The organism is Azospirillum lipoferum (assembly GCF_024170005.1).
Lineage (GTDB): Bacteria > Pseudomonadota > Alphaproteobacteria > Azospirillales > Azospirillaceae > Azospirillum > Azospirillum lipoferum.
The window spans coordinates 222,038-334,367 of sequence record NZ_JALJXJ010000004.1 but is presented as its reverse complement, the minus strand read 5'-3'; the positions used below and the strand labels follow the sequence as shown (position 1 = coordinate 334,367).

Annotated in this window: 104 protein-coding genes (2 of these 104 cut by a window edge); 46 read left to right on the top strand and 58 right to left on the bottom strand. The window is 67.6% G+C overall.

Annotated features, from left to right (window positions below):
* Positions 1–2, bottom strand: a 2-nt sliver of a protein-coding gene (locus J2848_RS11665; protein ID WP_149231163.1) for a CoA-transferase subunit beta. Its footprint begins 796 nt before the window's first position; just 2 of its 798 coding nucleotides fall inside the window; only part of the start codon is in view: it crosses the left edge, with 2 bases visible at positions 1–2; the stop codon falls past the left edge of the window.
* Positions 2–862, bottom strand: coding sequence for a CoA transferase subunit A (locus J2848_RS11660; protein ID WP_149231162.1), 861 nt, complete (start codon positions 860–862; stop codon positions 2–4). The genes J2848_RS11665 and J2848_RS11660 overlap by 1 nt, the downstream gene beginning before the upstream one ends.
* A gap of 340 nt (positions 863–1,202) precedes the next feature.
* Between J2848_RS11660 and J2848_RS11655 the strand changes: the two genes are divergently transcribed.
* The 5 genes from J2848_RS11655 to J2848_RS11635 all read left to right on the top strand — a co-directional run bounded on the left by J2848_RS11655 (position 1,203) and on the right by J2848_RS11635 (position 6,007).
* Positions 1,203–2,387: an ABC transporter substrate-binding protein gene (locus J2848_RS11655; RefSeq protein WP_149231161.1), complete on the top strand. Its 1,185-nt coding sequence runs from the start codon at positions 1,203–1,205 to the stop codon at positions 2,385–2,387.
* A gap of 276 nt (positions 2,388–2,663) precedes the next feature.
* A complete protein-coding gene (locus J2848_RS11650; protein WP_149231160.1) occupies positions 2,664–3,533 on the top strand; it encodes a branched-chain amino acid ABC transporter permease in 870 nt (289 codons plus the stop codon).
* Entirely contained in the window at positions 3,530–4,552 is a 1,023-nt protein-coding gene (locus J2848_RS11645; protein WP_149231159.1) for a branched-chain amino acid ABC transporter permease, read from the top strand. The genes J2848_RS11650 and J2848_RS11645 overlap by 4 nt, the downstream gene beginning before the upstream one ends.
* A complete protein-coding gene (locus tag J2848_RS11640) occupies positions 4,549–5,304 on the top strand; it encodes an ABC transporter ATP-binding protein (RefSeq protein WP_149231158.1) in 756 nt (251 codons plus the stop codon). The genes J2848_RS11645 and J2848_RS11640 overlap by 4 nt, the downstream gene beginning before the upstream one ends.
* A complete protein-coding gene (locus tag J2848_RS11635; RefSeq protein WP_149231157.1) occupies positions 5,294–6,007 on the top strand; it encodes an ABC transporter ATP-binding protein in 714 nt (237 codons plus the stop codon). The genes J2848_RS11640 and J2848_RS11635 overlap by 11 nt, the downstream gene beginning before the upstream one ends.
* Positions 6,008–6,025: 18 nt before the next feature.
* Here J2848_RS11635 and J2848_RS11630 read toward each other — a convergent pair whose 3' ends face one another.
* The 7 genes from J2848_RS11630 to J2848_RS11600 form a co-directional block, all read right to left on the bottom strand.
* Positions 6,026–7,066, bottom strand: coding sequence for an amino acid ABC transporter substrate-binding protein (locus J2848_RS11630; protein WP_149231156.1), 1,041 nt, complete (start codon positions 7,064–7,066; stop codon positions 6,026–6,028).
* Positions 7,067–7,113: 47 nt separating this feature from the next.
* Positions 7,114–9,342, bottom strand: a complete 2,229-nt coding sequence (locus J2848_RS11625) for a methyl-accepting chemotaxis protein (RefSeq protein ID WP_149231155.1) — start codon at positions 9,340–9,342, stop codon at positions 7,114–7,116.
* 567 nt (positions 9,343–9,909) lie between these two features.
* Positions 9,910–10,617 (bottom strand): response regulator, encoded by a 708-nt coding sequence (locus J2848_RS11620; RefSeq protein WP_149231154.1) that lies wholly within the window; start codon positions 10,615–10,617, stop codon positions 9,910–9,912.
* Positions 10,618–10,666: 49 nt separating this feature from the next.
* Positions 10,667–11,410, bottom strand: a complete 744-nt coding sequence (locus J2848_RS11615) for an amino acid ABC transporter ATP-binding protein (protein ID WP_042694164.1) — start codon at positions 11,408–11,410, stop codon at positions 10,667–10,669.
* A 20-nt stretch (positions 11,411–11,430) separates the two neighbouring features.
* Entirely contained in the window at positions 11,431–12,606 is a 1,176-nt protein-coding gene (locus J2848_RS11610; protein ID WP_149231153.1) for an amino acid ABC transporter permease, read from the bottom strand.
* Entirely contained in the window at positions 12,603–13,760 is a 1,158-nt protein-coding gene (locus J2848_RS11605) for an amino acid ABC transporter permease (protein ID WP_149231152.1), read from the bottom strand. The genes J2848_RS11610 and J2848_RS11605 overlap by 4 nt, the downstream gene beginning before the upstream one ends.
* Positions 13,761–13,879: 119 nt before the next feature.
* Positions 13,880–14,914 carry an amino acid ABC transporter substrate-binding protein gene (locus J2848_RS11600; RefSeq protein ID WP_149231151.1) on the bottom strand — a complete coding sequence of 345 codons (1,035 nt, stop codon included), beginning with the start codon at positions 14,912–14,914 and terminating at the stop codon, positions 13,880–13,882.
* Positions 14,915–15,220: 306 nt separating this feature from the next.
* Between J2848_RS11600 and J2848_RS11595 the strand changes: the two genes are divergently transcribed.
* The 3 genes from J2848_RS11595 to J2848_RS11585 all read left to right on the top strand — a co-directional run bounded on the left by J2848_RS11595 (position 15,221) and on the right by J2848_RS11585 (position 18,530).
* The gene (locus tag J2848_RS11595; RefSeq protein WP_149231150.1) at positions 15,221–16,270 is read left to right on the top strand and encodes a sensor histidine kinase; all 1,050 of its coding nucleotides are present in this window, start codon (positions 15,221–15,223) and stop codon (positions 16,268–16,270) included.
* 100 nt (positions 16,271–16,370) lie between these two features.
* Positions 16,371–17,000 (top strand): hypothetical protein, encoded by a 630-nt coding sequence (locus tag J2848_RS11590; RefSeq protein WP_149231149.1) that lies wholly within the window; start codon positions 16,371–16,373, stop codon positions 16,998–17,000.
* Positions 17,001–17,273: 273 nt separating this feature from the next.
* Entirely contained in the window at positions 17,274–18,530 is a 1,257-nt protein-coding gene (locus J2848_RS11585) for an MFS transporter (protein ID WP_149231148.1), read from the top strand.
* Between the two features lie 21 nt (positions 18,531–18,551).
* Here J2848_RS11585 and J2848_RS11580 read toward each other — a convergent pair whose 3' ends face one another.
* Positions 18,552–20,435, bottom strand: a complete 1,884-nt coding sequence (locus J2848_RS11580) for an FHA domain-containing protein (RefSeq protein ID WP_149231147.1) — start codon at positions 20,433–20,435, stop codon at positions 18,552–18,554.
* 152 nt (positions 20,436–20,587) lie between these two features.
* Here J2848_RS11580 and J2848_RS11575 point away from each other — a divergent pair, with 152 nt between their 5' ends.
* From J2848_RS11575 to J2848_RS11560, 4 genes are all read left to right on the top strand, one after another.
* The gene (locus J2848_RS11575) at positions 20,588–22,057 is read left to right on the top strand and encodes a D-alanyl-D-alanine carboxypeptidase/D-alanyl-D-alanine-endopeptidase (RefSeq protein ID WP_246193816.1); all 1,470 of its coding nucleotides are present in this window, start codon (positions 20,588–20,590) and stop codon (positions 22,055–22,057) included.
* Between the two features lie 157 nt (positions 22,058–22,214).
* On the top strand, positions 22,215–22,865 hold the full coding sequence (locus J2848_RS11570) for a chemotaxis protein (protein ID WP_149231145.1): 651 nt from the start codon (positions 22,215–22,217) through the stop codon (positions 22,863–22,865).
* A gap of 67 nt (positions 22,866–22,932) precedes the next feature.
* On the top strand, positions 22,933–23,904 hold the full coding sequence (locus J2848_RS11565) for an endonuclease/exonuclease/phosphatase family protein (protein WP_149231144.1): 972 nt from the start codon (positions 22,933–22,935) through the stop codon (positions 23,902–23,904).
* A 125-nt stretch (positions 23,905–24,029) separates the two neighbouring features.
* A complete protein-coding gene (locus J2848_RS11560) occupies positions 24,030–24,392 on the top strand; it encodes a hypothetical protein (RefSeq protein ID WP_149231143.1) in 363 nt (120 codons plus the stop codon).
* Positions 24,393–24,466: 74 nt separating this feature from the next.
* Here the strand turns inward: J2848_RS11560 and ahpF are convergent, their stop codons facing one another.
* Both ahpF and ahpC read right to left on the bottom strand, forming a co-directional pair.
* Positions 24,467–26,062, bottom strand: coding sequence for an alkyl hydroperoxide reductase subunit F (ahpF, locus tag J2848_RS11555; RefSeq protein WP_149231142.1), 1,596 nt, complete (start codon positions 26,060–26,062; stop codon positions 24,467–24,469).
* 411 nt (positions 26,063–26,473) lie between these two features.
* The gene (ahpC, locus tag J2848_RS11550; RefSeq protein ID WP_149231141.1) at positions 26,474–27,037 is read right to left on the bottom strand and encodes an alkyl hydroperoxide reductase subunit C; all 564 of its coding nucleotides are present in this window, start codon (positions 27,035–27,037) and stop codon (positions 26,474–26,476) included.
* Between the two features lie 249 nt (positions 27,038–27,286).
* Between ahpC and J2848_RS11545 the strand changes: the two genes are divergently transcribed.
* Together J2848_RS11545 and J2848_RS11540 are read left to right on the top strand one after the other, a co-directional pair.
* The gene (locus J2848_RS11545; RefSeq protein WP_149231140.1) at positions 27,287–28,198 is read left to right on the top strand and encodes a hydrogen peroxide-inducible genes activator; all 912 of its coding nucleotides are present in this window, start codon (positions 27,287–27,289) and stop codon (positions 28,196–28,198) included.
* Between the two features lie 101 nt (positions 28,199–28,299).
* The gene (locus J2848_RS11540; protein WP_149231139.1) at positions 28,300–29,214 is read left to right on the top strand and encodes a prephenate/arogenate dehydrogenase family protein; all 915 of its coding nucleotides are present in this window, start codon (positions 28,300–28,302) and stop codon (positions 29,212–29,214) included.
* Positions 29,215–29,290: 76 nt separating this feature from the next.
* Here J2848_RS11540 and J2848_RS11535 read toward each other — a convergent pair whose 3' ends face one another.
* From J2848_RS11535 to aceA, 3 genes are all read right to left on the bottom strand, one after another.
* Positions 29,291–30,988 carry a methyl-accepting chemotaxis protein gene (locus tag J2848_RS11535; RefSeq protein ID WP_149231138.1) on the bottom strand — a complete coding sequence of 566 codons (1,698 nt, stop codon included), beginning with the start codon at positions 30,986–30,988 and terminating at the stop codon, positions 29,291–29,293.
* A 252-nt stretch (positions 30,989–31,240) separates the two neighbouring features.
* The gene (locus tag J2848_RS11530) at positions 31,241–31,804 is read right to left on the bottom strand and encodes a DJ-1/PfpI family protein (protein ID WP_085092123.1); all 564 of its coding nucleotides are present in this window, start codon (positions 31,802–31,804) and stop codon (positions 31,241–31,243) included.
* A 584-nt stretch (positions 31,805–32,388) separates the two neighbouring features.
* The gene (gene aceA / locus J2848_RS11525; RefSeq protein WP_042697577.1) at positions 32,389–33,666 is read right to left on the bottom strand and encodes an isocitrate lyase; all 1,278 of its coding nucleotides are present in this window, start codon (positions 33,664–33,666) and stop codon (positions 32,389–32,391) included.
* 301 nt (positions 33,667–33,967) lie between these two features.
* Between aceA and J2848_RS11520 the strand changes: the two genes are divergently transcribed.
* From J2848_RS11520 to J2848_RS11510, 3 genes are all read left to right on the top strand, one after another.
* The gene (locus tag J2848_RS11520) at positions 33,968–35,410 is read left to right on the top strand and encodes a helix-turn-helix domain-containing protein (protein WP_149231324.1); all 1,443 of its coding nucleotides are present in this window, start codon (positions 33,968–33,970) and stop codon (positions 35,408–35,410) included.
* A 239-nt stretch (positions 35,411–35,649) separates the two neighbouring features.
* Entirely contained in the window at positions 35,650–36,423 is a 774-nt protein-coding gene (locus tag J2848_RS11515; protein ID WP_149231137.1) for a ferredoxin--NADP reductase, read from the top strand.
* Positions 36,424–36,655: 232 nt separating this feature from the next.
* Positions 36,656–38,437 (top strand): glycoside hydrolase family 17 protein, encoded by a 1,782-nt coding sequence (locus J2848_RS11510; RefSeq protein ID WP_149231136.1) that lies wholly within the window; start codon positions 36,656–36,658, stop codon positions 38,435–38,437.
* Positions 38,438–38,462: 25 nt separating this feature from the next.
* On the opposite strand, the gene J2848_RS11505 is transcribed toward J2848_RS11510, so the two are convergent.
* Positions 38,463–38,996, bottom strand: coding sequence for a hypothetical protein (locus tag J2848_RS11505; protein ID WP_246193815.1), 534 nt, complete (start codon positions 38,994–38,996; stop codon positions 38,463–38,465).
* 253 nt (positions 38,997–39,249) lie between these two features.
* On the opposite strand from J2848_RS11505, the gene J2848_RS11500 reads away from it, so the two are divergent.
* Positions 39,250–39,894, top strand: a complete 645-nt coding sequence (locus J2848_RS11500; protein ID WP_149231134.1) for a DUF47 domain-containing protein — start codon at positions 39,250–39,252, stop codon at positions 39,892–39,894.
* 233 nt (positions 39,895–40,127) lie between these two features.
* Here J2848_RS11500 and J2848_RS11495 read toward each other — a convergent pair whose 3' ends face one another.
* Complete coding sequence (locus J2848_RS11495) at positions 40,128–40,388, bottom strand: hypothetical protein (RefSeq protein WP_149231133.1); 261 nt, start codon at positions 40,386–40,388, stop codon at positions 40,128–40,130.
* Between the two features lie 221 nt (positions 40,389–40,609).
* Here J2848_RS11495 and J2848_RS11490 point away from each other — a divergent pair, with 221 nt between their 5' ends.
* Positions 40,610–41,623 (top strand): inorganic phosphate transporter, encoded by a 1,014-nt coding sequence (locus J2848_RS11490; RefSeq protein ID WP_149231132.1) that lies wholly within the window; start codon positions 40,610–40,612, stop codon positions 41,621–41,623.
* Positions 41,624–41,985: 362 nt separating this feature from the next.
* On the opposite strand, the gene J2848_RS11485 is transcribed toward J2848_RS11490, so the two are convergent.
* Together J2848_RS11485 and J2848_RS11480 are read right to left on the bottom strand one after the other, a co-directional pair.
* Entirely contained in the window at positions 41,986–42,678 is a 693-nt protein-coding gene (locus tag J2848_RS11485) for a metallophosphoesterase family protein (RefSeq protein WP_149231131.1), read from the bottom strand.
* Positions 42,679–42,690: 12 nt separating this feature from the next.
* Complete coding sequence (locus J2848_RS11480; protein WP_149231130.1) at positions 42,691–43,143, bottom strand: DMT family transporter; 453 nt, start codon at positions 43,141–43,143, stop codon at positions 42,691–42,693.
* Between the two features lie 688 nt (positions 43,144–43,831).
* On the opposite strand from J2848_RS11480, the gene J2848_RS11475 reads away from it, so the two are divergent.
* The 9 genes from J2848_RS11475 (at position 43,832) to J2848_RS11435 (ending at position 52,555) form a co-directional block, all read left to right on the top strand.
* The gene (locus tag J2848_RS11475) at positions 43,832–44,764 is read left to right on the top strand and encodes a YqcI/YcgG family protein (protein ID WP_211103091.1); all 933 of its coding nucleotides are present in this window, start codon (positions 43,832–43,834) and stop codon (positions 44,762–44,764) included.
* Positions 44,765–44,815: 51 nt separating this feature from the next.
* Positions 44,816–45,778, top strand: coding sequence for a cysteine synthase A (cysK, locus tag J2848_RS11470; protein ID WP_149231129.1), 963 nt, complete (start codon positions 44,816–44,818; stop codon positions 45,776–45,778).
* A gap of 80 nt (positions 45,779–45,858) precedes the next feature.
* The gene (gene metX, locus J2848_RS11465; protein WP_149231128.1) at positions 45,859–47,064 is read left to right on the top strand and encodes a homoserine O-acetyltransferase MetX; all 1,206 of its coding nucleotides are present in this window, start codon (positions 45,859–45,861) and stop codon (positions 47,062–47,064) included.
* Positions 47,065–47,187: 123 nt separating this feature from the next.
* On the top strand, positions 47,188–47,934 hold the full coding sequence (locus J2848_RS11460; protein WP_149231127.1) for an SDR family oxidoreductase: 747 nt from the start codon (positions 47,188–47,190) through the stop codon (positions 47,932–47,934).
* Between the two features lie 84 nt (positions 47,935–48,018).
* On the top strand, positions 48,019–48,888 hold the full coding sequence (gene dapF, locus J2848_RS11455) for a diaminopimelate epimerase (protein WP_211103090.1): 870 nt from the start codon (positions 48,019–48,021) through the stop codon (positions 48,886–48,888).
* An 86-nt stretch (positions 48,889–48,974) separates the two neighbouring features.
* A complete protein-coding gene (gene dcsG / locus J2848_RS11450; protein ID WP_149231126.1) occupies positions 48,975–49,889 on the top strand; it encodes a D-cycloserine synthetase in 915 nt (304 codons plus the stop codon).
* A 6-nt stretch (positions 49,890–49,895) separates the two neighbouring features.
* Positions 49,896–50,729: an arginase family protein gene (locus J2848_RS11445; protein WP_149231125.1), complete on the top strand. Its 834-nt coding sequence runs from the start codon at positions 49,896–49,898 to the stop codon at positions 50,727–50,729.
* Positions 50,730–50,794: 65 nt separating this feature from the next.
* A complete protein-coding gene (locus J2848_RS11440) occupies positions 50,795–51,649 on the top strand; it encodes a D-amino-acid transaminase (RefSeq protein WP_149231124.1) in 855 nt (284 codons plus the stop codon).
* Positions 51,650–51,811: 162 nt separating this feature from the next.
* A complete protein-coding gene (locus J2848_RS11435) occupies positions 51,812–52,555 on the top strand; it encodes a helix-turn-helix domain-containing protein (RefSeq protein WP_246193814.1) in 744 nt (247 codons plus the stop codon).
* A gap of 82 nt (positions 52,556–52,637) precedes the next feature.
* Here J2848_RS11435 and J2848_RS11430 read toward each other — a convergent pair whose 3' ends face one another.
* Entirely contained in the window at positions 52,638–53,090 is a 453-nt protein-coding gene (locus J2848_RS11430; RefSeq protein ID WP_149231122.1) for a PIN domain-containing protein, read from the bottom strand.
* Between the two features lie 5 nt (positions 53,091–53,095).
* Positions 53,096–53,341 (bottom strand): type II toxin-antitoxin system Phd/YefM family antitoxin, encoded by a 246-nt coding sequence (locus J2848_RS11425; protein ID WP_149231121.1) that lies wholly within the window; start codon positions 53,339–53,341, stop codon positions 53,096–53,098.
* Between the two features lie 280 nt (positions 53,342–53,621).
* On the opposite strand from J2848_RS11425, the gene J2848_RS11420 reads away from it, so the two are divergent.
* A complete protein-coding gene (locus tag J2848_RS11420) occupies positions 53,622–53,939 on the top strand; it encodes a hypothetical protein (RefSeq protein ID WP_149231120.1) in 318 nt (105 codons plus the stop codon).
* An 18-nt stretch (positions 53,940–53,957) separates the two neighbouring features.
* Here J2848_RS11420 and J2848_RS11415 read toward each other — a convergent pair whose 3' ends face one another.
* Positions 53,958–56,675 carry a response regulator gene (locus J2848_RS11415; protein ID WP_149231119.1) on the bottom strand — a complete coding sequence of 906 codons (2,718 nt, stop codon included), beginning with the start codon at positions 56,673–56,675 and terminating at the stop codon, positions 53,958–53,960.
* 271 nt (positions 56,676–56,946) lie between these two features.
* Here J2848_RS11415 and J2848_RS11410 point away from each other — a divergent pair, with 271 nt between their 5' ends.
* Positions 56,947–57,372: a tellurite resistance TerB family protein gene (locus tag J2848_RS11410; RefSeq protein ID WP_211103089.1), complete on the top strand. Its 426-nt coding sequence runs from the start codon at positions 56,947–56,949 to the stop codon at positions 57,370–57,372.
* Positions 57,373–57,435: 63 nt separating this feature from the next.
* Here J2848_RS11410 and lysA read toward each other — a convergent pair whose 3' ends face one another.
* From lysA to argH, 3 genes are read right to left on the bottom strand one after another with little or no spacing between them, the layout of a single operon-like run.
* Positions 57,436–58,695 carry a diaminopimelate decarboxylase gene (gene lysA, locus J2848_RS11405; RefSeq protein WP_149231320.1) on the bottom strand — a complete coding sequence of 420 codons (1,260 nt, stop codon included), beginning with the start codon at positions 58,693–58,695 and terminating at the stop codon, positions 57,436–57,438.
* Positions 58,696–58,730: 35 nt separating this feature from the next.
* Positions 58,731–58,925: a hypothetical protein gene (locus tag J2848_RS11400; RefSeq protein ID WP_149231118.1), complete on the bottom strand. Its 195-nt coding sequence runs from the start codon at positions 58,923–58,925 to the stop codon at positions 58,731–58,733.
* Positions 58,922–60,370, bottom strand: a complete 1,449-nt coding sequence (gene argH / locus J2848_RS11395) for an argininosuccinate lyase (protein WP_149231117.1) — start codon at positions 60,368–60,370, stop codon at positions 58,922–58,924. Before argH ends, J2848_RS11400 begins: the two co-directional genes overlap by 4 nt.
* A gap of 89 nt (positions 60,371–60,459) precedes the next feature.
* Between argH and J2848_RS11390 the strand changes: the two genes are divergently transcribed.
* Both J2848_RS11390 and J2848_RS11385 read left to right on the top strand, forming a co-directional pair.
* Positions 60,460–61,104 (top strand): TlpA family protein disulfide reductase, encoded by a 645-nt coding sequence (locus J2848_RS11390; RefSeq protein ID WP_246193813.1) that lies wholly within the window; start codon positions 60,460–60,462, stop codon positions 61,102–61,104.
* A gap of 74 nt (positions 61,105–61,178) precedes the next feature.
* Entirely contained in the window at positions 61,179–61,937 is a 759-nt protein-coding gene (locus J2848_RS11385) for a cyclic nucleotide-binding domain-containing protein (protein ID WP_149231116.1), read from the top strand.
* A 12-nt stretch (positions 61,938–61,949) separates the two neighbouring features.
* Here J2848_RS11385 and J2848_RS11380 read toward each other — a convergent pair whose 3' ends face one another.
* The 3 genes from J2848_RS11380 to hyi all read right to left on the bottom strand — a co-directional run bounded on the left by J2848_RS11380 (position 61,950) and on the right by hyi (position 65,060).
* On the bottom strand, positions 61,950–63,227 hold the full coding sequence (locus J2848_RS11380) for a glycerate kinase type-2 family protein (protein ID WP_149231115.1): 1,278 nt from the start codon (positions 63,225–63,227) through the stop codon (positions 61,950–61,952).
* Positions 63,228–63,344: 117 nt separating this feature from the next.
* Positions 63,345–64,229 carry a 2-hydroxy-3-oxopropionate reductase gene (gene glxR / locus J2848_RS11375; protein WP_149231114.1) on the bottom strand — a complete coding sequence of 295 codons (885 nt, stop codon included), beginning with the start codon at positions 64,227–64,229 and terminating at the stop codon, positions 63,345–63,347.
* A gap of 36 nt (positions 64,230–64,265) precedes the next feature.
* The gene (hyi, locus tag J2848_RS11370; RefSeq protein ID WP_149231113.1) at positions 64,266–65,060 is read right to left on the bottom strand and encodes a hydroxypyruvate isomerase; all 795 of its coding nucleotides are present in this window, start codon (positions 65,058–65,060) and stop codon (positions 64,266–64,268) included.
* A 272-nt stretch (positions 65,061–65,332) separates the two neighbouring features.
* Between hyi and J2848_RS11365 the strand changes: the two genes are divergently transcribed.
* From J2848_RS11365 to J2848_RS11330, 8 genes are all read left to right on the top strand, one after another.
* Positions 65,333–67,378, top strand: coding sequence for an NADPH-dependent 2,4-dienoyl-CoA reductase (locus tag J2848_RS11365; RefSeq protein ID WP_149231318.1), 2,046 nt, complete (start codon positions 65,333–65,335; stop codon positions 67,376–67,378).
* Between the two features lie 151 nt (positions 67,379–67,529).
* The gene (locus J2848_RS11360; protein ID WP_149231112.1) at positions 67,530–68,354 is read left to right on the top strand and encodes a GntR family transcriptional regulator; all 825 of its coding nucleotides are present in this window, start codon (positions 67,530–67,532) and stop codon (positions 68,352–68,354) included.
* On the top strand, positions 68,354–69,403 hold the full coding sequence (locus tag J2848_RS11355) for a Gfo/Idh/MocA family protein (RefSeq protein ID WP_149231111.1): 1,050 nt from the start codon (positions 68,354–68,356) through the stop codon (positions 69,401–69,403). The genes J2848_RS11360 and J2848_RS11355 overlap by 1 nt, the downstream gene beginning before the upstream one ends.
* A gap of 280 nt (positions 69,404–69,683) precedes the next feature.
* Positions 69,684–70,322 (top strand): TerC family protein, encoded by a 639-nt coding sequence (locus J2848_RS11350; RefSeq protein ID WP_149231110.1) that lies wholly within the window; start codon positions 69,684–69,686, stop codon positions 70,320–70,322.
* Between the two features lie 519 nt (positions 70,323–70,841).
* Positions 70,842–71,846 carry a TRAP transporter substrate-binding protein gene (locus tag J2848_RS11345; protein ID WP_149231109.1) on the top strand — a complete coding sequence of 335 codons (1,005 nt, stop codon included), beginning with the start codon at positions 70,842–70,844 and terminating at the stop codon, positions 71,844–71,846.
* Between the two features lie 98 nt (positions 71,847–71,944).
* Entirely contained in the window at positions 71,945–72,484 is a 540-nt protein-coding gene (locus J2848_RS11340; RefSeq protein WP_149231108.1) for a TRAP transporter small permease, read from the top strand.
* Complete coding sequence (locus J2848_RS11335) at positions 72,475–73,758, top strand: TRAP transporter large permease (RefSeq protein WP_109076174.1); 1,284 nt, start codon at positions 72,475–72,477, stop codon at positions 73,756–73,758. The genes J2848_RS11340 and J2848_RS11335 overlap by 10 nt, the downstream gene beginning before the upstream one ends.
* A gap of 386 nt (positions 73,759–74,144) precedes the next feature.
* Positions 74,145–76,718 (top strand): DUF4347 domain-containing protein, encoded by a 2,574-nt coding sequence (locus tag J2848_RS11330; RefSeq protein ID WP_149231107.1) that lies wholly within the window; start codon positions 74,145–74,147, stop codon positions 76,716–76,718.
* A gap of 150 nt (positions 76,719–76,868) precedes the next feature.
* On the opposite strand, the gene hydA is transcribed toward J2848_RS11330, so the two are convergent.
* From hydA to J2848_RS11305, 5 genes are all read right to left on the bottom strand, one after another.
* Positions 76,869–78,311, bottom strand: a complete 1,443-nt coding sequence (gene hydA / locus J2848_RS11325; protein ID WP_149231106.1) for a dihydropyrimidinase — start codon at positions 78,309–78,311, stop codon at positions 76,869–76,871.
* A 14-nt stretch (positions 78,312–78,325) separates the two neighbouring features.
* On the bottom strand, positions 78,326–79,051 hold the full coding sequence (locus J2848_RS11320; RefSeq protein ID WP_246193812.1) for a TetR/AcrR family transcriptional regulator: 726 nt from the start codon (positions 79,049–79,051) through the stop codon (positions 78,326–78,328).
* Positions 79,052–79,167: 116 nt separating this feature from the next.
* Positions 79,168–80,451 carry a Zn-dependent hydrolase gene (locus J2848_RS11315; RefSeq protein WP_149231104.1) on the bottom strand — a complete coding sequence of 428 codons (1,284 nt, stop codon included), beginning with the start codon at positions 80,449–80,451 and terminating at the stop codon, positions 79,168–79,170.
* A 37-nt stretch (positions 80,452–80,488) separates the two neighbouring features.
* A complete protein-coding gene (preA, locus tag J2848_RS11310) occupies positions 80,489–81,775 on the bottom strand; it encodes an NAD-dependent dihydropyrimidine dehydrogenase subunit PreA (RefSeq protein ID WP_149231103.1) in 1,287 nt (428 codons plus the stop codon).
* A 17-nt stretch (positions 81,776–81,792) separates the two neighbouring features.
* Positions 81,793–83,115 carry an NAD(P)-dependent oxidoreductase gene (locus J2848_RS11305; protein ID WP_149231102.1) on the bottom strand — a complete coding sequence of 441 codons (1,323 nt, stop codon included), beginning with the start codon at positions 83,113–83,115 and terminating at the stop codon, positions 81,793–81,795.
* Positions 83,116–83,459: 344 nt separating this feature from the next.
* Between J2848_RS11305 and ogt the strand changes: the two genes are divergently transcribed.
* A complete protein-coding gene (gene ogt, locus J2848_RS11300; protein ID WP_149231101.1) occupies positions 83,460–83,981 on the top strand; it encodes a methylated-DNA--[protein]-cysteine S-methyltransferase in 522 nt (173 codons plus the stop codon).
* A gap of 87 nt (positions 83,982–84,068) precedes the next feature.
* Positions 84,069–84,380, top strand: a complete 312-nt coding sequence (locus J2848_RS11295) for a hypothetical protein (RefSeq protein WP_149231100.1) — start codon at positions 84,069–84,071, stop codon at positions 84,378–84,380.
* A 61-nt stretch (positions 84,381–84,441) separates the two neighbouring features.
* On the opposite strand, the gene bdcA is transcribed toward J2848_RS11295, so the two are convergent.
* Positions 84,442–85,155 (bottom strand): SDR family oxidoreductase, encoded by a 714-nt coding sequence (gene bdcA, locus J2848_RS11290; RefSeq protein ID WP_149231099.1) that lies wholly within the window; start codon positions 85,153–85,155, stop codon positions 84,442–84,444.
* Between the two features lie 73 nt (positions 85,156–85,228).
* Between bdcA and J2848_RS11285 the strand changes: the two genes are divergently transcribed.
* On the top strand, positions 85,229–85,840 hold the full coding sequence (locus J2848_RS11285) for a TetR/AcrR family transcriptional regulator (protein ID WP_211103088.1): 612 nt from the start codon (positions 85,229–85,231) through the stop codon (positions 85,838–85,840).
* A 22-nt stretch (positions 85,841–85,862) separates the two neighbouring features.
* Here the strand turns inward: J2848_RS11285 and J2848_RS11280 are convergent, their stop codons facing one another.
* The 4 genes from J2848_RS11280 to uxaC form a co-directional block, all read right to left on the bottom strand.
* Positions 85,863–86,783 (bottom strand): sugar kinase, encoded by a 921-nt coding sequence (locus J2848_RS11280; protein WP_149231098.1) that lies wholly within the window; start codon positions 86,781–86,783, stop codon positions 85,863–85,865.
* 43 nt (positions 86,784–86,826) lie between these two features.
* Positions 86,827–87,813, bottom strand: coding sequence for a DMT family transporter (locus J2848_RS11275; protein WP_149231097.1), 987 nt, complete (start codon positions 87,811–87,813; stop codon positions 86,827–86,829).
* 42 nt (positions 87,814–87,855) lie between these two features.
* Positions 87,856–89,391, bottom strand: a complete 1,536-nt coding sequence (locus tag J2848_RS11270; RefSeq protein ID WP_149231096.1) for a UxaA family hydrolase — start codon at positions 89,389–89,391, stop codon at positions 87,856–87,858.
* 178 nt (positions 89,392–89,569) lie between these two features.
* Entirely contained in the window at positions 89,570–90,970 is a 1,401-nt protein-coding gene (uxaC, locus tag J2848_RS11265) for a glucuronate isomerase (protein ID WP_149231095.1), read from the bottom strand.
* A gap of 304 nt (positions 90,971–91,274) precedes the next feature.
* On the opposite strand from uxaC, the gene J2848_RS11260 reads away from it, so the two are divergent.
* On the top strand, positions 91,275–92,057 hold the full coding sequence (locus J2848_RS11260) for a GntR family transcriptional regulator (protein ID WP_149231316.1): 783 nt from the start codon (positions 91,275–91,277) through the stop codon (positions 92,055–92,057).
* A 28-nt stretch (positions 92,058–92,085) separates the two neighbouring features.
* On the opposite strand, the gene J2848_RS11255 is transcribed toward J2848_RS11260, so the two are convergent.
* The 3 genes from J2848_RS11255 to kduI all read right to left on the bottom strand — a co-directional run bounded on the left by J2848_RS11255 (position 92,086) and on the right by kduI (position 94,177).
* Positions 92,086–92,469, bottom strand: coding sequence for a cupin domain-containing protein (locus tag J2848_RS11255; RefSeq protein ID WP_149231094.1), 384 nt, complete (start codon positions 92,467–92,469; stop codon positions 92,086–92,088).
* 69 nt (positions 92,470–92,538) lie between these two features.
* On the bottom strand, positions 92,539–93,297 hold the full coding sequence (kduD, locus tag J2848_RS11250; protein ID WP_149231093.1) for a 2-dehydro-3-deoxy-D-gluconate 5-dehydrogenase KduD: 759 nt from the start codon (positions 93,295–93,297) through the stop codon (positions 92,539–92,541).
* A 43-nt stretch (positions 93,298–93,340) separates the two neighbouring features.
* A complete protein-coding gene (gene kduI / locus J2848_RS11245; RefSeq protein WP_109085882.1) occupies positions 93,341–94,177 on the bottom strand; it encodes a 5-dehydro-4-deoxy-D-glucuronate isomerase in 837 nt (278 codons plus the stop codon).
* A gap of 234 nt (positions 94,178–94,411) precedes the next feature.
* Here kduI and J2848_RS11240 point away from each other — a divergent pair, with 234 nt between their 5' ends.
* The gene (locus tag J2848_RS11240; RefSeq protein WP_149231092.1) at positions 94,412–94,882 is read left to right on the top strand and encodes a methylglyoxal synthase; all 471 of its coding nucleotides are present in this window, start codon (positions 94,412–94,414) and stop codon (positions 94,880–94,882) included.
* A 16-nt stretch (positions 94,883–94,898) separates the two neighbouring features.
* On the opposite strand, the gene J2848_RS11235 is transcribed toward J2848_RS11240, so the two are convergent.
* The 5 genes from J2848_RS11235 to J2848_RS11215 all read right to left on the bottom strand — a co-directional run bounded on the left by J2848_RS11235 (position 94,899) and on the right by J2848_RS11215 (position 99,684).
* Positions 94,899–95,657, bottom strand: a complete 759-nt coding sequence (locus J2848_RS11235) for a GntR family transcriptional regulator (protein ID WP_149231091.1) — start codon at positions 95,655–95,657, stop codon at positions 94,899–94,901.
* 156 nt (positions 95,658–95,813) lie between these two features.
* Positions 95,814–96,830, bottom strand: coding sequence for an ABC transporter substrate-binding protein (locus J2848_RS11230; protein WP_109085885.1), 1,017 nt, complete (start codon positions 96,828–96,830; stop codon positions 95,814–95,816).
* 55 nt (positions 96,831–96,885) lie between these two features.
* Entirely contained in the window at positions 96,886–97,986 is a 1,101-nt protein-coding gene (locus J2848_RS11225; RefSeq protein ID WP_246193811.1) for an ABC transporter permease, read from the bottom strand.
* Between the two features lie 11 nt (positions 97,987–97,997).
* A complete protein-coding gene (locus J2848_RS11220) occupies positions 97,998–98,882 on the bottom strand; it encodes an ABC transporter permease (RefSeq protein WP_170307022.1) in 885 nt (294 codons plus the stop codon).
* Complete coding sequence (locus J2848_RS11215; RefSeq protein WP_170307025.1) at positions 98,872–99,684, bottom strand: ABC transporter ATP-binding protein; 813 nt, start codon at positions 99,682–99,684, stop codon at positions 98,872–98,874. Before J2848_RS11215 ends, J2848_RS11220 begins: the two co-directional genes overlap by 11 nt.
* Before the next feature lie 341 nt (positions 99,685–100,025).
* On the opposite strand from J2848_RS11215, the gene J2848_RS11210 reads away from it, so the two are divergent.
* On the top strand, positions 100,026–100,691 hold the full coding sequence (locus tag J2848_RS11210; RefSeq protein ID WP_412506881.1) for a MarC family protein: 666 nt from the start codon (positions 100,026–100,028) through the stop codon (positions 100,689–100,691).
* 11 nt (positions 100,692–100,702) lie between these two features.
* Here the strand turns inward: J2848_RS11210 and paaK are convergent, their stop codons facing one another.
* From paaK to J2848_RS11150, 12 genes are all read right to left on the bottom strand, one after another.
* Positions 100,703–102,025, bottom strand: a complete 1,323-nt coding sequence (paaK, locus tag J2848_RS11205; protein ID WP_149231087.1) for a phenylacetate--CoA ligase PaaK — start codon at positions 102,023–102,025, stop codon at positions 100,703–100,705.
* A gap of 62 nt (positions 102,026–102,087) precedes the next feature.
* On the bottom strand, positions 102,088–103,296 hold the full coding sequence (gene pcaF / locus J2848_RS11200; RefSeq protein ID WP_149231086.1) for a 3-oxoadipyl-CoA thiolase: 1,209 nt from the start codon (positions 103,294–103,296) through the stop codon (positions 102,088–102,090).
* The gene (paaI, locus tag J2848_RS11195; RefSeq protein ID WP_149231085.1) at positions 103,289–103,738 is read right to left on the bottom strand and encodes a hydroxyphenylacetyl-CoA thioesterase PaaI; all 450 of its coding nucleotides are present in this window, start codon (positions 103,736–103,738) and stop codon (positions 103,289–103,291) included. The genes pcaF and paaI overlap by 8 nt, the downstream gene beginning before the upstream one ends.
* Entirely contained in the window at positions 103,735–105,399 is a 1,665-nt protein-coding gene (paaH, locus tag J2848_RS11190) for a 3-hydroxyacyl-CoA dehydrogenase PaaH (protein ID WP_149231084.1), read from the bottom strand. Before paaH ends, paaI begins: the two co-directional genes overlap by 4 nt.
* Positions 105,399–106,208, bottom strand: a complete 810-nt coding sequence (gene paaG / locus J2848_RS11185; RefSeq protein ID WP_246193810.1) for a 2-(1,2-epoxy-1,2-dihydrophenyl)acetyl-CoA isomerase PaaG — start codon at positions 106,206–106,208, stop codon at positions 105,399–105,401. The genes paaH and paaG overlap by 1 nt, the downstream gene beginning before the upstream one ends.
* Positions 106,205–107,884 carry a phenylacetic acid degradation protein PaaN gene (gene paaN, locus J2848_RS11180; protein ID WP_149231083.1) on the bottom strand — a complete coding sequence of 560 codons (1,680 nt, stop codon included), beginning with the start codon at positions 107,882–107,884 and terminating at the stop codon, positions 106,205–106,207. The genes paaG and paaN overlap by 4 nt, the downstream gene beginning before the upstream one ends.
* Before the next feature lie 40 nt (positions 107,885–107,924).
* Positions 107,925–109,004, bottom strand: a complete 1,080-nt coding sequence (gene paaE / locus J2848_RS11175; RefSeq protein ID WP_149231082.1) for a 1,2-phenylacetyl-CoA epoxidase subunit PaaE — start codon at positions 109,002–109,004, stop codon at positions 107,925–107,927.
* Between the two features lie 46 nt (positions 109,005–109,050).
* Entirely contained in the window at positions 109,051–109,572 is a 522-nt protein-coding gene (gene paaD / locus J2848_RS11170) for a 1,2-phenylacetyl-CoA epoxidase subunit PaaD (protein WP_149231081.1), read from the bottom strand.
* Positions 109,573–109,579: 7 nt separating this feature from the next.
* A complete protein-coding gene (paaC, locus tag J2848_RS11165) occupies positions 109,580–110,344 on the bottom strand; it encodes a 1,2-phenylacetyl-CoA epoxidase subunit PaaC (protein ID WP_149231080.1) in 765 nt (254 codons plus the stop codon).
* Between the two features lie 15 nt (positions 110,345–110,359).
* A complete protein-coding gene (gene paaB, locus J2848_RS11160) occupies positions 110,360–110,647 on the bottom strand; it encodes a 1,2-phenylacetyl-CoA epoxidase subunit PaaB (RefSeq protein WP_149231079.1) in 288 nt (95 codons plus the stop codon).
* Positions 110,648–110,685: 38 nt separating this feature from the next.
* A complete protein-coding gene (paaA, locus tag J2848_RS11155; RefSeq protein ID WP_149231078.1) occupies positions 110,686–111,699 on the bottom strand; it encodes a 1,2-phenylacetyl-CoA epoxidase subunit PaaA in 1,014 nt (337 codons plus the stop codon).
* Positions 111,700–112,062: 363 nt separating this feature from the next.
* Positions 112,063–112,330, bottom strand: the end of a protein-coding gene (locus J2848_RS11150) for a Crp/Fnr family transcriptional regulator (protein ID WP_149231077.1). It continues 569 nt past the right edge of the window; only the last 268 of its 837 coding nucleotides appear in the window; its start codon lies off the right edge, out of view; the stop codon is at positions 112,063–112,065.

Here is a 112,330-nt window from a genome sequence, read left to right as displayed (position 1 = left end):
ATCACACGGCCTCCTTCATGCTTTCGGCCAGCACGCGGCGGAAGCCGGCGAAATCGTCGGTGTCCAGCACATGGCGCTGCATCCAGGCCCGGAAGTCGTCGCGCGAGCGGGCGATGGGGTCCCAGGCCTTGTAGAAGCGGTTGTCGCGCTCCGAATAGCCCTGGGCGTAGGACGGATAGGCGCCGCCGGGGACAGGACAGACGGCGGAGAGCGCCCAGCTCGGCAGCACGCAGGCGTTCGGCGGCGCCTCCAGGTCGTCGACGATCTCCTCGACCGTGACGATGGAACGCTTGGCGGCCAGCACCGCCTCCTTCTGGACGCCGAGGATGCCCCAGAGCAGGACATTGCCGCGGCGGTCGGCCTTCTGGGCATGGATCACCGTCACGTCCGGGCGGACGGAGGGGATGGCGGCCAGCTTCTCAGCCGTAAAGGGGCACTCGACGAAGCGGATGTTCGGATTGACCTTCGGCAGGTCGGAGCCGGTGTAGCCGCGCAGCAGGGCGAAGGGCAGGTTGGAGGCGCCGGCGACATAGGCGTTCGCCATGCCGGCGTGGCTGTGCTCCTCGGTCTCCAGCCGGTGCGGCCAGCCCTGTTCGACGGCGTCGCGGAAGCGGTGGAGGGAGCCGACGCCGGGATTGCCGCCCCAGGAGAAGATCAGCTTCGTGGCACAGCCCATGCCGATCATCTGGTCGTAGATCAGGTCCGGCGTCATGCGCACCAGGGTCAGGCCGCGCCGGCCCTGCCGGATGATCTCATGCCCGGCGGCATGGGGAATCAGGTGGGTGAACCCTTCCAGGGCGACCGTGTCGCCGTCGTGCACGAGGCTCGCCACCGCCTCGCGCAGGGGCGTGATCTTCGCCATATGACCTCCCGAATGTGCGAAAACCGCACGTTGATCTGCCTTTTGACACAGATTGGCGACGAGGCTCGGCAACTGTCAAGGGCGAAAAATGCACATAGCGTACGATAATCGCCCATATTGCACCGCAACATTCGGAAGTGAGTGTAAATTTGACGGTCATATCCAAGAAATCCATGCGAATACAGTCACATAAGTGATCGGGAAAATTTGTGCGATTATAGAACTTAAACTCATATATCGAACTTGACGGTTATGGCATCCCTCAGTACGGTTGTCTAAACAGTCAATGACCGGGACAATGAGTTCCGGCGCCGGCAAGCGGTCACATATGGGAGGGACAATGACGAGGACTCTGCGCAACGCGCTGCTCGGTGCGGCGTTCGGTCTGGCGCTGGCGGCCGGTCCGGCCGGGGCCGCCACCATCAAGGTCGGCGTCGTGGCGCCCTTCTCCGGGCCGTTCGGGGTCGTGGGCAAGAGCTTCAAGGAGGCCATCGAGCTCTATCAGGCCGAACATGGCAAGACCGTCGGCAACGACACGGTGGAGTTCGTCTACAAGGATCTCGATCAGGCCAACCCGGCCCAAAGCAAGGCGCTGTCGCAGGAGCTGATCGTCAAGGAGAGGGTGTCCGTCCTCGCCGGCTATTTCTTCACGCCGGACGCGCTGGCCGTCGCCCCGCTGATCGACGAGGCGAACATTCCCTGCGTGATCTTCAACGCCGCGACCTCCGCCATTACGGAAAAGTCGCCGCGCTATGTCCGCACCTCCTTCACCTTGTGGCAGAACACGGTGCCGCTGGCCGAATACATGGCCAAGCAGGGGATCAAGAAGGCGATTTCGGCGGTCAGCGACTATGGCCCCGGCATCGACGGCGAGGCCGCCTTCAAGGCCACCTTCGAGAAGCATGGCGGCACGGTGGTCGACACCATCCGCATGCCGCTGAAGTCCGCCGACTTCGCCCCCTTCATGCAGCGCATCAAGGATTCGGGCGCCGAGGCCGTCTATGCCTTCCTGCCGGCCGGTCCGGCGACGCTGGCCTTCGCCAAGGCCTTCAACGACACCGGGCTGCGCGCCGCCGGCATCAAGTTCTTCGGTCCCGGCGACCTGACCCAGGAACCGGACCTGCCGGCGCTGGGCGACGCGGCGCTGGGCATCACCACCACCTTCAACTACAGCCGCGCGCATGATTCGGCGATGAACAAGGCCTTCGTCGCCAAGCACAAGGAGATGTTCGGGTCCTACGACACCGTCACCTTCACCTCGGTCGGCGCCTATGACGGCACGCATGTCATCTATCAGATGATCAAGAATGCCGGCGGCAGGATCGACGGTGCCAAGGCCGTGGAGTCGGTGAAGGGCATGAGCTGGGAAAGTCCGCGCGGGCCCCTGACCATCGACCCCGACAGCCGCCACGTCACCCAGACGATCTATCTGCGCACGGTCGAGAAGGTCGACGGCAAATTGGAGAATGTCGAGAAGGAGGCGTTCCCGAAGCAGCCGGACTATGGGTACAAGCTGGCGAAGTGAGGGGGTGTCCCTCTCCCAACCAAGATGAAATCCCCTCTCCCCCCTGCTCTCGCGCAAACTTCGTTTGCGCTGACGCGACAGGCGGACCAAAGGTCCGCCGAAAGCGGGGAGAGGGTTAGGGTGAGGGGGACGCACATGCTGGATTTTTGTCGAAGACCTGCCACGCATCCCCCTCACCCCGACCCTCTCCCCGGGGGGGAGAGGGAGATCTTCCCAAGTTGGGAGGTTCGCGCATGACGTAGCCCCGGGGCGGGAGAGGGCAGACGGAGAGACATCATGGAAACCATGTTCGGGATCGCCGTCGACGGGGTCGCCTACGGCATGATCCTCTTCATCATCTCCGTCGGGCTGTCGGTGACGCTGGGGCTGATGCGGGTGGTCAATCTGGCGCACGGCGCCTTCGCCATGGTCGGCGGCTATGTCGCCTCCTATGCCGCGCAGAGCGCCGGGCTGCCCTATGCGGCGGCGCTGGTGGCGGCGGTGGCGTTGACGGTTCTGGCGACGCTGCCGCTGGAGCGGCTGCTGTACCGGCGCATCTACGGCTCGGCCAACGAGCTGGCGCAGGTGCTGCTGACCATCGGCCTGACCTTCGTCATCGTCGCCGGCATCAACTACCTGTTCGGCCCGACGCTGAAGCGCATCCCGCTGCCGGACCTGCTGACCGGCACGGTGGCGCTGGGGCCGAAGGCCATCCCCACCCACCGTGCCTTCGTCATCGGCGCCGGGGCGGCGACCCTGCTGGGGCTGTGGTGGCTGCTGGAGCGCACCGATTTCGGCATCCGGCTGCGCGCGGCGGTCGATGACCCCGCCATGGCGGCGGCGCTGGGCATCCGGACCGAGCGGCTCTATCTGGCGACCTTCGCGCTCGGCACCGGGCTGGCGGCGCTGGGCGGCGTGCTGGGGGCGGAGCTGCTGCCCTTGGAGCCCTATTACGCCATCCGCTACATCGTGCTGTTCCTGGCGGTGGTGGCGGTCGGCGGGGCCGGCAGCATCTTCGGATCGGCGGCGGCGGCGCTGGCGCTGGGCATCATCGACACCGCCGGCAAATACCTGATCCCGAATTTCGGCGAGTTCTTCTTCTACGCCGCGCTGATCCTGATCCTGTTCCGCTGGCCCCACGGCTTCTTCAAAGGGAGGACGGCATGACGAGCGTCGCCGCGCGTGACGGAAAGGCCGGCCAGATGACCAGACCCGCTCCGCTCGGCCGGCGCCGCGATCTCGGCTGGATCGGCATTCCGCTGGTCGCGGTGGCCGGGCTGGCCGCCTATTGGCTGCTGCCGGACGATCTGGCGCTGCTGACCCGCATCGCCGCCTCGGCGCTGTTCGTGCTGTCGCTCGACCTCGTGCTCGGCTATGGCGGGATCGCCACGCTGGGGCAGGCGGCGATGTTCGGCACCGGCGCCTATGCCGCCGGCATCGTCGCGGTCAACTGGAACAGCGACCCCTTCGTCATGCTGGCGGCGGGCGGGCTGGCCGGCGGGCTGATCGCGCTGGTCACCGGTGCCCTGATCCTGCATGCGCGCGGGCTGACCCTGCTGATGCTGACCATCGCGGTCGGGCAGATCGTGCAGGAGGTCGCCAACAAGGCGCGCGACTGGACCGGCGGCAGCGACGGGCTGTCGGGCATCGACCCGGCGCCGGTGCTGGGGCTGTTCCGCTTCGACATGTTCGGCCGCACCTCCTACCTGTTCGCGCTGGCGGTGCTGGTGGTTGGGCTGGTGGTGGCGCGGCGGATCGTGCGCTCGCCCTTCGGGCTGGCCTGCCGCGGGGTGAAGGAGGATCCCTTGCGGATCTCCGCCATCGGTGGGTCGCCGAAATCCTATCTGGTGGCGCTCTATGGCGTGGCCGGGGTGTTCGCCGGGGTGGCGGGGGCGCTGACCGCGGTGACCAGCGGCATCGTCGGGCTGGACAGCGCCGGCTTCCCCTGGTCGGCGGAGGCGCTGGTGATGCTGGTGCTGGGCGGCACCGGGCGGCTCTATGGCGCGGTGATCGGCACGGCGGCCTTCATGGGCATCCACCATGTCCTGGCCGCCAGCGATCCCTTCCACTGGATGGGCTTCATCGGCCTGTTCCTGATCGGCATCGTCCTGTTCCTGCCCGGCGGCATCGCGTCCGGTTTGGAGCGGCTGGGCGGGCTGTTTCGGGGGAAAGAGGACCGGGCATGACCAAGCTTCTGGAAGTCGAAGGGCTGAGCAAGAATTTCGGCGGCCTCCAGGTGTCGTCCGACATCACCATGACGCTGAATGCCGGCGACCGCTGCGCGCTGATCGGACCGAACGGGGCGGGGAAGACGACCTTCGTCAACCTCGTCACCGGGGTGATCCCGCCCAGCGCCGGCACCATCCGGCTGGACGGCCGCGACATCACCCGGCTGTCGGCGGCGGAACGGGTGCGGCTGGGGCTGATCCGCAGTTTCCAGGTGGCGCGGCTGTTCAAGTCGATGACGGTGCGCGAGCATCTGGAACTGGCCGTCCTCCAGCGCGACCGCCGCACCTTCCGCCTGTTCGCCAGCGTCGCGAAGGTGGCCGGGCTGGCCGACGAGGTGGCGGGGCTGCTCGACGGCATGGGGCTGACGCCGGTGGCGCACACGGCGGTCGGCTCGCTCGCCTATGGGCAGCAGCGGCTGCTGGAGATCGCGCTGGCGCTCGCCATGAAGCCGAAGGTGCTGATCCTCGACGAGCCGGCGGCCGGCGTGCCCCATTCGGAAAGCCAGCGCATCCTCGACGCCATCGACCGGCTGCCGAAGGATCTGGCGGTGCTGATGATCGAGCACGACATGGATCTGGTGTTCCGCTTCGCCAGTTCGATCGTGGTGCTGGCGCAGGGGCGGCTGCTGTGCAGCGGCACCGCCAAGGAGATCGTCGCCGACCCGCGCGTGCGCGAGGTCTATCTGGGGAGCCGTGCCGATGCACACTGAACCGCGGGGAGCACTTGAGGTCGCCGATCTGCGCGCCGGCTACGGCAAGACGCTGATCCTCGACGGCGTATCGCTGGCCGTGCCGGCGGGTGGGCGGCTGGCGCTGCTCGGCCGCAACGGGGTGGGCAAGACGACGACGCTGGCGACGCTGGTCGGCCAGACCACCCGCCATGGCGGCAGCATCCGGCTGGACGGGGTGGATCTCAGTGGAATGAACAGCTCGGCGCGCGCGGCGGCCGGGCTGGGCTATGTGCCGCAGACGCGCGACATCTTCAAATCGCTGACGGTGGAGGAGAATCTCGTCACCGGGCTGAAGGGGCGGCCGCGCTGCGCGCTGGCGGAGGCGTACGAGCTGTTTCCCCGGCTGGGCGAGCGGCGGCGCAACGGCGGTGGCGAGCTGTCGGGCGGCGAGCAGCAGATGCTGTCGGTCGCCCGCGCCCTGCTGGGCAAGCCGACGGTGCTGCTGCTGGACGAGCCGCTGGAAGGGCTGGCGCCGGTGATCTGCGACACGCTGATGGCGGCGCTGTCGAAGCTGGACATGACGATCGTGCTTGTGGAGCAGCAGGTCGACCGCGCCCTGGACTTCGCCGACCGCGTGGTCTTCCTCGACCGCGGCCGGGTGGTGCATGCCGGGCCGGCGGCACAGGCGAAGGCGGATTCGGCGCTGCTGGAACGGCATCTGGGCGTGGCGCTGGCGGCGTAGGGGGATTTCCCCGACGCGTTACCGGAACGGCGGTGCGTAGAGCAACCCGCCCTGGGTCCAGGGCCTGTTCAGGCCGCGGTCCATGCCGTAGGGGACGCCCAGGTTGCGGTCGAAGATCTCGCCGTAGTTTCCGACCTGCGCCAGCACCTGCAAGGCCCAGTCGTCGGGCAGGCCCAGCGTGCGGGCGACGGTGCCGGCATGGCCCAGCATGCGGTGCAGTTCGGGGTCGTCGGGGATGCGGCCGGCTTGCACGTCGGCGGACGTGATGCCCTTGGTGTCGGCCAGGACGATGGCGTGGAGCACCCAGCGGGTGATGTCGTACCAGTTGCGGTCGCCGCGCGCGATGTAGGGCGTCAGCGGCTCGCGCGAGATCACGTCGGGATAGATGTAGATGCCCATGCCGGCCTGCCGGTAGCCGGCCAGCGAGGTGATCAGCACCGTGCGGTCGGTGGTCAGCAGGTCGCATTCATGGGCGAGGAAGGCCTGCAACGCCTCGTCCAGCGTCTGGAAGGTGCGCATCGTCCAGGGCAGGTCGGACTTGCGGATATGGTCCTCCAGGTTGCGGACCGTGGTGGTGGCGGTCTTGACGCAGACGGTGCGGGCGCCCAGCCGGTCGAGCGGCGGCGGCGTGCCGTCCGCGTGGATGGCGAAGCCCTGGCCGTCATGCAGAAGCGGCATCAGGAACTCGATGTCGTAGGAGAGGTCGCGGCTGAAGGTCCAGGTCGTCGTGGTCAGCGCCACGTCGACCTCGTGCTTCTCCACCGCCTGGAACTCCTGCGGCTTTTCCGGCAGCCGGACGACGCGGATTGCCTGGGCATTGCCCAGGGTCGCCGCGGCGAAGACCCGGCAGACATCGACCAGGAAACCGTCGAGATGTCCCTGCGGGTCGGAGAAGGAGATGCCGCTGACGCCGCTGCGCAGGCCGCAGATCAGGAACCCGCGGCCGTGGATGCGTTCCAGCGTGCCGCCGTCCTCGGCCCAGGCTGGTGGTGTGAGCGACGGTGAGGCCGATACCATTGCCAGCAGCAGAAGCAACACCAGCCGCATCCCGACACCCATTCCCTGACCCGCCTCATCCGCCGCTCTTTCGCGGAGGGCGGGCGGGATCAGGCCGCCTGCCCGGCGCGCAGCGTGCCGAGCAGACTATGCAGCGAAGCGGCTTCCTCGGCCAGCGTGTTCGCCGTTTCGGTCAGGGACGCCGCGATGTCGCCGGTGCGGGCGGCCTGGGCGCTGACGCCGTCGATCAGGCTCGCCACCTCGCCGGTGTTGCCGGCGATCACGCCGACGCGGTTGCGGATGTCGGTGGAGGAGTCGGTCTGGCGGGCCACCGCCTCGCCGATCAGCTCCTGCACCTCGTTGATGCGCTCGACCGAGCCGGAGATGCGGGCGAAGGTGCCGACGGTGTTCTGGATGCTGCCGTTGATGGCACTGACCGAACTGGCGATCTGCACGGTGGCGTTGGCGGTCTCCTCCGCCAGCTTCTTCACCTCCGCCGCCACCACGGCGAAGCCGCGGCCCGCCACGCCGGCGGCGGCCGCCTCGATGGTGGCGTTCAGCGCCAAGAGCTTGGTCTGGTGGGCGATGCCGGTGATGACGTCGACGATCCGGCGGATCTGCTCGGTGTTCTCGCCCAGCTGGCCGACCACCTCGCGGGCGGCGGTCAGCTCGCCCAGCGTGGCGCCGACCACCCCCGCCGCCTCCGTCGCGAGGCTGGAGACGCTGCCGATGGTGTCCATCAGCACCTCGGCGCTGTCGTTGCAGGTGTTGGCGTTGCGGTTGCTCTCGGCGACGAAGCTGCCGGCGCTGACCGTGCTGTCGATGGTGCCGGACGATTCGCGGCGCAGCGCGTCGGCCAGCTCGCGCAGCTGGCCCGACTGGGTGGCGACGCCGGACGCCACCTGATGCACGTCCTCCATCAGCTGGCGGGCGAGGGCGGCGGAGCGCACCTGCTCGGTCACGTCGGTCCAGGACAGCGTCTTGCCCAGCACGTTGCCCTGGTCGTCGAACACGGTATCGACATGGGCCTCCACCGTCGTCTCGTCCACCGTCAGGGTGCGGCGCGGGATCGGCGGGCGGGCGGGGTCGGTGCAGGCGGCGGTGAAGTCCGGCCCCTGGGCCAGCAGGTCGGGACCGGTCGGGTCGATGCCGTGCGCCTCGCAGAAGGTCCGGGCGGCGGGGTTGACGAACCCGACTTGGCCGTCGGTGCGCAGCAGGGCGGTGGGCACCGGGCTGCTGTCGACCATCCGCTTCATCAGCAGCACCTGCTCGACGCTGCCGCGCAGGCGGCGTAGCGCCGTCGCCATCACCGCCAGCTCGTCGCGGCCGGTGCGGGGAACCTCGATGGACAGGTCGCCGGCGGCGATCTGCTCCATGGCGCGGGCGAACTTGCGCAGGCTGGCGAAGACGGCGACGCGCAGAAGCAGGGCGGCGGCGATGGCGACCGCCAGCGCGAAGGCGCCGACCATCTTCAGCGCGTCGTTGCGAAGCTCCTCCGTCGCGCCGACGAACTCGGAAACGTCGCGGGAAATCTCCGCCGTCGCCCAGGGCAGCCCGCCGTCGCCGCCGAGCGACACGGTGGTGGTGGAGAGCTGCGCATGGGCCGACGGCTCGCCGCCCTTGGCCTCGAACAGCACGCCGCCCTTGGTGTCGGTGAAGCGGATGTCGGCGTCCAGCACCGCGCCCAGGTTCGACAGGGCGGGCAGGGGATCGGTCACCACCTCCAGGAAACCCAGGACGCGGAAGCCGCCGATCGGGACGATCATGCTGAACAGCGGCCGGCCCTGGCCGTCGCGCCACAGCAGGCTGGCAGGGCGGCGCTTGTCGGCGAGGTCGCGGGTCTTCAGCGCCTCGAACAGCGGGGCGACGGTGGCGACGCTGTCCTGCTCCCCGCCGGTGAGGGCGATGCGGGTCATGTCGGCATCGTAGACGGCGACCGAGACCAGCCGCACCTCGCGATCGACCACGACGGGGCGGGCGTTGATGTTCTTCAGCGCCAGCATCGTCTTGGCCGGATCCTTCTGGTTGATGCTGTCGACCAGGAAGGCGTCGCGGCTCCATTCGTTGGCGTGGCCCTGGAGCCATTCCGTGTAGTTCTTGCGGATGCGGTCGTTGGCGAGCACCCGCAGCGTCGCCGCGGCACTGCTGTTGAAGGTGGTCAGCGCGAAGTCGGTGTAGCGTTGCGACACCCAGGCCTGGCTGGCGATCAGCGCCGCCACCAGCACACCCACCACCGACACCATGGCGCGGCGCAGGGTCCAGAAGCGGTGGCGCATGCCGCCATCGTCCGTGGTGCCGCCCGTCTCCGCCCGGCCTGCTTTCGTCGAGATCGCCGTCATGCCCAAACCCCCGCCGCCAATAACGGTTTTACGGATTGCTACACGCATATCGTCGCAGGGCCCTTTGAACGGTTTAGCGTTCATTTGTGAACAGTTCGTGTCTTTTCGTTTGCATTTGAGGCAAGCGCGGATGACAGGGGGAAGGAAACAGACGGTCTTTTCGGCAGATGGACGGGCCAGGACTTTCCTGGAGAGGAATCGTGCAAGAAGAAAAGCAACCACATGTGGTGGGATGACTTTGGAACAGGCTGCCCGCCTGCGTTAACGCATAAAAAATGGGCCACGGAAACGCGCGAAAAAATTCGCGATTTCCGTGGCCCAGGTTGCCGAGCGCGTGGCCGCCGCGAGACTGAAGCGACGGGGGAGTTTGCTCGGGGTTGGGTGTCTTGCCCTCTCCCGCCCCCGCTCTCCCTCTCCCGGGGAGAGGGTTGGGGTGAAGGGGATGCAGGGGGTGGATTTGGCAGGGAGCGGGGAGCGCGCGGTTCTTGAGAATCCTCGCGGTGCGCCCCCCTCACCCTAACCCTCTCCCCGGGGGGAGAGGGGATCCTGGCCGGTTCGAAGAACTCCCTACCCATCCTGCGTGACATCGCCGGCGAACAGGTATCCCGTGCCGTGGACGGTGACGAGCAGCCTCGGGTCGGCGGGGTCGGTCTCGATCAGGCGGCGCAGGCGGCGGACGAGGCTGTCGATCGTGCGGTCGGTGGCGTCCGTCTTGCGCCGCGTCGTCGCCGTCAGCAGATAGTCGCGGTTCATCACCCGGCCGGGGTTGCAGACGAAGGTCGACAGCAGTTCGAACTCCGCACCGGTCAGCCGCACCGGGTTGCCCTGCGGGTCGGTCAGGCGCATGCGGTCCAGCCACAGCGTCCAGCCGGAAAAGCAGCGCCGGCGGTCGTCGCGCTGGTCGCCCGGCGCCTTCAGCCGGCGCAGCAGGTTCCGCACCCGGGCCAGGATCTCGCGCGGCTCGAAGGGCTTCGCGATGTAGTCGTCTGCCCCCATCTCCAGCCCGATGATGCGGTCCAGCTTCTCCGCCCGGCTGCTGACCAGGATGATGCCGATCTCCGACACCGCGCGCAGTTCGCGGGTCAGGGTCAGCCCGTCCTGGCGCGGCAGCCGGATGTCGAGCAGCACGAGGTCCACCGCCGTCGCCGCCAGCAGGTCCTTCAGCTCCTCGGCACTTCGGGCCTGGAGGACGTCGAAGCCCTCATCCGTCAGGTAGGACTTCAGCGTCTCGCGCGTCACCGCGTCGTCGTCGGTGATGGCAATGGTCGCCGGCATGGCCCTCTCGTCCGCCTTTCGCGCCCCACCTTGACCCGTGGGTTCCGCCTCAATGTTCCAGGATCTGGCCCAGGAACTGGCGGGTGCGCTCGCTTTTCGGGTTCTCGAAGAATTCGGCCGGCGACCCGCTCTCGATGATCGAGCCCTCGGCCATGAAGACAATAGAGTCGGCGACCTGCCGGGCGAAACCCATTTCGTGGGTGACGCAGACCATGGTCATGCCCTCGCCGGCCAGCTCGGTCATCACGTCCAGCACCTCCTTGACCATTTCGGGGTCCAGCGCCGAGGTCGGCTCGTCGAACAGCATGATCTCCGGGCGCATGCAGAGCGCGCGGGCGATGGCGACGCGTTGCTGCTGGCCGCCGGACAGCTGGCCGGGGAACTTGTGCGCCTGGTCGGGGATGCGCACCCGCTTCAGGTACATCATGGCGATTTCCTCGATCTCGGACTTCGCCATACCGCGGACCCAGATCGGGGCCAGCGTCAGGTTCTGCAGCACGGTCAGGTGCGGGAACAGGTTGAAGTTCTGGAACACCATGCCGACCTTGCGGCGGATCTTCTCCACCGCCTTGACGTCGTCGGTCAGTTCGATGCCGTCGACGATGATGTGGCCGGTCTGGTGCGCCTCGAGCCGGTTGATGCAGCGGATCATCGTCGACTTGCCCGAGCCCGACGGGCCGCAGACGACGACCTTCTCGCCCTTGCCGATGCTGATGCTGACGTCGCGGAGCGCGTGGTAGCTGTTGTACCACTTGCCGACCTTGCGGAGTTCGATGATGGCGTTGGCGGTCATTTGTCGGTCTCCAGAGCCGGTCAGCGGCGGGTGTAGCGGTTGGCCAGACGCTCCAGCCACTGGCTGTAGCGCGACATGCTGAAGCAGAAGATCCAGAACATCAGCCCGGCGAAGACATAGACCTCGGCGAAATAGGGGCGCCATTCGGGGTCGGTCGTCGCCACGGTGGCGGCGGTCAGCAGGTCGTACAGGCCGACGATGGTGACCAGCGAGGTGTCCTTGAAGGCGCTGATGAACTGGTTGACGATCGGCGGGATGACGATGCGCAGCGCCTGCGGCAGGACGATCAGCATCGTCTTCTGCCAGTAGGACAGGCCGAGCGCGTCGGCGGCCTCGGACTGGCCCTTGGGGATCGCCTGCAGGCCGCCGCGTACCGCTTCGGCCAGATAGGCGGCGGTGAACAGGGTCATGCCGGCCAGCGCGCGCAGCAGCTTGTCCACCGTGACGCCTTCCGGCAGGAACAGCGGGAACATTACCGAGGCCATGAACAGCACGCTGACCAGCGGCACGCCGCGCATCGTCTCGATGAAGCCGACGCAGAAGGTCCTGATGGCCGGCAGCGACGACTGGCGGCCGAGCGCCAGCAGGATCGACAGCGGGAAGGCCAGGGCGATGGAGAAGACCGACAGCATCAGCGTGATCGGCAGCCCGCCCCAGCGGTCGTTCGGCACATAGGTGAGGCCGGCGACGCCGCCCCACATCAGCACGCCCATGCCGACCAGCGTCAGCGCCCAGGCGACGGCCAGCCAGGGCCGCCAGAAGGCGCGCACACCGCTGGCTCCCAGCATCGCCACGAACAGGGCGCAGGCCAGGAAGGGGCGCCACTGCTCGTCATAGGGGTAGGTGCCGAAGAAGATCAGCCGGTGCTTGACCACGATCACCGACCAGCAGGCGCCGGCCGCCTCGCGGCAGGCCTCCGACGACCCGGACCAGCTGGCGTTCAGCAGCAGCCAGTTCGCCATCGGCGGCACCACCAGCCACAGCAGGAACAGGCAGGCGACGGTCAGCGCCGTGTTCAGCGGCGTGTTGAAGAGGTTGTCTTTCGCCCAGCCGAAGGGCTTCAGCGCCGTCATGCCGTTGGCCTGCGGCGGGGCGGAGGCCTGGCTCGGCTCCTCCTCGTAGGAGGCGGCCCAATGGGCGGGAGGGACGGGAGCGGTGGGGATGGGGGCCGGATCGGCCGGGAACTGCTTGCTCATCGGGTCACCAGAGCCACGCGGCGGTTGTACCAGTTCATGAAGCCGGAGATCGCGAGGCTGATGATGAGGTAGACGAGCATCATCATCGCCACCGCCTCCACCACCTGACCGGTCTGGTTGGCCGAGGTGTTGGAGACGCTGACCAGATCCGGATAGCCGATGGCGACGGCCAGCGAGCTGTTCTTGGTCAGGTTCAGATACTGGCTGGTCAGCGGCGGCACGATGACGCGCAGCGCCTGCGGCAGGATGACGAGGCGCAGGATCTTGCCCGGTGACAGGCCCAGCGCCAGCCCGGCCTCGGTCTGGCCGTGCGGCACGGCGAGGATGCCGGAGCGCACGATCTCGGCGATGAAGCCGGCGGTGTAGACCGACAGGCCGATCAGCAGCGCGGTGAATTCCGGGGTGACCGACCCGCCGCCCTCGAAGTTGAAGCCGGCCAGGACCGGCACGTCGAAGGCCAGCGGCGCGCCGGTGGCGATGAAGGCCAGGGCCGGCGGCAGCAGCACGGCGGCGATGGCGGCCGGCAGGGTGGGGAAGGGCTTGCCGGTGGCCTCGCGGCGGCGGCGGCCATGGCGGACGACGGCGAAGGCGGCGGCGATGCCGGCGACCAGTGCCAGCAGGATCCAGCCATGGCCGGCATGCTCCACCAGGACCGGGAACTTCATGCCGCGGTTGCTGAGGAAGATGCCCGGCAGGATCTCCAGCGCCTCGCGCGGGCTGGGGAGCCGGTTCAGGATCGTGTACCAGACCACCAGCTGCAAAAGCAGCGGCACGTTGCGCACCGTCTCGACATACAGGGTGGCGAAGCGGTTCACCATCCAGTTGGACGACAGCCGCCCGATGCCGATCAGCACGCCCAGCACGGTCGCCAGCACCACACCCGCGGCCGACACCGCCAGCGTGTTCAAGAGGCCGACGACCAGCGCCTTCAGATAGGTGTCCGATGCGGTATAGGACAGCAGGCTCTCGCCGATCTCGAAGCCGGCTTCGCGGTGCAGGAAGCCGAGACCGGTGGCGACGCCGCGGTTGGCGAGGTTGGTCAGCGTGTTGGAGACGAGATACCAGGCGACGGCGAGGGTGCAGGCCAGAAACAGCGCCTGATACAGCCACCCCCGCACGCGCGCGGAGTTCAGCGCCTGGACCGGGTTTGTCATGGTGTTGCTCCGTGCGGGGGAAAAAAGCCCTCTCCCGGGGCTCTCAGCGGATCTTCGATCCGCCTGACGCCGTCAGCACAAACGAAGTTTGTGCGAGAGGCGGGAGAGGGAGGACTCCCTTACTTCATCGGCGGGGCGTACATCAGGCCGCCTTCGGTGTAGAGGGCGTTCTGGCCGCGCGGCATCTTCAGCTTGGAGCCGGCGCCGACGTTGCGCTCATAGCTCTGGGCGTAGTTGCCGACCTGCTTGATGATGGCGTAGGCCCAGTTCTCCTCGACGCCCAGCGCCTTGCCGTTGCCGGCGGTGACGCCCAGCAGGCGCTTCACGTCCGGATCGGGAGAGGTCATGGCGGCGTCGACCGTCTCCGAGGTCAGGCCCTTCTCCTCGGCCTGGACCATGGCGTAGAAGGCCCAGGTGACCAGATTGGTCCATTCCTCGTCGCCCTGGCGGACGGCCGGGGACAACGGCTCCTTGGAGATCAGCTCGGGCAGGATGACGTAGTCGGCCGGGTTCTGCACCTCGGCGGCGCGGATGGCGGCCAGCTGCGAGGCGTCGGAGGTCAGGGCGTCGCAGCGGCCGGCGAAGAAGGCCTTGTTCAGCTCCTCGTTCTTCTCGATGACGACCGGCTTGAAGGTCATCTTGTTGGCGCGGAAGTAATCCGACACGTTCTGCTCGGTCGTGGTGCCGGGCAGGACGCAGACGGTGGCGCCGTTCAGCTGCTTGGCGCTCTTCAGCCCCAGTTTGGCCGACACCATGAAGCCCTGGCCGTCATAATAGTTGGTCGGCGTGAAGTTCAGGCCGTTGGCGGTGTCGCGGGTCAGGGTGCGGGTGGTGTTGCGGGCGAGCAGGTCGATCTCGCCGGACTGGAGCGCCGGCAGGCGCTGCTGCGCCGACAGCGGGGTGTACTTCACCTTCTCGGCATCGCCGAACATGGCGGCGGCGACGGCGCGGCACATGTCGACGTCCAGGCCCGACCACTTGCCCTTGTCGTCCGGCGCGGAGAAGCCGTACAGGCCCAGATTGACGCCGCACTGGACATAGCCCTTCTGCTTCACGCCGTCGAAGGTGGCGCCGGCCTGGGCCGTACCGGACAGGGCAAGAGCGGAGACGGACAGGGTGGCCGCGATGGCGAGCGCGCTCAGATGGGACTTCACGGGGCGTGGCTCCTTCAGCCTTGTTCATTCCAGGGGCGCCGGGGCAGGAGGCTCCGGCCGCCGCGTGCCGTCACAATCGCTCCGTGGGTTGAACAAAGTGCCCGACCGGCATGAACGGTTGTCGCGGAGTTGTGAACAGCTTTGGACAGATTGGCCGCGCAGGCGGCGAAGGGGGTGACCGGGCTTCGCCCGTCGATTGTCACGGGGGCCGGCCGATATTTCAGGTGCAGGGACTTCCTCCGGCCCTTACAAGCGCCAGGTGCCGGTCTTATGTCTGTGCGGGAAAATTGCGGGGTTATGGAGGGAATGGGGTCCGATCGGCCGGTCTGGCAGTGGTTTGCGCGTTTTTCGCTGCTGCGGCGCGGTCCGGTGCCGCGCTATGGCATGGCCGTGCTGTCCGCCGGCACCGCCCTGCTGCTGCGCCTTGCCGTCGACGGCACCATGTCGTCCGGCTTTCCCTTTCTCACCTTCTTCCCGGCGGTGATCCTCACCACCTTCATAGCCGGGCGGGGGCCGGGGGTGGCGGCGGGAGTGCTGTCGGGACTGGCCGCCTGGTATTTCTTCATTCCGCCCTACGAATCCTTCGGGCTGAACGCATCCGTCGAACTGGCGTTGGCCTTCTATGCGGTGGTGGTCGCGGTGGACATCGCGCTGATCCACGGCATGCAGACCACGCTGGCCCGTCTCCAGGAGGAGCGCGGCCGTACCGCCTCGCTGCTGGAGGTGCAGACCACCATGTTCCACGAGCTGCAGCACCGCGTCGCCAACAACATGCAGTTCGTCTCCGCCGTGCTGGATTTGCAGAAGCGCTCCGTCGGCCACACGCGGGAAGGGGCGCTGGCGGCGCTGGAGGAGGCGGGGCGGCGGCTCGACACCATGGCGCGGGTGCACCGGCGCCTGCACGACCCGCGCTCCGGCGATGATTTCGGCAGCCACATCGAAGGGCTGTGCCGGGACATGATGTCGGCGGCCGGCGCTCCCGGCATCGACTGCCGCGTGACGGTGCGGGCGGCGCCGCAGTCGCCCGAACGGCTGCTGGCTCTGGCGATGCTGATCGTGGAGGCGCTGACCAACAGCCTGAAGCACGCCTTTGCCGGCCGCGAAGGCGGCACAATCACCGTCGAACTGCATGAGGTGCCGGACCAGCCCGGCCAGCTGCACCTGCTGGTGATGGACGACGGGGTCGGCCTGCCGGACGGTTTCGACGCGCAGCGCCTGCCCAGCCTGGGCTGGAAGATCATCCAGAGCCTGGCCGCCCAGCTGTCCGGCCGATTGACCCACGGTCCCGCCGACGGCTCCCAAAACGGCTCTCCCTGCGGCACCGGCACGCGGATCGAACTGCGCTTTCCGGCCTGACCACCATCATCGCCAAGGCTTTTCCGTCGCGTTGGGACGAACTATCTGTGATCCTGCCGGCCGTTGCGGGGACCGGCCGGCGACAGCAGGGGGGATGTTCATGGCGACGCTGAAGGAATTCGAGGACGCGCTGAAGGCGGCGGGCAACACGGCTGCGCTGGAGATCCTGGAATCCTTGAGGGCGCGCGACCGTTCCCAGCGCTCCGTCCGTCCGGCGCGGCGCCTGACCGGACGCAAGATGACGCCGGAACTGGCCGCAGAGATCCTGCACCTGCACGAGACCACCAACATGACCCAGCAGGAGATCGCCTTCCAGCTGGGGGTGAACCAGGGGCGGGTGAACGAGGTCATCAAGCGCCGCAAATGGCTGACCGACGACCCCGACGCACCCGAGGCGCAGGCCCGCGACAAGGCCAAGCAGCGCGCCAAGGAAGGCGTCGGCATCCCGGCACGCCGGCCGCCCCGGAAGAAGAAGGAGAAGGTGGAGGCGGTGCCGGAGGTCGCACCCGGACTGCCGCCCGAGGTGGTACCCGAGGTGGTGGTGGCGCCGGAGCCCGCGCCGCCGGTGACGCCGGAACCGGTGGCCGAGCCGCCTGCTCCCGAACTGCCGATGCCGATGGCGGCACCAGAGTTGCCGGTGGAGCAGCCGGAAAAAACGAAGGACAAGCCGAAAAAGGCGCGCAAGCGGGACAAGGCGGCGGAGATGCCGCTGTTCAAGGATCTGCTGTAGGGGCGGGTGAGGGGGATGCGCGGCGGGACTTTTGCGAAAATCCTGCAACGCATCCCCCTCACCCTGCCCCTCTCCCGGGGGGGAGAGGGGATTTTGTGCGAATGTCAGCCAAGCCATGCCCGCCGGTCATTTCGCACCTGCGAAATTGACGGCCTGCGGCGGATTGCCTCAGCGGGGCATTGGCAAATATCCTGACCCTGTCCCGGTCGCTTTCGATTCCCCCGCTGCCGGGCCCTTCCGTCCCTCATCCAGCGCGACAGCGGAGAAACGACCATGGCGTCTGCCGGCCATCACGGCGACTTGCGTGCGGAGGTACCGCTGACCTCGGCCCATCCCGGGCTGGTGCTGCTGGCGCTCGCCATGGGCGGGTTCGCCATCGGGACGACCGAATTCGCGACGATGAGTCTGCTGCCCTATTTCGCCCGCGGCCTGGGCATCGACGAGCCGACCGCCGGCCATGTCATCAGCGCCTATGCGCTGGGTGTGGTGGTGGGGGCGCCGGTGATCGCGGTGCTGGCGGCGCGGGTGGCGCGGCGGACCCTGCTGATCGGGCTGATGACGATCTTCGCCGCGGCCAACGTGGCGAGCGCCTTTTCGCCCTCCTACGGCTGGATGCTGGCCTTCCGTTTCATGAGCGGGCTGCCGCACGGCGCCTATTTCGGCGTTGCGGCCCTGGTCGCCGCCTCGCTGGTGCCGCCGCAGCGCCGCGCGCAGGCGGTGGCGCGGACCATGCTGGGGCTGACGGTAGCGACCATCATCGGCGTGCCGATGGCGAACTGGATCGGGCAGGTGCTGGGCTGGCGCTGGGGCTTCGGCGTCGTTGGGCTGCTGGCGCTGCTGACCGTGCTGCTGGTCTGGATCTTCGCGCCGAAGGACCGGCCGCATCCCGATGCCAGCCCGCTGCGGGAACTGGGGGCCCTGAAGCGGCGGCAGGTCTGGCTGACGCTGGGCATCGGCGCCATCGGCTTCGGCGGCATGTTCGCGGTCTACACCTATGTCGCCTCCACCCTGATGGAGGTGACCCAGGTGTCGCCGGCGGTGGTGCCCGTCGTGCTGGCGGTGTTCGGCGCCGGCATGACCGTCGGCACGCTGGTCAGCGCCTGGGCCGCCGACCGCGCCCTGATGCCGACCGTCGCCATCGTCCTGCTGTGGAGCGCCGGGTCGCTGGCGCTCTATCCCTTCGCCGCCGGCAACATCTGGCTGGTGTCGGTGGTGGTCTTCATGATCGGCTGCGGCGGCGGGCTCGGCACCCCGTTGCAGGCCCGGTTGATGGATGTGGCGGAGGATGCGCAGACGTTGGCCGCCGCGCTGAACCACAGCGCCTTCAATGCCGCCAACGCGCTCGGCCCCTGGCTGGGCGGCATGGCGATCGCCGCCGGCTGGGGCTGGACCTCCACCGGCTGGGTCGGCGTCGTGCTGGCGCTCTGCGGTCTGGTGGTGTGGGCGGTGGCGCTGCTGGACGACCGGGCGACCGCCAGCCGGGCTTCCGAGTCGTCCCGGCTGGCCGAGGCCGCCTGCGCCGGGGACTGACGGTCCCGGCGCCCCCGGCGGTCAGCGTCCCGCCCCCACGCTCCAGGCAATGCGCGCCGGATGTTCGCCGAGGTCGAGGGAGCCGATGACGATCTCCCCCCGGCCGGACAGCGGCGCCACATCGCCCATCTTCAGCAGGCGCTGTTCGCCGTCCTGCGCCACCAGGCGGGTGCCGTTGCGGCTGAGATCCTCCACCGTGAAGGCACCGTCGCGCAGCCGGATCAGCGCATGCCGGCGCGAGGCGGAGGCGTGGTCCAGCGTGATGCCGCACTCCGCCGCGCGGCCGATCACCACATCGTCGCCCGCATCGGGCAGCGCCACCGTCCGGCCCTGGTAGCTGAGCGTCAGCCGGGGGGCCGGCGTCGGCGGCGCCTGCATGTCGACCGTCATGTCCGTCGGCCGGGCGTGCGGCGAGGAGGCGATCCGCAGTCCCGCCACCACGCCGGTGCCGGTCATCGACACGCGCTGGTCGTCGGGGATGGTGGCGATCTTGGCGATCAGCCCGTCGGCCAGCGCCCGTGGAATGCCGGCGGCGCGCAGGCGGCGGCCCAGCCCTTCGCGCACCTCCTGGATCGAGGCGCCGGGGGCGGCCAGTTCCGCCGCGGTCTTCACCCGGTTGAACTCGTCGGCGACGCGCTGGATGACGAGGCTGATCTTCTTGTGGCCGTAGGGGCTGGCGCCGAGGTCGAGCAGATAGCCGAGCCGCCCCGCCGCCGTGTTGAAGCGGCCGGCCAGCCGCGTCATCGTCTCCTCGAAGGACAGGTCGACGCCGCCGGTGGCCCACACGGTCTTGCCGCGGCGGGTCAGCGATTCCGCCATCTCCGGACCGCCCATATAGCCGTCGAAGGCGATCATGCCGTCGACGATGGATGAGAAGGCGCGGGCGTCGCTGGCCGACCCGGTGCGGGTCAGCGGGGTCAGCCCGTCCAGTCCGCCGCGGATGCGGTTCAGCAGCGCCCCGCGCGTGCGGGCGAAGCCGAGCCCCGTTCCGTCGGAGGCCAGGGCGTTCGACAGCGTCAGCAGGGCTTCGGTGTGGGGCAGCCGGTCGTCCAGATCGCCGCGCAGCGCCGCCAGCAGGGCCAGCAGGGCGGAGGCGAGATCGGGCGAATAGCCGATCAGGGCGCGGATCGGTTCCCGCCCGTCGACGATCTCCGCGGCGAATTCGTCCACCAGCCGGGTGTTCTCGCCGTCGCCCTCCTGATACAGGCGCAGGACGGCGGTCAGCTTGGCGCCCCATTCCCGGTGCGGTTCCAGCAGGGTGCCGAAGGCGTGGGTGACGATGCGGTCGCGCTCCTCCACCGGGCGGTCGACGGCGGCCAGCAACAGGCCGGAAATCCCGCCGCGCATCAGCGCCTGGTCGAAGGGGGCCAGCGTGTCGGACTTCTGGGCGAGCTCCTTCAGCGCGGTGAACAGGCGGGTGATCTGGTCGTAGCGTTCATGTGGCTTCACCCCCAGCATCGGCGCCTGGAGGGTGGCGAGCCGGCTGATCGCCGGGTTGAACAGCAGCGCCTCGCGCTCGAAATAGCGTAACGGATAGTAGCGGTGAAGCTGTTCCGACGGAATGATGCCCTGGTCATCCCAGTAGCCGCGCAGCAGCCGCAGCAGGGTCATCCGGCTGTCGAAGGAGAAGACCTGCAACACGTCGGTGCAGAGGTTGGCGGTGTCGATCGGCGAGATGGTGGTCAGCTTGGCGCCGCCGGACGAGGTCTTCTGGAAGATGGTCTCTTCCCGCCCGGTGCCGGTGACCTTCACCACGCGCACCACCGGGAACTTGGCAAGGCGCAGCAGGAAGTTGGCGCGTTCCGTCGCCGACTTCTCGTCATCGAAGACGCCGTCGATGTTGGGTTTGCCGCCCTGTTCGACCACCACCTCGAAGCGCGCCTCGCGCCGCTTGGACATCGCCATAACCGTCCCCCCCTGGCTTGCCCGCTCAGCCTGCCCCTATCGGACTGTCCTCGACGGACTGCCGCCCGGCTACGTCCCTGTTCACGATTCCCGGCGATTTTTTCCCAAAATACTTTATGAAAGCTTCCATCAGAAGCGGAAAGACCCGACCCTTGACCGCAATCCGTCACTCCGGTAGCCGGCCCGATAACCGACTGCTGCTGGGCCGCCGGCCGTTCCTCGGCCTGTTGGGATCCCTGGCCCTGCCGGCGGCGGGGCTGCCGGTGCCGGCCATGGCGGGCACCGCCGGTGGTTTGGAGGATGCTGCGGTCGGCTACACCCTGTTCGAGCCGGACAGCGGCCGCGCGCTGGAAGCGCAGGCGGCGGACACCCCCTTCATCCCGGCGTCGGTGGCGAAGCTGCCGACGGCGGCGGCGGCGCTGGCCCTGCTGGGTCCGGACCATCGCTTCACCACGCGGCTGCTGGCGACGGGACCGCTGGCGGGCGGGGTGCTGCGTGGCGACCTGATCCTGCAAGGCGGCGGCGACCCGGCGCTGGCGACCGAAGGGCTGTTGCAGCTGCTGGGCGGGCTGACCGCCGCCGGGCTGCAGCGGGTGGAGGGGCGGTTCCTGTACGATACGGCGCTGCTGCCGGAACTGGCGGAGATCGACGCCGGGCAGCCCTGGGCCGCCCCTTACAACACCGGAGTGGGGGCGCTGTCGCTGAACTACAACCGTGCCCTGCTGAGCTGGCGGCGCGGCGCTGCGGGGCCGGAGGTGCTGACGGTCGCCGATGCCGGGCGGCTGCCGCTGGACAGCGTCGCGGTACGGCCGATGGCTGGCGGCGGCGGCTTCCCGCTGCTGCCGGACGGGGCCGACCGCTGGCTGATGATGCCGCCGGCCGCGGGGGAGGGGGGAAGTGCCTGGGTGCCGGTGGCGCGGCCGGGGCTGGCCGCCGCCACGCTGTTCCGCCGGCTGGCCGCCGATGCCGGCATCACCCTGCCGGCTCCCCAGATCGGGCGGGCGCCGGCTGGGGCTGGAGATGGGGCCGCGGCGCTGGCGGCGCTGGACAGCCCGCCGCTGACCGATCTGGCGCGCGGGCTGCTGCGCCATTCCAACAACCTGTCGGCGGAGGTGATCGGGCTGGCGGCGTCGCGCCGGCTGGATCCGTCGGCCGCGACGTTGGAGCGCTCGGCGGCGCTGTTGCAGGGCTGGCTGACGCGGCAGGCGGTGGAAGGAGGCAGGCAGGCTGCGGGATGGAGTGGGCTTCGGCTCGCCAACCATTCGGGGCTGGGCACCGGGTCGCGCTCCACCCCGAGGCAGATGGGGGCGCTGCTGCGGGCCGGCGGCCCCGCTTTGTGGGAGCTGCTGCCGGGGGAGGAGGACGGCAAGGCGCTGCCCGCCGGTGTCCATGCCAAGACGGGGACACTGGCCTATGTCAAGGGGTTGGCCGGGCTGCTGACGACGGCCGGCGGCCGGCGGCTGGGTTTCGTCCTGTTCATCGCCGATCCGCGGCGGCGGGCGGCGATGGATGCGGCGCTCGACCGCCGGGTGACCGCCACGCCGCCGGAGGCACGCGCCTGGGCCATCGGCGCGGCCAGGCTTCAGGCTGAGATTCTGGAAAGGTGGGTTTCCACCTATTGACTGACATAGGTCATAGATCCGAGCATGCCATATATGACAAAATGCGGATCGATATTGATTCGCCGGAAACCGGCGCAAAATTGGTGCTTCATTCGTCTGCCCGCCCCCTTGCCCGCCGCTTATTCGTCCGCATCCAGCAGCGAGAGCCCCAGACCCGATGATGACAGACCGTTCCGGCCTCTCTCCCGCGCACAAGGTCCTGCGCCGCCGGCTGGAACATCAGGATGTCGCCGCCAACCGCTACCATGACCGGCGGCTGGGGGCGGAGGTGGTCAACATCGTCGTCGGCGGCTGCGTCGTCACCGACGACCCGAACGTCGTCATCACCACCACGCTGGGTTCCTGCGTCGCCGCCTGCCTCTATGATCCGGTGGCGGAGATCGGCGGCATGAACCATTTCCTGCTGCCCGATGCCGGCACCGACACGCTGTCGCTGTCGTCGCGCTACGGCGCCACGGCGATGGAGCATCTGATCAACCGGCTGCTCGCCGTCACCGGCCGGCGCGACCGGCTGCGCGCCAAGCTGTTCGGCGGCGCCAACGTCAACCTGAACACCCTGCGCACCGCCAACATCGGCCAGCGCAACGTCGACTTCGTCATGGAGTATCTGGCGACGGAGGGCATCCCCACCGTCAGCTGGGACGTCGGCGGCGCCAGCCCGCGCGCGGTGCGCTTCTTCCCCACCACCGGCCGCAGCCAGCGCCGGCTGATCGGCGACGAGTCGCTGCACGACATCGCCCGCAACGAGTCGTCCTATATGGAGCATCTGGGCCGGACGCGGATCGAAGGCGACGTCGAGCTGTTCTGATAAGCTCGACCGGGGGCACAGCCATTCGTCGCGTGCTCCCACCCGCCGTCCTTCTGCGGAGCCCTTCATGGCCGACACGCTGTTCCGGATCGCCACCTTCAACCTGGAAAACCTGGACGACGATGCCGACGAGCCACCCTTCGAGGCGCGGATCGCCACGTTGCGCCCGCAGCTGGAACGGCTGGAGGCCGACATCCTCTGTTTGCAGGAGGTCGACGCCCAGCATCCGGTGAAGAGCGAGCCGCGGATCCTGCGGGCGCTGACCCGGCTGCTGGAGGGCACCCGCTATGCCGGCTATCACGTCACTGCGGGTGATGCCCCGTCGCCGGCCGACCGCCACAATCCGGTGATCGTCAGCCGCTGGCCGATCCGGGCGGCGCGGCTGCTGCGCCATCATCTGGTGCCGCCGGCCCGCGTGCGTCTCGCCACCGCCGACCCGGCGCCGGAGGGGGAGACGGAGGTCGGCTGGGACCGGCCGGTGCTGCATGCCGAGGTGGAGATGCCGGACGGCCGCATCCTGCATGTGTTCGACCTGCATCTGCGGGCACCCATCGCCGCCCCGGTGCCGGGGCAGAAGGCCGGCGCCCAGACCTGGAAGACGGCGTCGGGCTGGGCGGAGGGGTTCTACCTTGCCTCGATCAAGCGGGCGGGCCAGGCACTGGAGACCCGCATGGCGGTCGACCGGCTGTTCGATGCCGATCCCGACGCGCTGATCGTGGTGGCCGGCGACTGCAACGCCGATCTGGAGCAGACCGCCGTCCGCATCATCCGCGCCGCTCCCGACTTCACCGGCAACGCCGAACTGGCCAACCGCGTGCTGGAGCCGCTGGAGCAGGCGATCCCGGAGGAGCGGCGCTACACCGTGCTGCATGGCGGCACGCCGGTGCTGCTCGACCATCTGATGGCGTCGCCGCAGCTGACCGGGCGGCTGCGCGACGTGGCGATCCACAATGAGGAGCTGACCGACGAGGTCGAGCACGCCGACGAGCCGTCGCCGGTGAGTTACCACGCACCGGTGGTGGCGAGTTTCGCGCTGTAGATCACTCTCCCCCCGGGGAGAGGGGGGGTATGGGACTTGGCGCTGGATTCGGGGGCACAACTGGTGGAAAACAGCGCCTTCGGGATTTTTGCGGCGTTTCAGAAAGCGCCATTCAGGGAGACAGCATGTTCACTGCCGCCAGCTTCCGCGTCGGCGACCGCGTGACCATCCGCAGCGGCCAGTCCATTCCGCAATCCATCGCCACGGTGGAACGCTACACCGAAGGGGGGCGCTGCATGGTGCTGTCCGACGGCAGCGAATGGCGGGCCGACGGCCGCCGCCAGTGGGGCTTCCGCGGCAGCTACTACAAGGGTCCGGTGGTCGAGCCGTTCGAGCCGGGCGACGACGACTTCGTCGCCCGCCGCCGCGTCATCGGCGCGCTGCGCAAATTCGGGGACGGCCTGACGATGGACTCGGCCCTGAGCACCGAGGCGTTGCAACGGATCCTGGATGCGGTGGACAAGGAAAAGGCAGCGGTGAAGAAGTAGGTTCTTCATCTCTCGAACAGCAAAAAAGCCGGCGGTCCCTCGCGGGACCGCCGGCTTTTTTCATCTCGAACCGTTCACTCCGCCGCGATGGTCTCGCGCACGGCTTCCTCGGCGGGAACGGTGCGGATCAGGTGGTCGAAGGCGGCCAGCGACGCCTTGGCGCCTTCACCCATGGCGATGACGATCTGCTTGAACGGCACCGTCGTCGCATCGCCGGCGGCGAAGACGCCGGGCAGCGAGGTCTGGCCGCGGTTGTCCACCTCGATCTCGCCGCGCGGGGTCAGGGCCAGCGTGCCCTTCAGCCATTCGGTGTTCGGCACCAGGCCGATCTGTACGAAGATGCCTTCCAGATCGACCCGCTTCAGCTCGCCACCAACGCGGTCCTTGTAGGTCAGGCCGACGACCCTGTTGCCGTCGCCATGCACCTCGGTGGTCTGGGCCGAGAGGATGACGGTGACGTTGGGCAGGCTGTGCAGCTTGCGCTGCAACACCGCGTCGGCGCGCAGCTGGCTGTCGAACTCGATCAGCGTGACGTGCGAGACGATGCCGGCGAGGTCGATCGCCGCCTCCACGCCGGAGTTGCCGCCGCCGATCACCGCCACGCGCTTGCCCTTGAACAGCGGGCCGTCGCAGTGCGGGCAGTAGGCGACGCCCTTGTTGCGGTATTCCGCCTCGCCCGGGACATTCATCGAGCGCCAGCGGGCACCGGTCGACAGCACCACGGTGCGGGACTTCAGCGAGGCGCCGCTGGCCAGCTTCACCTCGATCAGACCGCCTTCCTGCGTGGCCGGCACCAGGGCGGTGGCGGTCTGCAGGTTCATCACGTCGACCTCATAGTCCTTGACGTGCTGTTCCAGCGCCGCGGCCAGCTTCGGCCCCTCGGTGTGGGAGACCGAGATGAAATTCTCGATCGCCATGGTGTCGAGCACCTGACCGCCGAACCGCTCGGCAGCGACGCCGGTACGGATGCCCTTGCGGGCGGCGTAGATGGCGGCCGCGGCACCGGCGGGGCCGCCGCCGATCACCAGCACCTCGAACGGGGCCTTGGTCTTGATCTTCTCGGCGGCGCGGGCGACGGCGCCGGTGTCCAGCTTGGCGACGATCTGCGCCACGTCCATCCGGCCCTGGGCGAAGGGCTCGCCGTTCAGGAAGACGGTGGGAACCGCCATCACCTGACGCTGCTCGACCTCCTGCTGGAACAGGGCACCGTCGATGGCGACATGCTTGACCCGCGGGTTCAGCGCGCTCATCAGGTTCAGCGCCTGGACCACGTCCGGGCAGTTCTGGCAGGTCAGCGAGAAATAGGTCTCGAAGCGGAAATCGCCGTCGAGGTTGCGGATCTGCTCCAGCAGCTCCTCCGACTCCTTCGACGGATGGCCGCCGACCTGGAGCAGGGCCAGGACCAGCGAGTTGAACTCGTGCCCCATCGGCAGGCCGGCGAAGGTGACGCCGATGTCGCTGCCGTTGCGGATGATGGCGAAGGACGGCCGGCGCCCGTCGGCGCCGTTGCGCTCCAGCGTGATCTTGTCCGACAGCGAAGCGATGTCTTCCAGCAGGCCCAGCATCTCCTGCGACTTTGCCCCGCCGTCCAGCGACGCCACCAGCGTGATCGGGTTGGTGATGCGTTCCAGATAGGCCTTCAACTGCGTCTTCAGATTGGCGTCCAGCATGGCTTTCGTTCCCAACGTCTCGTGTCCGGGGCGGATCGCCTGCGCAGATTCGCGGCGGTCCGGGCGGAAAAATGGTGGCCCTAGGCAAAAGAGCCGGTCGGGCGGGCGGTCTGGTTTTGAAACAGCGAAGCGTTTGAAACGTCATCGTCCTCCCCGCGCAGGCGGGGATCCAGGCTTGGAAAAGGCTGCGACAAAAAGCGCCTGGGTGCCCGCCTTCGCGGGGATGGGGAAACCGATGACGGGTCCTGTGTCGGGGAGGCTTTGAAAGCCGGCCCGTAAAAACCTGCCCTGCGGCCAGCCCCGTATTTCAAGGCGGCCTATCCAAGGGTACTGCTTGCAATCCCGCCGGAGCGGGGGTGGGGACCGGCCGGAGCCGGCCCCCGATCCTCAGGGTTCCCTTGAGGGGAAACCTTAGATCTTGCCGACGAGGTCGAGCGACGGGGCGAGGGTCTTCTCGCCTTCCTGCCACTTGGCCGGGCAGACCTCGCCCGGGTGGGCGGCGACGTACTGGACGGCCTTGATCTTGCGCAGCAGCTCCTTGGCGTCGCGGCCGACGCCGCCGGCGGTGATCTCGACGATCTGGATCTTGCCGTCCGGATCGACGACGAAGGTGCCGCGGTCGGCCAGACCGACTTCCTCGATCAGGACCTCGAAGTTGCGGCTGATCGCCAGCGTCGGGTCGCCGATCATGGTGTAGTTGATCTTGCCGATGGCCGGCGAGGTGTCGTGCCAGGCCTTGTGGCAGAAGTGGGTGTCGGTCGAGACGCTGTAGACCTCGACGCCCAGCTTCTGGAATTCGGCGTAGTTGTCGGCCAGATCTTCCAGCTCCGTCGGGCAGACGAAGGTGAAGTCGGCCGGATAGAAGAACACGACCGACCACTTGCCCTTCAGGTCGGCGTCGGTCACGTCGATGAACTTGCCGTTCTTGTACGCGGTCGCCTTGAAGGGCTTAATCTCGCTGTTGATCAAGGACATTTGTGTTCTCCGATGGATGCGATGATTGGTTGTCGCCCCAATCCCTGGCCGCTGGCCCCGGCCGGTGGCCGTGACATGCCCGACTTAGTGCGGCGCACCGCGTCGAACAAGGGGGCCTGCCGTGTGGCCAGGGAGCGGGGCGTCGTTCCGTTGTCCCGTTGACGAATGGAGGAATACGGGAAATCTGTGATCAAGAGAAGTAGAAAATACCAATTGAATTGATCGATAAATCCGATTACATATCCGGGCATGAAACCGCTCCCCACCCTGCGCCAGCTCCGCTATCTCGTCGCCGTCGTCGACCGCTGCCATTTCGGGCAAGCGGCGGAGGATTGCCTCGTCAGCCAGTCCACCCTGAGCGCCGGCCTGCAGGAGCTGGAGGATCTGCTGGGCGCCACACTGGTGGAGCGCACGCGCCGCTCGGTGCTGCCGACCCCGCTCGGCCGCGAGATCGCGGAACGGGCGCGGCAATTGCTGAAGGGGGCGGAGGAGCTGGTGGACATTACGCGGTCCGCCGCCGACCCGATGTCGGGGGCGCTGCATCTGGGGGTGATCCCGACCATCGGCCCCTTCCTGATCCCCCGCGTGATGCCGGCCCTGCGCGAGACCTTCCCGCGCCTGCGGCTCTATCTGCGCGAGGACCAGACGGCGCGGCTGCTGGAGCAGCTGAACGCCGGCAAGCTGGACGCGGCGCTGCTGGCCTTGCCCTATCCGATGGGTGATCTGGAGACGGAGGACATCGCCGAGGACCGCTTCTCCTTCGTCTGCCCCACCGGCCACCGGCTGGGCGGCGGCGACCCGGCGCAGCCCGTTACGGTGCCGTCGGAGGATCTGCTGCTGCTGGAGGACGGGCATTGCCTGCGCGACCATGCGATGGCGGCCTGCGCGCTGGACAGCACGCCGCACAACACCGCCTTCCAGGGCACCAGCCTGCACACGCTGGTGCAGATGGTGGCGAACGGGCTGGGGGTGACGCTGCTGCCGCAGATGGCGGTCGATTCGGGCATCCTGCGTGGACTCGATCTGGCGGTGCGCCCGCTGGCCGCCGACCGGCCGGGGCGGCGCATCGCGCTGGCCTGGAGGAAAACCTCGGGGCGGAAGGAGACCTTCCAGCGGCTGGCCGAAGCACTTCGGGTCGAGATGACGCCGAAGGAAGGCTGAGCGGCATCCCGATCAAAGTATCGCTTGGTCCTGCGGGCGCGAGGTGGTTTAAACGGGACGGTTTTTCACCCGTCCATGCCTCTTCCGGGACACCCAGCGTCATGTCCACCGCCATTGCTGATAGCGCTTTCGCCCCTGGCCCCCTGTTCGACCGCGTCGCCATCATCGGCATCGGTCTGATCGGCTCCTCCCTGGCGCGGGCGCTGGCGGAGTATGAGATCGCACGGCAGGTGGTCTGCGCCGACCGCAGCCCGGAAGTCTGCGCCAAGGCGCTGGAACTCGGCATCGTGGCGGAAGCCTCGACCGATCCGGCGGCGGCGCTGGCCGGGGCCGATCTGGTGGTGCTGGCGACGCCGGTCGGCAGCTATGCCGCGGTGGGCGAGGCGATCGGGCCGCTGTTGAAGCCGGGGACCATCGTCACCGACGTCGGCTCGGTCAAGCAGGCAGCGCTGCGCGACATCGGGCCTCACCTGCCCGACGGCGTTCCTCTGATCCCCGGCCACCCGGTGGCGGGTACCGAGCATTCGGGGCCGGAGGCCGGCTTCGCCACCCTGTTCCAGGGCCGCTGGTGCATCCTGACCCCGCCGACCGGCAGCGACCGTCAGGCACTGGAGCGGGTGACGGAGCTGTGGCGCCGTGTCGGCTCCACCGTGGAGATCATGGAGGCCAGCCACCATGACCGGGTGCTGGCCATCACCTCGCACCTGCCGCACCTGATCGCCTACACCATCGTCGGCACCGCGTCGGACCTGGAGGAGGACACCAAGTCCGAGGTCATCAAGTTCTCGGCCGGCGGCTTCCGCGACTTCACCCGCATCGCCGCCAGCGATCCCGTTATGTGGCGCGACATCTTCCTGAACAACCGCGAGGCTGTGCTGGAGATTTTGCAGCGCTTCACCGAGGATCTGACGGCGCTCCAGCGCTCAATCCGCTGGGGCGAGGGGCAGCAGTTGCAGGACCACTTCACCAAGACCCGCGCCGTGCGGCGCGGGATCATCGACGCCAAGCAGGCGTAAACGAGTCCGACCTCGCCGAGGATTTCCCTCTCCCCAGGGGGGAGAGGGAAATCCTCGGCGGTTTCGTTCCTGCCCCCTACGACGCCCGCAGTGCCCCCAGGAAGCCGTCGACCTCCTGCCGCATCCTCCCCGCATCGCCGGTCACCGTGTCGACCGAGCGCACCATCACACCGCTGGCCTGTTCGGCCGACGCGGCGGCGGCGGTGACGGCGGCGATGTTGTCGGAGACGCTGCGGGTGCCGTCGGCGGCATCCTGGATGTTGGCGGCGATCTCGCCCACCGCGGCGGTCTGCTGCTCGACCGCGGCGGCGACCTCGCCGGAGATCTCGTTCAGGCGGGCGATGGTGCGGGTCACCGCGCCGATGGTGTCGACCGCGGTGCCGGACGCGTTCTGAATCTCGGCGATGCGCGCCTGGATCTCGGCGGTGGCTTTCGCGGTCTGGCCGGCGAGCTGCTTCACCTCGCTCGCCACGACGGCAAAGCCCTTGCCGGCCTCGCCGGCGCGGGCGGCTTCGATGGTGGCGTTCAGCGCCAGCAGGTTGGTCTGGCCGGCGATGCCGGAAATCATGTCCACGACCTTGCCGATCTCCTCCGCCGCCTCGGCGAGGCTGCCCATCACGGCGGTGCTGCGTTCGGCGTCGCGGGTGGCGTCGGCGGCGATGCCGGCGGAATCGGCGACCAGCTGGGCGATGCCGGCGAAGCTGGCCGACAGTTCGGCGGTGGCGGCGGCGACGCTGTCGACATTGGCGGAAGCGCGGCCAGCGGCCGACGACACTGCGTCGGAATGGCGCGCCGTCTCGGCGGCCCCCTCCGCCATCGCGGATGATGCGGCGGCCATTTCGGCGGTGGAGGACGACAGCGCTTCGACCAGCCGCTTCACCGTCGCCTCGAAGCCGTCGGCCAGCGTGCGCAGTTCGCGGCGGCGCTCTTCGGCGGCGGCGGTCTTCAGCCGCTCCTGCTCCTGCTGGAGGCGTTCTGTGTCGAGCATGGTGTCGCGGAAGACGCGGGCGGCGGTCGCCATGCGGCCGATCTCGTCGCGGCGGCCCTCTTCGAAACTGGCGGTGAAGTCGCGGGCGGCCAAGCGTTCCAACGCACCCGCCACGTCGAGGATCGGGCGGGAGATGCCACGCACCAGCACGGCGCCGAAACCGAGCGCCAGCAGGGTGCAGAGCGTCACCCCGCCCAGCACCATGCCGTGGGCGCTGTTGTAGACCGCCGCCCCCTGGTCGGCGACGGCGCCGGCATCGGCCATGGTGCCGTCGACCAGAGCGTCCAAAGCCTCCTGCACGCGGGCGAAGGCGACGGCGCTGGGGCGTTTGAAGACGCTGACGGCGGACTGGGCGTTGCCGTCGCGCGCCTGACTGCGCACCCGGTCGGCAGCGGCGGCATAGGCGGTCCAGGCCTCGTCGAAGGCGGCCAGACGCGCGGCACCCTCGCCGCCGGTGAAGCGGGATCCTGCGGCCTGACGGCGGGCCGCGACCTCGGTCACCGCGTCGGTCCAGCCCTTTTCCGCCTGGTTCACCTGCATCTCGTTGGTGGCGAGCGCATAGGCGGCTTCGGCGATGCGGTGGCTCTGCGCGGCCGAGGTCAGTTGACCGGCCAGCTGGGTCGCGGGCAGCGAGCGGCTGCGCATGGTTTCGGCGGCATTGTTTAGGATTTCAAGCCGGCTGAGCGTGAAAAGCCCGAAGGCGCCGGCCATCACCACGGTGCCGAGCACCGCAATGATGATCTTGGCGCGGATGGTCAGTCGTCCGAATGCACGAATTTTAGCCATATTGCCCGCATCCCCGCCAAAGCTTCGGAAAGATCCCTATCCACGCGAAGGTATTGTTCGACCCTCAATCTTACTAATCCGAATGTTTAAAATTATCAACGCGGAAGGTGAGTGAATTCCTCGGAAATTCGGTGGATCGACCAATGGTCACAGGTGCGGGATTGGAATGGAGCGGGGATGGATCCCGAAAACGAAACGGCCGCCGCACCCGGGTGGTGCGGCGGCCGTTTCGGGACCGTCTGAGGATGGAGATCAGGCGGCCTTGCGAACGGAACCCAGCTCGGTGAACAGCTTCACCACGGCTTCGACGAACTCGTTCAGCTGGTCCTGGCCGAGCGCCGAGACCGTGATGTCGTCGACGACCAGCGCCTCTTCGCTGATCCGGCCGCCGGCGGCGGTCAGGTCGGCGCGGTAGGCTTCCGGGGCGGCCAGCAGGCGGCCGCGCAGCTTGCCGGGGATGGCGAGCAGCTGGATGCCCTGGTCGATGGCGGCGATCGGCTTGCCGGCATCGAGGAAATGGCCGACGATGCGACGGGTGTGGGCCGACTGCTGCAGCTTGGCCACGCTGCGCTCACCACCCGGCAGCAGCAGCATGTCGAAGTCGGCGCCCAGCGCCTCGCTCAGATGCTTGTCCACCGGGAAGTAATGGCCCCAGGACTTGCCGTGCCAGCCGTTGACCAGACCCGTCTCGGTCGAGATGGTACGCAGCGTGGCGCCGGTCTTGATCAGGGCGCGTTGCGGCTCGGTCATCTCCGCTTCTTCGAAGCCGTTGGAGACGAGGATGGCGATGGACTTTCCTGCGAGCGATTGATCCATACTGTCTTGTCCTTTCATCGTTTCACCAAAGAACGCCGGAGCATCTCCGATGGCCTGTCGGCCAGGGGAGAACCCGCCGGGGGCCCCGCCGGAGCAGGGGGGCGGTCGGGAAACGGTCATCGCCGCGCATGGGGATGCGCGGCGGCCAGTTCCGCCCGCCGGGACCCCGAGGTCGGGTGCCGGCGTGTGGGACCTTTACGTCCCGGATCGGTTTGTTTTCAGCATGCGGACTTAATTGGTCCCGATGCCGTTCCAAGTCAACAAGGGATTCCGCGGCGCACCCAAGCCTGCGGCGCTCCGGAATCGGCTGTGGATGGTGGATTCCGCGGCATTTTCCAGCCCAGTTCAAGACTTTCGACCGATGCGGACCGTACCACCGGTTGATGTCACGCAGGGCTGCCATACCACAGGGGCGTGGCTTTACCGACGGGTTATTCCCAAAGAACCGCCACCGGATGGTCCGGACATAAAAAAGCGGCCGGGGGGAAGGCCCCCGGCCGTCGGCAAGTCAAAGCATCAGCCGTTCGAAAAGATCCAGCTCGCACACTGGATCACGGACCACTCCCGTTGATCGGAACCTGCGATCAATGGAACTGGTCAGCCTCGGTGGAGTCCTTGTACGCGGTGGTCGAGGAGGTGCCGCCGGAGATCGCCGTGGCGACCGCGTCGAAGTAGCCGGTGCCGACTTCGCGCTGGTGCTTGGTGGCGGTGTAACCGTCCTTCTCGGCCGCGAACTCGGCCTGCTGCAGTTCGGAGTAGGCGGCCATGCCGCGCTCGGCGTAGCCCTTGGCCAGGGTGAAGGCCGAGTAGTTCAGGCTGTGGAAGCCGGCCAGCGTGACGAACTGGAACTTGTAGCCCATGGCGCCCAGCTCGCGCTGGTACTTGGCGATGGTGGCGTCGTCCAGGTTGGCCTTCCAGTTGAAGGACGGCGAGCAGTTGTAGGCCAGCATCTTGCCCGGGAACTGCTTGTGCACGGCCTCGGCGAAGCGGCGGGCCTCGTCCAGGTTCGGCTTGGAGGTCTCCCACCACATCAGATCGGAGTACGGCGCGTAGGACAGGCCGCGGGCGATGCAGTGATCGACGCCCATGCCCTTCTTCAGGCGGAAGAAGCCCTCGGTGGTGCGGCCGCTGTCGAAATCGATGAAGGGATGGTCACGCTCGTCGATGTCCGAGGTGATGAGCTGCGCCGACTCCGCGTCGGTGCGGGCGATCACCAGGGTCGAGGTGCCGCAGACGTCGGCGGCCAGACGGGCGGCGTTCAGCGTGCGGATGTGCTGCTGCGTCGGGATCAGAACCTTGCCGCCGAGGTGGCCGCACTTCTTCTCGGACGCCAGCTGGTCTTCCCAGTGCACGCCGGCCGCACCGGCCTTGATCATCGCCTTCATCAGTTCGAAGGCGTTCAGCGGGCCGCCGAAGCCGGCCTCGGCGTCGGCGATGATCGGCGCGAACCAGTAGGTGTCGCCCTTGCCCTCGGAGGTCTGGATTTCGTCGGCGCGCTTGAAGGTGTTGTTGATGCGCTCGACCACCGCCGGGACCGAGTTCACCGGATACAGGCTCTGGTCCGGGTACATCTGGCCGGCCGTGTTGGCGTCGCCGGCGACCTGCCAGCCCGACAGGTAGATGGCCTTCAGGCCGGCCTTGACCGCCTGCATCGCCTGGTTGCCGGTCAAAGCGCCCAGCGTGTTGATGTAGGGCTCGGTGTTCAGCAGCTCCCACAGGCGGCGCGCACCCAGCTCGGCCAGCGTGTACTCGATCTTGACCGAGCCGCTCAGACGCTTGACGTCGTCCATGGTGTAGTCGCGGCGGATGCCCTCGTAACGGGCGGCGTGGATGGCGGTCTTGGTCTTTTCATCGAGCGACATGGGTCAGGTTCCTTTTGTCCGGTGCGCCCGGTCGATCGGGGCGGGCCTGGGGTCTCGGGGCGGGCCTTTTGTCGGTCCCGGAACCGGTTGTGGGCAGTGGCGTTTCCTCCCGCCTTGGCTCTGCCGTCCGGTGTCTTCGGGGCTGCTTGCGCTTTACAGCGCGGCCGTGGATCAAGACTTAAACCCGGCCCGAGTGCGTTGCAATAAGCCCTTGTTTGTAAAAAGGTCCGTTTGTAAACTGCCGTCTTCACAAAGCTGTAAATCGGTAAATCTTGTAAAGCGGAGAGGCGCGGTGGCAAGCATGGAAAAGAAGGCGATGCTGGGGCCGAAGGTCCGCCGCCTGCGCCGCGACCAGGGGCTGACCCAGGCCCAGATGGCCGACCAGCTCGGCATCTCCCCCAGCTATCTGAACCTGATCGAGCACAACCAGCGCCCGGTGACGGTGCCGCTGCTGCTGAAGCTGGGCCAGCAGTTCGGCGTCGATCTCCAGGCCTTCGCCGAGGATGAGGAAAGCCGGCTGGTGGCCGGCCTGCGCGAGGTGTTCGCCGACCCGCTGTTCGATGGCTCCGACATCAAGAACCAGGATTTCCGCGAACTGGCGGCGGTGGCGCCGACGCTGGGGCAGGCCGTGGTGGCGCTCTATCGCGGCTTCCGCGGGGCGCGTGACGATCTCCAGGCCCTGGCGGAGCGGGTGGCTGACCGCGAGAAGCTGCATCTGGTGCAGGCCACCGGCTTCCCACAGGACGAGGTGCGCGACCTGTTCCAGGCCCATTCCAACCATTTCCCCGAACTGGAGGCGGCGGCGGAAAGCCTGTGGCAGGACGGCAAGCTGGAGCGCGGCGACCTCTATCGCGGGCTGGTCGACTGGCTGAACACCCAGCACAGCGTGCGCGTCCGCCTGCTGCCGTCGGAGGTGATGGGCTATGCGGTGCGCCGCTTCGACCGCCACAGCCGGCGCATCCTGCTGTCGGAGATGCTGGCACCGTCGGGCCGCACCTTCCAATTGGCCTGCCAGATCGCGCTGCTGCGCCACCGCGACCTGCTGAACGGCATCGTCGACGCCGCCAACCTGTCCGACGACGAGGCGCGGCGGCTGGCCCGCATCGGGCTGGCCAACTATTTCGCCGCGGCGGTGCTGATGCCCTATGGCCGCTTCCACGAGGCGGCGACCCAGCTGCGCTACGACATCGAGATCCTGCGGCGGCGCTTCGACGCCTCCTTCGAGCAGGTCTGCCACCGGCTGACCACCCTGCACCGGTCGGGGGCCAAGGGCGTGCCCTTCTTCTTCATGCGGGTGGACAGCGCCGGCAACGTGTCGAAGCGCTTTTCCGGCGCCGGCTTCCATTTCGCCCGCTTCGGCGGCGGCTGCCCGCGCTGGATCGTCTATGAGGCCTTCCGCACGCCGGGCAAGATCCACAGCCAGATGGCGGAGATGCCGGACGGCACCGCCTATTTCTCCATCGCCCGCACGGTGGTGAAGGCCGGTGGCGGCCACCGCAGCCCGCCGCAGCAATTCGCCGTGGCGCTGGGCTGCGACGTCCAGCATGCGGCTCAGGTCACCTATGCGGACGGGTTCGACCTGACCAACACCGATGCCGCCACGCCGATCGGGGTGAATTGCCGGCTCTGTCCGCGGCTGGACTGCTCGCAGCGGGCATTTCCGCCGTTGAATCACCGGCTTATCGTCGATGAGAACCTGCGGGGCCTGTCGCCCTACCTGTTCGCCCCGCCCAGTGCGGAGTGAGCAGCGAATTGACCGGGATCAATGTTGTACGGCGCAGACTGTGTTGTTTACCGGAAAGCCCGTCATTTGACTGGTATAAATCCGTGGCCTTCGGTCGGGATTGTTGATAGGTTTCGGCCGTTGCGTCGCGGCAGCTCCGCATGCGTGTTTGCGCACCGGCCACCTGAACGCAGCGTCCCGGACTTTGGTATTGAACATTGCCAACAGAGCTTGGCCTCGACAGGTTTTGGAACGCCCAAATGAGCAATCTGATCAAAGAGCGCGTGCTGACCGTTCACCACTGGACCGACACGCTGTTCAGCTTCACCACCACGCGCGATCCGTCCTTCCGCTTCCTGCCGGGGCAGTTCACCATGATCGGGCTGGAGGTCGAAGGCCGGCCCCTGCTGCGCGCCTACAGCCTGGTCAGCGCCCATTACGAGGAGACGCTGGAGTTCTTCAGCATCAAGGTGCAGGACGGCCCGCTGACCTCGCGGCTCCAGCACCTCAAGGAAGGCGACACGCTGCTGGTGAACCGCAAGGCGACCGGCACGCTGATCACCGACAACCTGCTTCCCGGGCGGAACCTGTATCTGCTGAGCACCGGCACCGGACTGGCGCCGTTCCTCAGCATCATCAAGGACCCGGAGATGTACGAGAAGTTCGACCGGGTGATCCTGACCCACGGCACCCGCACCGTGGCGGAACTGGCCTATGACGACCTGATCCACCACAGCCTGCCGGAAAACGAGTTCTTCGGCGAGCAGGTGAAGGAAAAGCTGCTCTATTACCCGACCGTGACGCGCGAGCCCTTCCGCAACCAGGGCCGCCTGACCACGCTGATGGAGACCGGCAAGCTGTACGAAGACCTGGGCCTGCCGGAGCTGGACGCCGAGAAGGACCGCGTGATGATCTGCGGCAGTCCGGCGATGCTGGCCGAGACCACGGCGATGATGGAAAAACGCGGCTTTGTCATGGGCACCAACGGCGAGCCGGGCGGCTTCGTCATCGAGAAGGCGTTCGTGGAGCGGTGATGGGAGTGGTGAGGATGCCGGGAGACCGGTTTCCCACGGAATAAACTTCCCGTCCCGCCTGTTTACCAATCTGTGACGAAGGCACGTCACTCAATCCTTGACCGACTGGGCGCGCCTCCTTTGGGGGGCGCGCCCATTTTCTGTCCGCCTCCGTGAATAAAATCGCCGTCCGGCCTGTTGGTGCGACGGTCACCGTTCAAACCGTCAAGCCTTTGGTGTAGACATCCCGCCCATGCGCCTGATCCTCATCCTCGCCGCGATGATCGTCGCCGGCCTCGCGAATCTCGCCGTCTGGTCCCTGCCGAACCGCCCGGTGCCGCTCGACCCGCCGCCCGGCGGCAAGCTGCGCAGCGTGTCCTTCGCCCCCTTCCGCGACGGGCAGAGCCCGCTGACCGGCGTCCTGCCCTCCACCGCCCAGATCGAGGAGGACCTTGCCGCGCTGGCGCCGCAGGTGGCCGGCATCCGCACCTACACCTCGCTGGAAGGCTTGCAGGTGGTGCCGGAGTTGGCGCGCAAGCACGGCATGCAGGTCACCATGGGGGCGTGGCTGTCCTCGCGCACCGACAAGAACGAGGCGGAGATCGCCTCGCTGATCGACCTCGCCAACCGCTATCCCGACGTCATCACCCGCGTCATCGTCGGCAACGAGGTGCTGCTGCGCCGCGAGCTGACGCCGGAGCAGGTCGCCGGCTACATCGACCGCGTCAAGGCGGCGGTGAAGCAGCCGGTGTCCTATGCCGACGTCTGGGAATGGTGGCTGAAATATCCGCAGATCGCGGACCATGTCGATTACCTGACCATCCATCTGCTGCCCTATTGGGAGGACGTGCCGGCCGGCGTCGAGGCGGCGACCGAGCGCATCCGCCAGAGCTACCGCACCATCGCCCACCGCTTCCCCGGCAAGCCCATCCTGGTCGGCGAGACCGGCTGGCCGACCCAAGGCCGCTCGCGCGGCGCCGCCGTGCCGGGGCTGGTCAACAAGGCGAAGTTCGTCAACGCCTTCGTCCGCATGGCCGAGCAGGAGGGCTTCGACTACAACGTGATCGAGGCCTTCGACCAGGAATGGAAGGCCAAGCTGGAAGGCACGGTCGGCGGTCATTGGGGCCTGTACAATGCCGACCGCACGCCGAAATTCTCGCTGGCCGGGCCGGTCGTCGGCAATGTCGCGTGGCCCTGGCTGTTCGCGGCGTCGAGCGGGCTGGCTCTGGTGCTGCTGGGCGGGCTGTCGCTGCTGCGCCGTCCTGTGCCGGGCACCGGCTGGGTGGTGCTGATCCTGCTGGCGCAGGCGCTGTCGACCCTTTATGTCCGAGCCGCCTTCCTGGCAGAGCATGGCAAGCATTACTGGCAGGACACCACGCTGGCCGTGGCGATGCTGGCGCTGACCGCGGCGCTGGCGCTGGCGGTGCTGCTGACCGCTCACCGCACGCTGGCGAGCGGCGGTCTGGCCAGCGAGCCGCTGGTCGGCCTGCGCCATGCCCGCCCGGCCCTGACCCGCACCGAGCGGGTGGGGCGGTGGAGTGCGGTGGCGCTGGGCGTGGCGGCGCTGGTCTGGTCGCTGCTGATCGTCTTCGACGGCCGTTACCGCGACTTCCCCAACCCGTACCTGCTGATCCCGGCGGTGGCGCTGCCGGCGCTGGGGCTGATCCGCGCCGCCCGCCGGCCGGCGGGGACGGAGGCGCGCGATGCGCTGGGCATCGCCAGCCTGTTCCGTCCGGCGGTGCCCGTTGCCGACGGCGAGCCGCGCGGCCTGTGCGGCGCCGTCCGCCGCCTGCCGGTCGAGTCGGTGCTGGGCTTCGGGCTGCTGCTGGCGGCACTGCTGACCGTGGTGGCCGAGGGCTTCGTGCCGCTCGAATCGCTGATCTACGGCCAGCTGCCTTTCCTGGAGGCGCTGCACGAGGTCGACTGGACCCGGCCGAACTGGGAAGCGCTGGGCTGGGCAGCCTTGCAGGTCCTGCTGGCGCTGCCCTTCCTGGCTGGGGTGTGGAGCGCCCGGCGTCCGCTGCGGCGGATTTAATCTGCGACGGATCTGGGCAGGGGACTCAGGTTCGGATTAGCCCGTCCTGCTTTGTCGGTTCCGGCGTCGGCGTCGGCGTGGGCGCCGGGGCCGGTGTCGGCGCGGCGGGCGGCGTCAGCTGCCAATTGTCCAGTGCCCGCTTCAGCGCGTCGAGCCCGGCGCCGGCCGTGCTCTTCGCCTCGTCTGCCGCACGGGTGATGGCGGTGCAGAGAGCGGCGCGGCGCTTCGGATCGTTGCGGCTTTCCTCCAGCGCGCGGCCGACATCGTCGGTCGTGCCACCCTTGGCGTCGGGCGGCACCGTCTTCGGGTCGATGCCCAGCAGCGGCAGCAGATACTCCCGCCCCTTCTCGCGCGCCACCGCCGCGGCCTTGTCGCCGAAGCGCTCCGCCGCCGCGACGCCGGTATCCCAGGCGCCGAGTGCCGCCGCGACGGTGGGGCTGCAGCGGCCGGCGGGATCATCGGGCATTGTCGTCTGGGCATGCAGCGGGGCGGCGCTCAGCAGCAGGGCGGCGAGTGTCGGCACTGCAAGACGGTGGAGAGGGGCGGGTGGGCACGTCATGGGGGAGACCCTGTGGTCGGGGAAGGGCTTCGCGGAGATTTGGGAAGGCCAGGGCCCGCTTTCCATGGGGGGCCTTCATTGGCTTGCCCAACTGGTTTGCGGGAGGAAAAGCGGCACTATGCCGCGACCTGTGGCGATTTTGCTACCAAATGACCGTTTCATGACCTTTACATGGCATGCTGCCGCTGCACCGCACCGCGAAGCATGCTAAGAGCAGCGCCAAACCACCCCAGTCTACGCGAGTCACCGTCCCATGCTGCTGCGCGCATTCCGTTCGCTGATGCCGAAGGAGGAACGCTTCGTCGACCAGTTCGTCGAGCAGGCCCGCCATATCGTGGCGGCATCCATTGCCCTGGAAGCGGTGATGGACTCCGGACCGGACGAGCGCGCGCAGAAGATCGCCGCGCTGAAGCGGGTGGAGAAGGATGCCGACCGCGTCGCCAAGGACGCCGGGCGCGACCTGCACCGCGCCTTCATCACGCCGTTCGACCGCTCGGACATCCTGTCGCTGATCAACGCGCTGGACGATGCCATCGACCTGATGGACGAGGTGCCGCGCCATGCCGGGCTCTACGGAGTCGAGGTGTTCGACGAGCCGATGCGCCGCTTCGTCGTCCTGATCCGCCAGCAGGCCGACCTGCTGGTGGAACTGATGCCGCTCTTGGGCGCCATCGCCAGCAACGCCGAGCGGATCGAGCATCTCTGCGGCCGGCTGTCCGACCTGGAGGACGAGGCCGACGATGTGCTGCGCGGTGCGCTGAAGGCGTTGATCGCCGAGAAGCCGGACATGATCGCCTTCCTCGGCCGGCGCGAGCTGTATGAGATGCTGGAGGCGGTGACCGACCGCTGCGACGACGTCGGCGACCTGGTCGCGGGCATCACGCTCGATCAGGTCTGAGGCGGCACCGTGTGTGGATGCCCCCCGGTTAAGCAAGAGAAATCTTCTGACACTGCGCGGCGTGCAGGGAGTTCTATCGGTCGTGTGTCAGGCCCCGTAAAGTGGCCTGAGCAGGCCACGGGCCGGTATGCTGTTCGAAAGATGGAGCCCACATCGGTTCAGAGAGCTATGACGCTCGCGCGCCGGGACTGGATCTCTTCATCTGAACATTGAAGTCCTTGCCGCCTACACCGTCAGTCGATCTTCCTGCCCCGGGCCGGGTGGCCCGCAACGCATTCCGTCGGTCGCCTACAGCTTCCTTCGGAGCACGCTGTCCGATAATCCTGTTGCTTGACCACCATCGCCCAGATGGCGCGCGCCATCTTGTTGGCCAGGGCGACGGCGACGACCATGCGCGCAGGAGATGGCCAAGCCAGTTGTCCGGGTTCGTACCGCGTCGGCAGATCCATCGGACGCAACTCATGATCGAGCGCCACCAGATAGGTTTCGGCCATGCTGCCCTCCACTGCAATGTCAGACAAACACCGCATCCTGGCATGCTCCGATGCCCAGGAAAGGGGGGCATCCGCACCATCAGTTCAGGGCAAAGCCCCTCCGGCTTGGGCGAAGGACCGCGCCCGGGAGATAGTAGTTGGCATGAGCATGACGGCGTGCGACACGTGCGCCAAGCTCGGGCCTGGAATGCTCCACAGTTTCGGTATGTTGGAAAGACGCCATGGATACGATGATTATCGGCACACCTCTTCTGGTATTCATTATAGCAATTGCGCTTGCATTCGATATGACGAATGGAGCCCATGACGCGGCCAACAGTATTGCCACTGTAGTTTCCACGCGGGTACTAAAGCCTCAATACGCCGTTGTCTGGGCAGCATTCTTCAACTTCATTGCGTTTCTGTTCTTCGGACTTCACGTTGCTAACACTATCGGGAAGGGCATCATCGACCCCGCGGTCGCGGACCCGCGTGTGGTGCTCGGCGCGCTCGGTGGCGCCATCTTCTGGAACCTGATCACTTGGTGGGGAGGCATCCCGTCGAGCAGCAGCCATGCGTTGATTGGGGGGCTCATCGGTGGTGCCGTTGCCAAGACAGGCACCACGTCGGTGTTGGTGTGGGAAGGTATCGGGAAGACTGCCGCTGGCATTGTGGTGTCTCCGCTGCTGGGGTTCGTCCTTGCTCAAGTACTTATGCTTGTGGTGTCGTGGATTTTCGTTCGCTCGACGCCGTTCGCGGTAGATCGTCGTTTCCGCCGTGGGCAGCTATTCTCCGCAGCGCTGTACTCCCTTGGGCACGGTGGAAATGATGCCCAGAAGACGATTGGTATCATCGGCATTCTTCTGTTCTCTCAGGGCTACATGGGCAACGAGTTCCACATTCCTTTATGGGTGGTCATCATCTGCCAGGCGGCGATGGGGCTCGGCACGCTGATGGGCGGGTGGCGAATCGTCAAGACGATGGGCTCCAAGATCACCGACCTGAAACCGATGCAAGGCTTCTGCGCCGAGAGTGCCGGAGCGATGACACTGTTCCTGGCCACGCACCTCGGCGTTCCGGTATCCACCACCCACACCATCACCGGGGGCATCATGGGAGCGGGCGCCGCCCGCAGGACCTCTTCCGTGCGCTGGGGAGTCGCGCGTGGCATCATCTGGGCTTGGTTCATCACCATCCCCGCATCGGCTGTAATCGCAGCGGTCACTTACTGGATCACCGCTCCGCTCTTCTGGTGAACGAACCATCGACCGTGACAGGTCGGGTCCACCGCGCCGCGCTCCGGGCCTACCCCGAGTCACCGCGCGGTGACGCCGAGGGGCTCCTTGAGGCGATCTACGCTGCCTGGGCCTTGGCACCTACAGCAGACTGGAGCCGTCGGCGGCTATCATCCGCGTGAGAAAGGCGCTCATCCAGAGACTAAGCGACGGGCGCTACGCCGCAGAGGCCTCTTGCTGCACCTTGTCGGTACCGTGGGCTAACCTATGTGTGAAATAGCACGCGGCTGGGACCCCAGAGTTTCGATCTTTACCAACGCACTCCCATGCCGATCAGCGTTGAAACCCCCGCGCCGATTCACACTCGGCGCGGTTCAAAGCCATCAAACCGAACCGGTTTCGAGAATAGCGACAAGTTCGCTTTCGACCGGACGCGGCAACGCCAGCTCCCTGAGCTTCGCAACGGTTGCTTCAACCGGGTACCGGAAGGATTTAAGTTCGAAGTGGCCGTTTTGACAGACGGCGTAGCTTGCCAGCGAAGTGCCGGTTCGAGGTTGGCCGAGGCTTCCCGGATTCAGCACAATCATGTCACGGACCTTGCGAAGCATCGGCATGTGGGTGTGCCCGACAAGAAGGACATCCGCCTGCAGTCCATCGAGTGCCGAATCCCACCTTCCTGTTTCCGTCGGGTAGCGTCCGTAGAGCGGGTCTGTAGGCATTGCGTGCGTCAGGTGAAACAGCAGACCGTCGCGTTCGGCCTGCGCCTGCTGCGGAAGCCCGCGGAGATAAGCCTTCTGTTCTTCGCTGAGGACGGAGGAGGTGTATCGTCTGGTCGCTTCGGCTATCGGGCGGTAGCGCGGACTCCAGCGTGAGTCGTCGTCGTAAGCCACCGCGTGATCATGATTGCCTTGTACGACCATGGAAGCCTTTTCCATGACGTACGCAACGACTTCCCTTGGCTGCGGGCCGTAGTTGACAAGATCGCCGAGGACCCAGAGTTCGTCATACTCTTCGGGCAAGGCACGTAAGGCTTCGTGGTTGGCATGGATATCGGAAATGATGACGAGCTTCACCATGGCCTCCCAGCTTCAAAGGCGGATCAGGACGACGCCCAGGAGTAGAGAAGCCGCGCCGGCCAGGCGAGTGAGGCTGACCGGGTGGTGAGGAAGCCCGAACAGGCCGAAATGGTCGAAGGCGAGCGAGCCGAGCATTTGTCCGACGACGATCAAGGCGAGAACCGTCGCGGCGCCGAGGCGGGGAACCATGAGAATCGCGGTGCCGATGAACAGCGCACCGAAAAGCCCCCCGGTCCATGACAGCCAAGACACCGACCCGGCGAACGAATCGGACAGCCGGGGGCTGGAGGAGGTCAGCGCGACTGCCAGCATCGCCAGCATGCCGACGAAATAGCTGATGAAGCCTGCCCACCAGGGCGACCCGAGTTCAGCCCGCAGGTTTGCGTTCAGAACCTGCTGCAGAGCTACGCTCACGCCGGCGCCGACCACCAGCAGATATGAAAATGCGGACAAAGCGGCGGTCATGCCATACTCCCCGAAAACGTGCCGGCTCGCATGGATGGTTTTCCATGCAGCGCTCCTGGACCACTGGATAGCAGGGCTGGGCCGTTGCCGTCTGGAACGGATGTGACCCGCCTGCCGCGGCCCGAAATCCGCTGCGGGAAATTGCGGGATCGGTCAGCAATCCCGCATAGCGGCAGAGAAGCGGACAACGGCAATTCCAGGGATTTTCCCTTAAATTTATATTTCTTGCACTCGATACAATTTTTTATCGATGAAATCCGCGCGGTCACATTCGTTCTAGAACGCTTGTGAGAGGTTTGATACCCGTTCCGAATGTGAGCAATGAAATAAAATGAATTTCTAGTTGCTCTTTCGTCCACCGTGTATTGATGTCCAAAGACCATTATGCAGTCGAACAAAATACTTCTTTCCAGTCTTCGCTCTATGCACAAATGCGGAGCATGTCATCCGGCCTGTTTCGACCGTGGATGTCGCATTCAAGCAAGAAATACACACCGTTTCACCCTTTCAGGCTGGCGTCACCAGGGGCAGGCAGAGCGCGCCATATCCGCGACCAATTCTAAAAGCCCAGTTTGAAAGGAAGGCAATACACCCGAATTCGGCGCTCCGATCCGCTGGAAAGCCGAAACATGCTCAGACGGCGTTTGCCGTAACGAAATACAAGAGAATAACCGGGAGTGAAATGGTCATGGCAGATGTCTCTGTTATTGGCACGTCTTCTTCCATTGACGGTTTTTCGTGCGATGGCCCTCAACAGGCAGGCGAAAACGAAATGGGCGGTAATTATCGAAAGACAAGAATGCTGTCTCAGGAGCAGGCATCGACGGACGGCTGCGATTGGCACCGCACTGTTCTTGGCAACATCAAGGCGCGGCTCGTCGACGATCAGGAATTTCCCTGTATTTTCGGAAGAAGTGCAATCCGAAAAGGAATATTGAAGTTCATTTTTGTCGAATCGGTCGATCCGGCCGGGATCCGGCATCTCGCGGACGGTCTCGTCGAATATGTCGAGTGCTCGAAAGGATGGGACGGCAATCTCAACACGGCATCTCCGCTGGTCGTCGCCTTTTCCCTGGATGCGATACGGGATGGCTCGTGGGCCGACTACCATGCCTTCGGCTGGAGCGTTCTCCAGAAGCTGCACGAGATCGACCCGATGCCGTGGCCGCAGGACGTCGCGACCGATCCCCATTCGCCATCCTGGTCCATGTGCTTCAATGGCATGCAACTGTTCTGCAACATGAGCCATCCTGCGCACAAGGTTCGCCGAAGCCGCAATTTGGGTGCGCACTTCCTGTTCGTGATCAATCCCCGCGAACGCTTCGACGTCGTCGCCGGCAACAACCCCACCGGACGGAAGGTTCGCAACAATATCCGTGACCGGATCGCCGGATATGACGGCGTGCCGCGATCCCTCCAACTCGGCTCGTACGGTTCCGGGGGGCTCGAATGGTGGCAATACGGCATCATCGAGGACAATGTCGAGCGAACCGACAAGTGCCCGTTCGCCTTTGCCGGCGCGGGACGACCGGAAGACGGGCGGCGGACGGATGAAAGATCGCCAGCCGGTCCCGCGGCCAATCCGCCGGCCCCCTGGGACGGCGGATTGGCCGCGGACTGACGCAGGCGTGACCTTCCTTCCCCATATCGCTTCCTTGCCGAGGATTTTCCGATGCCGCTCTACGACAGCATTCTCGACACGATCGGCCGCACGCCGATCGTCAGGCTGAACCGGCTCGCGCCGGACCATGTGACGGTTTACACGAAGCTGGAGAAATTCAATCCCGGCGGTTCGGTCAAGGACCGGCTGGCTCTCTCCGTCGTGCTCGATGCGGAGAGGAAGGGACTGCTGAAGCCGGGCGATACCATCGTGGAGTGCACTTCGGGCAATGTCGGGATCGCGCTTGCGATGGTTGCGGCGGCGCGCGGCTATCGCTTCGTCGCGGTGATGGGCGACGGGTATTCGGTGGAACGGCGCAAGCTGATCCGCGCCTATGGCGGCAAGGTTCTGCTGTTTCCCAGCGCACTGGGCAGCAGCGGCGGCAACCGCATCGCCGATGAGCTGGCCGAAAAACACGGTTGGTTCCGCGCCAGGCAATTCGACAATCCTGCCAACCCTTCGTACCACCGCCAGACAACGGCTTCGGAGATCCTTGCCGATTTCGCCGGAAAGCGCCTCGACTACTTCGTTACCGGTTTCGGGACCAGCGGAACGCTGACCGGCATCGGCCAGATGCTGAAACTGGCGCGGCCGGAGGTGCGGATTGTCGTGGCCGAGCCGGACAATGCCGCCGTGCTGTCAGGCAAGGGTTGGAACGTTCACCAGATCCAGGGCCTCGCGCCGAACTTCGTTCCCAGCATCCTCGACCGCGAGGTCATCGACGAACTGCTGGAGGTGAACGAGGTGGCCGGTCGCGATGTGGCGCTCCGCCTTGCCGCGGAGGAGGGAATCTTCGTGGGCATCTCCGCCGGCGCCACCGTGGCGACCGCCCTGCGGGTGGCGGAAAGCGCACCGGAAGGATCGGTGATCCTCGCCATGGCGCCCGACACCGGCGAACGGTATCTGTCGACCTTTCTGTTCGACGGCGTCACCGAAGGTTCGGACGACGATTGGCTGGCGTCGCTTGAAGCCTGACCGGCTGCGACACCGCACCGGCCTTCCATCGACGGGCTTACCAGCCTTCGTTCCGCAATATTCCAGCATTCTCCAGGCAAATGAGCGAATTCATTCCTCCGGCGACCCGGTTCATCGATTTGCCCGCCGCCTTTCCGATCAAGCGGGGCGGCGTGCTGCATGGTGCGCGCATCGCATATGAAAGCTGGGGCAAGCCGCAAGACACGCACGACAATACGATTCTGATCGTCACCGGGCTTTCGCCCAGCGCGCATGCGGCTTCGCACGACGGCGATCCCACGCCCGGCTGGTGGGAGGAAATGCTCGGACCCGGCAAGCCGATCGACACCGACCTATGGCATGTGATCTGCGTCAATTCGTTGGGAAGCTGCAACGGTTCGACCGGGCCGGCTTCAATCGATCCGGCCACCGGATGTCCCTATCGGCTGGAGTTTCCCGAACTCTCCATCGAGGATATCGCCGACGCGGCCGCCTTCACGGTACGGGCGCTGGGCATCGATCGGCTGGCCTGCGTCATCGGCAATTCCATGGGTGGGATGACGGCACTATCGCTTCTGGCACGGCATCCCGGTCTGGCGAGCAGCCACATCAGCATTTCCAGCGCGGTCCACGCGTTGCCGTTTTCGATTGCCGTGCGATCATTGCAGCGCGAGGCGATTCGGCTCGACCCGCATTGGAACGGCGGCCATTACGACCACGCGCGTTATCCCGAAAGCGGGATGATGACCGCGCGCAAGCTTGGGGTCATCAGCTACCGCTCGGCCCTGGAGTGGGATGGCCGTTTCGGCCGCCTGCGTTTGGATGCGGCACAGCGCGGCCAGGATGATTCCTTCGGCCGCGAATTCGAAATCGAGAGCTATCTGGAAAGCCATGCGCGCCGGTTCGTGCGCAGCTTCGACCCCAACTGCTATCTCTATCTCAGCCGCTGCATGGACTGGTTCGACCTCGGCGATGCCTATGGCTGCAGCGCCGACCAGGCATTGGCTCGGTTGAGCCTCGATCGGGCGCTGGTCCTGGGCGTATCCAGCGATGTCCTGTTCCCGTTGAACCAGCAACGGCAGATCGCGGTCGGACTGCGGGCGGGCGGGGTGGATGCCAAATTCCTGCCGCTGGAATCGCCGCAGGGGCATGACGCCTTCCTGGTCGACACGGACCGTTTCGGCCCGGCGGTGGCCGGGTTCCTTGCCGACCTGCGGCAGCATGGGATGGCAGGATGGTCGCCGTTGTCCCGAATGAAGGCGATCCAGCCCGCCCATCGCCGGTCCGGAGCTGCGTGCATCCAATAAGGCTGGCCCCAGTAAGGCCAGCCTGGGGCTCCTCCCGCCGGAAAACTCCGCCCCATCGTCCGGCCGGCGATGCCCGCCCCCTCTCCACCCTGTTCCATCGCCCAATCAACCGACGGATGTCCGATGTCGACCCAACCTGCCAAGATCGCCCTCGTCACCGGTGCCACGCGCGGAATCGGCCTTGAGACGGCGCGTCAGCTTGCCCATAACGGCATCCATGTCCTGCTGGCGGGGCGCAATCCGGAACGGGCGGCCATGGCGGCGGAGACGCTGCGCGGGGAGGGGCTTGCGGTGCAGCCCATCCTTCTGGACGTCACCAGGGACGAAACGATCCGGGCCGCTGCCGGCAACGTCGAGCGCGAGTTCGGCCGGCTCGATATTCTCGTCAACAACGCGGCGATCCGCATCGAGCAATATGGCAAGCAGCCGTCCGAGCAGCCGCTGACGCAATGGCGCGAGACGTTCGACACCAATCTCTTCGGCGTCGTCGCAGTCACGCAGGCCTTCCTGCCCCTGATCCGCAAGTCGGCGGCCGGGCGCATCGTCAACCTGTCCAGCCTTCTCGCCTCGATCGGCACCCACAGCAATCCGGACTCATACGCCTACACCGATCATTTCAAATCGCTCCCGGCCTACAGCGCCGCAAAAAGCGGGCTCAATTCCTGGACTGTACATTTGGCATACGAATTGCGCGGGACGACCATCAAGGTGAATGCGGTCCATCCCGGCTACACCAAGACCGACATGAACGACGGCGACGGCTATTTCGAAATCCCGGTCGGGGCCGCCACCGGCGTGCGCATGGCCTTGCTCGACAACGACGGGCCGACGGGAACCTTCGTTCATATGGACGAAACCGTGCCGTGGTGACGGCAATCCCCGCGCCGTGATGACGGCGCATCGCCATGCCGTGCCTTGCTGAACGACTTTGAACCCGAAGAAGGACGACCGCCCTTGCATGCCTCCCCCACGCTTCCATTCAGCAAGATGCACGGCGCCGGCAATGATGTCGTCGTCCTGGACCTGCGTGAGGTGCCGGAGCCTTCGGCAGCCCTGTGCCGGTATCTGTCGGATCGCCACATGGGCGTCGGCTGCGACATGATCCTCGGCATCGCGGCACCGCGAAGCGCGCAGGCCGTCGCCTCCTACCGCATCTGGACCCCGGACGGATCGCCGTCCATGCAATGCGGCAACGGTGCGCGCTGTGTCGCCGCCTGGGTGGTGCGCGCGGGACTTGCGACGGGAGATCGCTTCCTGCTCGACAGCCCGAGCGGTACGCATGCCGTGGATGTGCTCGGTGGCCAGCGCTTCCGGGTGGCTATGGGCATCCCCGCCTTCGCTCCGGACAGAATTCCGCTGGCCGGCTTCGAAAGCGAGCAGGACCTCTACGAAGTCGACCTGACCGGTGGCCGGCGCATCCGCTTCGCCGCGGTGTCAACCGGAAACCCGCATGCGGTGCTGGAGGTGGATGACGAGACCGGCGCGCCGGTCGCCGAGATCGGGCCGGCCTTGCAGAACTCGCGGGTCCTGCCGCCGACGGTCAATGTCGGCTTCGTCAAAGTCGTGAACCGCAAACGCCTGACTCTCCGGGTTTACGAGTATGGCGCGGGCGAAACGCTGGCTTGCGGCACCGGTGCCTGCGCCGCGGCGGCGGTGATGATGCGGCGTGGTCGCGTCGACCGCAGCGTGTCCGTGGCCCTGCCCGGCGGCGAGTTGGACATCGCATGGCCGGACGAGCAGGCTCCCATCATGATGAGCGGTCCGGCCGCCTTCGTTTTCGAAGGAAGGCTGGATACCAGCGCGTTGGTGAACCGGCCGGACTGAAAACATCCGGTCACCCCGGTTCGACACGATATCCCGGGCGCCAGCCCGACTCCCGATTGTCCGTATTCCAAAACTGGATTGGCTCCATGCACCGTCTCGCCCTGGCTACTTCCGTTACCGACCTGAAAAACGACGATGACATGCCGTTGCTGCTGGCGGCGTGCGAGACGCTGGGTGTTCCGGCCGACGTCTGCGCCTGGGACGATCCGGGCGTCGATTGGTCGCGCTACGCTCACGTCGTCCTGCGGTCGACGTGGAATTACATCGAATGCCGTGAAGAATTCCTGGCCTGGGCGGAGCGGGTCGCTGCGACGACCAACCTGGTCAATCCACTGTCGGTGGTGCGTTGGGCATCGGACAAGCATTACCTTGCCGATCTTGCCGCGCGCGGGGTTCCGGTGGTGCCGAGCCGGTTCGTCGAACCGGGGGAGGATGCCCGGGCGGCATTGCGGGATTTCCTGTCCACGAACGGTCAAGCCGCCGAACTGGTTGTCAAGCCGACCGTCGGTTCCTATTCGAAGAACGTGAAGCGGTTCGCCGGAGTGGCGGAGGACGAGGCCCTTGAGCATATCGGCCGCCTTCTGGAGCAGAACCGCAGCGTCATCCTCCAGCCTTATCTTTCGTCGGTCGATCAGGTCGGCGAGACCAATCTCACCTATTTCGATCGTGTCTACAGCCACGCGATCCGCAAAAGCGCGTTGCTCATGTCCGACGGAACGGTGAACGGACCGACCCCCGATTTCCGTGCGGCCCGGGTCGCGGATGCGGATGAGCAGGCCGTGGCGCTGGCGATCCTCGATGCCACCGCCGACCATCTCGGGCTTGGCAGGCCGCTGCTCTACGGGCGCGTCGACCTCATCCGTGGCAACGATGGCAGACCGATGTTGCTGGAACTGGATATTTGCGAACCGTCGCTCTCCTTTCCATTCTGCGACGGCGGCGCCATGCGCTTCGCCCGGGTGTTGGGCCAACTTCTGCAGTCTCAAGAGAGCGGAGCCTGAAAACCGATGTTCGATCTTATCGTTTCGCAGGGCCGGGTGGCCGACCGCAGCGCACAGACGATCGAAGGTGCCGCGCGCGTCGCCCGGGCCCTGGAACGTCGCTACGGCGTGAAGGCACGGGTCGTCGGCAAGCCTACCCCCCCTGCGCAGGATGATTGGCACGACAGCCTTCCGCAGGCACACGCCACGCTGGCCGCGTTGAAGGATGCGATATCCGAGAGCATCGACGGGGAAAAGCTGAGCGTTCTGATCTCGAACACCTGCCCGGCGAGCCTTGCGACGCTGCCGGTCGTCGCGCAACGTCTTCCGGACGCCGTGGTTCTCTGGGTGGACGCTCATGGCGACTTCAATACCCCCGAAACGACCGGCACCGGTTATCTCGGCGGCATGGTCGTTGCCGCCGCCTGCGGACTTTGGGACAGCGGTCATGGGGCTGGCCTGCGGCCCGAACAGGTCATTCTGGTCGGGGCGCGGGACATCGATCCGGCCGAGGGCGAGTTGCTGCGTCGGGCCGGCGTGCGGACCATCGCTCCTGCCGATGCGACGCCGGACCATGTGCTCCGCCAGATAGGCGGTGCACCGGTCTGGGTGCATGTCGACTGGGATGTGATGGAACCGGGATATATCCCTGCGGACTACACGGTTCCGGACGGTCTGCTGCCGTCGCAGCTGCGCGACATCTTCGCCGCGATTCCGGGCTCGCAGCTTGCCGGTGTCGAACTTGCTGAGTTCCACGCCCCCGCGGACGAGCGTGACGGCGATGCGGCGGTCGAGGTCATTCTGGATATCGCGGCCCCGCTGCTGCAAGCGGCGTCGGTTAGGCGAACGGCAATGGAGTAATCGGGCCGAATTGCTCAAACCGATTACCCGATTGTCATTCAATGAAAGCGGAAAGACTTATGGCAATGACACAGATCGCCTATGTAAATGGATCTTTTGTCCCGCTTGCCGAAGCGAGGATTTCCATCCTCGATCGCGGATTTCTGTTCGGAGACGGCACCTATGAAGTGGCGGCGGTGCTGAACGGCCGGATCATCGACAGCTCATCGCATCTTGCGCGGCTTCAGCGTTCCGCGGAAAAAATTTCTCTCACCCTGCCGGAGACACCCGACAGGCTCATCGCGCTGCTGAAGGAACTGATCGCGCTGAACGGGCTGGAAGAGGGCTTCGTCTACCTGCAGGTGACGCGTGGCGCGGCGGAGCGTGATTTCGCCTTTCCCAAGGATGCGAGACCGACGCTGATCATGTTCGTCAGAGCGAAGAAGATGATCGATTCGCCCGAAGCGCTCGAAGGCATTTCGGTCAAGACCGTTCCCGATATTCGCTGGGCGCGCCGCGACATCAAGAACATTTCCCTTCTGGCTCAGGTGCTGTCGCGGCAATTGGCCGTGGACGCCGACTGCCAGGAGGCGCTGATGGTTGAAAACGGCTTTGTTACCGAAGGCGTGTCGTCGTCGGCCTTCATCGTCACAGCCGACGGAATTCTGGTGACGCGGCCGCGCTTCAACGCGATCCTCGACGGATGCACGCGCAAGGCGTTGATCAAGCTCTGCGAGGAGCGCAAGATCCCGGTGGAAGAGCGCCTTTTCAGCGTTGCCGAAGCGCTCGCCGCCAAGGAGGTGTTCATCACCAGCGCGTCGGTGCTGGTCCAGGGCGTGGTGGCGATCGACGGGCATCCCATCGGCGACGGCAAGGTCGGCGCCGCGGTGAGGCGCCTGCGCGAGATCCATCTTGAATTCGCCTATGCAACCGGGGTTTGATGGGAGGCGGACAAATGCAAACTCCGAACGCATGGCGGGGCTTTTTGCGATGGCAGACTTTGGGGACTCTCAGGAGGCTGCGGAGCGCTGATGCGTGAGAGCCCCGGCCGGACCCGGGGGACAGGGCGGTCCGGCCGGATTACGGATGCAGGGTGGTTTGTCATGGTGGCGTCATTTCAGTTCCCCAAGGGCATGGACATCGGCATGGGTACGGGCGCCAACGGCGTCTGGCAGTATTGGCGGCCGTTCAGCAGCGACATCGTCGAACTGGGGGTCGTGTGCGGACAGGATGTCTCGCTGCCGGTGCATTTCCATGAGGAGGACCAACTGACATTCGTCCTGTCGGGACGCCGGCGGTTCCTGATGAAGGACTCGCTGTTCGATGTCGCACCCGGCCAGGGGGTGAGAATTCCGGCCGGCACGCCCCACCGCTCCCTCTCCGAGTCGATGGACATCCTCTGCATCAATATCTACACGGCGCCGGGGGTCTACGACGCCGCGGGTCTGTTTGCCGGAATGTCACTGCTGCTGCGGCAGGGGAGCATCGATTGGCTCGATCTTGCGGCAATCATCGAAGATCACCGGTGCGATGGCGGCATGCCCCGGGAACGGACGGAGGCGAGGAATGGCTCATGGGAAACGGTCAGCGAAGGGGCTCGCCTCGCCGGGATGAGCCGCGAGGGCTTCTCGCGCCGGTTCCGAAAACAATTTGGCATCCCCCCGCAGATTTTCAGACTGTCTGAAAGGTTGAACGAGGCGCGACATCTGTTGCGGGTCGGGCAACCGGTCGCCGCCGTGGCAGCCGAGACGGGCTTTTCCGATCAAAGCCATCTCGGCCGCTGTTTCCGGCGCGCATTTGGTGTCACACCGGGCCATTACCGCCGGAGCGTGTCGCACGCACCATGAGGCAGCCGCCGTCAAGTTCAGAGCTTGTTCGTGACGGGCTCGTCACCCAGGCAACCCCCGCATGAACTCCACGAACAGCCACTCAGTTCACCCCCAGCGCCTCATCAAGCAGAAGATGCGGGCCGTTGGCAAATGGGTTCACGATGCTGACTCCACCCAGGGTACGACCAGCCTGGCCGTCTTCCGAAAGGAGGAGACGGCACCCGTGACGCTTGGCAGTCGCCCAGATCATCGCATCCCAAAACGACCACCCATGATGGGTGACCGCGTCCATTGCATCCGTGAGGCACGCGTCGTCCGCCACCACCACCGGCAACGTGTCGCGCCACTGCTGGACAATGTCTGTTGCTCGCGCCGGCGGGATGCCCTGCTTAGCGCTGGTGAGGGTACGGAAGAGTTCCGCCAGAGACTGGAGCGTCAGCACGCAATCCCGGCCGGGGAGACGGTGGATCAGGGCAACAGCCTGATGGTGCCGCTTACCGGCGGACCGGTCGACCGCATAGACCAAGATGTTCGTGTCGAGCGTGAAGCGCATAGCGGTCACCGGTCATAAAGGGCGTCACGGTCAAACCGCTCGCCCCCGAGGTCCACGCCGTCTTCCAGCGTCTGGAACAGACGGTTCCAAGCCAAGCCGCCATCGGCTTTGGCGGCAGACCGGTCATAGGGCGCCAACTGCGCCACGGGCTGGCCACGCTTGGTGATGATCACGGTGTGCCCATTGGTGGCCTGCCCGAGGATCTCGGAGAATTGGCGGTTGGCGTCGGCTGCGGATACGGTGCGAGGCATCTCGGCATCCTTGTAGTGATATCACTACAATGGGGTCGCGGCTGTCTATCGTCAATGGAAAAGTAGTGTATGCACTACATTAAGGCGACGTTTTCTGGACAGTCACGGGCTGTCCTACCTGCTGGTGGCGAGCGTCCTGCACCCGTAAGGGGGCTCGATGCGGGGTGAGAACACCCTGTGAACGCGGGGACAAACAGATAACCCCTTCGGGATGCAGCGCGGCCTTGACCGGCAAGGGCGGGAACGGCAGGATCGGTCCGGTGGAGACAGGATACCGGTCATGCCGCATATCGAACGCACCGACCAAGGTGAGCAGTATGTGCTTCCCGGCGCCGAGCGCCGGACGGCCCCCGGCTTGCCCTATGCGGCGGAAGCCGACGGCCAGCTGACCCTGCATTTCTACGCCCCACCCGACAAGTCCGAACGCCGCCCCCGCCCGACCTCGGCGCGGGCGCTGCCGTCAACTCCGATTGCCGCTCCGATGACCGCAGCGCCTCTGCCGGCCAATCAGACGGCTCCGGCGGTGGCGGAGGCCACGCCGCAGAGTCTGTTCGGCCGGCGTCTCGCCCATTTCCCGCGGGTGTTCGAGCAGCCCTGACGGGGCTTTCCGGACAGTCTAAGCCGTGCCGGTACGGCTGCGCCCGGCGGCCAGCGTGTGGGCGACCTGACGCAGCATGATCTCGCGATCATAGGGTTTGCCGATGTGCCCGTTCATCCCGGCATCGCGGCAGTTCCGCCGTTCCTCCTCGGACGAGCCGGCGGTCAGCGCCAGGATGGGCAGGTCGCCGCGCGGCGGCGGCATGGCACGGATGGCGCGGCTTGCCTCCAGCCCATCCATCCCCGGCATCTGCACATCCATCAGCACGAGGTCGTAGTCGCCGGCCGTCACCGCTTCCACCGCCGCGGCGCCGTCGGCCACCAGATCAATGCGGTAGCCGCTGTCCTTGAACAGTGCCGCCAGCAGTTCGCGGTTGATCGACAGATCCTCGGCGATCAGCAGGCGCGGCGGTCCGGGGGGGCGGAGGGTGGGGGCCGGTGTGGCGACCGCCTGTGTCGGGATTGCCGATTCCGTCCGCCCGCCGGCGATACGGGCGAGTTGCCGGCGCAAATCGTCGATGGAAAAGGGTTTGGCGATCATCGCCACGTCGGGGCCGAAGCCGGCCGGACTGCCGACGGCATGGGCGGCGAAGCCGGAGGCCAGCAGAACCGGCAGGCCGGGGCGTATGCGGGCGGCATGCCGCGCCAGCTCCGTCCCGTCCATGCCCGGCGGCATGACGACATCGCTGAGCAGCAGATCCAGCTTTTCCGTCCCGTCCAGCACCACCAGCGCCTCGTTGGCATTGGCGGCGGCGATCACCCGATGACCCCAGCCGCGCAGCAGCCCGGCCACCATGTCGCGCACGGTCGGGTCGTCGTCGACCAGCAGGATCGACAGCGGTCCGGAAGGGGCCGCCGCCGGTGCCGGTGGTGCAGGCTGTGCCCGCGGCGGCGCGGGGATGGCAATTGGGATGGCGGCGGGGGCCGGCTGGATCGGCGATGCCTCCACCGTCGCGGGAGGCGCCGCCGGCAGCAGGCGGCCTGCCGGCAGGCGTACCGTCACCGTGGTGCCGACGCCCAGCGTGCTGCGCAGCGCCAGCGTGCCGCCATGCAGCTCGACCAGCCGCTTGGTCAGCGGCAGGCCCAGCCCGGCGCCCTCCACCCCGCGATGGTCGGCGCGCTCCACCCGGGCGAAGGGCTCCAGCACGCGGTCCAGATCCTCGGCGGGGATGCCCAGCCCGGTGTCGGTGACGCGGATCACCGGCACGCCGCCCTCCAGAAGGGCGGACAAGGTCACCGATCCGCCCGTCGGCGTGTATTTCACCCCGTTGGCGATCAGGTTCAGCAGGATCTGGCGGATGCGGCGGTCGTCGCCGCGCAGGCCCCGCACCGCCGGCGCCACCACCGCCGACAGCAGCACGCCGGCACGCTCCGCCCGCGGGGTCAGCATGCGGACGGCGAAATCCGCGGCGGCTTCCAGATCGCAGCGCCCCTCCTCGACGGTCAGTGCCCCGGCTTCGACCCGCGCATGGTCGAGGATCTCGTTGATCAACTCCAGCACATGCTGGCCGCTGTCGCGGACATTGGCGGCATATTGCCGGTAGGACGGGGTGCCGACCGGCCCTTCCGCCTCGCGGGCGATCAGGTCGGCGAAGCCGATGACCGCGTTCAGCGGCGTGCGCAGCTCGTGGCTCAGCCCGGCCAGGAACTCGCTCTTGGCGCGGTTGGCAGCCTCGGCAGCCTGGCGCGCGGTCTCCGCCATGTCGCGGGCCTGATCGAGCGCCGCGGCGAGCCGGGCACTCTCGTCGCGCTCGGCGCTGGTCCGCTCCACCGCGGTCCGCGCCTCGGCGAGCGCCACCTGCGCCTTGCGCTCGCGGTCGAGATAGCGCAGGCCCCAGGCCAGCATCCCCAGCACCGCCAGCAGGCCGACGATGGTCTCCAGCACCGTATGCAGGGTGCGGGTGCGCCATTCGGCCATCGCCTCGTCCCGGCCGATGCCGGTCAGCACCACCAACCCATAGTCGGGAACGGTCCGGTAGGCGGCGATGCGCAGAACCCCGTCCAGCGGCGACGGCGCCAGGAACTGCCCTTCCGGCGCCTCGCGCAGCTTGGACTGGAACAGCGTGCCGGCGGCGGCCGAGCGGCCGGCCGAAATCTCGGGTTCCGGGTGGCGGGCGACCACCTCGCCGTTCGGCCGGTAGACGGCGACCAGCGGATCGAACTCCAGGCCGGGTATGGTGTAGAAGTCGGTCAGGTGATTCACCCGGATCGACACGGCCGCCACCCCGACGAAGCGCCCCTCGTCGTCATGCAGCGGGCGGGAGACCGGGAAGACCAGCGGCTGGGCCCCGGTGCGGACCGGCTGCGCCGCGCCGATGTGCAGGCGAGTCCCGCCGCGCAAAGCGTCGAGACCGGCCTGGTCGGCGAAGCCGGCGATGCGGTTGGGGAAGCTGGCCGATTCGAGCACGGCCCGTCCGTCGGCGTCGTAGATCCAGATGGCGTCGGCGCCTTCGGCCTGGGCGGCATATTCGCGCAGGCGGGTCCAATGCTTCAGGTCGCGGACCTTCTGCGGACCGCCGGCCTCCGCCACCATGGCCGCGGTCTGGTCGAGCGCGACGTCGGCCGTGCGCACCGTGCGGCGGACATGCTCGTCGACCAGCCGGGCCATATCCCGGACCAGAGCGAAGCGGTGCTGCTGGGTGTCCTGGTAATCGTGATAGATCCTGAGGGCCGCGTTGCCGGCCAATGCGGCCAGCACGACCACCACCACCAGCGCACCCCGTAGGAAGCGTCCCACAAATCCCCCATTTTCGTGCCGATGCGCGATGCGACCCGATTAAAGCTTCAGTTCCAAACTATCACGAATCCGGTGGGGTTGATGCGCTATTCGACCGGAAGGGGGCTTGGGGTTTGTCCCAATAGCCGGACTCTCTCGGGGGGCTTGCGGGGAGGGAGCCTGCACGGTCGAATGCTCCACCCGGTGGAAAAATCGAGCCTTCCCCCCTCTTGCACGGCTTTTCCCATGGGCCCAAATGGGCGGGCGTCTGAACCATTGGGGAGGTCGAACGATGGGTCTGTTCGATATGTTCAAGGGCAACGCGCCGCTGGAGCTGAACCCGCGCCGCGCGCTGGTGGTGTCGCTGGTCTACTGCATGGGGTCGGACGGCGAGATCGATCCGGAGGAGGTCGGCCATCTGGTCTCCGTCCTTGGCCGCGGGGCGACGCGGGAGGAACTGGAGCGCTGCTTCAAATATGCGCGCAGCACCCCGCCGGACAGCTTCCTGGCCGAGGTCACGCCGAAACTGAACCAGCAGCAGCGGCTGTGCATCCTGCTGAACATGATCGACAGCGCCATGGCCGACGGCGAGGCGGAGCAGGGCGAGCGCGACCTGATCATCCGCTTCCAGCAGGCCTTCGGCTTCGACGACGTGACCTTGCGGCCCTATTTCGAGGCGTTGACGGCGAAGAACAGCCGGTTCGTGCTGGACGCCTGACGATGATCGCCCCCTCTCCGCTCTTGCCAGGGGAGGGGGCGATGACGTTTACAGCCGGAGCCGTTACAGCCAGTCCGGAACCCGCTCGGCCGCCAGCATCTCCTCCACCGTGGGGCGGGGGCGGATGACGGAGAAGCGGTCGCCGTTGACCAGAACCTCCGGCACCAGCGGCCGGGTGTTGTAGGTCGATGCCATCACCGCGCCATAGGCGCCGGCCGACAGGAAGGCGACGAGGTCGTCGTCAGCCAGCGGCGGCAGCGGGCGCTGCACGGCGAAGGTGTCGCCGCTCTCGCACACCGGGCCGACGACGTCGTAGGGCTCCGTTGCGACGCCGGCGGCCGGCTCCGCCACCGGGACGATGCCGTGATAGGCGTCGTACAGCGACGGGCGGATCAGGTCGTTCATCGCGGCGTCGACGATGGCGAAGCGGCGGTGCAGCCCCTGCTTCACATATATGATGCGGCTGACCAGGATGCCGGCATTGCCGACCAGCGAACGGCCCGGCTCCAGCGTGATGCGGCAGCCGAGATTGCCGGTGATCGACCGCACCATCGCGGCATAGTCGGCCAGATCGGGCGGAGCCTCGTTCTTGTAGGTGATGCCGAGACCGCCGCCGAGGTCCAGGCGCTGGATGTCGTGCCCGTCCTCGCGCAGCTGGTGCAGCAGGGCCGCCACCCGCTCGTAGGCTGCCCGGAAGGGGGCGAGGTCGGTCAGCTGCGAGCCGATATGGACGGCGATGGCGACCGGCTTGATGCCCGGCAGGGCCGCCGCGCGGCGGTAGATCTCGCGCGCGTGGTCGTAGTCGATTCCGAACTTGTTCTCTTTCTTGCCGGTGGCGATCTTGGCGTGGGTCTTGGCGTCGACGTCCGGGTTGACGCGGAAGGCGATGGGAGCCTCCACGCCGAGGGACGAAGCGATCTGGCTCAGCGCCTCCAGTTCCGGCACCGACTCCACGTTGATCTGGTGGATGCCGGCCTCAAGGGCGGCGCGCAGGTCGTCGCGGGTCTTGCCGACGCCGGAGAAGACGATGCGTTCGGCCGGGATGCCGCCGGCCAGCGCACGCTTCATCTCGCCCACCGACACCACGTCGCCGCCGGCCCCCAGTTTCGCCAGCGTGCGGATGACGGCGAGGTTGGAGTTGGCCTTCAGCGCATAGCAGACGCCGGCATCCTGGCCGGCGAAGGCGCCGGCATAGGCGTTGTAGTGCGATTCCAGCGCCGCGGTGGAGTAGAGGTAGAAGGGCGTGCCGACCTCCCGCGCCACATCCTCCAGCGACACGGATTCGGCATGCAGAACGCCGTTGCGGTAGGCGAAGACGCTCATGGGCGAGCCGTTCGGGGCACCGGTGCGGGCGGCGTTCATGGGAACTGGACTCCGGAACCGGCCGGCTTACCGGGCTTCGGGTCCAGCGAAGGGTTGGGATAGGTGCGGGGGAAGGGATCGACCTGCCCTTCGGGGACCGGGCTATCGACGAATTTCGGCTTCTTGCCGCAGCCGGCCAGCGCCAGGGCGCCGGCCAGGGCCAGGATTGTCAGGGTAAGGCTGCGGTTCACAGGAAACGCTCCCGGGCGGCCTTCACCGCCTCCTGCACGCGGACGGGGGCCGGGCCGCCGAAGCTGGTGCGGCTGTTCAGCGACGCCTCGATGCTCAGCGCCGGATAGACGGACTCGGTGATGCGCGGCTCGATGGCCTGGAGTTCGGCCAGCGTCAGGTCGGTCAGGCCGACGCGGCGGTCCTCCGCCGCCTTCACGGCGCGGCCGGTGACGTGGTGCGCCTCGCGGAAGGGCATGTCCAGCTCCCGCACCAGCCAGTCGGCGAGGTCGGTGGCGTTCAGGAAGCCGCGATCGGCCGCCTCGCGCATCGCCGGCACGTTGGGCTGCATGTCGCGCACCATGCCTTCCATGGCGGCGATGCAGAGCGCCAGCGTGTCGTCGGCCTCGAACACCGGCTCCTTGTCCTCCTGCATGTCCTTGGAATAGGCCAGCGGCAGGCCCTTCATGGCGATCAGCAGGCTGTTCAGGCTGCCGATCACCCGGCCGGCCTTGGCGCGCACCAGTTCCGCCGCGTCGGGGTTCTTCTTCTGCGGCATGATGGAGGAGCCGGTGGTGAAGGCGTCCGACAGCCGGATGAAGCGGAACTGGGCCGAGCACCAGATCACGATCTCCTCGGCGAAGCGCGACAGGTGCATGGCGCAGATCGAGGCCGCCGACAGATATTCCAGCGCGAAGTCGCGGTCGGACACCGCGTCCAGCGAGTTGGCGGTCGGTCGGTTGAAGCCCAGCGCCTCCGCCGTCATGAAGCGGTCGATCGGGTAGGGGGTGCCGGCCAGCGCCGCCGAGCCCAGCGGGCATTCGTTCAGCCGGCAGCGGGCGTCGCGGAAGCGGCTGCGGTCGCGCCCGAACATCTCGACATAGGCCAGCAGATGGTGGGCGAAGCTGATCGGCTGCGCCGCCTGGAGATGGGTGAAGCCGGGCATCACCGTCCCGGTGTGCTGCTCCGCCAGGTCGATCAGGGCGGCCTGGAGCGCGGTCAGGCCGGCGATGCTGCGGTCGATGGCGTCGCGCACCCACAGCTTGAAGTCGGTCGCCACCTGGTCGTTGCGCGAGCGGCCGGTGTGCAGGCGCTTGGCCGGTTCACCGATCAGCTCGGCCAGCCGGGCCTCCACATTCATGTGGATGTCCTCCAGTTCCACCTTGAAGGTGAAGCTGCCGGCGTCAATCTCTGCCTTTACGCGGTCGAGGCCGCCGATGATGGCGTCGGCGTCGGCCTGGGATATGATGCCCTGCTTGGCCAGCATCGCGGCATGGGCCTTCGACCCGGCGATGTCCTGGTCGGCAAGCCGCTTGTCGAAGCCGATGGAGGCGTTGATCTTCTCCATGATGGCGGCGGGACCGCGCGCGAATCGCCCGCCCCACATCTGGCTGGCGGCGGGTGCGGCGGCACCGGTGGGGGCGCCGGGGGTGGTGGCGGAGTTCGGCGGGGTCTGATCGGCGCTCATGGGGACGGGTACCGGGGCATTCGGGTGAAGGGGAGCGAGGAAGCGTGAGTATGCGGACTTTGGCGGCTGTCGCAACGGTTTGTGTGTGCATGGCCGGGGCCGGCCTGTGGTGGAGCGCCGGTGCGGCGCCCAACCCCGGCGCCACCGCACCGGAGGTGGTGCGGCTGGGCGCGCCGGATGCGGGTTCGTTGCCCACGCCCGTCGCCTCCACCGGCGCCGACAAGCTGGAGAAGTTCAAGGGGGCGGAGCCCAAGCCGATGCCGCCGCTGTCCTTCGTCGATGCCGAGGGTCGGCGGATCGATCTGGCCGACTTCAAGGACAGGGTGATCCTGCTGAACCTGTGGGCGACCTGGTGCGGCCCTTGCGTGAAGGAGATGCCGTCGCTCGACCGCTTGCAGGCCCAGCTGGGCGGCGATGCCTTTCAGGTGGTGGCGCTGTCGCTGGACCGTGGCGGGCGGACGGCGGTGGAGCCCTTCTACAAGAAGACGGGCGTGCAGAGTCTGACGGTCTTCCTCGATCCGGGATCGGAGTCGATGAAGGCGCTGTCCTTGCGCGGACTGCCTACCACCGTGCTGGTCGATCCTGAGGGCCGCGAGCTTGGCCGCGTCGAAGGGGCGGTGGAATGGGATTCGCCGGAGGTCGTCGCCTTCCTGCGCCAGTTCCTGGGCCATGGCGGGAATCGGGGCGGCGGGCCGGCGCGTGACCGCGGCGGGGTGATGAAGACGGGGGGCTGACGACTGGCGGCTGACGATTTGACGGCCTTGAGGTAAAGTGCGGCGATAGTCTTTCGTCTGTCCCGAGCCGCCCAATGACGCAGTCCGCCCCTTCCGGTCCCAAGCGCACCACCATCGGTCCCGGCATCGTGCTGATGCGGCAGGGCGAGCGCGGCGACCGGGCGTGGCTGATCGACTCGGGTGAACTGGAGGTGCTGCTGACCGCCGCGGACGGCAGCACCCGGCGGCTGGGGGTGGTCGGCAAGGGGGCGGTGGTCGGCGAGATGGCGCTGATCGATGATGGCGAGCGCAGCGCCACCGTGCGCTCGCTGACCGAGGTGTCTTGCGTCGAGGTGACGCGCGACGCCTTCCGCGGCCTGCTGAAGCGCAGCCCGCCGCTGGCCTCCTACCTGTTGCAGAGCCTGATCGCCGCCATCCGCCGCGATTATGGCCTGCCGCCGACCGAGCGGGTCGGCAATGCGGTGGATTTCCGCTCCACCAACTCGTTCCAGAAGGTGGTCGACCGCCGGATGATCCGCGAGGGGCATGTCTTCTTCAGCCCCAACGACCCGGTGAACGCCGCCTACCTGATCCAGTCCGGCCGGGTCGTGCTGCGTCCCGGCCGCGGCACGCTGGGTGATGAGATCGCCAGCTTCGGACCGGGCAGCCTGTTCGGCGAGATCTATCTGCTGACCGGCCGTCCGCCGGATGTCACCGCCGTGGCGGTCAGCGGCGGCATCTGCGAGGTGATCGACAAGCGCAGCTTCGAGGAAGCGGTGATGGCGATGCCGCCGATCCTGAAGTCGTTGACGCGGATTTACATCTCGCAGCTGATGAAGACGAAGCCGGGGTGAGCCGTCCGGCGGTCAGGCGCGGTCGATCACGATCACCCGGAAGTCGTTGACGTTGGTCCGGGTCGGGCCGGTCACCACCAGATCGCCCAGCGCCTTGAAGAAGCTGTAGCCGTCGTTGTTGGCGAGGAAGGCCTTGGCGTCGAGCCCCATGGCCTCGGCGCGGGCCAGCGTGTCGGGGCGCAGGACGGCGCCGGCATTGTCCTCCGTCCCGTCGATGCCGTCGGTGTCGAAGGCGGCGGCCCAGATGCCGGGGTGGCCGTCGAGCGCCACGGCGAGCGCCAGCAGGAACTCGACGTTGCGCCCGCCGCGGCCCTGGCCGCGCACCGTCACCGTGGTCTCGCCGCCGGACAGGATCACGGCGGGAACCGGGGCCGGCTGGCCGTGGCGGGCGGCCTGCCGGGCGATCCCGGCATGGACCTTGGCGACCTCGCGCGATTCGCCCTCGATGGCGTCGCCGAGGATGACGGGGGTGTAGCCACGGTCGCGGGCCAGTGCCGCCGCCGCTTCCAGCGCGTCCTGCGGGGTGGCGATGATGGTGGTGACGGCGCCGGACAGGCGCGGGTCGCCGGGCTTCGGCGTCTCGTCCTCGGCGGCCTCCAGGAAGGCGGCCACAGCCGGCGGCGGGGTGATGCCATATTTCGCCAGGATGGCGCGGGCATCGGCGAAGCTGGTCGGGTCGGGCACGGTCGGGCCGCTGGCGATCACCGACGGGTCGTCGCCCGGCACGTCGGAAACCAGCAGCGAGACGACGCGGGCCGGATGGGCCATGGCGGCCAGCCGGCCGCCCTTCACCGCCGACAGGTGCTTGCGCACGCAGTTCATCTCGCCGATGTCGGCGCCGCTCTTCAGCAGCGCCTTGGCGACCGCCCGCTTGTCCTCCAGCGTGATGCCGGGCGCTGGCAGGGCCAGCAGGGCGGAGCCGCCGCCGGAGATCAGGCAGAGCACGAGGTCGTCGGCAGTCAGCCCCTGCACCATGTCGACGATGCGGCGCGCCGCCTCCTGCCCGGCGGCGTCGGGCACCGGGTGGCTGGCCTGCACCACCTCGATCCGCTCGGTCGGCAAATCGTGGTCGTAGCGGGTGACGACGAGGCCGGTCAGCGGTCCCGGCCAGTGGTTTTCCACCGTCTTCGCCATCGCCGCCGCCGCCTTGCCGGCGCCGATCACCACCGTGCGGCCCTTCGGCGGCTGCGGCAGGGCCGCCGGCAGCCGGGTCTCGGCGGTCACCGCGGTGAGCGCCGCCTGGAACAGGTCGTGGAGCAGGGCGTCGGCATTTGGGGCGGTGGCGGTCATGGTCGCTCGGGCGTCGTGGGTGGCGGGGCGCTTAGAATGCACAGGAATGGTTGATAGGCCAATGATTCGAGTGGGGCGCCATCGGCTGCATGCTCCGCCGGCGGCGCCCCCATCCCGTCACTTCGACCCGACCTCGTGCCCGGCCAGCAGTTCCAGCGCGCGGAGCATGCCGGAATGGTCCCAGGCCGCCCCGCCCTGCGCGGCGCAGGCGTTGAACAGCTGCTGGCAGCTCGCGGTATGCGGCAGCGACAGGTTCAGCGCCTTGGCGCCGTTCAGCGCCAGGTTCAGGTCCTTCTGGTGCAGCTCGATGCGGAAGCCGGGGGTGAAGTTGCGGTTGATCATCCGCTCGCCATGGACCTCCAGGATGCGGGAGGAGGCGAAGCCGCCCATCAGCGCCTGACGGACCTTGGCCGGATCGGCACCGGCCTTGGAAGCGAACAGCAGGGCCTCGGCCACCGCCTCGATGGTGAGCGCGACGATGATCTGGTTGGCGACCTTGGTGGTCTGGCCGTCGCCGTTGCCGCCGACCAGCGTGATGTTCTTGCCCATCTTCTCGAACAGCGGCTTGACCGTGTCGAAGGCCTCCTGCGGGCCGCCGACCATGATGGTCAGCGAGGCCGCCTTGGCCCCGACCTCGCCGCCCGACACCGGCGCGTCGAGGTAGGAGCAGCCGAGATCGTTGATCCGCTTGGCATATTCCTTGGTCTCGATCGGCGAGATCGAGGACATGTCGACCACGATCTTGCCCGCCGACAGGCCGGCCGCCACGCCGTTCTCACCGAACAGGGCGGCGCCGACATGGGGGGTGTCCGGCACCATGGTGATGATGACCTCGGCCGCCGCCGCGACCTCCGCGCCGCTCGGGCAGGGGATGGCGCCCTTGGTCGTAAGCTCGGCCGGGACCGGCTTGATGTCGTGGACGTAGAGCGTGTGACCGGCGTCCAGCAGATGCCCCGCCATCGGGGTGCCCATGATGCCGAGACCGATGAATCCGACCTTCATGACTATGGTCCTTTCTCGCGTGATGTTGGGGGCGCCTCAGGCGTGCGCCGGTTCGGTCTTGTAGGGGGCGAACCAGCCGAGCCCCTCGTCCGTCGTCGTCTTCGGCTTGTATTCGCAGCCGACCCAGCCGCTGTAGCCGATGGCGTCCAGATGCTTGAACAGGAAGGGATAATTGATCTCGCCGGTGCCCGGTTCGAAGCGGCCGGGGTTGTCGGCCAGCTGGACATGGGCGATGCGGGCGAGGTTGGCCTCGATCGTGCGGGCCAGATCGCCTTCCATGATCTGCATATGGTAGATGTCGTACTGCACGTACAGATTGTCGGAGCCGATTTTGGCGATCAGGTCCAGCGCCTGCTTGGTGCGGTTCAGGTAGAAACCGGGGATGTCGCGGGTGTTGATCGGCTCGATCAGCAGCTTGATCCCGGCGCCGGCCAGCGCGTCGGCGGCATAGGCGAGGTTGCCGACCAGGGTGCTTTCGGCGGTGGCGGCGTCCGCGCCTTGCGGCAGGACGCCGACGAGGCAGTTGACCTGTTTGCAGCCCAGCGTGCCGGCATAGTCGATGGCGCGGGCGACACCGTCGCGGAATTCCTGCACGCGGTCGGGCAGGATGGCGATGCCGCGCTCGCCGCCGCCCCAGTTGCCGGCCGGCAGATTGTGCAGGACCTGGGTCAACCCATGCCGGCGCAGCTTCTCGGCCAGCGCGTCGGCGGCGAAATCATAGGGGAACAGATACTCGACCCCGCGGAAGCCGGCATCGGCCGCCGCGGCGAATCGGTCGAGGAAGGGATGCTCGTTGTAGAGCATCGTCAGGTTGGCGGCGAATTGCACCATGACCGAACTCCGGTTGCGCGAATTGGCCGCCGCGGATGGAGGGGCGGCCCTTGGGAAGGGAGCTTGACCGCCGCGCAGGCCCTTGAGCCAGTTCGCCGAACGGCTTTTTCACACAGCGGAAAGCGGGGTGCGCGAACGATCGGGTCTCAGGTCGTTGCGGAACCTGATTGACGCATACGTCACCCTGAACTAGGCTTCGCACCCTCAATCATCCGCTTACCCAGCGCCGCCAGAAGCGCGGGTTCGATAACCGGAGGAAGTGCCTCGTGACCATGCCCGGCTCCCAGCCCTATCCGCATCTGCTGGCCCCGCTCGACCTCGGCTTTACGGTGCTGAAGAACCGGGTGCTGATGGGGTCGATGCACACCGGGCTGGAGGACCGGCGCCGCCATTTCCCGCGGCTGGCCGCCTATTTCGCCGAGCGGGCGCGCGGCGGAGTCGGGCTGATGGTGACCGGCGGATTCTCGCCGAATGTGGAAGGGTGGCTGTCGCCCTTCGGCTCCACCCTGGCGCGGCATGGGGCGGCGCGGGCGCACCGGGTCATCACCGACGCGGTGCATGCCGAAGACGGCAAGATCGCGCTGCAGATCCTGCATGCCGGCCGCTATGCCTACAGCCCGCTGTCGGTGGCGCCGTCGCGCATCAAGTCGCCGATCACCCCCTTCACCCCGCGCGCCCTGACCGCCAGGGGGGTGGAGCGCCAGATCCGCGCCTATGTCCGCTGTGCCGAACTGGCGCGCGAGGCCGGCTATGACGGGGTGGAGGTGATGGGGTCGGAAGGCTACCTGATCAACCAGTTCCTGGTGACCCACACCAATCGGCGCACCGACAAATGGGGCGGTCCCTACGAGAACCGCATGCGTTTCCCGGTCGAGATCGTGTCGCGCATGCGCGAGGCGGTCGGGCACGATTTCATCATCATCTACCGCCTGTCGATGCTGGACCTGATCCCCGACGGCAGCAGCTGGGAGGAGGTGGTGCAGCTGGCCCAGGCCATCGAGCGGGCTGGGGCCACCATCATCAACACTGGCATCGGCTGGCACGAGGCGCGGGTGCCGACCATCGCCACCAGCGTGCCGCGCGCCAACTTCGCCTGGGTGACAGGAAAGCTGAAAGAGGCGGTGTCGATCCCGCTCTGCACCACCAACCGCATCAACACCCCCGAGGTCGGCGACGCGGTGATCGGCGAGGGGCTGGCCGACATGGTGTCGATGGCCCGGCCCTTCCTGGCCGATCCGGACTTCGTCGCCAAGGCGGCGGCCGGCAGGGCGGAGGCGATCAACACCTGCATCGCCTGCAATCAGGCTTGTCTGGACCACATCTTCTCCGGCAAGACGGCGAGCTGCCTGGTCAACCCGCGCGCCTGCCACGAGACGGAGCTGACGATCGCGCCGGCCAAGCAGCGCAAGCGCGTCGCCGTGGTCGGTGCCGGCCCGGCCGGCCTCGCCTGCGCCACGACGGCGGCGGAGCGCGGGCACGAGGTGCATCTGTTCGACGCGGCCGACGAGATCGGCGGCCAGTTCAACATGGCCAAGCGGATCCCCGGCAAGGAGGAGTTCCACGAGACCCTGCGCTATTTCCGCCACCGGCTGGCGGAGACCGGGGTGGCGCTGCATCTGGGGCGGCGGGTGACGGCCGACGACCTGACCGGCGACGGCTACGACGCCGTGGTGCTGGCGACCGGGGTGGTGCCGCGCGACCCGAAGATCCCGGGCCAGGACCATCCCAAGGTGCTGACCTACATCGACGTGCTGCGCGGCGCCAAGCCGGTCGGTAGACGCGTTGCCGTGGTGGGGGCCGGCGGCATCGGCTTCGACGTCAGCGAATTCCTGACGCAGGAGGCGCCCTCGCCCAGCCTGGACCCGGCGCTGTGGCGGGCCGAATGGGGGGTCGCCGACCCGGCCGAGGCGCGCGGCGGTGTCGCCGGCATCCGCCCGCACCTGACCCCGCCGGCCCGTGAGGTCGTGCTGCTCCAGCGCAAGGCGAGCAAGCCCGGTGCCGGCCTGGGCAAGACCACCGGCTGGATCCACCGGGCGCAGCTGAAGATGAAGAACATCCAGGCGCTGTCCGGGGTGAATTACGAGCGCATCGACGACGAGGGGCTGACCATCAGCTTCGGCGAGAAGCGCGAGCGGGTGCAGACCCTGGCAGTCGATACCATCGTCCTGTGCACGGGGCAGGAGCCGTTGCGCGAGCTGCACGCCCCGCTGGAGGCCGCCGGCATCGCCGTCCACCTGATCGGCGGCGCCGACGTCGCGGCGGAGCTGGACGCCAAGCGCGCCATCGCCCAGGGAACCCGGCTGGCGGCGGGGCTTTAGGAAGGCGCCCGCGCCCTCTTCCTGCATCCATGACGGGAGTGGGGGCGCCTTTGTCACACCCGGATCCGAACGGGGGATGAGCGAAATTGCTTGCCGCGCCATCTGATATATTAGTATTCTGAGGCATGTGCTTCTGAGGAGGCTGGACGCCATGCCATCGGGCAACCCGCCGGCCAAAACCGGTTCCATCGCGGCATCCCCGCCGATCTTGTCGGCCAAGGCCGCCCCGCTGCTGAGCCGCGTGCCGGCGCGGCGGGACATGCGGCGCGGTCCGACCGCGGCCGACGCCATCCACCGCGACCTGCGGGCGGAGATCGTCTCGCTGAAACGCAAGCCGGGCGAACCGATCGCCGAAAAGCAGATCGCCGAGGCCTACGGCGTCAGCCGCACGCCGGTGCGCGAAGCGGTGCTGCGGCTGGCGGACGAGGGGCTGATCGAGATCTTCCCGCAATCCGGCACCTTCGTCGCCCGCATCCCGTTGGGTGCCCTGCCGGAAGCCGGCGTGATCCGCAAGGTGCTGGAACGGGCGACCGTGCGTTTCGCCGCCGAGCGCGCCACCCGCAGCCAGATCGCGGCATTGCGCGCCTGCCTGGAACACCAGCGCGAGGTCGATGCGGTGGGCGATGCCGACGGCTTCCATCAGGCGGACGAGGCCTTCCACGCCCAGATCACCGAGATGGCGGGCTATCCCGGCTTCTGGGCGATCATCCAGCAGGCCAAGGTCCAGCTCGACCGCTGCCGCCGCCTGACCCTGCCGGTCCCCGGCCGCATGCGCACGGTCATCGCCGAGCATGAGGCCATCGTCGAGGCGATCGCCGGCCATGATCCCGACCGGGCCGAACAGAGTCTGGTGCGCCATCTGGACAATCTTCAGATCACGGTGGACGACGTGCGCAACGCGGCGCCGCTCTATTTCTCCGGCAGCCTGACCGCCGACATCGCTGCCGACATGGCCACCCTGGACGGAGCGCTTTGATGACCACTCCACGCCGTCGCATCGGTGTCGTCGGCCTCGGCATGGCATCGGCGCCGCACGCGCAGAGCCTGATCGATCTGGCCGACCGGGTGGAGGTGGCGGGCTGCTTCAGCCCGTCGGCCGCGCGCCGCGCCGCCTTCGCCGCCCGCCACGGCCTGCCGGTGGTCGACCGGCTGGAGGCACTGCTGGACGACCCGGCGCTGTCGGCCGTGCTGCTGCTGACCCCACCCGACAGCCACGCCGATCTGGTGGCGCGCTGTGCCGCCGCCGGCAAGCATGTGCTGCTGGAAAAGCCGCTGGACGCCACACCGGAGGGCGCACGGGCGGTGGTCTCGGCGATGGAGAAGGCGGGGCTGACGCTGGGCGTCGTACTACAGCATCGCTTCCGCGCCTCGGTCGAGCGGCTGGAGGCGCTGATGCGCGACGGCACGCTGGGCCGGCCGCTGACCGCGGCGGTGTCGGTGCGCTGGTGGCGCGACGCCGCCTATTACGCCCAGCCCGGCCGCGGCATGAAGGCGCGCGACGGCGGCGGCGTGCTGCTGACCCAGGCGATCCATACGCTGGATGCCTTCGTCGGCTTGGCTGGACTGCCGGATCAGGTCGCCGGATTCGCTGTCACCAGCGTGCTGCGCAGACCGGGCACAAATATGGATACGGAGGATGTGGTCGCTGCGGCGCTGCGCTACGGCAACGGGATGCTGGCGACGGTGAACGCCACCACCGCCGTCTATCCGGGATATCCCGAGCGGATCGAGATCGCCGGCACCGGCGGCTCCGCCGTGCTGGCCGGCGACCGGCTGGAGGCGCAGCTGGTCACCGGCGAGCGCATCGTTGCCGGCGAGGACGGCGCCACGCTGGGCGGCGGGGCCGACCCGATGGCCTTCTCCCACCAGCATCACCGCGCGGTGCTGTCCGACTTCCTCGACGCGCTGGACGAAGGCCGCCGGCCGCGGGTGGACGGGCGCGAGGCGCTGAAGGTCCACCGTCTGATCGAGGCAATCCTGGAAGCGTCGGGCAGCGCCAGAAGCGTGGAGGTGGGAACGCCCTGATCCCTATCCCTGCTTCCTGTCATCGACCGGAGTTCCGCAGGTCGGAATCATGGCCTTGCGGAATCCACCACTTTGGCGTAAAGCGCCAGAACCAGGCCGGGCCCCTCTGGCAACCTTCACCGGTTGCGATGTCGGACTGGGAACATCAGGAGCGGCCCGCGCCTTTTGCCCTTGACCGGCGCTTCCCGTCCGACGCCATCGGCGCGGCCCGGCCGGTCATCGGGACACCCCGTGCGGCCTCTCCTCCCACACTGATCGTGATGCGAGGACTCGTGCCCAAATGACGGAACTCTTCACCACCGAGGCGCTGATCGCGCTGCTCCAGGTCATCATGATCGATCTGGTGCTGGCCGGCGACAACGCCATCGTCATCGGTCTGGCCGCAGCGGGTCTGCCGAAGGAGCAGCGCGGCAAGGCGATCCTGATCGGCATCCTGGCCGCCACCGTGCTGCGCATCGCCTTCGCGGCCGTCACCACCCAGCTTCTCCAGATCATCGGGCTGCTGCTGGCCGGCGGCGTGCTGCTGCTGTGGGTGTGCTGGAAGATGTGGCGCGAGCTGCGCCAGTCCCATGAGGAGGATGAGGCGGTCGAGGCGCTGGAGAACGATGACGCCGCCGCTGCCGGTCCGCGCAAGACGCTGGGGCAGGCGGTCTGGCAGATCGTGGTCGCCGACGTGTCGATGTCGCTCGACAACGTGCTGGCCGTCGCCGGCGCGGCGCGCGAGCATCTGGGCGTGCTGGTCATCGGCCTGACCCTGTCCATCGCCCTGATGGGCCTCGCCGCCAGCCTGATCGCCCGTATCCTGCATAAGCACCGCTGGCTGGCCTATGTCGGCCTCGCCATCATCCTCTACGTCGCCCTGCACATGATCTATCGTGGCGCCCTGGAAGTGTGGCCCCTGGTGAACGGGCACGCCTGACCGGCGGAGCGCGATCGTCGCCGCATCTGAGTGAGTGGGGGGAAGGGCTGCGGCGAAAGCTGGGGCCGAATGTCGCACCCGCCCCCCTGCGGCGATCCGTACGCTGGCTGAAACCCGCTGCGGCGGTCACTTTGTCCCTCTCCCCGTCGATCCTGTTCAGTTTAAAGTCCGAACGGTAGTTGCCGCTTTGAACTTTCAGGGTTGCGCGCAGATTGATATACTAATATCCTAAGTGACGTGAACAGGGGCGGCGGAAGGCAAGCCGGGGGGCTGAACGAGGATAGGGTCGAGGGCGGGGCCATATCGGCCGTGCATGATACCCGGTTGCACGCCGCGCTATCGCAGCGCTGCGAAGGCCGGCCGCCGCAGTGTCTCATCTTCGATGCCTTGCCTGCCACCGGTCCACAGTTCGTCCAGTCGAGTGCAGGCGGCCCGTGGCCCGCCGGTCAACCAGGTAACACCAGAACAAGAGAGGCCGGGCCGCATCAGGCTCCGTCCCCGCCATCAGGAGGAGAACCTATGAAGTTTTCGCTCACCTCGGTCCGCACCGCGCTGCTGGCCGCCTGTGCCGTCTGCGGCATCCTGGCCGCTCCGATGCTGTCGGCGCCGGCCGCCGCGCGCGACTTCCGGTCCGCCGACATCCACCCGACCGACTACCCGACCGTCGAGGCGGTGCGTTATGTCGGCAAGCTGGTGGCCGAGCGCAGCAACGGCAAGCTCGGCATCAAGGTGTTCCCGAACGGCGCGCTCGGCACCGAAAAGGACACCATCGAGCAGCTGAAGATCGGCGCGCTGGAGATGATGCGCATCAACGTGGCGCCGCTGAACAACGTGGTGCCGGAGACGATGGTCACCGCACTGCCCTTCATCTTCCGCGACACCGGCCACATGCGCCGCGTCCTGGACGGCCCGATCGGTGATGAAATCCTGGCGGCGATGGAAAGCCAGGGCATGATCGGGCTGGCGTTCTACGACAGCGGCTCGCGCAGCATGTATTCGGCCGCCAAGCCCTACAAGACGCTGGCCGACATGAAGGGCGCCAAGATCCGCGTCCAGCAGTCCGACCTGTTCGTCGCCATGATCCAGGCGCTGGGCGCCAACGCCACGCCGATGCCCTTCGGCGAGGTCTACACCGCGCTGAAGACCGGCATCGTCGATGCCGCCGAGAACAACTACCCGTCCTATGAATCCTCCCGCCACTTCGAGGCGGCCAAGTACTTCACCCTGACCGAACACGCGATGGCGCCGGAAGTGCTGGTCTTCTCCAAGGTCGCCTGGGACCGCCTGTCGAAGGACGATCAGGCCACGATCCGCAAGGCCGCCAAGGACTCCGTGCCCTACATGCGCAAGCTGTGGGACGAGCGCGAGCTGAAGTCGAAGGAGATCGTGACCCAGGCCGGCGCCCAGATCGTCGAGGTTCCGAACAAGCAGGAATTCATCGACGCCATGAAGCCGGTCTACGCCCAGTTCGCGAACACGCCGAAGCTGCAGAGCCTCGTCCAGCGCGTCCAGGAAACCAAGTAACGACCTTTCTGTAACGCCAAGAGCAAGGCGGCGCGCGGCTTCGTCCCGGACGGGACGGGCTGCGCACCGCCGGGGTCTCAGGAGTGGGGAGCCGCAGCATGGATATCGAGCTGCAAGCAATGGACGTCAGCCCGCCGCATGCGGCCGGCTGGCTGACCCGCATGAACGCGGTGCTGGCCAGGACCGGCATGTATGTCGCCATCATCGGCCTGATGATGATCGTGTGCGTCGTCTTCTATCAGGTGTTCGGCCGCTATGTGCTGAACAGCTCGCCGACCTGGGCGGAGAGCCTGGCGATCGTGCTGGTGCTCTACGTCACGCTGATCGGTGCGGCCGTCGGCGTCCGCGACGCCGGGCATATCGGTCTGGAATCGCTGCTGGTGATGCTGTCGGACAGCGCGCGCCGCAAGATGGACATCCTGATCTACGCGCTGGTCGGCATCTTCGGCGCCTGCATGGCCTACAACGGCTGGATCCTGGGCAGCTCGGTCGCCTCCTACACCATCCCGAACCTTCATATCTCCGAAGCCGTGCGCTACGTGCCGCTGGTGCTGTCGGGCGTGCTGATCGTTCTCTTCTCCATCGAGCACATCGTCGCCATCCTGCGCGGCGAGGAGGTCAAGCCGTCATGGAACTGACCATCCTGTCCATCACCTTCTTCGGCTTCCTCATCCTCGGCATTCCGGTCGCCTTCGCCATCGGCCTGTCGGCGCTCTGCACCATCCTCTATGAAGGCCTGCCGGTCGCGGTGGTCTTCCAGCAGATGATGTCGGGCATGAACGTCTTCTCGTTCCTGGCCATTCCCTTCTTCGTCTTCTCCGGCGAGCTGATGCTGCATGGCGGCGTCGCCGACAAGATCGTCGCCGCGGCCAAGAGCATGGTCGGCCATATCCGCGGCGGGCTGGGCATGTCCAACGTGGTGGCCTGCACGCTGTTCGGCGGCGTCGCCGGATCGCCGGTCGCCGACGTGTCGGCCATGGGCGCGGTGATGATCCCGATGATGAAGCGGGAAGGCTACCACGCCGACTACGCGGTCAACGTCACCACCCACGCCGCCCTCGTCGGCGCGCTGATGCCGACCAGCCACAACATGATCATCTATGCGCTGGCCGCCGGCGGAAAGGCGTCCATCGGCGCGCTGATCGCCGCGGGGCTGATGCCGGCGCTGCTGCTGATGGTCTGCAACCTGGGTGCGGCCTATTACGTCGCGGTGAAGCGCGGCTATCCGAAGGGGACCTTCCCCGGCTGGGACATCCTGCTGCACAGCTTCGCCGCAGCACTTCCGGGCCTGCTGATCGTCGTCATCATCCTGGCCGGCATCACCACCGGCGTGTTCACCGCCACCGAGTCGGCCTCGGTCGCCGTGATCTACGCGCTGCTGCTGACCACCTTCGTCTACCGCACGCTGAGCTGGGAGAAGTTCCTGGCCGCTGCCGCCAAGACGGTGAAGACCACCGGCGTGGTGCTGCTGCTGATCGGCGTGTCGACGATGTTCCAGTACCTCATGGGACTCTATGAGGTGGCGGACATGACCGGCGAACTGCTGGCCGGCGTGTCGACCAACCCGTTGATGATCTTCCTGCTGATCAACATCATCCTGTTCCTGCTGGGCACCTTCATGGACATGGCCAGCACCATCCTGATCTGCACGCCGATCTTCCTGCCGATCGCCATGCAGTACGGCATGGACCCGGTGCAGTTCGGCATCGTCATGCTGATCAACTGCGCTCTTGGTCTGAACACCCCGCCGGTCGGCACCACCCAGTTCATCGGCTGCGCCATCGGCGGCGTGTCGGTGGGCGAGGTGATGCGCTCCATCACGCCCTTCTACGGGGCGCTGTTCGTGGCGCTGCTGCTGGTCACCTATGTCCCGGCCTTCTCGTTGTGGCTGCCGCGCATGCTGATGCACTGAGACGGCGCCGCGGGCGGACCGGCTTCGGGTTCCCCTGAACGATATCTCTCCTGGATTGGGCCATCGGGGCGTCCCCGATGGCCCATTTTTTTGTGCTTTCCACCCGTGCGCGTCGGCATACGCCCCGAATTGGTGGTAGGTCCCGATGAATCTTCTCTGATCGGGAAAAAGAGTGGCAAGCCGCCGCAACAAGCCCGACCGGCCGGATGGCGTCGAAATCGAAAGAGACTGCACCGCTTTCGCTATGACGGAGAAAACAGATCGCCCGGCCGGAGTGGATGCTTCCCAAGGAATGATGGGCTTATTGGATGTTGTTCGGTGGACATGATCCCGTACATCACAGAACGCGCAAACGACTTTCAACAATTCCCCAGAAAGGGGTTTTCATGCACGGGATCATTCTTGCCGACGCCGGTCTGGCCGACATCGATGCGCTGATCGGCCGGCACGCGCCGGACGTGACGGTGGTCCGGGTCGCCGCGGACGAGGACGCCCTGGGCCTGCTGGCCGACGCCCTGGAGGCCGCCCGCGAGGCTAGCCCGGCGGCGGTCCACCTGATCGCCCATGGCGCGCCGGGCGTGGTGAAGCTGGGGGCGACGCCGCTCGACACCAGCGCTCTGCTCGATCGCCGCTGGCCCGACGCGACCGGCTGCGAGATTCTGATCCATGCCTGCGACGTCGGCGCTGGACGCAACGGCCGCCGCTTCGTGGAGCGTCTGGCCGCCGTCACCGGCGCGCGCGTCGCCGCCGCCAGCCATCCGGTCGGTAACCCGGATGGCGTGGCCGACCAGGGCGCCTCCTGGGACCTCGACGTGGTGACCGGTCCGATCCTGGCGGCCTGTCCGTTCGCGGGGGCTGAGGCCTGGCCGCACCGTCTCGCCTACAGCGGCACCGCCACCAGCGGCAACGACACGCTGATCGGCGACAACAGCGGCAACACTATCAACGGGCTGGCCGGCAACGACAGCATCGTCGGCGGCACCGGCAACGACAGCCTGATCGGCGGCATCGGCAACGACACGCTGGTCGGTGGCGGCAACACCGGACAGGCGGCCGGCGACACCATGAATGGCGGGTTGGGTGCGGACCATTATGTCGGTGGCAGCGGTTTCAACATCGTCACCTACGAGAACGCCACCACCGGCATCACGCTGGATCTGACCAACGGCGCCAACAACACCGGCGAAGCCGCCGGCGACAGCTTCGTCAACATCCAGCGCTGGATCGGCTCCGAATATGCCGACAGCCTGACCGCCGGTGACACCGCGGTCTGGTTCTGGGGCCATGGCGGCAACGACGTCGAGCATGGCGGCGCCGGCAACGACACGCTGGAGGCCGGTGACGGCAACGACAGCGTCTTCGGCGGTGGCGGCAACGACCTGATGTACGGCCGTGCCGACAACGACCAGCTTCACGGCGAACTCGGCAACGATACGGTGGCCGGCGGCGGCGGCGCCGACCTGATCTATGGCGATGCCGGCAACGACCTGCTGAAGGGTGATTGGGAACGCGACACCGTCTATGGCGGCGACGGCGACGATACCATCCTCGCCGGCATCGTCAGCTCGGGCAGCTATGCCCAGACCCAGAACGACCTGATCTATGGCGATGCCGGCAACGACCGTTATATCGTGGTCAGCCAGTACGATGCCGGGACCGTCAGCTTCGACGGCGGCGCCGGCACCGACACGCTGGAGCTGCGGTCGGACAATCTGACCAGCTACAACGGCTACAATCTTGAATATTACAACGACGTCGCCTCGCCGAAGATCGACATCAGCGGCATGACGCTGACCAGCGTCGAGACTCTCGCCCTGACCGGCAGCCAGCACCACACCGTGACGATGACGGCGGCGCAGGGCAACGGCTTCGGCAGCATCACCGGCGCCACCACCGGCGACGCCTTCGCCATCGTCGGCGCCTCGCTGTCCGGGACGGTCGGCAGCGGCAACGGCAGCACGCTGACCGCCGGCAAGGTCCAGGCGGAGACGGTGAACGGCGTCACGCTGGTCCATGTCGGGCTCGACGGCACCGCCGGCTCCGACCTGACGCTGCGCATCGCCGGCAGTTTCGCCGCGTCCAGCATCAGCCTGTCCGGCAACACCATCACGCTGGGCCAAGGTGGTGGATCGACTGGCGGCGGTTCGACCGGCGGCGGCGATACGGGGGGCGGAACCGGCGGTGGCGGGACGGGCGGCCAGACGCTGACCGGCACTGACGGCCGCGACTATCTGGCCGGCGGCAGCGGCAACGACACCATCATCAGCAACGCCGGTGACGACTACATGACCGGCGGCGGCGGCAGCGACACCTTCGTCTTCAAGCCGGGCGACGGCTGGGACTATGTCGGCGACTTCCAGGCCGGCAGCGGCGGCGACGTGCTGAACGTCGCGGGCTGGAGCGGGTTCAAGGACTTCGCGTCGGTGATGGCCGTCACCGTCCAGGACGGTGCGAACACCGTCGTGAATTTCGACAACAACAACAGCGCCATCCTCGCCAACGTCACCCGCAGCAGCCTGACCGCCGCCAACTTCTCCTTCACCGCGACCGGCGGCAGCACGGGCGGGGGCAGCGGCGGTTCGACCGGCGGCACGCCGGGCCAGACCATCACCGGCACCTCGGCCGGGGAGTATCTGGCCGGCGGCAGCGGCAACGACACGATCACCGGCAATGCCGGCAACGACTACATGATCGGCGGCGCCGGGCGGGATACCTTCGTCCAGCATGCCAGCGACGGCTGGGACGTCATCGGCGACTTCCAGGCCGGCACCGGCGGCGACGTGATCGACATCCGCAGCATCAGCGGCTTCACCAGCCTGAACAGCGTGCTGACCCACTCGACGCAGGACGGCGCCGACCTGTCCATCGACCTCGGTGCCTTCAACTCGATCAAGCTGATGGGCGTCGACCGCAACAGCCTGACGGCCGAGAACTTCCTGTTCGCCAGTTCGGTGGGGTGATCGGGGGAACTGACCACTCCCTCTCCCTCCTGGGGAGAGGGTCGGGGTGAGGGGGATACACCGCAGGATTTCGACAAAAGTCCCGCAGTGCTTCCCCCTCACCCTAACTCTCTCCCCGGGGGGGAGAGGGGATTTTGGGCGTTGTTTTGCTTACCGCTCCACTGCCGTCGGGACGTTCAGGGCGTTGCGCTTCGACACCGCCTCATAGACCGGCGGGAAGGCGGGGCGGTTGATGTAGCGGCCGGCGCCGCGCACCGCGCGGCTCTCGCCCAGCGCATGGACGATGCGGCCCTGGCTCAGCGTGTAGGCCGGGGTGCCGGTGACTGTCATGCCTTCGAAGATGTTCAAGCCCACTTTCTGCATCTGGGTCTTGGCCGAGATGGTCTTGGTCGCTTTCGGGTCCCATACCACCAGATCGGCGTCGGCCCCGACGCTGACCGAACCCTTGCGCGGGTAGAGGTTGAAGATCTTGGCCGCGTTGGCGGAGGTCACGGCGACGAACTCGTTCATCGTCAGCCGGCCGGTGTTGACGCCGTGCGTCCACAGCGCGGTCATGCGGTCCTCGATGCCGGCGGTGCCGTTCGGGATCTTGGTAAAGTCGTTGCGGCCCATCGCCTTCTGTTCTGCGCAGAAGCAGCAATGGTCGGTGGCGGTGGTGTGCAGGTGCCCGGCCTGGAGGCCGCGCCACAGCGCGTCCTGATGCTCCCTGGGGCGGAAGGGCGGGCTCATGACGTGGCCGGCGGCGAAGTCCCAGTCGGGGTTGCGGTAGACCCCGTCGTCGATCAGCAGATGGCCGGCCAGCACCTCGCCGAACACGCGCTGCCCGTCATTCTGGCCGCGCTCGATGGCGGCCAGCGCCTCCTTGGCCGAGACATGGACGATGTAGACCGGGACGCCGAACACCTTGGCGACCTGGATGGCGCGGTTGGCGGCCTCGCCCTCCACCTCCGGCGGGCGGGACAGGGGATGGGCCTCCGGACCGGTCAGGCCCTGGGCCAGCAGCTTCTTCTGGAGCTGGAAGACCAGCTCGCCGTTCTCGGCATGGACGGTGGGGATGGCGCCGAGCTCCAGGCAGCGCTGGAAGCTGTTCACCAGCGTCTCGTCGTCGGCCATGATGGCGTTCTTGTAGGCCATGAAATGCTTGAAGCTGTTCACGCCATGCTCGGCCACCAGCGTGCCCATGTCCTGCCGCACGCTCTCGTCCCACCAGGTGACGGCGACGTGGAAGCTGTAGTCGCCGGCCGCCTTCTCCGCCCAGCCGCGCCAGGTGTGGTAAGCCTCCATCAGGTTCTGCTTCGGGTTGGGGATGACGAAGTCGATGATCATCGTCGTCCCCCCGGCGAAGCCGGCGGCGGTGCCGCTGAAGAAATCCTCCGTCGTCACCGTGCCCATGAAGGGCAATTCCATGTGGGTGTGCGGGTCGATGCCGCCGGGCATGACGTAGCAGCCGCCGGCATCCACCACCTCGGCCCCCGCCGGCACGTCCAGCTTTTCGCCCACCGCGGTGATGAGGCCGTCCTGGCAGAGGACGTCGGCGCGGCGGGTGTGCTCGGCGGTGACGACGGTGCCGCCGCGGATCAGGATGGTGGACATGCTCGGGCGCTCCCTCAAAGGATTGGTTGGGCGGAGTGGTCGGGCGTTTCGGATAGGTCGGGTTCGGATATTTGCGGTTCGGCCATCTGCGGCTCTGGCAGACCGGCGGCGCGCAGGACCAGCCTCAGCACCTCGGCGGTCATGGCGGCGAAGTCCTGGCGGGTCAGGCTGCGGCGGCCCAGAACCTTGCGGATCTGGACGTCGAAGTCGGCGTAATGCTGGGTCACCGCCCAGATCATGAACAGGAACTGGCGGGCATCCACCGGGGCCATGCGTCCGGCGGCGACCCAGCCGTCGATCACCGCCGCCTTGGCGTCGACCAGCGCTTTCAAGTCCTCCGCCAGGAAGCGTTCGACCTGGGTCCCGCCATGCAGGATCTCGTTGGCGAAGACCTTGGAGGCGTGCGGACGGGTGCGCGACGCCTCCATCTTGGCGGTGACATAGGCGGTCAGGGTCTCCACCGGATCGGCGTCGGGGGTGAAGGAGGCGATCGGCGCCAGCCACAGCCGCAGGATGTTGTCGAGCACCGCGCGGTAGAGATCGTCCTTGGTGCCGAAATAGTAATGCAGGTTCGCCTTGGGCAGGCCGGCCCGCTCGGCGATGTCGGCCATGGTGGCGCCGGCGAAGCCGGCCTCGGCGAAGACGCGCTCGGCCGCCTTCAGGATGCGCTCGACGTTCTCACGCCGGATGCGGCCCTGGGGCTGTGTGGAGTCTGCGGTGTCTGCAGCCGTTCGCGCCATCGCTTTCGCCATCATTCATCTCGACTGGCACCTATCCCCTCTCCCCCCGGGGAGAGGGTTAGGGTGAGGGGGATGCGTTGCGGGGACCTTTGTGAAAATCCTGCGGCGTGTCCTCCTCACCCCACCCTCTCCCCAGGGGGGAGAGGGCTCAGTTCGGCCATGGCGTTGGCGCGGTCCAGCACGGCGTGCAGCAGCACCTCGCAGCCGGCGGTCGACCATTCCGGGGTCGTCTCCTCGACCTCGTTGTGGCTGATGCCGTCGATGCAGGGGATGAAGACCATCGCCGTCGGCGCCACCTTGGACAGGTAGCAGGCGTCGTGGCCGGCGCCCGACACGATGTCGCGGAAGCTGTGGCCGGTGCGCTCCACCCCCTTGCGGACGGCGGCGACGCAGGTCTCGTCGAACTTGATCGGGGCGTAGTACCAGATCTGCTGGAAGTCGGTCTCCAGCCCGATCTCGCCGGCGATGCGTTCCACCTCGGTCCGCAGCTCGCCGTCCATGGCGGCGAGGATGGCGTCGTCGGGATGGCGGAAATCGACGGTGAAGAAGACGCGGCCGGGGATGACGTTGCGGCTGTTGGGATGGATCTGCATCAGGCCCACCGTGGCGCAGGCGAGCGGGCCGTATTTCATGCCGATGCGGTTGACCGCATCGACGACGCGGGCGGCGCCCAGCAGCGCGTCCTTGCGGCGGACCATCGGGGTCGGGCCGGCATGGGCCTCCTGGCCGGTGAAGGTGATCTCGTACCAGCGCTGGCCCTGGCAGTCGGTGACGACGCCGATGGTCTTGCCTTCGATCTCCAGGATCGGACCCTGTTCGATATGGGCCTCGAAATAGGCGCCGACCTTGCGACCGCCGACCTCCCGGTCGCCGGCATAGCCGATGCGGGCCAGCTCCTCGCCCATCGTCTTGCCATCAAGGTCGGCGCGGGACAGGCCGTAGTCCAGGTCGAACACCCCGGCGAAGACGCCGGACGACACCATGGCCGGGGCGAAGCGCGAGCCTTCCTCGTTGGTCCAGACCGCGACCTCCACCGGGGCCTCTGTGACGTAGTTCATGTCGTTCAGGCTGCGCACCACCTCCAGCCCGGCCAGCACGCCATAGACGCCGTCATACTTGCCGCCGGTCGGCTGGCTGTCGAGATGGCTGCCCATGATGACCGGGGGCAGACTGTCGTCGCGGCCGGGGCGGCGGGCGAAGATGTTGCCCATCTTGTCGACGGAGACCGTGCAGCCGGCCTCCTCGCACCATTGCACGAACAGGTCGCGGCCCTGCTTGTCGAGGTCGGTCAGCGCCAGCCGGCACACGCCGCCCTTGGGCGTGGCGCCGATCTGCGCCATGTCCATCAGGCTCTGCCACAGGCGCGAGCCGTTCACGGCGACATTCTGCGGGGTGGACATGTTGCTCTCTCCTGAACGTCGTTGTCGTGCAGCGTTCTTATTCGGCGGCGGCTTCGGGGACGCGCATCGGGTTGCGGGCGTCGTTGGGCCAGGTGACGTAGGGCAGATTGTTCTGCTCCGGCACCATGGTGATGCAGTCCGGCACCGGGCAGACATGGCTGCACAGGTTGCAGCCGACGCATTCCTCGTTGACCACGGTGAAGACCCGTCGGCCCTCTCCGGCGTCGATGCGGATCGCCTGGTGCGAGGTGTCCTCGCAGACGATGTGGCAGCGGCCGCAGTCGATGCACAAGGCGGGGTCGATCACCGCCTTGGTCGAGAAGTTCATGTTCAGGTCGTTCCAGTTGACGACGTTGCGCACTGCGCGCCCGCTCAACTCGTCCAGCGTCCGGTATCCCTTCTCGTCCATCCAGTTGGACAGGCCGCCGATCATGTCCTCGACGATCTTGAAGCCGTAGGTCATCGCGGCGGTGCAGACCTGGACGTTGGTGGCGCCCAGCGCCAGGAACTCCGCCGCATCGCGCCATGTGGTGATGCCGCCGATGCCGCTGACCGGCAGGCCGCGGGTATCGGGATTGCGGGCGATCTCCGCCACCATGTTCAGCGCGATCGGCTTCACCGCCGGGCCGCAATAGCCGCCATGGCTGCCCTTGCCGTCGACCACCGGGGTCGGCGCCATGGCGTCGAGGTCGACCGCGACGATGGAGTTCACCGTGTTGATCAGCGAGATGGCATCGGCGCCGCCGCGCTTGGCCGCTTCGGCCGACCACAGGATGTTGGTGATGTTGGGGGTCAGCTTGACGATCACCGGCAGGTTGACGGCGTTCTTCACCCAGCGGGTGACCTGCTCGACCATCTCCGGCACCTGCCCGATGGCGGAGCCCATGCCGCGCTCGCACATGCCGTGCGGGCAGCCGAGGTTGAGTTCCAGCCCGTCGGCGGCCCCGGTCTCGGCGACGCGGCGGGCGAGGCCGGCCCAGGCGGCCTCCGTCATGGTCGCCATCAGCGAGACGACCATGGCGCGGTCGGGCCAGTCGCGCTTGACCTCCATGATCTCGCGCAGATTGACCTCCAGCGGCCGGTCGGAGATCAGCTCGATGTTGTTGAAGCCGATCATCCGGCGGTCGGTGTCGAGATGTGCGCCGTAGCGGCTGGAGACGTTGACCACCGGCGGGTCCTCGCCCAGCGTCTTCCACACCACGCCGCCCCAGCCCGCCTTGAAGGCGCGGACGACGTTGTAGGCCTTGTCGGTCGGCGGGGCGGAGGCCAACCAGAAGGGGTTGGGGGAGCGGATGCCGGCGATGGTGCTGCGAAGATCGGCCATGATGTGGCTCCCTTTCCTCAGGCGGTCAGGTGGCTGTGGATGGCGAGGGCGGCGAGCTTGCCGTCCTGCACGGACTGGACCGTCAGATCCTCGCCCGTCGCGACGCAGTCGCCGCCGGCCCAGACCTTGGTCAGCGTGGTGCGGTAGGTGGCGTCGATGGCGATCTTGCCGCCGGTGACCTGAAGGCCGGCCAGCGCGTCGGTGGACAGCTTTTGCCCCACCGCCTTCAGCACCATGTCGGCCTGGAGGGTGAAGGTCTCGCCGGTGCCGGCCAGCTTGCCGTCGGCGAGCCGGGTGCGCTCAAAGGTGATGGTGGTGTCGCCGATTTCTTTGGGGGCGGCGAAGGTCTTCAGCACGACGCCCTCGGTCTGTGCCAGTCCCTGCTCCCAGGCGGTGGCGCCCATCTGAGCACGGCCGCGACGGTAGACCAGGGTGACGTCCTCCGCACCCAGGCGCTTGGCCTGGATGGCGGCGTCGACGGCGGTGTTGCCGCCGCCGATCACCACGACGCTGCGGCCCACCGCGGGCGGCTGGCCGGGGGGAGCCTGACGGACGCGCTCGATGAAGGCGGTGGCGTCCTCGACGCCCGCACGCTCCTCGCCGGGAATGCCGAGCCGGTTGTTGGACCCCAGGCCGACGCCGAGGAAGACGGCGTCATAGTCGGCGCGCAGGCTGTCGAGCGACAGGTCGGCGCCCAGCCTGCGGCCATGCTCCACCGTGATGCCGCCGACGCCGAGGATGAAGGCGGCCTCGCGCTGGGCGAAATCGTCGGCCATCTTGTAGGGGGCGAGGCCATATTCGTTGAGGCCGCCGGACTTCGCCTTCGCCTCGAACACCGTCACCTCATGGCCGAGCGTGGCGAGGCGGTGAGCGCAGGACAGGCCGGCCGGGCCGGCACCGACCACGGCGACTCGCTTGCCGGTGGCGGCGGCGCGGGCGAAGGGGTGGGCGGGTTCGCCGTCGATCAGGCGGTCGGTGGCGTGGCGTTGCAGCCGGCCGATGGCGACGGGGCGGTCCTCCGCCCGGTTGCGGACGCAGGACTGTTCGCACAGGGTCTCGGTCGGGCAGACTCGGCCGCAGGTGCCGCCCATGATGTTCTCCGACAGGATCGTCGTCGCGGCACCCTTCAGGTTGCCGGTGGCGATCGAGCGGATGAAGGCCGGGATGTCGATCCCGGTCGGACAGGCCTTGATGCAGGGGGCGTCGTAGCAGAACAGGCAGCGGTTCGACTCGGCCAACGCCTGCACCGGCGTCATCGCCGGCGTCAGGTCGGTGTAGGGCGAAGCCAGCTGGTCTTCGGCCGGGTATTGGGCGGTGGAAAGCGTAGCGATCAGGGTCATGGCGGATGGCTTCCCTTCGGTCGCAGAGCGGCGTATCTACCGAAGCGTCAGCAACCCGCGTGCCAAGAGAACCAACCAGCACTGCCAACGGCGTTGGGCGGCGGAAAAGCTGACTGTTCGGTCAAGAACTGACGGTATGGACAGGCATGGCTCCATCATGCCAGCCATGCGGATTGCACGCAACTCAGCCTTTTGGCGCCTCTTTTCGCGGCGATACGCAAGAAACGCATGGGAATTCGCGAGCGCGGAAACAGGAAATTGCGCCGTATCAAAGGGTTGCGCCGCAGAGCCGCTGCCTCCAAATTTGGCAGCGCACCTATGCAACCGGGATAGGGTGTGCCGTGATGTCCGCCGTCTCCAGTCTGCTGATCGACCGCACCGCCACGCCGATCGGCGAACTGATCGTGGTGGCGGATGGGGAGGGCGCCCTGCGCGCCATCGACTGGACCGACCATGAGGACCGGCTGCACCGGCTGCTGCGCCTGCATCACTCCGGCGGCTATGAACTGCGACCGTCACGTGATCCGGGTGGCCTGACGCGGGCGATGGATGCCTATTTCGCGGGCGATCTCGCCGTCATCGACAGGCTGCCGGTGCGCACCGGTGGGACACCGTTCCAGCGCGCGGTGTGGGCAGCGTTGCGCGGGATTCCCTGCGGCACGACCATAGCCTACCGCGAACTGGCGGCGCTGGCCGGGCGTCCGGCGGCGGTGCGGGCGGCGGGGCATGCCAACGGCGCCAACCCGCTCAGCGTCGTGGTGCCCTGCCACCGGGTGATCGGCTCCGGCGGGGCGTTGACCGGCTATGGCGGCGGGGTGGAGCGCAAGCGCTGGCTGCTGGCGCATGAGGGGGTAACCGTAGGGTAGGGGACACCATACCGCTTCCGTTCAGAGCATTTCGCTGTGGCGTCCCGGTTGTTGAGGGGAGGAACACGCCAACGGAAGGGTGCTGTGATGAGCGACCGGAATGACCAGAATCAGGGCCAGGATCAGGGCAGCGGGCAGGATCAGGCCCAAGGCGACAACGAGCGCATGAAGGGCGTGATCGATCAGGCCAAGGACCGGGTGGCGGGTGACCTGTCCGGCCACGAACAGGATGCGCGCGAAGGCGGCGAGCGGATCAGGCGGGCTGTCGATGCCATGTCCACCGGCAACACGCCGCAGGCCGGCGACGACCCGCAGCACCGCACCGGCAACACCGGCCACACCCCGCTGCCGGACGCCACCGGCGGCACGGGGGCCTCGCGCGAGGATCAGCAGAAATAGAAGAGCGGGGGACAACATCCGTCCCCCGCTTTTTCAAAGGCTTGTTTTCGAATGCTTGGCGTCAGGCGCCGAAGCCGCCGTCGATGGTCTGGAACGAGCCGGTGATCATCGCGGCATGCGGACCGGCGACATAGGCGGTCAGTTCGGCGACCTCGTCGGCGTCGATGTGGCGCTTGATCGCCATGAAGCTGTGCATGGCGGGCGCCATCGGGCCGTCGGCCGGGTTCATGTCGCTATGGGTCGGACCCGGCTGGATCGCGTTCACGGTGATGCCGCGGTCGCCGAAATCGCGGGCGAGGCCGCGCACCATGCCTTGTACTGCCGCCTTGGTCAGGGCATAGGCGGCCCCGCCGGCGAAGGGCATGCGGTCGCCGTTGACCGAACCGATGACGATGATGCGCCCGCCGTCGTTCATGCGCCGGGCCGCTTCGACCGCCGCGTGGTAGGGCGCCCGGACGTTGATGTCGATCATGCGGTCGACGGCGTCGGGGTCGAAGGTCAGCGGATCGCCCAGGATCGCCGTGCCGGCATTGACGACCAGCACGTCCAGCGCGCCGCGGTCTGCCACCGTCGCGATCAGGGCGTTGCGGTCGGCGCTGTCGGTGCGGATGGCCTCAGCACCGGTTTCGGCGGCAAGCGCCTCTGCGGCGTCCTTCGACCCGGCATAGGTGAAGGCGACCGCGCCGCCGGCCTTGGCGAAGCGGCGGACGATGGCCTTGCCGATGCCGCGGCTGCCGCCGAGGACCAGGATCTTGCGGCCGGTGAACTCACCCATGATGTGCTCCTTGAGAAAATGTAGTGATCGCTATATAAATGGAGGTGGAGGGTTTGTGCAAGGAGAAAATATAGTGATCGCTACAGATTTGCCCGAATCCAGGACCGGATCGCGGGGACGGCGACGGTCCTTCGACATGGACGAGGCGGTCGAAACCGCGATGAGGCTGTTCCATGCGCGCGGCTACGACGCCGTGGGCGTTGCCGAGTTGGGGGCGGAGTTGGGAATCAAGCCGCCGAGCTTCTATGCGGCCTTCGGCAGCAAGGCCGGGCTGTTCGAGCGGGCGCTCCGGCGCTATGCGTCGGGTGAGGCGAACATCTTCGCGCGTGCGCAGGCCGAGGGCGGTGGCGTGGCCGAGGTGATCGAGCGCACGCTGCTGCTGGCGGCGCAGCTCTATCCGGAGCGAAACGGGGTGGCCGGCTGCCTCGTGCTCGACGGCGCGCGCAACAGCGCCGACCCGGAGGCCTGCGCGCTGGCCGAGGTGATGAGGAAGGCCGGTGTGGCGGCGATCCGGGACTTCATCGCCGGAGAGGCGCCGGAACGGGCCGACGCGCTGGCGGACTTCGTGGCGATCGCGATGAAGGGGATGTCTGCGGCGGCGCGCGACGGTGCCGACGAGGCGGCGCTCACCGTTGTCGCGCAGATGGCGGGCCGCGCCTTCCGCCGCGAACTGGCGGAAGGCTGATGTGTCGGCTTGAAACCGGTGCTCAGGCCGGCATGGCGTCGCGCGGGATGATGGCGCCGCGGTGCTGGATGACGGCGGCGGCCAGCTTGTGGGCGGCACGGGCGGCGTCGGCCGGACCCTCGCCGCGCAGGCGGGCGGCCAGATAGCCGGCGCTGAAGCTGTCGCCGGCCGCCGTGGTGTCGACCACCGTGGCGACCTTCTGGGCCGGCACCTCGACGGCCTCGCCATTCTCGATCACCACGCAACCGGGCTGTTCCAGCTTCAGGACGATCTCGGCGACGCCGGCCTTCCGGACGCGGGCCAGAACGGCGTCGGCATCGGCGTCGCCATAGAGGTCGCGCAGGTCGGTGACGCCGGGCAGCGCGATGTCGGTCAGCCGCAGCATGCGGTCGAAGGCGGCGCGGGCGGTTTCAAGGTCCGGCCACAGGCGCGGACGCCAGTTGGTGTCGAAGGCGACCTTGCCGCCGCGCGCGCGGACCCGCTCCAGCAGCTCGAACAGCCGCTCGCGGCCCTGTTCGCCCAGGATGGCGATGCTGATGCCGGACAGATAGACGATGCCGTAGCCCTCCAGCGCCTTGGACAGTTCCGGCGTCTGGGGCAGGGCGAACAGCTCGCGCGCAGGCGCCCGGTCGCGCCAGTAGAGGAAGCGGCGCTCGCCACTGGCATCGGTTTCGATCAGGTAGAGGCCGGGCAGGCGGTTCGGCACGCGCAGGACGTGGCCGGTGCCGACGCCCTCGGCCGCCCAGGCCGCCACCATGTCGTCGCTGATGCTGTCATCGCCGAGAGCGGTGACATAGTCGACCGGCGTGCCCAGACGCGCCAGATAGACCGCGGTGTTCAGCGTATCGCCGCCGAACCCCATGGTCAGCGACCCGTCCGGCCGCCGGAACATCTCGATCATGCATTCGCCGAGCGCGGCGACGCGGTTGGGCGTGTCGGTCATGCTTCTTCTCCACAAGCCGGGGATCGCCCCGGCGAAACCTTATTCATGCCGCCGCCAAGCGGCGTTCCCGTGCCCGCATCCGTTCGCGGTGCGCAGTGTAGAGGCCGCTGGCGATGATCACGCCGGTGCCGACGAAGGTCCAATGGTCGGGCACCGCGCCGAAGACGAGGTATCCCAGCGCCGTGGACCAGATCAGCTGGACATAGGTGAAGGGCGCCAGCACCGATGCCTCGCCCTGGCGGTAGGCCAGGATCAGCAGCCATTGCGACAGGGTGTAGACCAGCCCGATGAAGGCCCCCAGCAGCATCTCCCACGGCGTCGGCCATGCCGCGTGCAGGGGAAGCAGCGCCGTCAGCACGATCAGGCCGGTGAGCGCGCTCCACACCATGGTGGTCAGCGGGTTTTCCTGCACCGTCATCCTGCGCGTCACCACCAACCCCAAGGCCCAGCTGAAGGCAGTCAGGATCGGCAGCAGCGAGGCGGGCTGGAAGCCGTCCTCCCCCGGCCGGATGACGATCAGCACGCCGGCCAACCCGACCAGCAGCGCCACCCAGCGGCGGATGCCGACCTTCTCGGCCAACAGCAGGATCGACAGCACGGTGACGAAAACGGGGGAGACGAAGCTGATCGCTGCGGCCTCGGCCAGCGGCAGATGCTGCATCGCCATGATGAAGAACAGGGCCGAGCCCAGCATGCCCAGGCCGCGCACCACCTGAAGCCCCGGCCGCGTCGTCTTCAGCACGCTCAGCGAGCCGCCGCGCAGCGCCAGCGGCATCACCAATGCCGTGAAGACGACATAGCGCATCCAGGCGATCTCGGCCGGCGGCAGGGTGCGGCCGAGATATTTCGCCGTGGCGTCGGAGCAGGACAGGCAGGCCACCGCCAGCACCACCAGCAGGATCGCCCGCATCGGCTCCGTACCCTTGGAGCCCGACACAGCCTTCGGACTGACCGTCGGCTGGATCGGGGTCTGCGGCGCGTTGACCGGCTCGGGACCGGTATCGGTGCGGGAGGTGGAACTGTCGGGCATGGCGCCGGCTCTTCAACGGTTTTCGATAAGGGGGCGGACCCCTTACATAACCGCTCCCATCTGCCAAGGGGCGAATTCGTCGGCGCCGACGCCGAGTTCCTCGCTCTTGGTCTTGCGGCCCGACGCGGTGTCGAGCACCAGCTGGAAGATGGCGCGGCCGACCTCCTCGATGGAGGCGTCGCCGGTGGCGATGGCGCCGCAATCGATGTCCATGTCGTCCGGCATCCGACGGAACAGCGTGCTGTTGGTCGCCAGCTTCAGGCTGGGCGTCGGCTTGCAGCCGAACACCGAACCGCGGCCGGTGGTGAAGCACAGCACGTTGGCGCCGCCCGCCACCTGTCCGGTCGCCGACACCGGGTCGTAGCCGGGGGTGTCCATGAAGACGAAGCCCTTGTCGGTGATCGGCTCGGCATAGCGGTAGACGGCGGTCATAGGGGTGGTGCCGCCCTTGGCGACCGCGCCCAGCGACTTCTCCAGGATGGTGGTCAGGCCACCCTTCTTGTTGCCGGGCGACGGGTTGTTGTTCATCTCGCCGCCGGTGCGGCTGGTGTACTCCTCCCACCAGCCGATCCGCTCGACCAGCGCCTCGCCCACCTCGCGGCGGACGGCGCGGCGGGTCAGCAGATGCTCGGCGCCATAGACCTCCGGCGTCTCGCTCAGCACGGCGGTGCCGCCGTTGCGGACCAGCAGGTCGACGGCATAGCCCAGCGCCGGATTGGCGGTGATCCCCGAATAGCCGTCGGAGCCGCCGCATTGCAGCGCCAGCGTCAGGTGGCTGGCCGGCAGGGTCTGGCGGGTGACGTCGTTGATCTCCGGCAGCAGCGCCTCGATCCGGCGGATGCCCTCGCGGGCCGCCGCCGCGGTGCCGCCCATGTCCTGGATGCCGATGGGGATGACGCGGGCGCCTTCCTCCAGGCCGGTGGCCTCCATCAGCTTGTCGATCTGGTTCACCTCGCAGCCGAGGCCGAGCAGGATCACCGCGGCGAAGTTGGGGTGGCGGGCGTAGCCGGCGATGGTCCGGCGCAGGGTGTCCATCACCTCGCCGCTGCCGGCCATGCCGCAGCCATAGCCGTGGGTCAGGGCGACGACACCGTCGATGTTGGGATAGGCGGCCAGGGCGGACCCGCGGAAATGGTCGGCGATCATCCGCGCCGCGGTGGCGGAGCAGTTCACCGAGGTCAGCACGCCGATGTAGTTGCGGGTGGCGACGCGGCCATCCGGGCGAACGATGCCCTGGAAGGTGGCGCGCTCGGCCTCCGGGATCGGCTCGACCGGGTGGACGTCTGCGCCGAAGGCGTAGTCGCGCTCGAAATCACTGCCCATGCCCATGTTGTGGACGTGGACATGGTCGCCCGGCTGGATCGCCGCGGTGGCGAAGCCGATGACCTGGTTGTACTTGCGCACCGGTTCGCCCAGCGCGATGGCGCGCACCGCGACCTTGTGCCCGGCCGGCACCGGTCCGGTGGTCGCGACGCCAGTGTCCTCAGTGGGGCCGGGCAGAATGGTGCCGGGCTCCAGGTCGGCGCCGGCGACGACGACGTTGTCGGCGGGGTGCAGGCGGATGGTCAGCGATGCCATGGGAAGATGTCCTTGAGGCGCAAAGGAGACGTGATATTCCCTCTCCCCTCTGGGGAGAGGGTTAGGGTGAGGGGGACGCACAGCGAGGATTCTCGGGATAGCCATGCCGCGCATCCCCCTCACCCCGACCCTCTCCCCGGGGGGGGAGAGGGGGATCTGGGCGTTACAGCTCAACCAATCACAGCTTGTAGGCGTTCTTGGCGAGGCGGTAGGCGAGGTCGACGGCCAGTTCCGCGGCCTCGTCCTCTTCCAGCCGGTGCTCGGCGACCAGACGGGCGAGGAAGCTGCAATCGACGCGGCGCGACACGTCGTGGCGGGCCGGGATCGAGCAGAAGGCGCGGGTGTCGTCGTTGAAGCCGACCGTGTTGTAGAAGCCGGCGGTCTCCGTGATCATCTCGCGGTAACGGCGCATGCCCTCGGGGCTGTCGTGGAACCACCAGGCCGGGCCGACGCGCAGAGCCGGGTAATGGCCGGCCAGCGGAGCCAGCTCGCGGGAATAGCTGTCCTCATCCAGCGTGAACAGGATGATGGTCAGGTCGCGCTCGTTGCCGAAGCGGTCGAGCAGCGGCTTCAGCGCCCGCACATACTCGGTGCCGCTCGGGATGTCGGCACCCTTGTCGCGGCCGAAACGCTCGAACACGAGGTTGTTGTGGTTGCGGAAGCTGCCGGGGTGGATCTGCATGACCAGACCGTCCTCCAGGCTCATCCGCGCCATTTCGGTCAGCATCTGGGCGCGGAACAGCTCGGCCTCATTGGCCGTGGCGCCGCCGCGCCGCACGATGTCGAACAGCTTCTCGGCCTCGGCCCGCGGCAGATCGGCGGTCGCCGCCGTCGGGTGGCCGTGGTCGGTCGAGGTGGCGCCATAGCTCTTGAAATAGAGGCGGCGGTCGGCGAGTGCCGCGAGATAGCCGTCCCAGGTCGCGGTGTCCTTGCCGGTGATGCGGCCCAGCTCGGCGAGGTTGTCGCGGAAGCCCTCGAACTCCGGATCGACGACCGGGTCGGGACGGAAGGCGGTGATGACCCGGCCCTTCCAGCCGCTCTCGCGGATCGCCTTGTGGTGCACCAGCGGGTCGAGCGGCGATTCGGTGGTCGCCAGCACTTCGAGGTTGAAGCGCTCGAACAGGGCGCGCGGACGGAATTCCGGCTTGCGCAGGCACTCTTCGATCTGGTCGTAGATGCGGTCGGCGCTGGCGGCGCTCAGGCGCTCGGTGACGCCGAACACCGTCTCGAAGGCGTGGGTCAGCCACATCGAGGTCGGCGTGCCGCGGAACAGGTGCCAGTTGGAGGCCAGCAGGCGCCAGATGGCGCGCGAGTCGGTCGAGGTCTCCCCGCCGTCCTTGCGCGGAACGCCCAGCTGCTCCAGCGGAATTCCCTGGCTGTAGAGCATGCGGAATGCATAATGGTCGGGCTTGACGAACAGGCTCGCCGGATCGGGGAACGCCTCATTCTGCGCGAACCAGGACGGATCGGTGTGGCCGTGCGGGCTGACGATCGGCAGGGCGGCGACTTCGCCGTACAGGCGGCGCGCGATGGCACGTTGCGTCGGGTCGCTCGGGAAAAGACGGTCGGGGTGAAGCATCGGAAGCCTCTACGCTGCAAGAGAAGGGCAAAAGCAGGGTGGGGAAAAGGCGGGGTCCGTGCGGGGGACCGTCCCTACCGGCTGGTCGTATAATATTAATATATCAGATCTGATTGCAAGCCCAATCGTTCCGCAGATCGGGCATCGATGCCCGTGAAGGCTGCGCCCAGTCGCCGCACCTGTTCCATAAAGGAGGCTGGCGATGGATTTGACGTTGACGAAGAGGGGCGGGTAGATTGCTGGGGATGAGGAACATCTCGCGGGTGGCGGACCGCCGCCCCACGACATCTGTATGCCTGCCGGAATGGAGCCATCGGTGAAGAAGGTCGCGACGACAGAGGATGAGGGCGGCCTGGCCTCCGCAACCGTGCGCCGTGCCGGGGCCCCGGCACCGGCGGTGCGTCCGCCGCGCCGCGCCGCGACCGTGGCGTCGCGCATCTACCGTGACCTGCGGGCGGAGATCGTCTCGCTGAAGCGCAAACCCGGCGACGCCATCGCCGAAAAGCAGATCGCCGAAACCTACGGCGTCAGCCGCACGCCGGTGCGCGAGGCGGTGCTGAAGCTGGCCGACGAAGGGCTGATCGAGATTTTCCCGCAGTCCGGCACCTTCGTGTCGCGCATCCCGCTGGACGCCCTGCCGGAGGCCTTCGCCATCCGCAAGGCGCTGGAGGAGGCGACGGTGCGCTATGCGGCGGCGCGGGCGAGCCGCAGCCAGATCGCGGCATTGCGCGCCAATCTGGAATTGCAGCGGGAGATGCAGGAAACCGCCAATTACGAAGGTTTCCACCAAGCCGACGAGTCGTTCCACGCGCTGATCGCGGAGATTGCCGGCTATCCCGGATTCTGGACGCTGATCCAGCAGACCAAGGTGCAGATCGACCGCTACCGCCTGCTGACCCTGCCGGTGCGCGGCCGCATTGCCGAGGTGATCGCGGAGCATGCCGCCATCCTCGAAGCGGTGGCGGCCAACGATCCCGCCGCCGCCATCAAGGCGCTGGACGACCATCTGGACGATTTGCAGATCTCGGTCGCCGACATCCGCCGCGACTACCCGCGCTATTTCACGGCGCCGGGCGATCCGGTTTGAGGGGCCGGTCTGAACCGAACCCGGGGGCTTACTTCGCGTCGGCCGCTGCGGCGTAGGCCACCGGCTCGCCCAGGAAGTCCTCGCGGATCGGCGTGAAGATGTCGAGCAGCACGCCCGGCTCCAGCGCAACCACGCCATGGAGGACGTTGGACGGCACCATATAGCCGTCGCCGGCGTTCAGGCGCTTGGTCCGGCCATCGATGGTGACGTCGAAGGACCCCTTCTCCACCACGGCGCACTGGACATGGGGATGGCGATGCTGCGCGCCGATGGCGCCGGCCTCGAACTCCACCCGCACCATCATCATCGTGTCGTTGTAGCCCAGGATCTTGCGGCGCACGCCGTCGCCCAGATCCTGCCATGGGATGTCGCCCGCGGTCACGAACACATCGGTTGTCCTTGCGGTGGTCATTGTCCGGTTTCCTCCCCCCAATGGAACGCCCTCCTCCGCCCGTGAGGGGCGGGGAGGGCCGTTTTCCCGTCAGCGCGCCAGCCAGCCGCCGTCGACCGGCAGGATGGTGCCGTGGATGTAGTCGGCCGCTTCCGAGGCCAGGAAGACCGCCGGGCCGCCGATGTCGGACGGCACGCTCCAGCGGCCGGCCGGGATGCGGCCGAGGATCTCGGCGCTGCGGTTCTCGTCGGCGCGGAGAGCCGCCGTGTTGTTGGTGGCGACATAGCCCGGCGCGATGGCATTCACGTTGATGCCCTTGCCGGCCCATTCGCAGGCCAGAAGCTTGGTGATGCCGGCGACGCCGCTCTTGGAGGCGGTGTAGGACGGCACGCGGATGCCGCCCTGGAAGGACAGCATGGATGCGATGTTGATGATCTTGCCCTTGCGGCCCGCGCCGATGGCGTAGCGGCCGAAGGCCTGGCAGAGGAAGAACACCGTCTTGATGTTGAGGTTCATCACGGCGTCCCAGTCGGCCTCGCTGAAGTCGACGGCATCGGCGCGGCGGATCATCCCTGCGTTGTTGACGAGGATGTCCAGTCCATCGAGCTTGGCGACCGTCTCCTCCACCAGCCCCTGGACCGGGGCGATGGAGGTCAGGTCGGCGTGGATGCCGAGGAACTTGCGGCCGGTCGCCTCGACCAGACCCTTGGTCTCGTCCAGCGACACCACGTCGACGGCGGCGATGTCGGCGCCGGCCTGCGCCAGCGCCAGGGCGATGCCCTGGCCGATGCCGGTGTTGGCGCCGGTGACCAGCGCCACCTTGCCGGTCAGGTCGAACGAAATGCTCATGGTCGGTTTCCGTTCTTAAGGTTCGTTGAAGCTCGGTGGCGCGTCAGCGCAGGCGGTCCATGGCAACGAAGTCCATGTCCGTGAAGTCCTGGTTGTCGCCGCCCATCGCCCAGATGAAGGTGTAGTTGCGGGTGCCGACGCCGGAATGGATCGACCAGGGCGGGGAGATCACCGCTTGTTCGTTGGCGACCACGATGTGGCGGGTCTGCTCCGGCTCGCCCATCAGGTGGATGACGCGCGCCTCTTCCGGCAGGTCGAAGTAGAAATACACCTCGCAGCGCCGGTCATGGGTGTGGCACGGCATGGTGTTCCACATGTTGTTCGGCTTCAGCACCGTCATGCCCAGCACCAGCTGCGCGGTGCGGACCACGTCCGGGTGGATCATCTGGTAGATGGTGCGCTCGTTCGACTGGGCCGGGTCGCCGAGATGCACGGCCTTGGCCTGGCCGATCGAGATCTTCATCGTCTCGAAGCGGGCATGGGCGGGGGTGCTGTTCAGGTAGAACTTGGCCGGCTCGCGGCGGTCCAGGCTTTCGAAGACGACGTCCTTGCTGCCCATCGCGACATAGAGCGCGTCGCGTGGCGCCAGCTCGTAGACGGCACCGTCGACGGTCACCCGGCCGGCGCCGCCGACATTGACCACACCCAGTTCACGCCGGTCGAGGAAGTTGGGCGAGCCGATCTCCTTGGAGGACTCCAGCTTCAGCGGGCCGGCGACCGGCATGGCGCCGCCGACCACGAAACGGTCGATGTGGCTGTAGGTGAAGACGGTCTCGTCCGCCTCGAACAGGGTCGGGACCAGGAAATGGTCGCGAAGCGTCTCGGTGTCGAAGCCGCGGACCGCGTCGGGGTGGGAGGCGTGCCGGACGGAGATTTTCATGGGGTGGCTCCTTTTAACTCTGTGCAGCCGGCGTCCCGGCGGGTCTGGCGCCATCATACTAATATACTAGTAAGCCGGGCAAGCTCTAATGATGGAGGGCCGGACATTTCAGACGGCGGAGGGTGCGACAAAGTCGCAGGGGCGAAGGGGGATTGCAGTAGGGTCGGGGGGCCGCATTGCACCGGCCTCAAAGGTAATATATTAGTGAACGGTCTTCGCCCGGAGTGTCCAGTCATGTTCAACCAGCAATCTGGCCAGCAATCTGGCCAGCAGTCCCGCAAGCGCATCGCTCTCGTCGCCCACGACGCCCGCAAGGCGGACCTGATCGCCTGGATCGGCGCCAACATCGCAGCATTGGACGGCCATGCCTTCTGGGCGACCGGCACCACCGGCCAGAAGGTGCGCGACGCCCATCCCGGTCTGGACGTGACCCCGCTGAAGAGCGGCCCGCTGGGTGGCGACCAGCAGATCGGCGCGATGATCGCGGAGGGACGGATCGATCTGCTGGTCTTCTTCGTCGATCCGATGACCGCCCAGCCGCATGATGTCGACGTGAAGGCGCTGACCCGGCTGGCGACGCTCTACAACATCCCGATGGCCTGCAACGAGGCGACGGCCGACATGATCGTGTCCTCCGCCCATTTCGCCAGCGGCTACGCCCCGCGCGCCGCCAGCTTCACGGCCTACGAGACGCGCAAGCTGTGAGCGCGGGCCTGCCGGCTCATTCCGTGAAATATTGCGGATAGCTGCGCCGGACGTCGGCGATGCCCAGTTGCAGGTCGGTCAGGTGGTGGCGCAGTTCGGCGACGGCGCGGTCGGGATCATGGGCAGCGACGGCCTCGACGACGGCGCCATGTTCGGTCAGCGCCTTGTCCATCCGGCCGGCTGCCGGCAGGGTCAGGTGGCGGTAGCGGTCGACCTGCCGCTTCACCTGCTGGGTCACCGCCCAGAAGCCTGGATAGCCGGAGATCTCCGCCAGCAGGGCGTGGAAGGCCTCGTCGGCCTCATGGAAGCCGTCGAAATCGCCGGCCTCTTTCATCTCGCGCTGGAGTTCCAGGTTGGCGCGCAGCCGTGCCACCTGGCTGCCGCTCGCCTGTTCGGCGGCGTAGCGCACGGTGGCCTCCTCCAGCGCGCGGCGGATGGCGATGGCTTCCGGCAGGCCGCTGATAGGGATGCGGGCGACGAAGGTGCCGGACTGCGGGAACACCTCCACCAGACCTTCGTCGGCGAGCTTCAGCATCGCCTCGCGCACGGGGGTGCGGCTGACGCCATAGGTCTCCGCCACCTCCTTTTCAATCACCGGCTCGCCCGGCTTGCGCCGCAGGGAGACGATGTCGTCGCGCAGGTCGCGGTAGATGGTGCCCGACACGGTGGCGCCGCGGTGGGCGGGCCTTGCGGTCGCACTGGCGGGGCGGCGGCGGCGGCGGCGCACCGGTGCGGCCACGGCCACCATGTTCGTTTCGCCCGCATTGGAATCCATGCTCGTCCCACTCATGTCGTCGGCGGTCAAGCCATGACCGTGCCATGACGCCGCAGCCACTAATATATCGCTGCGTTTCCGCGGGCGGGAAGCTTTTTGCCTCGGGAATTTTCGGGGGGAGTGGGCACGGCACCCGCTCCCCCAAGGACCAACCCCTTACAGCTTGGCCGCCGCGTCGAACACCGCGTGGCTGTAGGCGCCTTCCGGCTTCTTGGAGATCACCGGGGCCGACGCGCCCGACATCAGGATGCCGACGGTGCGGTCGAAATCGGCCGGGTCGAGATAGCCGGTGCCCTTGGCGCCGCCCTCGATCAGCTTGGCGACCTCCTGCATCATGGTGGTCTGGTGTTCCTCGGTCTGGGCACCGGTGGTGTCGTTCTCCAGCACGATCTTCACCGCCTCCGCCTGGTTCTTGGCGGCGTATTCCCAGCCCTTGGCCGAGGCCTTGACGAACTTCGCCAGCTTCTCGACGATCTTCGGATCGGACAGCGACTTCTCCGTGGCGTAGAGGCCGTCCTCCAGCGTCGCCACACCCTGGTCCTGATACTTGAAGACGGTCAGCTCGTCCGCCTTCATGCCGGCTTCGATCAGCTGCCAATATTCATTGTAGGTCATGGTGGAGATGCAGGCCGCCTGCTTCTGCAACAGCGGGTCGACGTTGAAGCCCTGCTTCAGCACCTTCACGTCCGGGCTGGAGCCGGAGGTGGAATAGCCCAGCTTGCTCATCCAGGACAGGAACGGATATTCGTTGCCGGAGAACCAGACGCCCAGCGTATTGCCCTTGAAGTCCTTCGGATCCTTGATGTTGGCGTCCTTGCGGCAGGTCAGCATCATGCCGGACTTCTGGAACATCTGGGCGATGTTGACCAGCGGCACGCCCTTTTCGCGGCTGGCCAGCGCCGACGGCATCCAGTCGACGATCACGTCGGCGCCGCCGGCGGCGATGACCTGGGTCGGGTTGATATCGGGGCCGCCGGCCTTGATGGTGACGTCCAGCCCGGCGTCCTTGTAGAAGCCCTTGGCCGCCGCGACGTAATAGCCGGCGAACTGGGCCTGGGTGACCCATTTCAGCTGGAGCGTCAGCGGATCGGCGGCAGCGGCCGGCGCGCCCCAGCCGGCGAGGCCGGTGAGCGCGGTGGCGGCGAGCAGGACGGCGGAGGCAAGGGTCTTCATCGCGTTCGATCCTCTTCTGGCTGGGCTTGGTTTGGCTTGAAGGACTTGAAGTCGGTCAGCGTTTGCGGAAAGACGGGTGCCAGGCGGTGACATGCCGCTCCGCCAGTGCCAGCGCACCGTAGAGCAGCGATCCGGTCAGGGCGGCGACGGCGATCGTCGCCCAGACCACGTCCAGATTCATCCGGGCGACCTGGGTGGAGATGCGGAAGCCCATCCCCACCACCGGCGTTCCGAAGAACTCGGCGACGATGGCCCCGATCAGGGCCAAGGTGGAGTTGATCTTCAGTCCGTTGAACAAAAAGGGCAAGGCGCAGGGAAGCCGCAGCATCGCCAGCGTACGCCAATAGCCGGCCCCATAGGACCGCATCAGGTCGAGCTGGATGCGCTCCGCGCTCTGCAAGCCGGCCAGGGTGTTGATCAGCATGGGGAAGAACGTCATCACCACGATGACGGCGGCCTTGGACTGCCAGTCGAAGCCGAACCACATCACCATGATCGGCGCGATGCCCACCACCGGCACGGCGCTGGCGAGGTTGCCGAGCGGCAGCAGCCCGCGCGCCAGGAAGGGCACCCGGTCGGCCAGGATCGCCACGAGGAAGCCGGCGCCGCAGCCGATCAGATAGCCGCGCAGGACCGAGATCAGCACCGTCTGGCGGAAATCGTCCCACAGGTCGGCGGCGTTGGCGGCGAAGGCGGTCAGCACGAGGCTCGGTGGCGGCAGCAAGATGGTCGGCACCTGGAAGCCGCGGGTCAGGATCTCCCACAGCATGACCAGCGCCAGCCCGAACAGCGCCGGGCCGGCCAATCGCACCGGGCCGGCGACGTCCGCCAGCAGGGCCAGCACCCGCCACAGCAGCAGCGTCGTACCGGCCACGGAGAGCCAGAGCCCGCCGGCCTGGGCGAGGGCGTGGCCCTGCGTCAGCAGGACCAGCGGGGTGGCATAGGCGGCGGCGACTCCGGCCAGCAGCAGCAGGGCCTCGCCCAACGCGGAGCCGGGCAGGCGGCGGGCGAGAATCGTCGCGACGCTCAGCGCGAAGAGTGCGAGGGCCGCCGGTATCTGCGGCAGATAAAGGGCGGTGCCGTCGAGCGTGGCGAAGGGCAGCAGGGGAGCGGCCAGCATCACCAGCGGCCACGGAGCCATAGTGGGGGGCGCCATATTTGGACGATTCATCGCGCACCTCCCCGGCCGCCCGGCACCAGCGCCCGTTCGGCGAGGCCGACGGCGGCGACCAGCGTGACGCTCAGCAACGCCGCCATGACCAGCGCGCTCCAGATCTGCACGGTCTGGCCGTAATAGGAGCCGGACAGCAGCCGCGCGCCCAGCCCCGCCTGCCCGCCGGTCGGCAGCTCGGCGACGATGGCGCCGACGACGCTGGCGGCGACCGCGATCTTCAGGCTGGTGAACAGGTAGGGCAGCGAGGCCGGCAGGCGCAGCAGGCGGAAGGTCTGGGCGGTGCCGGCGCTGTAGGTTCGCATCAGGTCCAGCGTCAGCGGATCGGCCGAGCGCAGCCCCTTCACCATGCCGATGGTGATCGGGAAAAAGCACAGATACATGGCGATGATCGCCTTGGGCAGCAGGCCGGTGAAACCCAGGTTGCCGAGGATCACCACGATCATCGGCGCGATCGCCAGGATCGGCACGGTCTGCGAGGCGATGACCCAAGGCAGCAGGCTCGATTCCAGCGTGCGCGCCTGGACGATCCCCGCCGCCAGCGCCACCCCCAGCACCACCCCCATGCCGAAGCCGGCCAGCGCCGCTCCGGCGGTGACGCCGGTGTGGTAGAGCAGGTTGCGGATGCTGGTCACCGGATAGCCGGTCAGGGAGGTGTAGAGGTCCAGCGCCACCTGATCCGGCGTCGGCAGGATCGGGCGCTTCATCGCCAGCGTGGCGCGGATCAGGTCGGCGGTGGTCCAGCCCGGGCCGGCGCGGTTCAGCGCATCGGTCGCCGTCGGCGCGTTCAGCCAGACCGCCCCGGCGTACCAGAGCACCAGCACCGCCAGCGCCATGACCGCCACCGGCAGAGCCTTCTTGATCGTCCCCTCAGTCGTCATAGCTGTGGCCCTCCATCAGCCCGTCGCGGACGCGGTGGGCGATGCGCTGGAACTCCGGGCTTTCGCGGATGTCGAGCGTGCGCTCGCGCGGCAGGTCGCGGTCGCAGTCGATGACGTCGAGGATGCGGCCGGGGCGCGGGCTCATCACCACGATGCGGGTGGACAGGAATACCGCCTCGGCGATGGAGTGGGTGACGAAGATGCAGGTCTTGCGGGTGCTCAGCCACAGGCGGGTGAGCTGAAGGTTCAGGTGGTCGCGGGTGATTTCGTCGAGCGCGCCGAACGGCTCGTCCATCAGCAGCAGGTCGGGGGCGAAGGCAAGGGCGCGGGCGATGGACACGCGCTGCTGCATGCCGCCGGAAAGCTGCCAGGGGAACTTGCGCTCGAAACCCGCCAGCCCGACCAGCTCCAACTGCTCGCGGGCGCGCTGCTGGCGCTCGGCCTTGGGCAGCCCCATGATCTCCAGCGGCAGCATGACGTTGCGCTCCACCGTCCGCCACGGGTAGAGCGCCGGGGCCTGGAAGACATAGCCGTAGGCGCGCTTCAGCCGTGCCTGTTCCGGCGTCATGCCGTTGACCGTCACCTCGCCGGAGGTCGGCTGCTCCAGGTCGGCGACCACACGCATCAGGGTCGTCTTGCCGCAGCCGCTGGGGCCGATCAGCGAGATGAAGTCGCCCTTGGATATCGACAGGCTGACGTCGCTCAGCGCATAGACCGGATGGTCTGCGGCCTGATAGGTCAGGGTCAGGTTGCGGATGTCGACGATGGTGCGCGGCGCCGGTTCGGCGGCCGGCGGAACCAGAGTGAGCGGTGCGGGCTGGGCGGCTGGCACGGCGTTCGTCCCTTCGCGTTGTCGTCTCTCGGGCAGGACGACAGCAAGAAGCGAGCCAAATGGGATGGGTACGGAGTTTCCGAATGGTAGAGTATTGTTATTGCGGAAAGAAAACCTGTCCATCGAGACAGGAACTGACGGATCGGACAGCGTTCTGGCAGGTGTGCTTTTCGAGGGCCGCACAATTTTCGGGCTGAGGGTCTTTCGGTGGTGAATTTTCGGGCAATGGAGACATTCCCTTTGCAGGCCCCTTCCCACCCCTTGCCAGTGCTGCCCCGTCCCCGCTAACTGTTCGGACGGCCGACAAACGCATGGATGCCATGTTCGACAGTTTCCTGCTCGCCTTCACAGCATTGTTCTCCATCGTCAATCCGCTGGCGATGGCGCTGATCTTCAGTCAGGTGACGGCGGACAGCAGTCCGCGCGACCGGGCGCGGCTGGCCGGGCTGGTCAGCCTCTATTCGGCCATCGTCATGCTGACCGCGCTGTGGGCGGGGGCCTATGTGCTGAACTTCTTCGGCGTGTCGATGGCGGCGCTGCGGATCGCCGGCGGTTTCGTCGTGGCCGAACGCGCCTGGGCGCTGCTGACCGCGCCGGAACGCCACGAGGCGCGCAAGCAGGAACAGGCGGCCGGCGACGGCGACCGGCTGGCCGAATCGGCCTTCTTCCCGATGACGATCCCCTTCACCACCGGGCCAGGCACCATCTCCGTCGCCATCGCGCTGGGTTCCACCCGCCCGACGCGCGGGGCCGGCGGGCTGATGGAGTTCTTCATCGGCATGTCGGGGGCGGCGCTGGCGATTGCAGCGTTGATCTGGCTGTCCTACCGCTCTGCCGACCGCATCGTCGCCTTCCTGGGGCCGACGCGGGTCCGGGTGCTGACGCGGCTGTTCGCCTTCCTGCTGTTCTGCGTCGGCGTCCAGATCCTGCTGACCGGTGTCCTGGACGCCTTCCCGCTGCTGTCGCAGAAGGGCTGAGTGCAGATCGTTCAGGCCTTCGGGCGCAGGTCCTGCACCCGCTTGGCCTTGCCGATGGACCGGGCGATGCCGCCGGGCTCGACCACCTCGACGCGGGTGCTGATGCCGATCAGCGACTTGATCGAGTGCTGGAGGTGCCTGGCATGGCCGTCCCACTCCGACGGGTGGATGTCGTCATGCATCTCCACCCGGACGGCGAGGTTGTCCATGTGGCCGTCGCGGGTCACCACCAGCTCATAGTGCGGGGCGAGCGCCGGGATCTTGCAGATCAGTTCCTCGATCTGGGTCGGGAAGACGTTCACGCCGCGGATGATGAGCATGTCGTCGGAGCGGCCGGTGATCTTGTCCATCCGCCGCATGCCGCGCGCCGTCGGCGGCAGCAGCCGGGTCAGGTCGCGGGTGCGGTAGCGGATGACCGGCATGCCCTGCTTGGTCAGCGTGGTGAAGACCAGCTCGCCATAGGAGCCGTCGGGCAGCACCTCGCCGGACTCGGGGTCGATGATCTCGGGATAGAAATGGTCCTCCCAGATCACTGGGCCGTCCTTGGTCTCGACGCATTCCGACGCCACGCCCGGCCCCATCACCTCCGACAGGCCGTAGATGTCGACCGCGTGGATGTTGAAGGTGCGCTCGATCTCCTCGCGCAGCGCGCCGGTCCAGGGCTCGGCGCCGAAGATGCCGACGCGCAGGCTGGTGCTGCGCGGGTCGATGCCCTGGCGGCGCATCTCGTCGGCGATGTTCAGCATGTAGGACGGCGTGACCATGATGATGGTCGGCTTGAAGTCCTGGATCAACTGGACCTGCTTCTCGGTCTGGCCGCCCGACATCGGCACCACGGCGCAGCCCAGCCGCTCCGCCCCGTAATGGGCGCCCAACCCCCCAGTGAACAGGCCATAGCCGTAGGCGATGTGCACGATGTCGTTGCGCGTGCCGCCCGCCGCCCGGATGGAGCGGGCGACGACCTCCGACCACACGTCGATGTCGCCCTTGGTGTAGCCGACCACCGTCGGCCGCCCGGTGGTGCCGCTGGAGGCATGGACGCGGACGATGTCCTCCATCGGCACGGCGAACATGCCGTAGGGGTAGGCACGGCGCAGATCGTCCTTCACGGTGAAGGGGAACAGCGCCAGATCCTTCAGCTCCTTGAAGTCGTCGGGATGGACTCCCTTCGCCTCGCATTTGGCGCGGAAGGACGCGACGTTGGCGTAGGAGTGACGCAGCGACCATGCCAGCCGCTCCGTCTGCATCGCCGTGATCTCGTCGCGGCTGGCGAACTCGTAGCGGTCCATGCCGGCCTTGGTCTGGTTCACGCCGCTGTCGGTCATGATGGACATGGTGCGCTTCTCCCCTTCGTGCTGATCCCCGGCGCTTGGCGGCCGGTATTGCCGGTTTTCGTTCAGACCCGCTCCACCATCATGGCGATGCCCTGGCCGACGCCGATGCACATGGTGCAGAGCGCGCGGGCTGCCTTGCGGTCCTCCAGTTCCATCACCGCGCTGGCGACCAGACGGGTGCCGCTGGCGCCCAGCGGATGGCCGAGCGCGATGGCGCCGCCGTTGGGGTTCACATGCTCGGCATCGTCGGGCAGGCCCAGCATGCGCAGCACGGCGAGACCCTGGGCGGCGAAGGCCTCGTTCAGCTCGATCACATCGACATCGCCGATGGTCAGGCCGAGGCGGGCCAGCAGCTTCTGCGTTGCCGGCGCCGGGCCGATACCCATCACGCGCGGCGCCACGCCGGCCACGGCGGTGCCGACGACGCGGGCGCGCGGGGCCAGGCCATAGCGCTTCACGGCGTCGGCCGAGGCGACGATCACCGCGGCGGCGCCGTCATTGACGCCCGACGCGTTGCCGGCGGTGACGCTGCCGCCCTCCTTGCGGAAGGGGGTGGAGAGCTTGGCCAGCGCCTCCAGCGTCGTGTCGGGGCGGAGATGCTCGTCGGCGGCGATCACCACTGGCTCGCCCTTGCGGCGGGGGATGCTGACCGGGACGATCTCGCGGGCGAGGCGGCCGGACTCCTGGGCACGGCCGGCGCGCTGCTGGCTGCGGACGGCGAAGGCGTCCTGGTCGGCGCGGGAGATGTTGTAGTCGGCGGCGACGTTCTCCGCCGTCTCCGGCATGCTGTCGATGCCGAACTTCGCCTTCATCAGCGGATTGACGAAGCGCCAGCCGATGGTGGTGTCGAAGATCTCCGCCTGCCGGGAGAAGGCGCTGTCGGACTTGCCCATGACGAAGGGGGCGCGGGTCATGCTCTCCACCCCGCCGGCGACGATCAGGTCGGCCTCGCCCGCCTTGATGGCACGGGCGGCCATGCCGATGCTGTCCATGCCGGAGCCGCAGAGGCGGTTGACCGTGGTGCCGGGCACCGTATCGGGCAATCCTGCCAGCAGCGCCGCCATGCGGGCGACGTTGCGGTTGTCCTCGCCGGCCTGATTGGCGCAGCCGAGGATCACGTCGTCGACGGCGGACCATTCGACGCCGGGGTTGCGCTCCATCAGGGCCTTCAGCGGCACCGCGGCGAGGTCGTCCGGGCGCACCGGGGCCAGCCCGCCGCCGTAACGGCCGAAGGGAGTGCGGACGGCGTCGCAGAGGAAGGCTTCACGCATGGGATGCTCCGGGAACGGGGATCACGGTGCCGGCGAGGCGCGCCGACTGGCCGCGGAACAGGCCGACCACCGTGCCGTCCTGGTTGGTGACGGTGACGTCGTAGACGCCGGAGCGGCCGCGCTTGTGCACTTCGCGGCATTCGGCGGTCAGCAGGTCGCCCAGCTTGGCCGGCGCCGGGAAGGTGATGGAGCAGCCCGCCGCCACCGTCACTTCGTTCGCCGCGTTGCAGGCATAGGCGAAGGCGGTGTCGGCCAGGGTGAAGGTCATGCCGCCATGGCCGATGTCGTGGCCGTTCACCATGTCCTTGCGCACGCTCATCGCCATGCGGGCGTAGCCGGGGGCGATCTCCAGCAGCTCGATGCCGTGGGCCTGGGCGCAATGGTCGCGCTCGTACATGCCGCGGCCGACCGCTTCGGCGAGGGATTGGGGGGTGTCGGTCATGCGGAAAGCTCCTTACCCCCTCTCCCCCCCGGGGAGAGGGTTGGGGTGAGGGGGATGCGCGGCGTGGATTCGGCGATGGTGTTGGAGTGTCCGCTGCTTGTTGAGCCACGCGGTGCGACCCCCTCACCCTGACCCTCTCCCCGGGGGGGAGAGGGAATATGGGATGCGGAGATCCTCCGGCGCAGCAAAGCCGACGCGCGGTAGCGGTCCTCGCCGTAGGTGCGGGCCAGGGCGTCGAGCACGGCCAGCACATGGGGCAGGCCGATGCGGTCGGCCCAGGCCAGCGGACCCAGCGGGTAGTTCACGCCCTTGGTCATCGCGATGTCGATATCGACGGCGCTGGCGACCCCCTGCATCGTCGCGTCGGCCGCCTCGCTGGCGAGCATGGCGACGGTGCGCATCACCACCAGACCGGGGGCGTCGTCGATCACCGACACCGCCTTGTCCAGCGCCTGGAACAATCCGGTGGCGACGGCGACCGCCTCGGACGGCGTGCCGTCGGCGGGGGCCAGCGCCACGCGGGTCGCCTTGGCATAGTCCAGCGCCAGATCGAACAGCACCAGCGGAGCGATGCCGTCCTCCGCCGCTCGGGCGGTGGCGGTGCGGCCATCGGTCAACGCCAGGGTGACGCCATCGGCGACGAGCAGGCCGGGGCCGGCGGTTTCCTCGATGGCGATGCCGGCCTCGCGCAGAAGCCCCACCAGCGCAGCGGCGGAGCCGAGGTCACCTTGCACCAGCACGCGGTCAGGTTTGGCGGCCGGTTCGGCGTTGCGCGGCACCGGCTTGGCGGCGCCGGGGCTGTGGTCGTAGAAGCCGCGGCCGGTCTTGCGGCCGAGACGCCCGGCTTCGACCAGCTCCTGCTGGATCAGCGAGGGCTGGAAGCGCGGGTCGCCGAAATAGGCGGCATGGACCGAGCGGGTGACGGCGAAGTTCACGTCATGGCCGATCAGGTCCATCAGTTCGAACGGCCCCATGCGGAAGCCGCCAGCCTCGCGGGCGACGGCGTCGATGGTGGCGGGATCGGCGGCCTGCTCCTGCACCAGCCGCAGCCCTTCGGCGTAGAAGGGGCGGGCGACCCGGTTGACGATGAAGCCGGGGGTCGAGCGGCAGTGCACCGGGCTCTTGCCCCAGGCCTTCGCCGTGTCGAACAGCGTATCGAGCACCGCCGCATCGGTGGCGAGTCCGCTGACGATCTCCACCAGCGCCATCAGCGGTGCGGGGTTGAAGAAATGCAGCCCGGCCAGCCGTTCCGGCCGCCGCACCCCGGCGCCGATCGCGGTGACCGACAGCGACGAGGTGTTGGTGGCGAGGATGGCGTCGGCGCCGACGATGTCCTCAAGCTCCGCGAACAGGCGGCGCTTGACATCGAGGTCCTCGACAATGGCCTCCACCACCAAGCCGGCGGGGGCGAGGTCGGACAGGCCGTCGACGGCGCGCAGCCGGGCTACCGTGGCATCGCGCTCCGCCGCCGTGCGCTTGCCCTTCTCGACCAGCGCTGTCAGGGCCTTGGCGATGGACTCGACGGCGGCCTGCGCGGCGCCGGGGCGGCTGTCGGTCAGCAGGACCGGGTGGCCGGCCTGCGCCGCGACCTGGGCGATGCCCTGGCCCATGGCGCCGGCCCCGACCACCGCGACGGTAACGGAGGGAGCGAGCGCCGCCATCACCGCCCCTCGAACTTCGGCGCGCGCTTCTCAACGAAGGCCGACACGCCTTCGCGATAGTCGTGCGAGCGGCCGGCCTCGCGCTGTAGATCGCGTTCCAGGTCGAGCTGGGTGTCGAGGTCGTTGGCGGAGGAGGCGTTGAGTGCCCGCTTGATCAGCGCCAGCCCATGCGTCGGCTGGGTGGCGAGATGGCGGGCGAGCGCGCCGGCCTCCGCCATCAGCGTGTCGTCGTCCACCGCCTTCCAGATCATGCCCCAGGCTTCCGCCTGCTCGGCCGGGACCTTGTCGCCCAGCATGGCGAGACCCATGGCGCGGGCATGGCCGACCAGACGCGGCAGGGTCCAGGTGCCGCCGCTGTCGGGGATCAGCCCGATCTTGCAGAAGGCCTGGATGAAGCTGGCCGAGCGCGCCGCCAGCACGATGTCGCAGGCCAGCGCGATGTTGGCGCCCGCCCCGGCGGCGACGCCGTTCACCGCGCAGACCACCGGCATCGGCAGGCTGCGCAAGGACCGGATCAACGGGTTGTAGTTGGTCTCGATCGACACGCCGAGGTCCGGACCCTGGGCACCGGGAGCGACGGCACGATCGGACAGATCCTGGCCGGCGCAGAAGCCGCGCCCGGCGCCGGTCAGCAGCAGGCAGCGCACGGACTTGTCGTCGCGCACCTCGGCGACGGCTTCGCGCAGCTCCTCATGCATCGCCGCGGTGAAGCTGTTCAGCCGGTCCGGCCGGTTCAGCGTGATGGTGGCGACGCCGTCGGCGATGTCGAGGAGGATGGTCTTGTCGCTGCTCCCCATTTTCTCGCTCATTGTGCGGCCTCCAGCACCGGGACGCGGCTCTGCACCACGCGGAAGCGGTTGGCGACGAAGGCGAGGTCGCACAGCGCCGCGTTGGCCGCCGGGTTGGCGCCGGTGCCGTGGAAATCGCTGAAGGCCGCCGACTGGTTGACGAAGACGCCGCCGGTGAGGTTGACCGACAGGGCGACGCCGGCCTCGACGAACAGCTCGGTCGCCTGCTCGATCAGCTGCGGATCGGTGCTGTAGAGGCCGGTGGTCAGCGCCCCCTTGGTCCGGGTCAGGCGGGCGGCGCGTTCCAGGCTGTCGGCGGTGCCGTCGGTCTTCACGATGATGGAGATCGGGCCGAACAGCTCATGGCCGTACTTGTCCTCGTCGGCCGCGTCCATGGTCAGGATCAGCGGGGTGCGGATACGGGCGTCGGGGAACCTGGGATGGGCGATGGCGCGCGACGGCAGCACGACGGTGCCGAGCTTCGCCGCCTCGTCGATGCGGGCCAGCGTAGCGTCGGACTGGATGGCGCCCAGCACCTCCACCGCGCGTTCCGGGTCGGACAGGAACTTGTCGACGCCGCCGGCCAGCGCCGAGACCACCTGATCGAAGCTCATGTGCTCAGGCCCGGCCTGGATGCCGTCCCTGGGCACGAAGATGACCTGGGTCGTCGTGCACATCTGGCCGGAATAGAGGCTGAGCGTGAAGGCGAGGTTGCGCACCATGCCCTTGGGGTCGTCGGTGCCGTCGATCACCACCGTGTTGACGCCGGCCTTCTCGGTGTAGACCTGGGCCTGGCGGGCGTTCTGCTCCAGCCAGTCGCCGAAGCCGGTGGAGCCGGTGTAGTCGATCACCGCCACTTCGGGCCGCAGCGCCAGATCCTTGGCGATGGTGTCGCCGATGGCGAGCGTGACGAGGTTGGGGTCGAGCCCGCACTCCGCCAGAACCTCGCGCGCGATCTTTACGGTGATGGCGAGCGGCAGGATGGCGGTCGGGCCGGGCTTGACGATCACCGCATTGCCGGTGACGAGGCTGGCGAACAGGCCGGGATAGCCGTTCCAGGTCGGGAAGGTGGCGCAGCCGATGACCAGCCCGACGCCACGGCCGACCACCTCGAAGCGCTTGTCCATCACCAGCGGCGGGTTCTTGCCCTGCGGCTTCTCCCAGCGCGCCGCCGGAGTCTGGTCGGTCATCGCCTTCCAGCCATAGGCCACCGCCTCCAGCCCGCGGTCCTGGGCGTGCGGGGCGCCGGCCTGGAAGGCCATCATGAAGGCCTGCCCGGTGGTGTGCATCACTGCGTTGGCGATCTCGAAGCTGCGCGCGTTGAGCCTTTTCAGGATTTCCAGGCAGACGCCGGCCCGGCCGTTCGGCCCGGCCTTGCGCCAGCCTGGCATCGCCGCCTTGGCCGCCTTCACCAGCGCGTCGACATCCGACACCGGATAGGTGATGCCGAGGTCGAAGCCGAAGGGCGAGCGCTCGCCACCCGCCGTTCCGGTCACGCCCGGCTGGTCCAGCTCGAAGGGCTTGTCGCGGTAGGCCGCGAAGGCCGCGTCGCCATCCGCCGCCGCCGTCTCGCCATAGGCACGCGGGCTCGGCATTTCGGGGAAGGCCGACCAGTAGGCGCGGCTGCGGCAGGCCTCGACGGCCTTTTGCAGTGTCGCCTCGTGCGTCTCGAACAGGGCTTGCGGTGTGGTGGTCATGGCGGGGCGTTTCCTCGTTGTCGTTGTTGGCTGTCTTTGCTCAGGCGGCGTCGAAGTCGATGACGACCCGTTCGGTCAGCGGGCGCGACTGGCAGGTCAGCACATAGCCGGCCTCGACCTCCCACGGTTCCAGCGAGTAGTTCTCGGCCATCTCGACCTTGCCTTCGCGCACCCTGGCGCGGCAGGTGCAGCAGACACCGGACTTGCAGGAATAGGGCAGGTCGGCGCCATGCCGGTGGGCGGCATCGAGGATGCTCTCGCCGTCATAGGGCAGCGTGAATTCCTTGCGCTTGCCGTCCTGCAGGATGGCGACAGTGGCGGCGTCGGTCGGCGTGTCGGTTGCGGCCTTCTTCACCGCCGGGCGCGCGGACGTCGTGGTGCCGAACAGCTCGACATGGATGTTGGCGGCGGGCGTGCCGCAGGCGGCCAGCGCGTCGCGCACCTCCTCCACCATCGGCTGGGGGCCGCAGAGGAAGGCGGCGTCGATGTCCTCGGCCTTGAGCGGGCCGGCGCACAGCTCGCGCACCAGTCCGGCGCCGATGCGCCCGCCCAGCAGCCCGGCCTCTTCCGGCTCGCGGCTCAGCACATGGTGGATGACCAGCCGGCCGATATAGCGGTTCTTCAGATCCTCCAGCTCCTCCCGGAAGATGATGGAGGAGACGGTGCGGTTGCCGTAGACCAGCACGAAGCGGCTTTTCGGTTCCTGCGCCAGCACGGTCTTCAGGATCGACATCACCGGGGTGATGCCGCTGCCGGCGGCGAAGGCGACATAGGTGCGGGCGGCGTCCGGCGAGAGGGGCGTGTGGAAGCGGCCCATCGGCGTCATCACCTCCAGCACGGCGCCGGGTGCCAGCGACTGGTTGGCGTGGGTGGAGAACAGCCCACCATCGACCTTCTTCACCGCCACCCGCAACTCGCCGTCTCCCACGCCGGAGCAGATCGAGTAGGAGCGCCGCACCTCCTCGTCGCCGATGCGGGTCTTGAGGGTGAGGTACTGGCCCTGGACGAAGCGGAAGCGGTCGGCGAGATCCGCCGGCACATCGAAGGCGATCGACACGGTGTCCGCGGTCTCCCGCCGGCACTCGCGGATGGTCAGCGGGTGGAAGCTGGGGCTGGTCATGGGCTCGGGATCCTTGCGGGGCGGAGGGAGCCTCCGCCGAAGCCACTCAATGGCATTTGAACACGTCGAACGGTTCGAGGCAGGCGTTGCAGGCGTGCAGCGCCTTGCAGGCGGTGGAGCCGAAGCGGCTGATCTGGCGGGTGTCCTCCGATCCGCAACGCGGGCAGGCGATCACCTCGTCCGGCGCGGTCAGCGACCGCTTGCCGGAGGACGGCGGCGGGACGATGCCGACCTCGGCCAGCTTTTCCCGGCCGGCGTCGCTGATCCAGTCGGTCGTCCAGGGCGGGGCGATCACCACCGAGACGCGGGCGTCGAGGCCGGCGCGGGCCAGGGCGGTTTCCGCCTCCATCACGATGACGTTGGTAGCGGGGCAACCGGAATAGGTCGGGGTCAGGGCCACCGACAGACGGCCTTCCGTGTCGGCCGAAACGGCGCGGACGATGCCGAGATCGACGATGCTCAGCACCGGGATCTCCGGATCCATCACCCCGGCCAGCGCATCCCAGGCGGCCCTCACCACCGCATCGGCGCCCGGTTCCGGTCCCCAGCAGCCCACTGCATCCGGCATCTCGCCCTCACCAGTTCGCGTCGGGATAGGCGCGCGGCAGGAACTGCATCTCGGCCAGCAGATAGCCCAGATGCTCGCTGTGCTCGCCGCGGCGGCCGCCCTTCTGCATCCAGCCGTCGGCCGGACGGTCGAGCGTTGCCTCCTCCAGCACTGCTTCGACGCGGGCGGTCCAGGCGGCCTTCAGCTCGGCCGGGTCGGGGACGATGCCGGCGGCGACCAGCGCCTGTTCCGCCTCGTCGCGCTCGAACATCTCGCCGGTGTAGGGCCAGAGCCGGCCCAGCGCGTCGGCGACCCTGGCGTGGCTGACGTCGGTGCCGTCGCCCAGCCGGATCAGCCAGTCACCGCTGTGGCGGACATGGTAGCGCACCTCCTTCACCGCCTTGGCGGCGATGCCAGCCAGCGTCTCGTCCCTGGAGGCGCAGAGGCGCTCATACAGCTCCACCGCCCAGACATCGTGCAGGAACTGGCGGACGATGGTGTGGCCGAAGTCGCGGTTCGGCTGCTCGACCAGCAGGTGGTTGCGGTAGTCGAAGACGTCGCGCCGGTAGGCGAGGCGGTCCTCGTCGCGGCCCTTGCCCTCCAGCTCGCCGGCATAGGTCAGCAGCATGCGCGCATGGCCGACGAGGTCGAGCGCGACGTTGGTCAGCGCGATGTCCTCTTCCAGCTCCGGCGCATGGCCGCACCATTCCGACAGCCGGTGCCCCAGCACCAGCGACGTGTCGCCCAGCCGCAGCGTATAGCCGAACAGGGCATCCTTGAGATCGGTGCTCATCAGATGGTCTTCCGGCTAGATATTTTTGACGTCGGCGGGAATGTCGTAGAAGGTCGGGTGGCGATAGACCTTGTCGTCGGCCGGATCGAACAGGCTGGCCTTCTCCGTCGGGTCAGACGCCGCGATGCTGGCGGCGGGGACCGCCCAGATGCTGACGCCCTCGCCGCGGCGGGTATAGACGTCGCGGGCATTGTCCAGCGCCATGCGGGCATCGGCGGCGTGCAGGCTGCCGACATGCTTGTGCGACAACCCGTTCTTCGGCCGGATGAAGATCTCGAACAGCGGCCAGTCCTTACGGTCCATCGTCTCGTCCCCTCGGAATTCTTGCCCTTGGATTTTTGTTAGCCGGCCTTCTTGAGGGCGCGCTGCTTGCGTTTGGCGGCATGGGCGGTGGCGGCCTCGCGCACCCAGGCGCCGTCGTCCCACACCTTGCGGCGGGCCTCGATGCGCTCGCGGTTGCAGGGGCCGTTGCCCTTCAGGATCTCGTTGAACTCGGTCCAGTCGATGGCGCCGAACTCGTAATGGCCGGTCCCGGCGTTGAAGCGCAGCTCCGGGTCCGGGATGGTCAGGCCGAGGAACTCAGCCTGCGGCACCGTGGCGTCGACGAAGCGCTGGCGCAGCTCGTCGTTGGAGAAACGCTTGATCTTCCAGGCCATGTTCTGGGCGGAGTGGGCGGACTGGTCGTCGGACGGGCCGAACATCATCAGCGACGGCCACCACCAGCGGTTCAGCGCGTCCTGCGCCATCCGCTTCTGTTCCGGTGTGCCCTGGGCCAGCGCCAGCATCAGCTCGTAGCCCTGGCGCTGGTGGAAGCTCTCCTCGCGGCAGATGCGGACCATGGCGCGGGCATAGGGCCCGTAGGAGCAGCGGCAGAGCGGCACCTGATTCATGATCGCCGCACCGTCGACCAGCCAGCCGATGGCGCCGATGTCGGCCCAGGTCGGGGTCGGGTAGTTGAAGATGCTGGAATATTTGGCCTTGCCCGACAGCAGCTGACCGACCAGCTCGTCGCGCGACACGCCGAGCGTCTCGGCGGCGCTGTAGAGGTAGAGGCCGTGCCCGCCCTCGTCCTGCACCTTGGCCAGCAGGGCCACCTTGCGGCGCAGCGTCGGCGCGCGGGTGATCCAGTTCCCTTCCGGCAGCATGCCGACGATTTCCGAATGGGCATGCTGCGAGATCTGGCGGACCAGCGTGCGGCGGTAGCCCTCCGGCATCCAGTCGCGCGGCTCGATCTTCTCCTCGGCGTCGACGCGCTCCTGGAAGCGTCCCTGGAGAGCGGCTTCCTGCTCCGTCACCAGCCGGGGAGACGGTTGAGCACCCTGCTCGGCCTTGGCATCCAAACCCTGCGTGTACATCGGCATCCCCGAGATGGATTGCGCGTCCAGCGAACATTTTCTGAGAGAAAAATATGATACAGATCAACGACTGTAAAGCAGAATTATGTGTCGCTTTTGGGATGGGCGGCGGCGTCAGGGAAAACCGTTATTTTTCAATTTGTTGATTTAAGGAATGACAGTGCATCCCGGGCTGCTGTCCACTGAAAATGCGCGCGCCAGGGCATCCGCCGATACACAGACGGTGTGGTTCTGCGGATTTTGTGCGATGCGGAATGGATAGGCTGAAGAGGGGAAGGCGCTGCCGCCGAAATGACTGATTGGGGCAGTGGGAAAATCCCCCTCACCCTGGGGCGAGAGGGGGATTTGAACGGGTTTGGGCCCCTATGCCTTCGCCCGGTCTTCGCCGTCGGGGCGGACGCCGTTGTGGCCGTTCTGGTGGTGGTGGGCGCCGGAGAAGGCGCGTTCCAGACGGCGCGGGGCGCGGATCAGGTGGAGATACAGTTCGTCGAACTGGCCGACGGAGGCGAGTTGGCGCACGTCGTTGACGGTGATGCGCTGGCCGTTCAGTTCGATCAGGCCGCTGTCGCGCAGACGGCGCAGGGTGCGGTTGATGTGAACGATGCTGAGCCCCAGTGCATCGGCCAGGATC

What these genes read in the sequence shown, in the direction of transcription:
- J2848_RS11660 (WP_149231162.1), bottom strand. Translation starts at nt 862, where the DNA reads ATGGCGAAGATCACGCCCCTGCGCGAGGCGGTGGCGAGCCTCGTGCAC.
- J2848_RS11655 (WP_149231161.1), top strand. Translation starts at nt 1,203, where the DNA reads ATGACGAGGACTCTGCGCAACGCGCTGCTCGGTGCGGCGTTCGGTCTG.
- J2848_RS11650 (WP_149231160.1), top strand. Translation starts at nt 2,664, where the DNA reads ATGGAAACCATGTTCGGGATCGCCGTCGACGGGGTCGCCTACGGCATG.
- J2848_RS11645 (WP_149231159.1), top strand. Translation starts at nt 3,530, where the DNA reads ATGACGAGCGTCGCCGCGCGTGACGGAAAGGCCGGCCAGATGACCAGA.
- J2848_RS11640 (WP_149231158.1), top strand. Translation starts at nt 4,549, where the DNA reads ATGACCAAGCTTCTGGAAGTCGAAGGGCTGAGCAAGAATTTCGGCGGC.
- J2848_RS11635 (WP_149231157.1), top strand. Translation starts at nt 5,294, where the DNA reads ATGCACACTGAACCGCGGGGAGCACTTGAGGTCGCCGATCTGCGCGCC.
- J2848_RS11630 (WP_149231156.1), bottom strand. Translation starts at nt 7,066, where the DNA reads ATGGGTGTCGGGATGCGGCTGGTGTTGCTTCTGCTGCTGGCAATGGTA.
- J2848_RS11625 (WP_149231155.1), bottom strand. Translation starts at nt 9,342, where the DNA reads ATGACGGCGATCTCGACGAAAGCAGGCCGGGCGGAGACGGGCGGCACC.
- J2848_RS11620 (WP_149231154.1), bottom strand. Translation starts at nt 10,617, where the DNA reads ATGCCGGCGACCATTGCCATCACCGACGACGACGCGGTGACGCGCGAG.
- J2848_RS11615 (WP_042694164.1), bottom strand. Translation starts at nt 11,410, where the DNA reads ATGACCGCCAACGCCATCATCGAACTCCGCAAGGTCGGCAAGTGGTAC.
- J2848_RS11610 (WP_149231153.1), bottom strand. Translation starts at nt 12,606, where the DNA reads ATGAGCAAGCAGTTCCCGGCCGATCCGGCCCCCATCCCCACCGCTCCC.
- J2848_RS11605 (WP_149231152.1), bottom strand. Translation starts at nt 13,760, where the DNA reads ATGACAAACCCGGTCCAGGCGCTGAACTCCGCGCGCGTGCGGGGGTGG.
- J2848_RS11595 (WP_149231150.1), top strand. Translation starts at nt 15,221, where the DNA reads ATGGGGTCCGATCGGCCGGTCTGGCAGTGGTTTGCGCGTTTTTCGCTG.
- J2848_RS11590 (WP_149231149.1), top strand. Translation starts at nt 16,371, where the DNA reads ATGGCGACGCTGAAGGAATTCGAGGACGCGCTGAAGGCGGCGGGCAAC.
- J2848_RS11585 (WP_149231148.1), top strand. Translation starts at nt 17,274, where the DNA reads ATGGCGTCTGCCGGCCATCACGGCGACTTGCGTGCGGAGGTACCGCTG.
- J2848_RS11580 (WP_149231147.1), bottom strand. Translation starts at nt 20,435, where the DNA reads ATGGCGATGTCCAAGCGGCGCGAGGCGCGCTTCGAGGTGGTGGTCGAA.
- J2848_RS11570 (WP_149231145.1), top strand. Translation starts at nt 22,215, where the DNA reads ATGATGACAGACCGTTCCGGCCTCTCTCCCGCGCACAAGGTCCTGCGC.
- J2848_RS11565 (WP_149231144.1), top strand. Translation starts at nt 22,933, where the DNA reads ATGGCCGACACGCTGTTCCGGATCGCCACCTTCAACCTGGAAAACCTG.
- J2848_RS11560 (WP_149231143.1), top strand. Translation starts at nt 24,030, where the DNA reads ATGTTCACTGCCGCCAGCTTCCGCGTCGGCGACCGCGTGACCATCCGC.
- ahpF (WP_149231142.1), bottom strand. Translation starts at nt 26,062, where the DNA reads ATGCTGGACGCCAATCTGAAGACGCAGTTGAAGGCCTATCTGGAACGC.
- ahpC (WP_149231141.1), bottom strand. Translation starts at nt 27,037, where the DNA reads ATGTCCTTGATCAACAGCGAGATTAAGCCCTTCAAGGCGACCGCGTAC.
- J2848_RS11545 (WP_149231140.1), top strand. Translation starts at nt 27,287, where the DNA reads ATGAAACCGCTCCCCACCCTGCGCCAGCTCCGCTATCTCGTCGCCGTC.
- J2848_RS11540 (WP_149231139.1), top strand. Translation starts at nt 28,300, where the DNA reads ATGTCCACCGCCATTGCTGATAGCGCTTTCGCCCCTGGCCCCCTGTTC.
- J2848_RS11535 (WP_149231138.1), bottom strand. Translation starts at nt 30,988, where the DNA reads ATGGCTAAAATTCGTGCATTCGGACGACTGACCATCCGCGCCAAGATC.
- J2848_RS11530 (WP_085092123.1), bottom strand. Translation starts at nt 31,804, where the DNA reads ATGGATCAATCGCTCGCAGGAAAGTCCATCGCCATCCTCGTCTCCAAC.
- aceA (WP_042697577.1), bottom strand. Translation starts at nt 33,666, where the DNA reads ATGTCGCTCGATGAAAAGACCAAGACCGCCATCCACGCCGCCCGTTAC.
- J2848_RS11520 (WP_149231324.1), top strand. Translation starts at nt 33,968, where the DNA reads ATGGAAAAGAAGGCGATGCTGGGGCCGAAGGTCCGCCGCCTGCGCCGC.
- J2848_RS11515 (WP_149231137.1), top strand. Translation starts at nt 35,650, where the DNA reads ATGAGCAATCTGATCAAAGAGCGCGTGCTGACCGTTCACCACTGGACC.
- J2848_RS11510 (WP_149231136.1), top strand. Translation starts at nt 36,656, where the DNA reads ATGCGCCTGATCCTCATCCTCGCCGCGATGATCGTCGCCGGCCTCGCG.
- J2848_RS11505 (WP_246193815.1), bottom strand. Translation starts at nt 38,996, where the DNA reads ATGACGTGCCCACCCGCCCCTCTCCACCGTCTTGCAGTGCCGACACTC.
- J2848_RS11500 (WP_149231134.1), top strand. Translation starts at nt 39,250, where the DNA reads ATGCTGCTGCGCGCATTCCGTTCGCTGATGCCGAAGGAGGAACGCTTC.
- J2848_RS11495 (WP_149231133.1), bottom strand. Translation starts at nt 40,388, where the DNA reads ATGGCCGAAACCTATCTGGTGGCGCTCGATCATGAGTTGCGTCCGATG.
- J2848_RS11490 (WP_149231132.1), top strand. Translation starts at nt 40,610, where the DNA reads ATGGATACGATGATTATCGGCACACCTCTTCTGGTATTCATTATAGCA.
- J2848_RS11485 (WP_149231131.1), bottom strand. Translation starts at nt 42,678, where the DNA reads ATGGTGAAGCTCGTCATCATTTCCGATATCCATGCCAACCACGAAGCC.
- J2848_RS11480 (WP_149231130.1), bottom strand. Translation starts at nt 43,143, where the DNA reads ATGACCGCCGCTTTGTCCGCATTTTCATATCTGCTGGTGGTCGGCGCC.
- J2848_RS11475 (WP_211103091.1), top strand. Translation starts at nt 43,832, where the DNA reads ATGGCAGATGTCTCTGTTATTGGCACGTCTTCTTCCATTGACGGTTTT.
- cysK (WP_149231129.1), top strand. Translation starts at nt 44,816, where the DNA reads ATGCCGCTCTACGACAGCATTCTCGACACGATCGGCCGCACGCCGATC.
- metX (WP_149231128.1), top strand. Translation starts at nt 45,859, where the DNA reads ATGAGCGAATTCATTCCTCCGGCGACCCGGTTCATCGATTTGCCCGCC.
- J2848_RS11460 (WP_149231127.1), top strand. Translation starts at nt 47,188, where the DNA reads ATGTCGACCCAACCTGCCAAGATCGCCCTCGTCACCGGTGCCACGCGC.
- dcsG (WP_149231126.1), top strand. Translation starts at nt 48,975, where the DNA reads ATGCACCGTCTCGCCCTGGCTACTTCCGTTACCGACCTGAAAAACGAC.
- J2848_RS11445 (WP_149231125.1), top strand. Translation starts at nt 49,896, where the DNA reads ATGTTCGATCTTATCGTTTCGCAGGGCCGGGTGGCCGACCGCAGCGCA.
- J2848_RS11440 (WP_149231124.1), top strand. Translation starts at nt 50,795, where the DNA reads ATGACACAGATCGCCTATGTAAATGGATCTTTTGTCCCGCTTGCCGAA.
- J2848_RS11435 (WP_246193814.1), top strand. Translation starts at nt 51,812, where the DNA reads ATGGTGGCGTCATTTCAGTTCCCCAAGGGCATGGACATCGGCATGGGT.
- J2848_RS11430 (WP_149231122.1), bottom strand. Translation starts at nt 53,090, where the DNA reads ATGCGCTTCACGCTCGACACGAACATCTTGGTCTATGCGGTCGACCGG.
- J2848_RS11425 (WP_149231121.1), bottom strand. Translation starts at nt 53,341, where the DNA reads ATGCCTCGCACCGTATCCGCAGCCGACGCCAACCGCCAATTCTCCGAG.
- J2848_RS11420 (WP_149231120.1), top strand. Translation starts at nt 53,622, where the DNA reads ATGCCGCATATCGAACGCACCGACCAAGGTGAGCAGTATGTGCTTCCC.
- J2848_RS11410 (WP_211103089.1), top strand. Translation starts at nt 56,947, where the DNA reads ATGGGTCTGTTCGATATGTTCAAGGGCAACGCGCCGCTGGAGCTGAAC.
- lysA (WP_149231320.1), bottom strand. Translation starts at nt 58,695, where the DNA reads ATGAGCGTCTTCGCCTACCGCAACGGCGTTCTGCATGCCGAATCCGTG.
- argH (WP_149231117.1), bottom strand. Translation starts at nt 60,370, where the DNA reads ATGAGCGCCGATCAGACCCCGCCGAACTCCGCCACCACCCCCGGCGCC.
- J2848_RS11390 (WP_246193813.1), top strand. Translation starts at nt 60,460, where the DNA reads ATGGCCGGGGCCGGCCTGTGGTGGAGCGCCGGTGCGGCGCCCAACCCC.
- J2848_RS11385 (WP_149231116.1), top strand. Translation starts at nt 61,179, where the DNA reads ATGACGCAGTCCGCCCCTTCCGGTCCCAAGCGCACCACCATCGGTCCC.
- J2848_RS11380 (WP_149231115.1), bottom strand. Translation starts at nt 63,227, where the DNA reads ATGACCGCCACCGCCCCAAATGCCGACGCCCTGCTCCACGACCTGTTC.
- glxR (WP_149231114.1), bottom strand. Translation starts at nt 64,229, where the DNA reads ATGAAGGTCGGATTCATCGGTCTCGGCATCATGGGCACCCCGATGGCG.
- hyi (WP_149231113.1), bottom strand. Translation starts at nt 65,060, where the DNA reads ATGGTGCAATTCGCCGCCAACCTGACGATGCTCTACAACGAGCATCCC.
- J2848_RS11365 (WP_149231318.1), top strand. Translation starts at nt 65,333, where the DNA reads ATGCCCGGCTCCCAGCCCTATCCGCATCTGCTGGCCCCGCTCGACCTC.
- J2848_RS11360 (WP_149231112.1), top strand. Translation starts at nt 67,530, where the DNA reads ATGCCATCGGGCAACCCGCCGGCCAAAACCGGTTCCATCGCGGCATCC.
- J2848_RS11355 (WP_149231111.1), top strand. Translation starts at nt 68,354, where the DNA reads ATGACCACTCCACGCCGTCGCATCGGTGTCGTCGGCCTCGGCATGGCA.
- J2848_RS11350 (WP_149231110.1), top strand. Translation starts at nt 69,684, where the DNA reads ATGACGGAACTCTTCACCACCGAGGCGCTGATCGCGCTGCTCCAGGTC.
- J2848_RS11345 (WP_149231109.1), top strand. Translation starts at nt 70,842, where the DNA reads ATGAAGTTTTCGCTCACCTCGGTCCGCACCGCGCTGCTGGCCGCCTGT.
- J2848_RS11340 (WP_149231108.1), top strand. Translation starts at nt 71,945, where the DNA reads ATGGATATCGAGCTGCAAGCAATGGACGTCAGCCCGCCGCATGCGGCC.
- J2848_RS11335 (WP_109076174.1), top strand. Translation starts at nt 72,475, where the DNA reads ATGGAACTGACCATCCTGTCCATCACCTTCTTCGGCTTCCTCATCCTC.
- J2848_RS11330 (WP_149231107.1), top strand. Translation starts at nt 74,145, where the DNA reads ATGCACGGGATCATTCTTGCCGACGCCGGTCTGGCCGACATCGATGCG.
- hydA (WP_149231106.1), bottom strand. Translation starts at nt 78,311, where the DNA reads ATGTCCACCATCCTGATCCGCGGCGGCACCGTCGTCACCGCCGAGCAC.
- J2848_RS11320 (WP_246193812.1), bottom strand. Translation starts at nt 79,051, where the DNA reads ATGGCGCGAACGGCTGCAGACACCGCAGACTCCACACAGCCCCAGGGC.
- J2848_RS11315 (WP_149231104.1), bottom strand. Translation starts at nt 80,451, where the DNA reads ATGTCCACCCCGCAGAATGTCGCCGTGAACGGCTCGCGCCTGTGGCAG.
- preA (WP_149231103.1), bottom strand. Translation starts at nt 81,775, where the DNA reads ATGGCCGATCTTCGCAGCACCATCGCCGGCATCCGCTCCCCCAACCCC.
- J2848_RS11305 (WP_149231102.1), bottom strand. Translation starts at nt 83,115, where the DNA reads ATGACCCTGATCGCTACGCTTTCCACCGCCCAATACCCGGCCGAAGAC.
- ogt (WP_149231101.1), top strand. Translation starts at nt 83,460, where the DNA reads ATGTCCGCCGTCTCCAGTCTGCTGATCGACCGCACCGCCACGCCGATC.
- J2848_RS11295 (WP_149231100.1), top strand. Translation starts at nt 84,069, where the DNA reads ATGAGCGACCGGAATGACCAGAATCAGGGCCAGGATCAGGGCAGCGGG.
- bdcA (WP_149231099.1), bottom strand. Translation starts at nt 85,155, where the DNA reads ATGGGTGAGTTCACCGGCCGCAAGATCCTGGTCCTCGGCGGCAGCCGC.
- J2848_RS11280 (WP_149231098.1), bottom strand. Translation starts at nt 86,783, where the DNA reads ATGACCGACACGCCCAACCGCGTCGCCGCGCTCGGCGAATGCATGATC.
- J2848_RS11275 (WP_149231097.1), bottom strand. Translation starts at nt 87,813, where the DNA reads ATGCCCGACAGTTCCACCTCCCGCACCGATACCGGTCCCGAGCCGGTC.
- J2848_RS11270 (WP_149231096.1), bottom strand. Translation starts at nt 89,391, where the DNA reads ATGGCATCGCTGACCATCCGCCTGCACCCCGCCGACAACGTCGTCGTC.
- uxaC (WP_149231095.1), bottom strand. Translation starts at nt 90,970, where the DNA reads ATGCTTCACCCCGACCGTCTTTTCCCGAGCGACCCGACGCAACGTGCC.
- J2848_RS11260 (WP_149231316.1), top strand. Translation starts at nt 91,275, where the DNA reads ATGGAGCCATCGGTGAAGAAGGTCGCGACGACAGAGGATGAGGGCGGC.
- J2848_RS11255 (WP_149231094.1), bottom strand. Translation starts at nt 92,469, where the DNA reads ATGACCACCGCAAGGACAACCGATGTGTTCGTGACCGCGGGCGACATC.
- kduD (WP_149231093.1), bottom strand. Translation starts at nt 93,297, where the DNA reads ATGAGCATTTCGTTCGACCTGACCGGCAAGGTGGCGCTGGTCACCGGC.
- kduI (WP_109085882.1), bottom strand. Translation starts at nt 94,177, where the DNA reads ATGAAAATCTCCGTCCGGCACGCCTCCCACCCCGACGCGGTCCGCGGC.
- J2848_RS11240 (WP_149231092.1), top strand. Translation starts at nt 94,412, where the DNA reads ATGTTCAACCAGCAATCTGGCCAGCAATCTGGCCAGCAGTCCCGCAAG.
- J2848_RS11235 (WP_149231091.1), bottom strand. Translation starts at nt 95,657, where the DNA reads ATGGATTCCAATGCGGGCGAAACGAACATGGTGGCCGTGGCCGCACCG.
- J2848_RS11230 (WP_109085885.1), bottom strand. Translation starts at nt 96,830, where the DNA reads ATGAAGACCCTTGCCTCCGCCGTCCTGCTCGCCGCCACCGCGCTCACC.
- J2848_RS11225 (WP_246193811.1), bottom strand. Translation starts at nt 97,986, where the DNA reads ATGGCGCCCCCCACTATGGCTCCGTGGCCGCTGGTGATGCTGGCCGCT.
- J2848_RS11220 (WP_170307022.1), bottom strand. Translation starts at nt 98,882, where the DNA reads ATGACGACTGAGGGGACGATCAAGAAGGCTCTGCCGGTGGCGGTCATG.
- J2848_RS11210 (WP_412506881.1), top strand. Translation starts at nt 100,026, where the DNA reads ATGGATGCCATGTTCGACAGTTTCCTGCTCGCCTTCACAGCATTGTTC.
- paaK (WP_149231087.1), bottom strand. Translation starts at nt 102,025, where the DNA reads ATGTCCATCATGACCGACAGCGGCGTGAACCAGACCAAGGCCGGCATG.
- pcaF (WP_149231086.1), bottom strand. Translation starts at nt 103,296, where the DNA reads ATGCGTGAAGCCTTCCTCTGCGACGCCGTCCGCACTCCCTTCGGCCGT.
- paaI (WP_149231085.1), bottom strand. Translation starts at nt 103,738, where the DNA reads ATGACCGACACCCCCCAATCCCTCGCCGAAGCGGTCGGCCGCGGCATG.
- paaH (WP_149231084.1), bottom strand. Translation starts at nt 105,399, where the DNA reads ATGGCGGCGCTCGCTCCCTCCGTTACCGTCGCGGTGGTCGGGGCCGGC.
- paaG (WP_246193810.1), bottom strand. Translation starts at nt 106,208, where the DNA reads ATGAGCGAGAAAATGGGGAGCAGCGACAAGACCATCCTCCTCGACATC.
- paaN (WP_149231083.1), bottom strand. Translation starts at nt 107,884, where the DNA reads ATGACCACCACACCGCAAGCCCTGTTCGAGACGCACGAGGCGACACTG.
- paaE (WP_149231082.1), bottom strand. Translation starts at nt 109,004, where the DNA reads ATGACCAGCCCCAGCTTCCACCCGCTGACCATCCGCGAGTGCCGGCGG.
- paaD (WP_149231081.1), bottom strand. Translation starts at nt 109,572, where the DNA reads ATGCCGGATGCAGTGGGCTGCTGGGGACCGGAACCGGGCGCCGATGCG.
- paaC (WP_149231080.1), bottom strand. Translation starts at nt 110,344, where the DNA reads ATGAGCACCGATCTCAAGGATGCCCTGTTCGGCTATACGCTGCGGCTG.
- paaB (WP_149231079.1), bottom strand. Translation starts at nt 110,647, where the DNA reads ATGGACCGTAAGGACTGGCCGCTGTTCGAGATCTTCATCCGGCCGAAG.
- paaA (WP_149231078.1), bottom strand. Translation starts at nt 111,699, where the DNA reads ATGTACACGCAGGGTTTGGATGCCAAGGCCGAGCAGGGTGCTCAACCG.